The sequence below is a fragment of the Ditibartonella apihabitans genome (assembly GCF_002007485.1).
GTDB classification, from domain to species: domain Bacteria; phylum Pseudomonadota; class Alphaproteobacteria; order Rhizobiales; family Rhizobiaceae; genus Bartonella; species Bartonella apihabitans.
The window spans coordinates 230686-346028 of the sequence record NZ_CP015820.1 but is presented as its reverse complement, the minus strand read 5'-3'; the positions used below and the strand labels follow the sequence as shown (position 1 = coordinate 346028).

The window sequence follows — 115343 nt, the reverse complement described above, 5'->3', positions numbered from 1 at the left end:
AGTCAACCAGAAAACAATGCCATGCGCTTTTGAAAGCTTTTGTGTTACCGGAACAATGGCGTTAACCCATTTCATGAAGGATTGGGCGCCGGACAATTTATCGCCACTGACAATAATTGTGCCACCGGCTTTCACCACACGCAAAAGGGCGAGAAACCGGTTCTGGTTGAGTTTTTTATGCTTGTTAAGCTCCAGAAGACCACCGGAAAACTTCTTTGCTTTATCGAGCAATTCAGGCAAGCATTGAAAGCCCGCCTGTTGAAGCGTTAAAAAATCCGCCCGCCAAGGTTGAATGATTTCGAGTGATTTGACCCAATCTTTTTCCGGTTTTTCTGTCAAACCGAATGCGCACCACAAACTTTCCGGATGTGGATGGTCGAGAGCATTCTGGTAAAAGGGCAAAAAAACCGACATTTTGAACTCGCTTTTTTAAAGGAGGCTTTTTAACAAGCCCGCATTGTTGTTCCTTTATCGTTATGCTTAAGAAGGCGCAATTTTAAAATTGAAAACGAAACCGGAACAATATTCGGCCCCACGATTTGCGGCAATAGACATTTATTTTCTGCCACAAATTCTTTGAAGATGTTGGTTATCAAAAAACTTGTTTTAAGAAATGATCACTTTTGAATGAACCGTTTGGAAAAAAATAACCGAACTTTCAGGCCGATTGCTTTCATTTCAAACCGGTCATAAAAAGAAAAGAGGTCTCATTCTAATTCCCTTGATTTCCCCAGTTTTACCTTGATTTCATTCGTTTTCTATTGCCAAAAAAAAGCCGCTCGTCATGAGCGGCTTTTTCCATAAAACATTGTTTCAAAGACTATTCTTTGTCTTTATCAGCATTCTTCTTACGACGATGTTTCTTTTCCGGCTTATCGGATTTTTCATCCTTCTCGCCCTTTTCAGCATTGTCTTCGTGGTGCTTTTCGCCCTTTTCATGCTTTCCATGTTTTTCGGCATGGTCAGCATCTTCAGACTTTGGAGCTTCTTCGCGCGGAATTTCCTGCCCTGTTTCCTGATCGACAACTTTCATCGACAGGCGGACTTTTCCACGTTCATCAAATCCCATGAGCTTGACCCAAACTTTCTGGCCTTCCTTGACAACATCTGTCGTCTTGTTGACGCGTTCGGGAGCCAATTGGGAAATGTGAACCAGACCATCACGGGGACCAAAGAAATTGACGAAGGCGCCAAAATCGGCTGTTTTCACAACAGTACCCTGATAGATCTGTCCAACTTCCGGCTCGTCGACGATCGAATGGATCCAGCGTTTGGCAGCTTCAATTGTTTTGGCATCGGAAGATGCAATTTTGATTGTGCCGTCATCTTCGATATTGATCTTGGCACCGGTTTGCTCGGTAATCTCGCGAATAACCTTGCCGCCGGAACCGATAACATCGCGGATCTTGTCGACCGGAATATTCATCATCTCGATACGCGGAGCATATTCACCCAATTCGGCACGTGCTCCGGTCAAAGCTTTTGCCATTTCACCGAGAATATGGATACGGCCTTCTTTGGCCTGTCCGAGCGCCACCTTCATAATGTCTTCGGTAATGCCGTTGATCTTGATATCCATCTGCAAGGCAGTGACACCGTTTTCTGTACCGGCAACCTTGAAATCCATATCGCCAAGATGGTCTTCATCACCGAGAATATCGGAAAGGATCGCATAACGGTCACCTTCCTTGATGAGGCCCATAGCAATACCGGCAACAGGATGTTGCAGCGGAACACCGGCATCCATCAATGCCAGGGACGTACCGCAAACAGTTGCCATGGATGACGAACCGTTAGACTCGGTAATTTCCGAAACGGCACGGATTGTGTAAGGGAAACTTTCCTGAGAGGGAAGCATCGGGTGAATTGCGCGCCATGCGAGCTTTCCATGGCCGATTTCACGGCGTCCCGGAGAACCGATACGGCCGGTTTCACCAACCGAAAATGGCGGGAAGTTATAATGGAGAAGGAAGGTTTCCTTGTACATTCCGGTGAGCGAATCGATATATTGTTCGTCTTCACCGGTTCCCAACGTTGCAACAACGACGGCCTGTGTTTCGCCACGAGTAAACAATGCCGAACCGTGCGTGCGCGGCAAAATGCCGACTTCTGTATAAATCGGGCGGACTGTTTTCAAATCGCGGCCATCAATACGGCTGCCGTTATCAAGAATATTCCAGCGAACGATTTTTGCCTGCAAATGTTTGAAGACAGTTGCGATTTCTTCCGCATTATATTCCGGTTCTTCTTCGCCTTCCGGCATGAATTTTGCGTCAACCTTGGCTTTAACTGCATCAACAGCAGCATAACGCTCCTGTTTATCAGTAAGCTGATAGGCCTTGCGCAAATCCTTTTCGGCAAATTTGAGCATCTTCTTTTCCAAAGCACTCAAATCTTCCGGAGCAAATTCGCGCGGCTCCTTGGCGGCAACTTCAGCTAGTTTGATAATTGCATCAATAACCGGTTTGAAGCCGTTATGACCGAAAATGACAGCGCCGAGCATCACATCTTCGCTAAGTTCCTGTGCTTCCGATTCAACCATCAAAACCGCGTCGGATGTGCCAGCAACGACGAGATCAAGCTTTGATTCCGGCATTTCATCAATGTTCGGGTTCAACACATATTTGCCGTTAATATAGCCAACACGTGCGCCACCAATCGGCCCCATGAACGGAACACCTGAAAGGGTCAAAGCAGCAGAAGCTGCAACCATCGACAAAATATCGGGGTTGTTTTCAAGGTCATGTTGCAAAACGGTGATGATGACCTGTGTTTCGTTTTTGTAGCCTTCTGCAAAAAGCGGGCGGATCGGACGGTCGATCAAACGTGAAATCAATGTTTCACCTTCGCTCGGACGACCTTCGCGCTTGAAATAGCCTCCCGGTATTTTACCGGCTGCATAAGTCTTTTCCTGATAGTTGACAGTGAGCGGGAAAAAATCCTGCCCGGGCTTGGGTTCCTTTTCGGAAACCACAGTGGCGAGAACGATTGTTTCGCCATAGGTTGCCATAACTGCACCATCAGCCTGACGGGCAATTTTTCCTGTTTCAAGAGTTAGCGGGCGACCTGCCCAGTCAATCTCTACTTTGTGAGTGTTAAAAAACATTTCTTGTCCTTGATTAACCGTGAGAAGACAAATTCCTTTCAACGGCCTAGTTCTTTAGTCATGTCATGGGCAAGACAACGAGGCGCATCCGATGTTTTTTGATGCGGCTGGCAATCCTGCCCCATGACGGTTCCTCGATTTCTGCGACTTTTTTAAGTTGTAGAAATTGAAAAGCGGGAAGTCACATGACTTCCCGCCTTGATTGTTTAGCGACGCAAGCCGAGCTTGGAAATCAACGTCTGATAACGTTTTTCATCGACACCGTTCAGGTAATCGAGAAGACGACGACGTTGGGAAACAAGTTTCAAAAGACCACGGCGGGAATGGTTATCCTTTTTGTGGGTTTTGAAATGCTCGGTCAAATTGGCAATACGTTCTGACAAAATAGCAACCTGCACTTCCGGCGAACCTGTATCGCCTTCCTTGGTTGCATATTCTTTGATCAAAGCCTGTTTACGTTCAGCAGTAATCGACATCGGTTCATCCTTTCAAAAAAATGGGACATAAAAGACGCCCCGGCCGGGATGTCGTCCAGCTAGGGTCGATGAAACGGCAAATGCAAAAACACCTGCACGTCCGCTTCATATATAGGAATTATGCGTTAATTACCAGCCCTGCTATTCGCTTGATAAAGTTTTCGACTATTTTTCTTGAACTTTTCTTTATCAGCAGGTTTTTGTCAATAAACATTAAAAACACAAGAATAGGTAATGAAACTATTTATGAAACGATATTTCTTTCTAATTCTTTTAAAAATTGCTATCCGTAATGACGGATATACAAAATATAATTCAAATATGTTGATGAAAATCAAACATTTACGTTCTCGGGTTGCTACTTTTCTTTTTAACCGTGCCCATCAACGAATATTATCAAAAACAGATATATTATCTGAAATAGATGTGTGGATTTTCACAGTGCAGTCGCGCAACCCCCCATATCAGGCTTGCGGCTTTTACTGCCGTCGCCTAGATTGAAACGAACATTAGCTTTGTTCCGGAACCCGATGCAACAAAAAAGCTCGACACTTGCGCCATTCAAAAGCCATGCTTTTCGAAGCCTGTGGGCGGCGACACTTGTGTCCAATCTTGGCGGGCTTATCCAGACAGTCGGTGCAGGCTGGATTATGACATTAATCAGCACCTCCCATTCAATGGTGGGACTTGTTCAGGGTGCCAACACCTTACCAGTTGTGATATTTTCGCTTCTCGCCGGTGCCCTTGCCGATAATTTCAACCGTCGACAGATCATGATTACCGCGCAATTGTTGATGATGGCGGTTTCGGTTCTCCTTGCGGTTCTCACCTGTTTCGGTCTCTTGACGCCGTGGCTTTTGTTAGCCTTTACGTTTCTGATCGGCTGTGGCTCCGCGCTTTATAATCCCCCTTGGCAAGCGACCGTTGGTGACATCGTGCCACGCGAAGATATTTCCGCAGCAGTGACTTTAAATAGTGTGGGCTTCAATTTGATGCGCAGCGTCGGGCCTGCAACCGGCGGTGCAATTGTTGCCGCCTTTGGCGGAGCGGCCGCTTTTGTCGTCAATGCCTTCAGCTATATTCCGCTTCTTGGCGCCCTGTTTTTCTGGAAACCTGATTACGCAAATAACGGTTTGCCGCGCGAAAGACTCGTTGCAGCAATGTCTGACGGATTACGCTATGTTTTGATGTCGCCGCATCTTCTAAACATCATGACGCGGGCGTTCATGTTCGGCCTTGGTGCCATATCGGTTCTGGCTCTTCTTCCCATTATTGCCCACGAAAAACTTGATGGCGGAGCGCTCATTTACGGGACATTGCTCGGTTCTTTCGGAGTAGGAGCAATTGCTGCCGGCATTATCAATTCCTGGGTCAGACGGCGCTTTTCCTCGGAAGCTATCGTTGCCGGTTCATTTGTCGGTTATGCCTTGTCTTGCCTTCTACTCGCTTTGAGTGACTCGTCAATCATTGCTCATATAGTGCTTTTTCCGGCCGGTATGTGCTGGGTTCTGGCGCTTTCGCTCTTCAATGTTTCGGTGCAATTATCAACGCCACGCTGGGTTGTTTCACGCGCTTTGGCTCTCTATCAGACATCATCTTTTGGCGGTATGGCCGTCGGAAGCTGGTTATGGGGAAGTTTGGCTGACAGTTATTCACCTGTCATAGCGCTTTATATATGCGCTGCATTCCTTATTGTGGGTGCATTGATGGGACTGAAATTTACCATCTTTGAAATACCGAGCATCAATCTGGACCCACTTGACCAATTTCGCGAACCGGAATTGCATCTTGATCTTCAGGCAAGAAGCGGCCCGATTATGGTTCTGATCGACTACGAGATTAAAGACGAAGATCTAGCAGAATTTCTCAAAACAATGTCGTTGAGGAGGCGTATCCGGTTGCGTGACGGTGCCAGACAATGGACACTGTTGCGCGATCTCGAGCATCCTAATCGCTGGGTTGAAACCTATCATATGCCGACATGGGTGGATTATTTGCGGCACAATCGCCGCCGCACCAAAGCCGATGCCGACGTGACAGAAAAATTACGCCAGCTTAGCCAAATTCCCGAAGGCTTGCGAGTGCACAGGATGATTGAACGTCACACAGTGCCGGAAGCTGACCAGATACAAGTCAAGCATTCCGCCCACCATCTGCACTAGGCTGATATAGGGTGAGAGAATAGGCCACCGCGCTTTCCAATAAACGGTTCAAGCGACATATAACCTATTCTACCCTCCATATCCGGCTTCATAAAAAGCCGACGCCGGAATGTCGGACTGTGAAGACATATTTGCCAATCCCATCCGTCATTTAAAACAATACTCCGATAAAGACGGGGCAAACTGTCAACGGGCCGGATTTTTTTCAAAATAATGTTTTGACTATCGGTGCTAAATTTTTGACTCGCTTGATAATTCCGGTTCAGGTCGTTTGCTGCTCCACTTTCAGAGCAGCTTATTAATTCTTTCAAAATAGAAATTGTTTGAAGGTAAAATCGCGTTTGGCAAGCCGATATATGAGCACAATATCGATTGTGAAATAGAAAGCGGGTGCCGAACTAACTGAAGCTACAACAAACTTGAGTGTGCGACTTGCAACAAGCTGGATAATCGCTGTTCACCGCCTGCGACAAAATCGGTTCACTTCGCTTAAAAAATCCGGCTTATCGATAAAACCTCATTGAATGGGAGAAAGGCAAACAGCAATCTTCAGGCCTTTTAGTGCTCAAATCAGCCGGTTGTGAAAACGCGCTTGGGCTTGAACTGGCCTTTTTCGATCATGCCGATTGCCAATAATTTACCCTTATACGTCGCACAAACCTCATCTTCGTCAACGGGGGCACCTCGTCCACGCATTAAAACCGGGTTTCCCATTCGCACACGATAAGCCTGCTCGTCGCTTAACGGATATTGCGGCAGAAATTCGAGCGCCGCACCGGTTTCGATCAGAAGTTCGTCAAGTGCGGAAAAATCGCATGACGGATAAATGCCATTCTCGTCGGCCTCGCCTCTTTCCGGCGCGGCGTCTTCCAAATCTTCAAGGCTCACAAAATCATCTTCGACAAAAGGCGAAACTTCGATACGACGCAAATTGGCAATATAGCCATAGCATCCAAGTTCTCTTCCCATATCGCGGGCAAGAGCACGGACATAAGTCCCTTTACCACACTCCACCTCGAAAATCGCATGGCCTTCCGGTGTCATATCAATCAACTCGAGGCTATCGATTTCAACTTCACGTGGCGGAATTTCGATTTTTTCACCTTCCCGTGCCAGATCATAAGCACGATTGCCATCAATCTTGATTGCCGAAAATTGCGGCGGGGTTTGAAGAATTGTGCCAATATAATGAGGTAAAATCGATATTATTTCGTCTTTACCCGGGCGTTTGGTAGACGTTTTTGTCACGACGCCTTCCATATCATCGGTATTGTGTTCTTCCCCCCACGCAACGGTAAAGCGGTAAACTTTTGTACCATCGACAACATAGGGAACAGTTTTTGTGGCTTCTCCCAAGGCAATTGGCAACATGCCCGAAGCAAGCGGGTCAAGGGTTCCCGCGTGACCGGCTTTCTCCGCCTGAAACAGCCATTTGATTTTTGAAACAGCCTCGGTCGACCCCATACCCTCCGGCTTATCAAGAATAACCCAGCCCGAAACCGGACGGCCCTTTTTCTTTCGCTGACGCGCCATAAAATTCTATTCCTTTTCCTCGTCATCGTGATGAAGATCGCGGGCCACTTCCGGCGAGTGCAACAAGGCATCGATTTTTGCAAAATTGTCAAAACTCGTATCCACCTTGAAACGGAATTCCGGCATATATCTCAATTGCCGCAACTCGGGCCCCAACTCGCCACGAATAAATCTTGCATGATGATTGAGCGCTTTTACCACCTCTTCCGGATCTGCATCGGCAAGTGGCGCAACAAAACAGGTTGCAACGCGTAAATCCGGCGACATTCTCACCTCGGTTGCACTGAGCACCACACCATCAAGCACCGGATCCAGAATAACTCCCCGCTGGAATATGGAAGCAAGAGCATGGCGAACTTGTTCACCGACACGCAATTGCCTTTGGGATGGACCAGCATGTTTCATAACCATTACCTTTGATTTTTCAGGCACATATTTGTCGATCAATATCCCGAAATCTTTCAAAACGATCAATTCGCAACAGAATAAAGCGGTCAACCACCGCTTGAAAACCGGCGCGACTTTCGTTCATCAGACGGGATTTTTCGTTTGGCCATATCATTCAATAATATGGCCAAACATGTATTGAATTAGAGCGAGCGTTTAATGGTTTCAACGCGGAACGCTTCGATAATATCTCCAACGCGAATATCATCATAATTCTCGAAGGCCATACCGCATTCCTGACCGGCAGGAACTTCGGCAACCTCGTCTTTGAAGCGTTTCAAAGTCTTGAGCTTGCCTTCATGGACAACAACATGATCACGGATAAGGCGTACACCCTCGCCGCGCTCCATCTTGCCTTCTGTAACACGGCAACCTGCCACCTTTCCGACCTTGGAAATGTGGAAGACTTCGATAATCTCGGCATTGCCAAGGAAAGTTTCGCGGCGTTCCGGCGTCAACATGCCCGACATTGCTGCCTTCACATCGTCAACAAGATCATAAATGATATTGTAGTAACGAATTTCTATGCCTTGGGCTTCGGCTGCATCACGTGCCTGACTATTGGCACGAACATTGAAGCCGATAATGGCGGCATTGGATGCTGCAGCCAATGATACATCGCTTTCCGTAATACCACCGGGAGCGGCATGGACAATATGGGCGCGTACTTCGTCATTGCCGAGTTTTTCAAGCGCTGAGGTAATGGCTTCGACAGAGCCCTGAACATCCCCTTTGATGACCAGCGGAAATTCTTTCATGCCGCTTGTCTGCATCCGGTTCATCATCTGTTCAAGAGAACCACGCGAGCCTGCCTGCCGCGCAACCGCCTTCTCACGGGCAAGACGTTGACGATATTCGGCAATCTCGCGAGCCTGTGCTTCATTGGCCACGACTGCAAAACGGTCACCGGCCTGCGGAGTGCCTTGCATACCGAGAACTTCAACCGGCATTGACGGGGTTGCAGCTTTGATATGGGCGCCACGATCATTGATAAGGGCCCGAACTCGACCCCATTCGTTACCGGCAACGATAATATCGGAAGGATGCAATGTACCCTTCTGGATAAGTACCGTTGCAACAGCACCGCGACCGCGATCAAGCTGCGCTTCGATAACAACACCTTCGGCGGTACGATCAGGATCGGCTTTCAAGTCGAGAATTTCCGCCTGCAGCAGAATTGCTTCAAGAAGCTTGTCGATATTCTTGCCGGTTTTTGCCGAAACCTCGACTTCCAGCGTATCACCACCCATGCTTTCGACAAATACTTCATGTTGCAAGAGTTCGGTTCTAACCTTTTGCGGGTCGGCAGCCGGTTTATCAATCTTGTTGATGGCAACAATAATCGGCACACCGGCAGCTTTTGCATGGTGAATGGATTCAATCGTTTGCGGCATGACACTATCGTCGGCTGCAACCACCAGAACCGCAATATCGGTTACCTGCGCACCACGGGCACGCATGGCTGTAAAGGCCGCATGTCCCGGTGTATCGATAAAGGTTATCTTCTGTCCCTTTTGTTCCACCTGATAAGCACCGATATGCTGGGTGATACCACCCGCTTCACCGGCAACAACATTGGCATGGCGTATGGCATCAAGAAGCGATGTCTTGCCGTGGTCAACGTGGCCCATAATTGTGACGACCGGTGGACGCGGTTTCAGTTTTGCCGGATCATCCGGAACATTGAAGAGACCTTCTTCAACATCCGATTCTGCAACGCGTTTTACCGTATGGCCGAATTCTTCGGCAATCAATTGCGCCATATCGGCATCAATGACATCACCGGGCTTCAACATCTGACCCTGTTTCATCAGATATTTGATGACGTCGACAGACCGTTCGGTCATACGTTGGGCAAGTTCCTGAATAGTAATGGTTTCAGGAATTGTCACCTCGCGAGAAATCTTTTCACGCGGTTCCTGAATTTGCGAGCGTTTGAATTTTTCCTGACGCCGACGCATGGCAGCCATTGACCGGCCGCGCGAATTGCCTTCCTCGTCAAGTGCACTATTCAATGTCAGTTTGCTGCGGCGACGTTCATCACCGCCTTTTACTGCTTTGGGAGCACGTACTTCGGATTTATTACCACCGCCACGGCGCGAACGACGATCATCCTCGTCATCATCAACAATATTGCGTTTTGTGACAGGAGAGGCTGCGCGTTGTTTGGTAACGGGAGCAATATCAATTTCAATCGGGCGATTGGCTGCCTGTTTATCGGTCTTTGGACGGTAACCTTCTTTGACCTTATGAACTTCGTGCTTTTTAACTTCAGGCTTGTGTCCTCCAGACTTTTCAACCTCGTGGGCAGCACGGGCTTTGGCGTCTTCTTCAGCCTGTTTGCGTAAAAGCTCTTCGCGCTCTTTGGCGCGTTTGGCTTCTTCCACCTGACGACGCTTCGCTTCTTCTGCAGCGCGTTTATGTTCTTCTTCTTCGCGTTGATGTTCTTCTTCAGCGTGAAGCCGTGCTTCCTCAAGAGCCCGCATACGTGCTTCCATTTCAGCCGATGAAAGGTTGCTATGGGGGTGGTGAACAGAAACTTTCGGCGGTGTTTCAGTACGCGGTTTTGTTGTCTGGGCAACGCGTGGCTTGGTCACAACGTGCTTGACTTCCACCTTTTCGTCCGGACGGGTGATTTTTCGCCGTTTCGTTTCGACAACGACCGCCTTTGTGCGACCATGGCTGAAATTTTGCTTGACTGTGCTGGTTTCAACCCCGGGGCGTTTTAAGGTCAGCGTTTTCTTGGCTGTTTTCTTGTCGTTATTGTTTTCCGTCATTCCGTTTCCTTCACGGCTTCTACCGTCTTCTTTTCCGGCCTAGTGCTTACCATCGCGGTAGGCGACAAGTTTTTGCACCGTTTTCATGAATCCCTGTGCAAGCTTCGAATTCAATAATGCAGCATGTACCACAGGATTATCACCAAAAGCCACACCCATTTCATCACTGTTGAATAAAGTTACAACCGGAATGTCTGGCTTATCCGGTCGTCTGACCGAGTAGATTGCCTGTTCGATCTTGCGTTTACCATCAAAAGCCGCTTCTTTCGAGTGTAAAACAAGACATGCTTCACCCGAACGTATTGCCTGTTCGACCTTTGTCGCACCGGTTACAACTGCACCGGCCTTTCGAGCCAAAGCAAGACGACCGAGTGCCGCCTTGACCAGCAGTCTGTCTACAAGTTCGACAAGCCCCTGATCTACGATAATATCAGTCTTCAGGCTATGTGTAAAAGCCTTGCGCCTGATTGCGTCTTCAAGAACAGATCGGGAGGCGGAAATCCATGCTCCCCGCCCCGGCAAATTGGCTTTTATATCGGGCACAAGATGACCGTCCGGTCCGGCAACAAAGCGGATAAGCTCGTTGGCATCACCACTTTTTCTTGTCAGGATACATGTACGGTCATTCATCAATCAGCCCGTCTTTCCTATTCAGCCGGCGTTTCTGTTTCAGCAGTTTTATCAGCATCTGCCTGTTCTTCTGTCTGTTCCTGATCTTGGTTATGAAGATCTTCTTCAGTTATCCAGCCAGCTTTCAGGCGGGCAGCAACAACCATAGCCTCGGCATCGGCACGGCTTATGTCGAACGGCGTAAAAACGCCGGCAAAATTCTGTGTTTCGCCATCCTTGCGTTCGCGCCAACCGGCAAGATCATCAACCGCATAACCGGCGAAGTCTTCAATTGTCTTGACACCATCCTCACCGACGGCAACCATCATCGCGGTTGTCATTCCCGGCAATTCACGCAATTCATCGGAAACACCGAGTTTTTTACGTTTCTTGTCGAGTTCGGCTTCCTGCTTGTCGATATAATCCTTTGCACGCTGCTGGATTTCGGAAGCGGTTTCTTCATCAAAGCCTTCAATTGAGCTGATTTCGTCCGGATCGACATAGGCAATTTCTTCGATTGAAGCAAAACCTTCGGAAGCAAGAACTTGTGCAACCATCTCGTCAACATCCAGAGCTTCCATGAACAATTTGCTGCGTTTAGCAAACTCTTTCTGCCGATTTTCGGATTCTTCCTGTTCAGTGAGGATATCAATATCCCAGCCAGTGAGTTGCGAAGCAAGACGGACATTTTGACCACGCCGTCCGATTGCAAGGCTAAGCTGGTCATCAGGCACAACAACTTCGATACGCTCTGCATCTTCATCAAGAACCACTTTGGCGACTTCGGCCGGCTGCAATGCGTTGACGATAAATGTTGCCGCATCAGGAGACCAGGGAATAATATCGATCTTCTCACCCTGCAGCTCGTTGACAACAGCCTGAACGCGGCTACCACGCATACCAACGCAGGCGCCAACCGGATCAATCGAGCCATCGCGCGAGACGACAGCAATCTTAGCACGTGAACCGGGATCGCGGGCAACCGACTTGATTTCAATAATACCGTCATAAATTTCCGGAACTTCCATGGTGAAAAGTTTGGCCATAAATTGCGGATGGGTACGCGAAAGAAAAATTTGCGGCCCACGTTGTTCGCGCCGGACATCATAGACATAGGCGCGAATACGATCGCCATAGCGGAACGACTCGCGCGGAATGAGTTCGTCTCGACGGACAATTGCTTCGCCATGTCCAAGATCGACAATGACATTGCCATATTCTACACGTTTGACTGTGCCGGAAACAATTTCACCAACCTTGTCTTTATATTCTTCATATTGGTGATCGCGCTCGGCCTCGCGCACTTTCTGGACGATGACCTGCTTGGCCGACTGGGCAGCAATGCGCCCGAATTCCATTGGCGGTAGCGGATCCGACAAGAAATCGCCAATCTCTGCATCGGGTTTGCGTTTTTTTGCATCTTCCAGAGAAATCTGTGTTGCATAATCGTCAACCGTGTCGACAACTTCCAGCAAACGCTGCAACTTGATTTCGCCGGTTTTGGAATTGATATCTGCGCGGATATTGGTTTCCTGACCATAGCGTGACCGGGCAGCCTTCTGGATGGCGTCAGCCATGGCAGAAATAACGATTTCACGGTCAATCGACTTTTCGCGGGCTACGGCATCTGCAATTTGCAGAAGTTCAAGCCTATTAGCGCTTATAGCCATTGATTCTCTCCTTTTTAGTGCCGCTTCACGGCATCGATTAAATTATTTCTTTTCCGGCTTGGACTTTTTTCGACTGTCCCCGCCCTTCAAATTCTTTTGTGTCTTGCCCGAATTATCCGCTTTTTCAGAATCGTTATCGGACCCAAGGTCATCATCGGGAATGAGTTGCTGGCGCAATGCCTTGTCTTTTGCCAGCGCATCACGGATCAGATCGTCGGTCAAAACCAGATGCGCATCGGCAATATCGGTAAACGGAAGTTGCACAGCCAAAGCTTCGCCATAAGCTGCCTTGTCGGTATTGAGAACAAATCCATCGTCATTAACATCGCTAATTGTCCCGCGAAATTTCTTTCGCCCATCAATCATTATCGACGTTTCGATTTTTGCGATATGGCCTTGCCAACGTGAAAAATCGGATTTTCTGACCAAGGGACGGTCAATTCCGGGCGAAGAAATTTCAAGATGATATTTCCGTTCGATGATGTCTTCCACATCCAGAATAGGTGAGACAATGCTGCTCACCTCCTCACAATCCTTGATGGTCATTGTACCATCACCCCGCTCGGCCATGATTTGCAAAGTAAGGCCGTTGAGACCTGACAACCGCACTCTGACAATCCGGTAGCCAAGAGGTTTTAGCACTGGTGCAACAATTGCAACCACTCGTGCCTCAACGCCTTTTTCTTCAAAAAGGCGCGGTTCATCCAAATCAACTGCCTGTCCGCTCTCGCTCATGCCTATCTATTCCAAATATCAAACAGATCATTTTGGTAACAAAAAAGAGCGGGCTCGGAAAACCCACTCTTCATCAAATGATCAAGAATTTTCTATACTATACACTCGATAATTGTTTTTTTCAAGTACAACATTACGGCATGTCAAAACAATTCCGGAAAAACTTGTCCGATAACAATCCGCTACAGTGACTGCTATTTTCTGACAAATGTGAGATAAGCGGGCGTGCGCCCCTCCCGCAATGCTTTTTCTTCATAGCGCGTTCCAGACCAAGCTTCAAAAGGCGTTTTCCAGTCCTTCGAACCATTGGCTGTCCAATAAAAATCCGCATGGCGCATGCAATAAAACAATGTCCAATTCACATAAGTATCAATATCCGAAGCAAACCGGAATTTCGCCCCCGGTTTTAAAACCCGTGCAAAGCGGTTCAAATTTTTCATATTCACAAAGCGGCGCTTCCAATGTTTTTTCTTGGGCCACGGATCAGGATAAAAAAGATCTATTCCGGCAATTGATGATTCCGGTAGCCAGTCGAGCAATCTGGTCGCATCATCATCATAAAGCCGGATGTGTTGCAGCCTCTGCTCATGCCCTTCCAAGGCTGCAAGCATTTTGGCCATTCCATTGATGAATGGTTCGATGCCGATAAAGCCTGTTTGTGGAAATCTGTCCATTTCATGAACAAGATGTTCTCCACCCCCAAAACCGATTTCAATGCGTATATTTTCGCAACTGTTTTTTGTGGCACCGGAACTAGCAAATAAGTCGGCAAGTCTTTCAGGTGCAGGCTTGTTCAAATCCACTTTAAGAAGGGGAAGTAAAGTTTCTTCGCGTCTGGTCTGGCCCGCACGCAATGTCTTGCCACGACGACGCCCGAAAAAAGCTTCACTTGCCCTTTCTTTATGTTCACTCATTACGCCTTGATTGCGTCTTTCAGCGCTTTGACGAGATTTGTCCGTTCCCACGAGAAAGAACCATCGCGTCCGGGTTTGCGACCAAAATGCCCATAAGCCGATGTTTTTGCGTAAATTGCCTTGTTAAGTTCGAGATGCTTGCGAATTCCCGAAGGCGACAAATCCATAAGTTGTCGAATAGCTGCCTCGACAGCACTTTCATCAACTTTACCTGTGCCATGCAAATTGACATAGATCGAAAGAGGTTGGGCCACACCGATTGCATATGAAAGCTGGATTGTGCAGCGATCGGCAAGTCCTGCGGCAACAACATTTTTGGCAAGATAGCGGGCTGCATAAGCAGCCGAACGATCTACTTTTGTGGTATCCTTACCGGAGAATGCACCACCACCATGAGGAGCAGCGCCGCCATAAGTATCGACAATAATTTTACGGCCTGTAAGGCCGGCATCTCCGTCAGGCCCGCCAATAACGAATTTTCCTGTCGGATTGATATACCAGTTACAATTATCGGCAATTTTTATATCGCTCAATGCTTGGCGGATGTAAGGCTCGACAACCGAGCGAACCTTCTTTGAATCCCATGTCGGATCAGTGTGCTGGGTTGAAAGAACAATGGAGACCACTTCCACAGGTTTATCGTTTTCATAACGAACTGTAACCTGACTTTTAGCATCCGGTCCAAGCTTGCTTGCTTCGCCTTCATCAAGATGGCGTGCAATCGAAAGAGTCTCGAGAATTTTATGGGCATAATAGATTGGTGCCGGCATCAAATCCGGTGTTTCGCGGCAGGCATAACCGAACATGATACCCTGATCTCCCGCACCTTCCTCACCTTGGCGATCGGAAGCATTATCCACGCCTTGAGCAATATCGGCAGATTGGGAATGCAACAAAACATCGATCTTCACTGTCTTCCAGTGAAAACCTTCCTGTTCATAACCGATAGCACGGATGGCGCGACGGGCAGCCGAACGGAAACGTGACGGATTGATAACCGGATTTCCTTTTTTGTCATGAACAAGTTTGCCATTTTTATCTTTTTTCAAAAGTGTATCGGGCACACGAACCTCACCGGCGATAACAACGCGGTTGGTCGTAGCCAAAGTTTCACAAGCAACGCGGACAGACCAGGGGTCCACACCCGTTTTGGCTGCTTCTTTGTAGATCATATCAACAATTTCATCTGAAATGCGGTCACAAACTTTGTCGGGATGACCTTCCGATACCGATTCGCTGGTAAAAAGATAATTCTGATGAGACACGGGAAACCCCTCTAGAAAGACGACGTTTACTTTCTCGCCGGACTCTCCGGAAAGAAAAACGACAGTTGCTTTATTTGCCAAGCTTGTTGAATTGCGTCAATGCTGTTTTGGTCAAGAGAACGAAATAAATGTGATAAACGCATTCAACACACAATATCCCGACATCATTCAGTGTCTGATCAAGCTTTGATCCATCGCTAAAGGACAACAAAGCAGCAAACAAATCAATAATAAAAATTAAAAAACAAAAACGATTCTGCGTGTCCTAAATCAATTTTCAAAAACATTTAAAGCTGATTAAGAGTTTCGTCTTCGGATAATGCCTTTGCCAAATCGATAATCTTACGACGAACTTTCGGATCTTTTATATTGGTAAACGCACGAAGAAGTTGAATGCCTTCGTTACTTGAACAAAAGTCCATAAAATTATTGTCGTCTTCGCGAAACCCTTCTGCCGAACGGGTACCGGGAGCTTCTTCAAAAAATAGGATACCGGCACGTCCAGAATTTCGGAAATAGCCTGAAGACGGCTCGCACCAACGCGGTTGGTGCCTTTTTCATATTTCTGTATTTGCTGGAAGGTGATACCCAATTGCTCGCCCAACTTTTCCTGACTGAGCCCAAGCATGTTGCGCCGTAATCTTATACGGCTACCCACATATACGTCTGTCGGGGCGGGTGTTTTTTTGAGTGAGGCCATAATTCAACTTTCTCGCGTCAATATTGATCCATCTTCATAAATTCAAACCGATTTATATGATTATTTGTTGTTCATGGGTTTTAATATCGGTCCCCCGCTGGACCACATTTCTTCCTCATATCATCTCATTGGTTCTAACTTGTCAATCGAACGACCGTTTTTTACATAACCGAACATTATACTAAATGTCAGTATAACAAGAAAGGCTACAAAAGCGTGCAAAAAATTTGGACCTTTGTTCCATATCGGAACAATCGCCGCAGGAATTGGCGCATCAATCACACCGACTGCATTCTGGTCCAATGATCTGACGATTCGCCCATAAGGATCAACGACTGCCGATAAGCCGTTATTAGCTGCACGAATAAGAGGAATTCCCAATTCAACAGCGCGTAAACGTGCCTGATCGAAATGTTGATAAGGACCGGGAGTAACGCCAAACCATGCATCATTGGTAACATTCAAAATTGCTTGCGGTTTATCGCCTTCATATCCCATACCGTTCGGAAATATGACCTCGTAACAAATCATCGGCAGATAAACAAATCCATCAGGCAGTGTCACAGTTTTTCGTATCGTGCTATTACTATAGCCGCCTGCCATTACCGCCAAAGCGTGGAGACCTATCCGGTCGAATATTTGTTGGAAAGGCAAATATTCACCAAATGGGACGAGATGCACCTTGTCCGAGGACGCAAGAACATCACCATTACTATCAATGACAGATATGGTATTAAAATATTTATTATTTTCATCATTCGGCCGGCCAGTGCTGCGTACCGCCCCGACAATTGCCCATTGATCCGGCCGAAGCAATGATGCAATACGCATCTTTGCTTCAGGAACATAATCGAGAATATAGGGCACGGCAGTTTCCGGCCATACAATATAGGCGGGTTCATGGGCACCATCTGTCAACGGTTTTTTGCTCAGTTGCATATGGGCATCAAACATCGCATAGCGCACTTCGTTATCAAGTTTTTCGTCCTGTTTGATGGACGGTTGTACCAACCTTACCCATCGGTCGGCCCTGTCATAACTTTCTATAGGAGGCGCGTTATAGAGGCGGAAAATACCAAATCCTGTGTGAGTGCAAAAAAGAACAAGGCCTATGCCAAGTGCAAGCCATTGCCCGCTTTTATCAATCAGAGTGGCTGGCAGCGAATAAAGAAGCACAGCAAGAGTGTTCATTGCATATAAACCCACTACTGCATCGGACTGCATAAAAAGTGGTGTCGGCATTATTGTGTAACCGATTGCGTTCCATGGAAAACCGGTAAACATAATGGAACGCAAAAGCTCCGCTACCCCCAGAGCAAGTGCCAAAACAAATATACGTGACAGTCCTTCACGCCAAAAGACAATAGCAACGCCGCCAGCAAATCCCCAATAAAGTGCAAGATAAAATGGTAGCCCGAATATTGCTAACGGGATAGCCCAGCCGAAGCTTACGGGGTCAATGAGCATAGCGCTCGAAAGCCACCAAAGACCAAAAACAAAATAACCGAAGGCAAAGCTGAAGGAGGTAAAAAAGGCAAGCTTGAAACGTTGCTTCCGACAAGTCTTACAAGCGATATTATCAAGCAATAAGACAAGTACCGGAAAAGTAAAAAAAGCCAGAGGAAAGAGATAAAACGGCGCTAACGCAAAAGCGCTAACTCCTCCACACACAAAGCTCAGGAGCTGACGTTTCAGTCCTCGTAATGTCTTCATATAAGAGGTGGCTGTTGCCAAAATACGCATTCCTGCTCCCCCTCTTATCTTTCAATCCCTAAATTTCGACACAAACTAAAAAAATATTTTGAAGCGTTTATCCGTAAACGTCTATTGAATCTTAGCCACTTCCAGAAAAGAAGACTGTAAACAATCGTTTCTCAATCAGATGGAACAGCCGCTCCCTCCAGTTTCGGGTGGTTTTGTAACGGTTGAATCCTGATCCGTTTAATGCGTCGTTTATCGGCCTCCAGAATACGGAACTGGTAACCGGGTACGGCTTCTATAACTTCACCTTTCGCCGGTATCCGGTCTAGAGTCGAAACGATGAGCCCGCCAATTGTATCAACGTCATCTCCATGTTCACCAATTTTGAACCCTGGTCCCAAAGCTTTTCCGACCTCGTCGAGATCGGCGCTTGCATCCACAAGCCATCTATTTTCTGCTTCTTTGATAATGGACATGTCGACATCGTCGTGTTCATCTTCGATATCGCCCACAACCAGCTCGACAATATCTTCCATAGAAGCGAGCCCGTCCGTTCCTCCATATTCATCAATAATCAACGCCATTTGTGTTCGCGTTGCCTGCATACGCGTCAACAATTGTCCGGCCAACATTGATCCCGGAACAAAAAGAACACTGCGTATTAGTTCAAGATTACCGACAGCCTGTGAAAGATCAATTTTGGAAAAATCGAGAACGCCTTCTTTTTCCCCGCTTTGCGCTTTCCTTGTGATGTAATTCAAGACATCACGGATATGCAACATCCCGCGCGGATCATCGAGGCTTTCCGAATAGACCGGCATACGCGAATGGCCCGATTTTTCAAATTCTATCAATGCTTCAGCCAAAGTTGTCGAAATATCAAGTGCTTCGATTTCGGAACGGGGAATCATAACATCTTCGACGCGCGTTTCGCGAAGACGCAAAATATTATTGAGCATAAGGCGCTCTTCAGGCGAAAAAAGAGCGTTTGTTTCGCCTTCTCCCTCGGAAAGGGCATCTGTCAGATCTTCACGCAAAGTCGAATTGTTACGCGAGCGCAAAAAAGAAAAGAGATTGGCAAATAAAGACTTCTTTTCACCTGATTGCGACCGTGAAGAGTTTTGCCCTGTTGATGACCTACCGGACTCTTCGTCAATTGAACTATCTGTTTTTTCCGTCATGGCTTCTTAAAATTACAATATGCGAAGTAAATTGTGTCAGTTTTCTTGTTATTAAACTAGGACATATATTTCTCTAATATATGTATAGACGCATAATAGCAACACTTGGCTTTATTTAATCATAGATAAGGATCCGAAATACCAAGAGAGGCTAAAATTTTTCTCTCCAGCGTTTCCATCTGCTCTGCTTCTTCATCATTCTGGTGATCATACCCCATCAAATGAAGGAGACCGTGAACAACAAGATGGCTCAGATGATCGTCAAAGCTCTTGTGTTCTTCCGCCGCCTCACGTGCAACCGTTTCACGCGCAATGACAATATCACCCAAAATCTCTCCGGGCTCTTGTCCGGGTTGAAGAGCAAAAGCCGGAAATGACAAAACATTGGTGGGCTTGTCAATGTGGCGCCATTTCCCGTTTATTTCGCGGATATCGGCATCATTGGTAAAAACAAGGCTCAGTTCGCTATCAATCTTGTCAAAGCCGAGCTCCTGCAATGTCGCTTGCAATACACTGTCAACGAGCCGTCTTAAAGTCTCCTCGTTTTGCCAGCCTTCAGCATTGATTGCCATGTCATAATGCACTGTCATTTTTCCAGGTTCTTTGCTATATTATTATCTTGAGCACGATTTTTCGAGTGCAGACGGGCATCCTGATCATAGGCAGTAACAATAGCTGTTACCAATGGATGTCGCACAACATCTGCCTCGGTAAAATGCACCGTCACAATATCGTCAATACTGCCAAGAATGCGCATCGCTTCGGTAAGCCCCGATTTTTGTCCGAAAGGCAAATCGATCTGGCTAGGGTCGCCTGTCACGATCATACGTGACCCTTCCCCAAGACGGGTCAAAAACATTTTCATCTGCATTGAGGTTGTATTTTGTGCCTCGTCGAGAATAACGGCAGAGTGGGCAAGTGTCCGACCACGCATAAAAGCAAGCGGAGCGATTTCGATAATATCTGCCGCCATGGCACGTTCGATTTTTTCGGCCGGCATCATGTCATAAAGTGCATCATAAAGAGGACGCAGGTAAGGATCGACTTTTTCCTTCATATCACCGGGCAAAAAGCCCAATCTTTCACCGGCTTCAACGGCAGGACGTGACAAGATGATACGCTCTACAAGTCCACGCTCGAGCAACATTGCCGCGTGTGCCACTGCAAGATAGGTTTTTCCGGTACCCGCCGGACCAACGCCGAAAACAAGCTCGGCACGTTGTAACGCCCGCATATAGGCATCCTGCATTGGTGTGCGTGCATAAATTGTTTTTTTACGCGTTGATATATGGGCTGGCGTCACTTTCCGCGAACTATTTTCAGACTTTTCCCGATCGGCTTTCTCGTTCACAGAAGAGGCGATTGCTATTGCACCATCCACATCCGACAAACCCGGTTGCAAACCGGTTTTTGCAAGTTCATAAAGCTGGTCGAGAGACCGGCGGGCAATTTCGATATCCTGCCTGTCCCCCCGGATTGATACTTCATTTCCCTGTGCACGGATATCCAGACCCAGTTTTTGTTCGATGCGGGCAAGGTTTTCGTCAAATTGGCCAAAAACAATATTTGCCTGCTGGTTATCCTCGAAAACCAGGACAATATGATCTGTATCGGATGCGCCTTTTTTAACAGAAGCATCGTCGACACTACTTTTATCGGGCTCTTTCGCTCGCCCGTTTTTACCTGTCTTGACCGTCTTTTTTGTTTCGGTTGAATTCTTCAACCTTGTCTCCTGAAAAAATATATTTGGGTAAGAATATATAAAATTATAGTGAAAAGGAAACCTGCTTTATTCACGTTACCTCATCCGCCACCGAACCCGCCATGAAATCCCGCCGAACTTGAAAAAAATATTCAATTGACTGCACGGCCGAGGAAACTGTTGGATGATGCGTCTGTTACATCAACCGCGATAATTTCGCCAATTTTTGCATTTGTTGAAACAGCAACAGGCAGCAACCAGGGCGAGCGACCGACCATCTGCCCTTCATGGCGACCAACTTTCTCAACGAGGACTTCAATCCGCTGACCGATTTTCGATTGCAAGAATTGATGTTGTTGATCGAGAATAAGGGCTTGTAAGCGCTGAAGGCGCTCGTCTTTTACTTTCTCCTCTATATGGTCTTTCATTGTTGCTCCGGGTGTTCCCGGACGTGGCGAATATTTGAATGAATAGGCAGAGCTATATCCTACTTCTTGAACGAGCTTCATGGTCGCTTCAAAATCTTCGTCGGTTTCTCCCGGAAAGCCGACAATGAAATCGCCTGAAAATGCAATATCGGGACGCGCTTTACGGATGCGATCAATAAGACGCAGATAATCATCCGCTTTATGTTGACGATTCATTGCTTTGAGGATCCGGTCGGAGCCTGATTGAACCGGAAGGTGAAGATAAGGCATCAGCATTCCGAGATTTTTGTGAGCAGCTATAAGACTGTCGTCCATATCCCGCGGGTGGCTTGTTGTATAGCGGAGACGTTTAAGCCCATCAATTTTGGCAAGCTGATAAAGAAGGTCTCCGAGATGCAAAACATCTCCGTCTGCCGAAACGCCGTGCCAGGCGTTGACATTTTGTCCAAGCAAGGTGATTTCTTTTACCCCGGCGTCGACAAGTTCACGTGCCTCGCTCATGATCTGGTCTAGCGGACGAGAAACTTCCGACCCGCGCGTGTAGGGAACCACGCAGAATGTACAAAATTTGTCACAGCCTTCCTGAACCGTCAAAAATGCAGTAACCCCTCGCTTCTGGACAGCCCGCCGATTATGGTGTGGAAGATGGGCAAATTTATCTTCCACTGCATATTCGGTTTCAACAACCTTTTGTCCTTCATGGACCTTGCGCAACAATTCAGGCAACCGGTGGTAAGTTTGCGGCCCTACAACCAGATCGACTGTTGGTGCACGGCGCAAAATTTCGGCCCCTTCGGCTTGAGCAACACAACCTGTTACACCTATTGTTAATGGCCGCGAAGGATCCCTTTCTTCGCGCATAACTCTTAAACGACCGAGATCGGAATAAAGTTTTTCAGCCGCTTTTTCACGGATATGACATGTATTGAGCAATATAAGATCAGCATCGTCGGGAGTTTCTGTTGCCACATACCCCTCGCTGTCAAGACTGTCGCCCATGCGCTCACTATCATAGACATTCATCTGACAGCCATAAGTCTTGATAAAGACCTTGCGACTATTGCCGATTTTTTTGTTTGCTTCGCTCATAGGATATTTTTATCCGGTTTTCTGGTAAATCTCAATCTTTTTGCTGAATGGTTCTACGCATGATCAAGGCATCACTATGACCTTTGTCTGTTTTGTAATAACCGGGTCTACGACCGACTTCATGGAAACCTAACCCCTTATAGAGTGCAAGTGCCGCGCTATTGTTTTCATCAACCTCCAGAAAAAGCACTTTCGCCCGCTGCTGATAGAGATAGCGGAAAACTGCATCCAAAAGCTTTTTTCCCAAGCCTTTTTGGCGAAATCGGGGATGAACGGCAATAGTAATAATTTCTGCCTCGTCGATAACCAACCGACAGAGGACAAACCCCAAAACCTTTCCGGGCTTGCCCTTGGGGCTCACGATAAAACCTGAAATTTGCGGATCAGCCAAAAATGACGCAAAAACTGTTTCATCCCACGCATGATAAAATGACTGTTTGTGTATATCATGCAAATATCACTATCATCTGATGTAATCGAAGTGACAATATATTCCGGTTTTGAAAAAAGTCCTGACCTCATTCCTTTTTCCTTGGCACGGAAAAACTTGTTTGCGGCTTTGCATCTGCCTCGCGCAAATAAAGCGGTTTCGGTGAACCATCGGACGATTTGTTTTGCGACAATTTTGCAAAGCTTGCCACATCCGGAGCATCAAGAAAATAGATAGAACTTTCTTTGACTCCAGCCAAATGCGCTATAGTTTTGGAAAAGGGGCCTGCAAGAATTGCCTTATTATCAAGCCCAGCGACAACCTCTTCGCAATTTTGCACTATAGCAGGGGAAAGAGGTTGCAAATTTTCATCAAAATCTTGCCGATACACCATGTCGCGGCCGGCATCTATCAAAGCAATAATATGACTTTTTGGAAAATGTCCATGTGCTTCAAAACCGATTGCTTCAAGCGAACTTACACCAATTGCCGGCTTTTCAAGTGCAAGAGCCAAGCCTCTGGCCGTAGCCACACCAATGCGCACGCCTGTAAAAGATCCCGGACCGACATTGACGGCAATACGGTCGATAGATGACAGCTCAATTTTTGCTAGACTGCATGCCTCAATGATTTGCCCGATCAACTTTTCGGCGTGTCCTTTACCAATTTTTTCGCTTATACGCGCGACAATGCTGCCGTCTTTCATCAATGCAACGGCGCAATTTAAAGAAGCTGTATCTATGGCAAGCGTAATCATTTTCTGTCTATTAGACCATTGTTCACCGAAACAAAAGAACCGATAACCTTAAATCAATACGTTTTGAACTTTTCTTGGCTGATAGATCAAAATGATCAAAAATTCTTTTTTCAAAACGGGAACGAAATATGGCAAAAATCAACAAAAATTGCCGGGCGATATTTCACAAATTTTATTTTCGAAGAGCTTGTATTTTTGTTTAAAACAAAAGCATCGGACTTGGAACAAAAATGTCAGCCAAAAATATATATGCAATGAACAATTCGAGGTGTGACTTTAGAAAGGTTATCGTTTTTAGAATGTTATGCATTTTATATAAAATTTCGTATTGATTTTTAATTATTTATAAAAATAACTTTCAAGTGATTTTAATAATTATAATTTTCAGAATTATATGAATATTATTTATTTATATAAATTGTTTTGTGTTTAAAATTTATCAAAAATTACGTCCTATTTGGATATTTTAAATGATAAAATTCCAAATTTTTTTACGGATCATCAATGAAACCTTGTTTTTCGGTCAATCAATAATTACATATCATTCATAATAATTTTCTATATTAGATATAATATATCTTATATATAATAGCTATTTCCCATTTTATCAATCGGCAAAATTTTTTAGAATTAAAATAATTAAAAATATAAGTTCATTATAATTTTTTATGAAACATCCATAAGTTTAGGTTATACAATTTATAATGGTAAAATATTTCCAAAATTAACTTATTTATTGTATATATTTTCTGTTGGATTATTTTTTATAAGGTGTATTCTATAAGGGCATCACCGCACTACCACTGGAACAGCTTGACACTGGTAGAAATTCCAAGCGGAACTTTCAGGCGTTTGGTGCGTTATATAGATACGCGAATTAATTCAAGCGGAGATTATTATGGTTAAAACACACAAAACTCGTAACGATATGCCTTCAAATACAAAAACAACAGCCATTGCGTTGTTGAACAAGAACCTCGCAACGCTTATCGATTTGGCACTCGTTACAAACAGGCCCACTGGAATTTGAAGGGGTCCAACTTTATTGGTGTCCACGAAATGTTGGATGGCTTTAGAGATGCAATTGACGAACACGTCGATATTATTGCCGAACGCGTTGCCCAATTGGGTGGAACTGCTTTGGGTACCGTTCAAGCAGTTGCCGGTACGTCCAAGCTGAAAGCTTACCCGACAGATATTTATAAAGTGCATGATCATCTCTTGGCCTTGATCGAGCGTTATGGCGATGCTGCCAACGATATGCGTAAAGCAATTGACGAAGCAGATGACGCAGGGGATGCAGACACTGCCGATATCTTTACCGCGGCGTCACGTGAACTTGATAAGAGCTTGTGGTTCCTTGAATCACATGTTCAGGAAGCTTAATTCAATCCTTCTGCCAAAAGAACGGAAGTTCAGGATTTAAAGGAAGCAACTGCTGTTGCTTCCTTTTTGATTTGGGGGCTTGATTGATGGCCTTTTATTCAAAGCCTCGACTTATAACCTCCCTTTTCCTACAATTTGGATCAGAACCGCATATTAAAATTGTTGTGTTTTTGCTAAACCAATAGTCATTCATTGCGTGGAAAACTGTGGTCCTTGTCGGGCATGATACCATCTCATTCTTGCAAATGCTCATGAACCTTAATTGATAACGCGTCCGTTTATTGTGAGGTATTTTCGGAAGACCGAAAATTGTTTATCTCAATTCAATATTAAAAATTAGCAGGTTAAGTGGGTTGAGAAATCGACGCGCGACCGATATTTTTAATTATCCCGCGCGGCTGCACAAAAAATCCTTTAGCAAAAAGTTCAAAAATCCATATTGCTTTAAAGTGATATTTTTCAGCATTGGTAGCATAATAGAGGAAACCGGTGGGAAGTGGCAAAGGTGCTGCTCTTGCCCGTTCGTGAATAATATTGCTCTCTTATCGGCCGCTTGAAACAGCTTGTAAAAATATAGTCAGTTTTGCGGTTGTAAATTCTGTCTCCCCAAAAACCGATGTCTGTTATCTTAGAAGACGATAGTTTTTGCTGTTGTTTTTCATAAGAATGAACAGGTCCTAGCCATGCCAAACCTGTTTGCCACTGTTTATCTTACGTTTACATTCATATTCGCCCTCGAAAGAAATACCTTTTTCATCAATAGCGGTGCTACCTGCCGGTCAAGTCAGGCTCGTGGTGGGCTGAAGATTGTCCGGTCTTATTTTATTAACAGCCATTTCTTAAACATTTGGGTAGGGGTGGCCGGTGAGCACATTTTTGATAAGCACTAATATTCAGGCCGATTATTTTTCCGTCTCTGAAGTGGTAGGAAGTGCATTGGCACAAAGCCCCCCACATTTCCGGATAGTCGATGCATGGCGGACTTTTCCGGACACTCTGTGCTTGGTGGTCTTTTCCGGACAGTCTGTGCAATAGGCACCCTTTTCAAACATCGTTGTGCATTACGTTCCGACATCTCATTAAACGTCAATTGGTCTATTTGCAGTGGATTTTCGCATTGGTGTTAGGTGCGCGGGCGGACAGCTACACGGTCTTATGGCGACTCTTTATCCGGAATTATAATAGCGTGCGAAAATCGGGTTTATGGCGATGTGTAAAATAGGCTTTAGCTAAACGTCCGGACATTGAGCGCAGTTTACTAAAAACACGAAAAAAGCCCCGCTTGGTAGCGGGGCTTTCAACTGCTTTATATTACAAAATCGTATTATTGTGCAGGTGCTGCCGGTGTAGCAGGAGCAGCTTCTTCTGTCGCAGGTGCAGCTTCTGTTGAAGGTGCAACCGGACTACCACCCGGAACCTGATCAATAATATCAGGCTGAACAATACGGCCCGAACCGCCCATCATATTGTAGTTCAGGTGAGAAATCGCCCACCATGTACCACCGAGAACGATGAATACGCAGAGCGCACCAAACCACATTGAGCCGACCATCCACTTCGCATCCGGACCTTCGTTGAGGTGGAGGAAGAAAACGATCTGGACGAATATCTGAATGAGAGCCATGCCAATGAGGTAGATAACCTTGGTGCTGACTGCCCAGTTATCAAGCATTCCCTGCATAACAGGAATGAATGATGCGAGGGTCAATATAACAGCCAGAATGAATCCGACCATGTATTTGCCGGTTGTTACACCGTGTGCTTCTTCATGTTCGCTCATTATAGTGCTCCCAAAAGATAGACGGCTGTGAAGACACCAACCCAGATAATGTCAAGGAAGTGCCAGAAGATAGAAAGACACGACAAACGAGTCTTGTTATCTTTATCCAAACCGTGACGGCCAAGATGCAAGAACATCAATACCATCCAGATCAAGCCGGTCGTAACGTGAATACCGTGTGTGCCAACCAGCATGAAGAATGACGACCAATAAGCCGACAGAACTTCTTTACCGAATGTGCGAACACCGGTTTCAGGATCCACACCCGCATAAGCATTCGGATCAAAGAAGAAAACATTTTCCTTCCCGAAGAGAAGCTCATGGAATTCATTCAATTCCATTCCAATGAATGCGAGGCCAAGAATAAAAGTAATAGCAAGCCAGGTTTTTACCCCGCCGATATTACCATTACGAACCTGCACCATTGCCATGCCATAAGTGATTGACGAGAACAACAGCAAAGCTGTTTCGCAAAGCACGTAATTGAGGCTGATGAAATCCTTACCGGCAGGTCCGCCGCCGTAAGCGGAGGCGAACACTGCAAATGTAGCGAACAGAGTTGCGAAGATGATCAGGTCGGAAAGGATATAAACCCAGAACCCGAAGACCATTGTCGAACTACCGTCGTGGTGGTTTTCCGCGTGAGCGGTTGTTACTGCTGTAGCGCTCATGCTTTTACTCCTTGTGCTTTAAGAACAGCGCTGAATTCGTCTTCAGTCTTCTGTACTTCTTCAGCCGAGATGTAATAGCCTGCATGGTTTCCATTAAGCGAATGAAGCAGAATGGTCAAAATGAAGCCAACGAACGTAATTACAGCCAGCCACCAGATGTGCCATACGAGAGAGAAGCCAAGTACCAACATCAACATGCCGGAAATAAAGCCTGCAATCGTGTTGGAAGGCATATGGATCTTCTCGAAGCCCGAAGTTTTACGATGCTCACCGCGTTGTTTCATATCCCAATAGGCATCGTCCGCTTGAACGACAGGGACTGTAGCAAAGTTGTAAGCAGGAGGCGGGCAAGAGATTGACCATTCCAGAGTACGGGCATCGCCCCACGGATCGTTCTGTGTGATCGGCAATTTGCCTCTATGCTTGATGCCATACCAGATGGCGATCAATACCTGCAGAACAAAGCACAGGATACCAAGAAGGATGATGAATGCACCAATAGCTGCTGTGATGAACAAAGGCTGCCAGCTTGGTTCGACATAGTGCTGCAAACGACGTGTAGCACCCATCAAGCCAACTGCATAGATCGGGAAGAATGCTACGTAGAAGCCGATGAACCAGCACCAGAACGAAGCAATACCCAATGCGCGGTTCGGCTTGACACCGAAAGCTTTCGGGAACCAGAACGCCAATGCACCGAGGTAAGCAAACACAACACCACCAAGAATTGTGTGGTGGAAGTGGGCAACCAGGAACAAAGAGTTGTGGAACTGCCAGTCCGAAGGAACGATCGAAAGCAGAACACCGGTAAGACCACCACCAACAAAGGTGAACATCATACCCATGCACCACAACATCGGAGGTTCGAAACGGATGCGTCCTTTATACATTGTGAAGAGCCAGTTGAAGACCTTAACACCGGTCGGAATAGCAATAATCATGGTTGCAGTACCGAAGAAGGTATTAACGGCTTCGCCGCCACCCATTGTGAAGAAGTGGTGTCCCCAAACGATGATCGACAGGATCAAGATAACAAGGACGGCCCAAACCATCGAGGTGTAACCGAAAAGGCGTTTTGACGAGAATGTCGGAACGATTTCGGAAATGATACCGAATGCAGGAACAACCAGAACGTAAACTTCCGGGTGACCGAAAATCCAAACGTAGTTGATCCAGACCATCGGGTTACCACCGGCTGTATTGGTGAAGAAGTTCATATCAAGGTAACGATCACCGGCGAGCAGTGCATAAGCAACTGTCAGCGGCGGATAGATGATAAGGATAAGAACGTTCGAAACCAATGCGCACCAGCAGAATACCGGCATCTTCCACATTGTCATTCCGGGAGCACGACATTTGACGATAGTGGCAACAAAGTTGACAGCACCCATCGTCGTCGCAATACCTGATAGCTGCAGTGACCACAGATAATAGTCAACACCCGTGTCAGGGCTATTCAGCAATTCCGAGAAAGGTGGATACATCAACCAACCACCACGGCCAAAGTTACCGATACCGAGTGAAATGTTGATCAGAATCGCACCGGCGCATGTAATCCAGAAGCCAAGGTTGTTGGCAAATGGAAAGGCCACATCGCGAGCACCAAGTTGCAGCGGCAGAACATAGTTCAAAATACCGAACAATAGCGGCGTTGCCATGAAGAAAATCATGATTGTGCCGTGTGCCGAGAAAATCTGGTCAAAGTGATCAGGCGGTAAATAACCCGCAGTCTCTGATCCAAGCGCGAACGCTTGGTGTGTACGCATCATGATAGCATCTGCAAAGCCACGGACAAGCATGACAATTGCGAGGACAATATACATAATGCCGACGCGCTTGTGATCAACAGATGTGATCCAATTGCGCCACAATATTCCCCACCAGCCGAGCAGCGTAATAGCGGCAAGAATAACGACGGCCAATGCAACTACAACAAGGCAGGTGTAAAGGACGATCGGCTCATTCGTTAGCGCGTGAAACGCTCCGGCTACAGGGTCTGTAAGTCTTCCAAACATTTTTCAACCCATATTAAATGAATTTCGGTTTGGAGGGGACGTTACCTTTCGAGAAGGTAGATGCCCCTTCCTCGATAATTTTATTTCTTCTGAACCACACCGGGATCAAATACGGAGCAGAGTTCACCCCACAGAGATTTCGCTGCAGCAAGTTTCATCTGATCTTCGTTACAAGTCGTGTCTTTATCTACGCAGCGGTTCACGATGCGATAGTATAGACCTTTTTCGACTTGCGAGAAATAGCGAACCTCAGCGTCTTTTTGCTTACCGGCAGTATCGCCCATTTTCGGCGAATAGGAAAGCTGACGATATCCAGCACGATCAAGCGTTTCTTTGCTTTCACGAGCTTTGGCAATCCAGTTATCAAAATCTGCCTGAGCAACAGAATTCCATTTGAAGTGCATCTCCGAGAAACCGTCGCCACTGTAATTGGCGGAAGAACCTTTGAATACACCTTGACGGTCAGCAATAAGATGCAACTTCGCATTCATTTGCGGCATTGCATACAACACTGTACCAAGACGCGGGACCCAGAAAGCGTTAACCGAATTTTCCGAAGTCAACTGCACGAGAACCTGACGGTTCTCGGGAGCATAGATCTCGTTGATCGAAGCTACGCCATATTGCGGATAGATAAACAACCATTTCCAATCAAGTGCGACTGCATCGATCTGGAGTGGTTCTTGTGCTCCGGCAACAGCTTTATCAATTGGCTTTGAGGGTTCCAGCTTATAAGTGAAATAAGCTGTCAAGCTACCCAAAATAATAATAACAAGAATCGGAATCCCCCACATGAAGGTTTCCACTTTGTTGGAGTGCCCCCAATCCGGCAGATATTCTGCTTGGGTGTTGGTAGCACGATATTTAATTGCGAAAGCGACAACGGCGATCATCACGGGAATGACAATACAAGCCATTACGATAACGCATGTAGTAATCAATATTAGCTCGTGGCGCGCCACATAGCCCGCCGGGTCAAGAACATCAAATTCACAACCCGACAAGAGCAAAGCGGATGTTAAGACGCCCAGCAGCCCTGTTAGTTTACCAAAGTTCTTCATTCCTACCTGCCTCTTTATATGCATTGCATATTATTGCACGAGGGTATTTCTATTCATTCGTCACGGAAAAGCGGACTTTTCCACCTCTCCAACTTTCCCCGTCAGGCAGATTATTTGTCCCAAAAAGACATAGAAGCCCGACTTGGACTGACGTTGCCACAAAGACAATTGTGGCATCATCTAGGCAACGTCTTACTCTTTGGGTAAAAATTCGCAAGTATTTTGTCCCCCCCTGCGTCAATATTGCGCGGTTTTTCCGACGATTTTTGATTCACAAATCGTGCTGAACGATATATTCAACAGCAAACCGGTAACCATCACTTCCGCAGCCTGCAATAACAGCATCGGCTCTTTCCGATACAAAAGAATGGTGACGATAGGTTTCTCTTTTGTGGATGTTCGACAAATGAACTTCTACAACCACCCCTTCAAACATTTTCAATGCGTCGAGTATGGCAATTGAAGTATGGCTATAGGCCGCCGGATTAATGATTATTGCGACGCTTTCGCCGATTGCTGCCTGAATAAAGCCAACCAATTCGCCTTCGCAATTGCTCTGTAAGAAATCGACATCAAACCCGTGGGAACGAGCGCATTCCCGAGTCATATTTTCAATGTCTTTCAATGTTTCACGACCGTAGATTGCCGGTTCACGTCGTCCTAAAAAGTTCAGATTTGGTCCATTGAGTACTGTAATCTTTTTTGCCATGGTCAGTATCCCCTCTATGTTCGAACGAGTTTACTTAACGTCGGTGATATTTTCTTAAATTTTGGTAAACTGTCCACCGGATATCTCGAAAAATTCCGCACGCCCCTTCAATGCTGAAAAAAGCTCGCTATCGGTGCCAGTCATAAAAGTTTGGCCACCGAGCTTATCAAGGCTATCGAATAATATTGCCCGCCTTTTCTGGTCAAGATGGGCGGCCATCTCGTCAAGCAGAAGAATCGGTGTCATACCCGAAATTTCTGCTGTCAATCGGGCGTGTGAAAGAACGAGTCCGGTTAATAAGGCTTTTTGTTCTCCTGTGGAGCACAGCGCCGCCGGCATATTCTTTTTGGCGTAAAAGACCAGGAGATCGCTTCTATGCGGCCCTTCAAGCGTTCGTCCGGCCGTGCGATCAAGCTCCCGCTTATCGCGGAGGCGTTGTTTATAGTCTTCTTCGACATCTACAGCCGATTGCCTCATCAATGAATGTTCAATAGTTCCCTCAAGATCAAGCAGTGGTACCGGAAATGTGTTTTCTGCATCGAAATTATCAATATTTGTAATGAGTCTCACGACATCCATACGCGCTGCCGCAATGGCAACAGCAAGTTCTGCCATTTGCGTTTCCAATGCATTGAACCAGTATTCGTCGCGATTTCCATCCACTAAAAGCCGGTTTCTGGCTCTCATTGCCTTTTCAAAATCCGACACGCGGCGAGCATGCGCAGGATCAATGGCCAGAACCATGCGATCGAGAAAACGCCTTCGGTCACTTGCAGGACCGGTAAACAAACCGTCCATGGATGGAACAAGCCAGCTCACTCTGCAATATTCCGTCAGTCTGTCGGAAGCAACACTTTCCCCATTAATTCGCACTTTGCGACCATTCGAGGCAGTGTCACTTGCCGTACCGATATTGACATTTCCATAAAGAGCCGAATGCAATTGGGCAAAAATGACAAATCCATCCGCCCCTTTTTGGACAGGAGCCGCATCATGACCGGTTGGTGCATTTTCCAATCCGACAGCATCGTTTTGAAGCCTCTGTTCAGCCTGCAATGAGCCGGTCGAATCCCGATCTTCCGACGCTATTTGTTCGCCTGCACCGGATGGCTGACCGGCACGAATGACACTATCGTAAGGTGCCCGACGCAAACCTCGCCCTGGCGAAAGAAAAGACAAGGCTTCAAGAAGATTGGTTTTACCGGCACCGTTATGTCCGGTGAAGATCACAATCCGGTCGGAAAAATCGGCAGAAAAATTTCGATAATTACGGTAATTGGTCAGCTTAAGCTGCCGGATAAAAACCTTTGCAGCGCTTCTGCCAGAGTCATCTACCATTCGTTCTCTAAACACGCATTGGCATTAAAACGTAAAGGGCGTCAGCATCGTCACTATCGCGAATAAGCGTTGGTGCACCTGCGTCGGCGAGCATGAATACCGCGTTTTCACCGTTGAGTTGTGCCATAATATCAAGGAGATATTTGGAATTGAAACCGATTTCCAGCGGTTCACCTTCATAATCGGCAACAATCTGGTCTTCCGCACTTCCCGAATCAGGATTATTAACCGTGAGTGTTAATTGACCATTTTCGATTGTCAATTTAACGGCACGTCCGCGATCACTGGAAATGGTCGACACACGGTCAACTGCCGCAGCAAAACTTTGACGGTTGATCGTCAGCTTTTTGTCATTGCCCAAGGGGATGACACGCTGATAATCGGGAAATGTCCCGTCTATCAATTTCGACGTCAGCACAACAGAAGCAATCGTGAAACGTATTTTTGTTTCGGAAACTTCTATCTTTATTTCGCTTTCGGCTTCCTCTCCCAACAGTTTCTGCAATTCGCCTACCGCTTTACGAGGAATAATAACGCCGGGCATTCCTTCAGAGCCTGACGGTGCGTCTGTTTCCGCTTCGGCCAGACGGTGACCATCGGTCGCAACTGTACGTATTTTCAGGCCTTTATCGTCAATGACGTGAAAATAGATACCATTGAGATAATAACGCGTTTCCTCTGTGGAAATAGCAAACTGCGTGCAGTCGATTAATCGTTTTAAAGCCGCAGCCGATAAAGTAAAACTATGGCTGAAATCACCGGCATTAAGTTCCGGAAAGTCCTCTTTGGGCAAGCATTGCAAACGGAAGTTCGAGCGTCCGGAAACGACCTGCATAGCGTTGCCGTCATCGGAAACCGAAAGCATAATCTCGCCACCTTCGGGAAGCTTGCGCACGATCTCGTAAAGAAGGTGGGCAGGAACAGTTGTCGAACCTGCTTGTTCGATATTTGCAGATGTTGTTTCAGTGACCTCAAGATCAAGGTCGGTTGCCTGCAATTCGACACCGGAATTAACTGTATTGATAAGCACATTGGACAGAATAGGAATCGTATTGCGCCGTTCGACAACACGATGAACACGGCCGAGAGATTTTAACAGATGGCTACGATCGACTGTAATGCGCATATTGGACACTCTCTAAATTATTCTGCCAATTAAAAAGGGTTCTAACTGAATAAAACAAGATGTAGTGATTCCTTTTAAGCCAAGGAATCACCCGACAAGAAAAACAGATAAAAACCGGATTGGCAATATTCTTGCATAAAATACAAGATACTACTCTCTGACAGAGTCTAACGAGACTTGTTCTCTCAAAGGCCTGTTCAAGCCGATTGCTCGTCAATCAGGCGCTTCAAGAGCTCCAATTCTTTGGCCAATTGCTGATCGGCACCGACCATATCTTCAATCTTGCGCACTGCATGAAGGACAGTTGTGTGATCCCGTCCGCCAAAGCGACGGCCAATTTCCGGAAGCGAGCGTGGTGTCATCATTTTTGCAAGATACATCGCAACCTGACGCGGTTTAACAATTGTCCGCGTACGGCGATTCGACAACAAATCCTGCTTGGAAACATTATAATGACGAGCCACAACACGCTGGATTTCTTCGATACGAATCCGCTTGGGTTCGCCCGAGCGCGTCAAATGGTCCAACAATTCGTCAATACGATTGAGCGATAGATCCGGCTCAAAAGATTGACGGAACAGAAGCTGGTTAAATGCCCCTTCAAGATCGCGCCCCGAACCGGAAACAGTTCTTGCAATATGGGATAGAACCTCGTCGGGGATCGAAATAGACGGATCATCATGTTGGGCTGCTTTCAAGCGCTTGCGCAACATTTCGAGCCGCATGTCATAATCAGGCGACTCAATTTCGAGCGAAACACCACCCTGCAAACGTGAGCGCACCCTGACATCCAATGATTCAAGCTCGGCTGGCGCCCTATCAGCTGCCACGACAACCTGTTTTGCACTATCAAGCAACATATTGAGCAAATGACAGAATTCATGCTGAATCGATTTGCCCTGTAAAAATTGCATATCGTCAATAATAAGCAGGTCGATATCTCGCAATTGTTCTTTAAATGACAAAGCGTTGTTATCGCGGATCGCCGTTGCAAAACGCCACATAAAATATTCGGCGGTCAAATAGATGACGCGAACAGGCGTTGGACGCTGCAAAGCGGCAGCAGCAATTGCTTGCAAAAGATGGGTTTTTCCCAAGCCTACGGCTGCATGAATAAAAAGTGGATTGAAGCGCAAAGCACTTTTGTGGCTTTCGGCAATCGAACGGGCTGCAGCAAGAGCCACGCGATTGGACGGACCTTCAACAAAGGTATCAAAGGTATAGCGCGAATCAAGTGGAGAGCCAAAAACACTCTGCTGGGCTTCTCCGGAAAAACGCTCTGTGCGGCCATGAGAAGACGACACAACCATGTTTTCCTGATGGTTTTGAACATGCGTCTCTTCTTCTTTTCGCGGAGCATGATGTTTAACCACACGATTCATTCCGCGCACAACAACGTCAACCCGCAACAGTGTCGGACATTCCTGACGCCATAGCTCGGTCAGAATCGTCGCATAATGGTTGGTAATCCATGAACGTAAAAAAGCTGTCGGAACAGAAAGTCGTACTTGGCTACGGCTGAATTCATCGAGTTGCAGACGACCGAACCAGCTCGTATAAGCCTCATTACCGACATGAACTTTCAACTGTGCCATAACACGTGCAAAAAGTTCGTCCCCTTCATCTTGTGCAACCAAATGATGAACATCATCATTTACTTTGGTTTCACCAGAAACAATCCCATTCAAATTTGACATCTTACGCAACATTCTCTCTGACAAAGACAAATGAAAACCGAACGGTTACAACACCTTCGCGGTCAAAACATCCTTGCCTTGAATAACCAAAATAAAACTACTCCGCGAAAAACAGACCGACACGTTTGTTAACCCTCTTAACAAACCAAAAACACATCCATTCAACACGAAAAACTCAACTCACCCAAGAACTTCCCCTTAACAACAAGCGCCACCTCGATGCCAAACCACATAAGGCAGCCAAGATCGCTCTGTTTCGTAATTCCCTTTCCATCTACTTGTACCAAACCTGGTGGTGACAAAAACATGTTCTGTTCCATCAAGTTTCACGGCTTCAACCCCTTAGAAAAAACAAAGAGCATTTTCATTTGATAGCGTTACTACCTTTGTTATCCGCTTATCGTCAACCGATCAGAGAAGACTCAAAGGCAGCAGGCTGGAAAGTTATTAATTGCAGTTAGACCATACAAAAACGCCGTCCATAAATGCAAGGGGTAAAACTCAACCGGAAATTGCGTTCCTATTCTATTTTTCCGATATTCGTTAACAGGAACAGCGCGTAATTACTTTGAATCAATAAGCTTTTTCGAAACGGCTATGGCGCTTGCCGGTCGACAAAATTCCTTAAAAAAAATTAAAAAAAAAGCTTGACAAAATATGAGCGTTCCAAGGCTTTTTTGTCATTGTGGATAAGGCTGTTAGGTAATTGTTTTTAAAGGTTTTTTACAAAAAATAAAATGATATTTCTTTCTAAAATTAATCATTTTTACGGTTAATTATTCTACCGCCCAAACAAAAATAAAAACGAAAAAAACCGGCACCCGAAAGGCACCGGTTTTTGAAAATCTACAAACCCGCTCAACCGAGAAAAAACTCCTCGGAAGCGTTCTTTCAAACAATCAGGCAGAAAGTGATTTCAACTTTTTGGCTAAACGTGAAACTTTGCGCGAAGCCGTATTCTTATGCAGAACACCTTTTGTGACAGCACGCATCAATTCCGGTTCAACCGTCTTGAAAGCAACTTCGGCAGCCGCCTTATTGCCGGCAGCAACTGCATCATCAAATTTGCGTACAAATGAACGAACACGTGTACGACGGGATTTACTAACCTCTGTGCGTGCTGCAATCTTACGCACTGCTTTTCTGGACGAAGGTGTATTCGCCATAAGTCTATCTCTCTCTTCTTATTGACCGGCTTTTAAGCCTAGAAACACAAACTGCGGCCGAGAGCCGCTTAATCTTGGCGGGTTTATAGCGTAATTTCGCTGGGTACGTCAATGAGATTCTCTGAAATTGTCGGTTAAAAATAAACGGGCCGTAATTTTACGACCCGTTTATGTGTTTTATAACCCATTTATCGTTTTATGAGTTGCCAATCAGCCTTCTTTGGCAAGGTTGCGCAAAACATATTGCAAAATGCCGCCATTATGGAGGTAATCAAGTTCATCAACAGTATCGACCCGGCAAAGAAGCGGAACTTCCTTGACACTGCCGTCACCGAATTTGACCTTGGCAACAGTTTTTTGCCGTGGCTTCAGATCGTTGATGCCATCGATCGTGATGACTTCATCGCCTTTCAGCCCCAATGAACGCCAGCTCTGTCCATCCTCGAAGACAAACGGTACAATTCCCATACCAACAAGATTGGACCGGTGAATACGCTCGAAAGATTGAGCAATCACCGCACGCACGCCCAAAAGATTGGTTCCTTTGGCCGCCCAGTCACGTGATGACCCGTTACCATATTCGATGCCGGCAAAAACAACGAGTGGCACGTGCTCGCTCTTATACTGCATAGCAGCATCATAGATCGATTCTTCTTCCTTGGATGGATAGTGAATGGTGTAGCCACCTTCGCGTCCATTCTCGCCAAGCATAAAGTTACGGATACGAATATTGGCAAATGTGCCACGCATCATCACTTCATGGTTACCACGACGGGTACCATACTGGTTGAAATCGGCAGGTTTTACACCATGTTCGATCAGATATTTACCGGCCGGAGAATCAACCTTGATAGAACCGGCAGGCGAAATATGGTCTGTCGTGATCTTGTCCCCGAAAAGTCCGAGGATACGAGCTCCGTCAATATTCTTGAGCGGTGCAGGTACTTTCGGCATGTTTTCAAAATAGGGAGGATTGCGGACATAGGTCGAGTCTTTGTCCCAAGCATAGGTTTCACCTGCAGGAACCTTGACTTTCTGCCAGTTTTCATCGCCCTTGAAGACATCCGCATATTTTGATTCAAAAATCTTGCGGGTAACATTCTTTTCGATGAATTCCTGAACTTCCTGCGAAGTTGGCCAGATATCCTTCAGATAAACCGGTTTGCCATCCTTGCCGGTTCCAAGAGGTTCTTTTGTGAGATCCTTGGTGATGGTTCCAGCCAAAGCATGGGCAACAACAAGTGGCGGTGAAGCAAGGTAGTTTGCCTGAACATCAGGAGAAACACGTCCCTCGAAGTTACGGTTTCCTGAAAGAACCGCTGCAACAATCAATCCCTTGTCATTGATGGTTTTCGAAATTGCCGGCGGCAGAGGACCCGAGTTACCGATACAGGTTGTGCAACCGAAACCGACGAGATTGAAGCCCAAAGCATCAAGATCTTTTTGCAGTCCGGAATTGACCAGATAGGCTTCAACAACCTGCGAGCCCGGAGCCAGTGAAGTTTTAACCCACGGCTTGGATTTCAAGCCTTTGGCAACCGCGTTTCGGGCAAGTAGACCTGCCGCAATCAGAACACTCGGATTGGATGTGTTGGTGCAAGAGGTGATCGCTGCAATAGCAACATCTCCGTGACCAATGTCGAAATCCTCGCCTTCAACCGGATAACGAGTTTTTTCACCGGTTGTTTTCTTATATTCGTTGTGAAGCGCTGTCGCAAAACTTTTGCCGACTTCTTCAAGCGGCAAGCGCCCTTCCGGACGTTTCGGCCCTGCCATAGACGGCACAACCGTTCCCATATCAAGTTCGATTGTATCGGTAAATACCGGATCGGCTGTATGGGAATCATGCCACATGCCTTGAGCTTTTGTATAAGCTTCGACAAGTGCAATCCGTTCTTCTTTACGACCTGTCATATTGAGGTAACGGATGGTTTCCTGATCAATCGGGAAAAAGCCGCATGTCGCGCCATATTCAGGGCTCATATTGCCAATTGTCGCACGATCGGCCAAAGTCATATGTTCAAGACCCGGACCAAAGAATTCGACAAATTTGCCGACCACGCCTTTTTTACGCAACATCTGTGTTACGGTCAAAACAAGATCGGTGGCTGTAATGCCTTCCTTGAGCTTACCTGTGAGGCGGAAGCCGATAACCTCCGGCAACAACATCGAAACCGGTTGGCCAAGCATGGCAGCTTCAGCTTCAATACCACCAACGCCCCAGCCGAGAACACCAAGACCGTTGACCATTGTGGTGTGGGAATCGGTACCAACGCAGGTATCGGGATAAGCTATTGTGTGGCCATTTTCTTCTCTCGTCCAAACACATTGGGCAAGATATTCAAGATTGACCTGATGGCAAATACCTGTCCCCGGAGGAACAACCCGGAAATTCCGGAAGGCTTGTTGCCCCCATTTCAGGAAACGATAACGTTCGCCATTACGTTTATATTCGAGTTCCTTATTGTGCTGGAAAGCAAGCGGATTGCCAAAATCATCAACAATGACCGAGTGGTCAATGACGAGGTCAACCGGAACCAACGGGTTGATTTTTTCCGGATTTTCACCAAGTTTCACCATTGCATCCCGCATCGCTGCAAGATCGACAACCGCTGGAACACCGGTAAAATCCTGCATCAAAACGCGTGAAGGGCGATAGGCGATTTCAGCACCTGCTTTTCCCTTGTCGTCTAGCCATTTGGCGATATTTAAAATGTCGTCTTTCTTGACCGTGCGACCGTCTTCAAACCGCAACAGGTTCTCGAGCAGAACCTTCATTGAAAATGGCAAGCGAGAAATGTCGGGAAGACCGTTCTTTTCGGCTTCCGTCAGACTGTAATAAATATAGTCTTTGCCATTTACATGGAGTGTTTTGCGGCACTTAAAACTATCTATTTGAGACACGACTGTTCGTCCTTATATTTGTGCGAGCCTTAGCTCCTGGAACGAACGCCACAAACTGCGGGTCAAGATCGCAGCTACGGTGCGGGTGCAGTCATTTCCGCTGTCCGTTCCTCAACCGCCAGAACAAGCAGATTTGGAGACCGGCCCAAAAATTGTCCCACACCGACCGCTGGTATGGTAAATCTGATATAAGTCCTTTTCTGGAACTGTTCCAGACGTAATCCATTAAAAAAAATGTGTTTACTTGTTTAAAGGCTCCGGCCATCTTAAGAAAGGTTAAGCAAAATCCGGTGGTTACATGGAAATAACAGCAATTGATCTGAGTGCAAAACGTGGTGAAGAGGTGTTGTTTCAACACTTGCACTTTACAATCCACGATAGAGAATTGCTCACAATCACCGGTCCAAATGGTATCGGCAAGTCGACTTTGCTGCGAATCATTGCAGGCTTCTTGCCCGCCAATGAAGGAGAAGTCGCAGCACAAGAAGGTGATCAACGCTTTCCCGTTGCTCTTGTCAGCCATTATCTTGGCAGTCAAAACGCCATGAAAACGCATTTGACCGTTTTGCAAAATCTCGAATTCTGGTCGAATTTCGATTCAGCGCAATTGTTGTCGCCGATGGAAGCACTCGATCAAGTCGAACTTTCAGGAATCGAGCATCTTCCATTCGGTGTGCTTTCAACTGGACAGAAAAGGCGCGTTGCCATTGCGCGATTGTTATTATCCCATCAGCCTTTATGGCTCCTGGACGAGCCGACATCAGGGCTCGACAAACATGCAAGTGCGATTTTTGCAAAGATTATGGAAGAGCATAGAAACCGCTCGGGCATGATTATTGCCGCAACCCATTTACCGCTTGGCATAGAAGAAAATCGTCATATTCTCCTTGACGAATACCTTCCCGATTTCGAGGACAGTTGATGAAAGCTCTTTTCTTGCGCGATTTGCGAATTGCTTTTGGTCCGGGAAGTTCTTTATTGACGGGACTTCTGTTTTTTGCAGCAATTATTATCATAACTCCGTTTGCTGTCGGACCTGATCAGGAAATTTTGTCCCGCATCGGTCCGGGAATGCTGTGGATTGGAGCACTTCTTTCAATCCTTCTTGGAATGGACCGCATGTTCCAGACCGACCGTGATGATGGCAGCCTTGATCAACTGATATTGTCCCGACACAGAAAAAGCTTGAGTCTGATCGTATTTACAAAATGCCTGGCGCATTGGTGTGGAACCATTCTGCCGCTTATTCTTTTTACTCCTGTGCTGGGATTGATGCTCGGTCTTGGTGGAACAGCAATAGGCGGTCTTATGCTCACACTTTTATGTGGTACACCTGCAATTACCCTGATTGGTGCAGTCGGTGCGGCGCTAGCAACCTCGCTACCGCGTGGCGGCGTATTAATATCGGTTATTGTTTTGCCGCTTGCGGTGCCGGTTATGATTTTCGGGGTATCCGCAGCCTATGCAACCACCGCTCCGGGGATTTCGTTTATAAACCCGTTACTGTTTTTGATCGCTCTGTCACTGTTCTTTTCGATTCTCGGTCCATTGGCAGCAGCTTTGACACTTGCTTCATTATCGGACTAGACATCACATCTTTGTCAGATTGGTGTCATATGTTGGTCTGAATAAAGAAAGATAATTGCGACAAAAACAAAACCCGATAATAAGGGATATCATGGAATTGATACAAAAGAAGACAAACTGGTTGCAATCATTGGCCAACCCGACCCGTTTCATGGGGCTGAGCGGTAAAATTCTGCCGTGGCTTAGCCTTGTTGCTGTTATTGTTCTCGCCTGTGGCCTTTTCATGGTCATGCGTTCGCCCGACGATTATCAGCAAGGCATGACAGTACGCATCATGTATCTTCATGTGCCTTTTGCCTGGCTTTCCATGTTCTGTTACACGTTGATGAGCGTTTCGGCGCTTGGAACTTTGGTCTGGCGCCATCCGCTTGCCGACGTATCGCTTAAAAGTGCTGCTCCGATTGGTGCCACTTTTACTGCTCTTGCCCTCATAACCGGCTCTCTCTGGGGACGGCCAACATGGGGCACATGGTGGGAATGGGATGCGCGGCTTACTTCCGTGCTCGTATTGTTTTTGATTTATCTTGCGATCATCGCGCTTTCACGGGCCTTTGACGACGCAACAAAAGGCGCAAAAGCTGCGGCTATCCTGACACTTGTCGGCTTCATTAACATACCGATTATCAAATTCTCCGTTGAATGGTGGAACACACTTCATCAACCCGCCTCTATTCTCCGTAAAGGCGGCTCGGCTATTGATAGCGCCATGTTATGGCCGCTCTTTACTATGGCTATCGGTTTCACATTGGCCTTTTTTGCCCTTTATCTTGCGAGCATGCGTACCGAAATTACCCGTCGGCGTGTGGAAACAATGCAAAGAATGGCTGCGCGGCGCCTGCGTCAGAAGGAAAACGTAAAATGACCACTGAAAATGCAATTGGCATTTCCGATCGTATTGACATATTTCTGGGCCATTTCGACCATAGCCAGATTGTCACCTTGAGCTATGTTGTCTCGGCCGTTGTCCTGTTATTGCTGGTTTTATACATTGTCCTTAATGGTCGTCATCAAAAAGCCCGGCTTCAAAAACTTGAACAGTCAAATGCTATCCGTGCCAACAAAGTGAAATCGTGAAGATCATGGACACGCCCAAGAAAAAAATGAGTGTTCCGGTGATGATCGCCCTTTTTGGGCCATTCATCCTGTTTGTTGTTCTGGTTGTTATCATGTTTAGCCATATGGAAACAACCAATCCCGACACGGCCAATCTTGTTCCCAATGCACTTGCCGGCAAGCCTGCACCTGCAACAGTTTTGCCCCTACTTGGTCAAACCGGCTCCTTCAACCCTGACGATTTCAAGGGGCGCGTTACGCTTGTCAATTTCTGGGGGTCTTGGTGTCCACCATGCCGTGACGAACATCCCACCCTTATCGAAATCTCAAAAGACAATCGCTTTGACCTTGTCGGCATCAATTACAAAGATAAAGAAGAAAACGCGATACGCTTCCTTGATAATTTCAGAAGTCCGTTCAAGCTTGTCGGCTTTGATCCGAGCGGCCGCGCAGCCATTGATTGGGGCGTATACGGACCACCGGAAACTTTTCTTTTAAACCGTGAAGGCATTATTGTTTATAAACATATCGGGCCATTAACACCGCAAATCTATAAAGATGAAACATTGCCACAAATTGAAAAGGCACTGAATAGCAAGCCTTCTTCGTCCGATAATTCTGCACCCTGATGACGGGCCTGAAAATGGACAGAGTGTCATTTGCGCCAAAACAGCGATGTCATCATATCGGCCTTTGTGATTTTCAATTTTTGTTTTTGTGATCGGAGGAGAACGGGAATTCACTCATAGTTCCACTCAAAAACGATGTTTTAAGGAAACGGAAGAAGCCCCCGTTTTTGCTTGGCAATGAGATAAACAGAATTCTGACGAGATATAAAAAACCGGCAACACATTGCCGGTTTTTCTCTTCAGGTCTTTAAATCAAAATCAGGCCTTTTAAATCAAGCTTTAGTTTTTTAATCAACGTTCAAGGCGCTCGATAAACCAGCGCGTAAGATTGATCCAGACATCGTCTTTTTCAGCCAGATCTTCGACCCCGTGTTCGATATTCGGGTTGTCATTGACTTCAATGACCACAATACCTTCATCGGTTTCTTTAATATCAACACCATAAAGGCCATCACCGATACAACGGGCCGCCTTCAAACCGATTTCGACAACTGCCGGCGGTGCATCGGGAATAGCATAGGTTTTGAAACCACCTTCCAGCGGTTCACCACCATTCGGATCATGTTTGATAATTTGCCAATGGTGGGGCGCCATTTCATACTGGCAAACAAAAAGCGGCTTGCCACCTAATACACCGACACGCCAATCGAATTTGGTCGGTAAATATTTTTGTGCCAGCAAAAGATCACTATCTTTGAGCCACTCATGGGCAAGGCGGCGTAATTCTTCCATCGAGCCTACGCGTTTCACCCCGCGTGAAAACGACGAATCCGGAATTTTCAACACCATCGGAAAGCCGAGCGTATCTGCCGCTCTTACCAGATCATCATTGCCACCGATCATCACTGTAGGGGGAACCGGAACCCCATTCGCGCGCATCAACTCGTCAAGATAGACTTTGTTTGTACAACGGATCATCGACATCGGGTCGTCAATGACCGGCATATTTTCCTGTTCCGCGCGACGGGCAAAACGATAGGTATGATTGGATATATTGGTTGTTTCACGAATAAACAGCGCATCGAAATTGGCAAGACGGGCGAGATCTCTTGCCCCGATCGGTTCGACTTCCACACCAAGGCGGGCGGCAATTTTTGCCCAATGCTTCAAATCGGCAACGTTTGTTGGTGGCAATTCTTCTTCCGGATTGCATAAAACCGCGAAAGTCCAGCGTGGCGGCACTTTGTGGCGGGCTTCTTTCCAGGCCCGTGTCGTATAAGTTTCCATCGCCTGATAGAAAGCATCGCGACTTTCACCTTCAAGTTTTTGCCAATTGGCAAAACCTATTTTGTGAATGCGTGCCCATTCACCCGGTATAACGTGAACTTCCAATGCCGGAGCCCGATACCAGTCAAACAAAAGGTGGCCGAATTTCTCAAATCGGTCACCTTTAATATCATTTGAACTATCGGTAATGCCAAAAAATACCCTGATAATTTCCGGTGCGCGTGTACCGTCTCCTTTCAGGGCTTTGTTGAGACAATCTTCAAGCTCGGGAATAGATTTTTTATATAACCGTCGTTCCGACAGGTCGATCATGGTTTCCACAGACGGTAACACACGATGGCCGCGAGCTTCGGCAAGCAGCGAACAATAATAAGCGCGGCTTTGATAACGGTAGGAACGTGACAGGTTGATAATACGGGGACGCTGACCGGCAAATAATGCCGGATTGGCCAAATAATCACGATGGGTCATGACTTTGTGCGTCGTCGCACCATTATCTACGTCAGACACTCGTCCAGCAAGAATTACACAAATAGTCATAGAAAACTAGCTTTTCTCCAATATGACGGCTGCGCGCAAACCGTCTTTTCCAAAGCGCGCAATATGATCAAACACTTTATAGTTCAAAGGCAAATTTGCAGAATCAGCAATTGTCTCGCCTGCATCTTCCTCCACCCATGGATCATGGATGTGGATATGGCTTCCATCATCTCCATGGACCAGTACCCAATGAGGAATTTTTTCACCAAACATATGATAGAAACTGATGAGCACAAGAACCAGAGCGCCTCGTGCCAAAGCAGCACGAATATCATCCAGCGTAAAAGCAGCAATCCGCACCGGAATGTGTGCTGCATCAGCCTGCTCGCGAAAATCGGTCTGGGCAATTTCCATAATTTCGCGTTTTTTGGGATCACGCACCGAATTGATAAATAGAAATTCGTAACTTGTGACGATGATTTCAGCTTTCAAACCATAATTATGGGCAAGAACAGCAAGCCCGAAAGGCTCGCACCCCCCCAGCCCCGAAAGCATGAAAACCGTTGTTGCACCCCGCCACAGTCTAAGCTCGAACACAGGATCAAGGCGCGATTGCGGATTGAAATATTTGAGCGCCATCATCAGACAGGCAGCGCCACAGGTAAATTCCGAAGTCTGTTGATAATAGGGAACTGATGTTTCAACCGGCGTATCACCACGCAAGGTTTTTTCATAACGCAAAGCCGGCGCATGATCGGCATAATAATCAAGATAACGGCCGATCGGCCGGTAATGAAAACGTTCATAAAGCTTGATTGCGCGTTCATTGTCTTCGCGAACTTCGAGGCGCATATAAACGCGCCCTTCATCAAAAGCCGCCTGCTCTGCCGACTCTAATAACTCGGAGCCGACACCTTTTATTTTGCCACCGGGTTTGACAGCAAGTGAATAAAGGCGCGCGAGTGCTGTGCCTTTACGAAACAAAATCATTGCATAGCCGATAATTGTTCCATCAAGTTCGGCAACAATCGTTCTTGCTGTCGGACGATCAATTAATGTACGAAAAGAACGACGCGATATTCTGTCGCTGTCAAAGCAGGCTTCTTCGATAGCTACAAGTGCATCTATATCGTCTATAGTTGCTTTTCGTTTAATCAAATTGCCCATTCACACACTCTCAGTTCCCGAATGCCTTTGCCATCAAGGCTTAACACCATCCATATAAGTGATTTTTTACGCATGAATAGGCTATATTTCAGCTTTTTCAAGAAAACACTAAAAACTATCACACGCTTTTTATGAACCATCCTGTAATAACGTTTTTTCGACATAAAAAACTATATTAACCATATCAATAGGCTAACTCATTGAAAATAAACAATTCACAAATTTAACCATAATTTAAATCTTAATAAAGTGTTGCATTCCGGTCATTGACTAGCAAGCAAGTTTGGACTTTAACCTTTTGTTAACGATCTTTATCGTGCAAAGTTAAATTGAGTACAAAAATGGTGTTTGCGTTCAGATTATTCGGAGTGGCGTTTTTAACGTTTGTCGGACTGACATCCGCGGCAAAAGCGGCTGGTGAATTTATGACCGTAAGTGGCCAAACATCGCAGCCCATAGGGCACTACGAATTTTGTGAGCGCTTGCCGCAAGAATGCAAAATACGCAACACCATTCTCCAACCGGTAAAGTTAACTCAAAATGTCTGGGATATGATGCTGGATGTCAATCATAGTGTTAATGCCCGTATTACTCCCGCAACAGACATGGAACTTTACGGCAAGGAAGAATATTGGACCTATCCGGTAAACGCCGGCGATTGCGAAGACTATGTTCTTGAAAAGCAGAAAGAATTACATGACAAAGGTATGCCGCTTGCCAGTCTGCTTATTACCGTTGTGCGTAAACCTGACGGCGAAGGCCATGCTGTTTTAACTGTACGGACAGATCGCGGTGATTTTGTACTCGACAATTTGCGTGATGAAGTCTTCAACTGGAAAGACACCGAATATACATATCTCAAACGTCAATCGACACAATCTCCCGGAAAGTGGGTCAGCATCGAACAGCGCGACGATATTGTTGTGAGCTCGGTCAACAATACCGGAAATTGAAAAAACAACTTACTGCCATTTTTAATTTCGGCAGTTGAACTTGCACCTCTTCGGCTATTTGTTTTTAAAACTTGTTTGTGCTGAAAAGGTGCCGGAACAGGCTTCCAATCATGCACTATATGTGTTCGTGCTCATCGGCATTGTCAAACTTGTCCGGTTCCTTGCAACACGTTCACCGGATAAAACAGATAGGCTGAAAAGTTAAAAACTTGTCGCCCATCCAAGAAATTGTCATTTTTCAAGCGGAATAAAATTTCATTGTGATCAATCACCATCATTGATCGGGTGGTGGTAAAGTACTGAACACCATTATTTTTTCGCTCAAGATTTTGTCCGGCAAATTTTTTCAAACTGATGAGGTGCATGTCTCTTCGAGCCCCGCTCGGACGCTCCGAAGTACACTCAAATGGCTTTAGCCTGAAAAATGATTTCCGGCAAACCGGCTTCCTGCAAAATGGGTTCAAGCGGCTTGCGCCATCAAAACCGGCTAAAGGCAAAAGCAACAATCAGAAGGGTTTCCCTTCTACAAAGAGTTGTTCCAGACGTTTCATATCACCGGAAATATCAAAACCTTTTTTAGCAAGCCACTGATCGTCAAGATAGGTTGAGCGATAACGTTCCCCACTGTCACAAATCAATGTTACGAGCGAGCCCTGTTGATGATTTTTAATCATATCGGAAATGAGTTCTGCGGCTGCATAGACATTGGTTCCGGTTGACCCGCCGCAACTGCGGCCGATAAGGCGGCTTATCACACGCATCGCTGCAAGGCTTGCCTGATCGGGAACCGAAATCATCCGGTCTATCACGTCCGGCATGAATGACGGCTCGACACGTGCACGCCCGATACCTTCAATCACCGAACGACATGACTCTATTTCCTTTATCGACCGGTCGGCATAATGGAGGTGAAAAACCGAAGCTTCCGGATCGGCTACACAAAGTCTCGTTGAAAATTTGCGATACCTTATATATCGTCCCAATGTTGCCGATGTTCCACCAGTGCCTGCACTTGCAACAATCCATTGCGGAACGGGATGCGGTTCTTTGGACATCTGGCAGAAAATTGAATCGGCAATATTGTTGTTGCCACGCCAATCTGTTGCCCGTTCGGCAAAGGTAAACTGGTCTATATAATAGCCCCCCAATTCATCAGCGAGGTTTTGAGCTGTTACATAAACCGATTTCGGATCATCTATAAAATGAACATTGCCGCCATATGCTTCTATGGCTGCGACTTTTTGCGGTGACGTTGTCCTCGGAATAACCGTCACAAAAGGAACGCCGATCAATTTTGCAAAATAGGCTTCCGACACGGCTGTCGAACCGCTCGAAGCTTCGACAATAGTCGTCTGGGGCCCAATTTTTCCATTACAAAGAGAATAGAGAAAAAGCGAACGCGCCAAACGATGTTTCAAACTTCCTGTCGGATGGCAGGATTCATCTTTTAAATAGAGCGTTATCCCGCATGAAGCCGGTAAATCATAACGGATGAGATGGGTATCGGCCGAACGGTTTATTTCCGCTTCGATAATTTCAATTGCTTTTTTAAGCCATTCCTGACTGCAAGAATGCGGCGCGTCATAGCTTACGATTGAATCAACTTTATTCACTTTAAATCTTCCTTTTGGAGAGATTTAAATTATAGAATTGAATATTAAATTTGAAGAAAATACAGTTCGTTTTTTCTAATAAATAAAAAACCTTGGAATAAACATTCCAAGGTTTTGCTTATTATTAGTATTTTATGCTCTTCTAGTTCGGCATTCAAGCTCTTACGCGACGGCGTTCCGAAACCGGCTGGAAAGCAAGTTTTGCATGGAAAGCGCAATAGGGACCTGACTCTCCCGCATCGGCACCGCAGAAATAGAAGTCATCCGACAGCGGGTCGCCAACAGGCCATTTGCATGTATTTTCACTCAATTGCAAAAGGCTCAAATGTCGTGACATCGGCACAACAACATCCGTTGAAGGCTGTTCTTCCACTTCGGAAACCGCATCGGCAACAAAATCCAGTTTCAAAGCTGTGGCGCCGATCGTTGAAGGCTGTGGTTTTTTGGCTGAAGCCGCAACAGCAGCGGCAACCGGTGCGACCGGCGTATTGCGGGGAGCACGTGGTGCCTGTGTTCCATTATTGACAACTGTTTCGACCGGCTTCTTTGTGCGTGGCGTTGCTTTTGTTGTTTTGCCACGTCCTGACAATTTCAATCGATGAACCTTACCGATAACGGCATTACGGCTAACTCCGCCAAGCTGGGCAGCAATCTGGCTGGCACTCAACCCGTCACTCCAAAGCTTTTTCAAAAGTTCAACACGTTCATCTGTCCAGTTCATACCGGCACTCCGTTTCTTAATTTCTATCAACGCCCCTTCACTTTCAGGTGGCATGACCATTCACTTTGTCATCTCGATTTTTGCCGGAATCCATCAACGCGCTAAAAAGCGCAAAAACAGTCATACTTGTTATGATATTTGCCCGACAGAACCGAAATGTTCCAGTTTTACCCAAAGTACTACTATACGCGATGACTCCCTGACAAGAGTCTACTTATGCTTATATAGGTGTTTTGCGATGTTTTCCCCAACTTGCGAATCACTTTTTTCAAAAAAGGAAAATTTGCAGGCGCAAAAATCAATTTTTGCAAGATAAATTTTGATTATGGTGTTTCAAAGGCATCAATTGACTTTTTTTCAGACAGGCAGGATAGTAAAAATGAATAATTTCGACAGCGTCGTGATGAAACACGGCGCTGTTGATGTTTTATCTTGCATAAAAGCGCTGTTTTTCAAAAACCTAACGTTTCGTTCAGAAAAACAGCGATATGATCGTTTATGCTATCGCCAAAATCGGTTTATCCGGTTTTTGGTATCCGGCATAAATTATATAATGGATAGGAGACCAGGCAATGACCCAAAACAATGCGCAACCACTTTATGATACTTTTGCACGTATCGGTTTGCGCTTCACACGAGGAAACGGTGCCTGGCTTATCTCGGATAACGGCGAGCGCTATCTCGATTTTACGTCCGGTATTGCGGTCAATGCTCTTGGTCATAACCACCCCAAGCTTGTCAAAGCCATTGAAGAACAGGCCAACAAGCTCTGGCATGTATCAAATCTGTTCCAGTCGCCTGAACAGGAAAAAGTTGCTGAAAGACTTTGTGCAAACAGCTTTGCCGATAAAGTTTTTTTCTGTAATTCGGGGGCGGAAGCGATAGAATGCGCCATCAAAACCGCAAGACGCTATCAATATGTAAGTGGACATCCCGAACGCTATGAAATCATCACTTTCGAGGGTGCTTTTCATGGCCGCACACTGGCGACACTTGCCGCCGGAGGGCAGGAAAAATATCTTGAAGGTTTTGGCCCGAAAGCTCAAGGTTTTATTCAAGTTCCGTTCGACGATGAAAAAGCATTGCGGGCTGCAATCGGTGAAAAGACTGCTGCACTGCTCATCGAGCCTATTCAGGGCGAAAGCGGGTTGCGTCCGGTGCCAAAGGAATTCATGCAATTATTGCGCCGCATCTGCGATGAAAACGGATTGTTGTTCATTGTAGACGAAGTCCAAACCGGCATGGGGCGGACAGGCAAACTTTTTGCCTATCAGTGGTCGGGCATAGAACCCGATATCATGGCGCTTGCCAAGGGTCTTGGCGGCGGTTTTCCAATCGGTGCTTGTCTCGCAACAAAAGAGGCAGCCAAAGGCATGACACCGGGGACCCATGGTTCAACATTTGGTGGAAATCTTCTTGCAATGGCAGCGGCCAATGCGGTACTTGATGTTATGTTGGCCGACGGTTTTCTCGACCATGTCAATGCCATGGCCAACCTGTTCAAACAGGGATTGGCTTCCATTATTGACCGTTTTCCCGATGTCGTAGAGTCAATTCGTGGAGTAGGGCTTTTAACCGGGCTTAAATGTGTTGTTAAAAACACTGAAGTTATTGCTGCTATGCGTGATGAAAAACTTTTAGGCGTTGGTGCAGGAAACAATGTTATTCGTCTTTTACCGCCATTGACTGTCACCGAAGATGAAATTCGCGATGGCCTTCACCGGATTGAAAAAGCAATCCAACTCGTTTCTAATGCTCACAAACAAAAATAGGCTTGATATTATGACGAAGAATATTCGCCACTTTACTGATTTGTCCATTCTCTCGCCGGAAACTGCCCGCAACATCATCGAGCACGCCAAAAAGGTCAAGGCACTTCTTAAAAAAGGCCAATCGGAAAAACCTTTTACTGGCAAAACACTCGCCATGATTTTCGAGAAACCGTCAACACGTACACGCGTATCATTCGATGTCGGGATGCATCAATTGGGCGGCGAGACGATCATGCTCACCGGCTCGGAAATGCAACTCGGACATAGTGAAACGATTGCCGATACAGCTCGCGTACTTTCCCGCTTCGTTGACATTATCATGATACGGACAACGGCTCACACCAGAATGCTGGAACTTGCAGAATATGCCGGTGTTCCTGTCATTAATGGCCTGACAGATGATACCCATCCTTGTCAGATTTTGGCTGACATTATGACCTATGAAGAACATCGCGGACCAATCACCGGCAAAACTTTTGCGTGGATGGGTGACGGGAACAATGTTTTACATTCATTCATTGAAGCATCCGCACTTTTCAAATTCAATTTGAGAATTGCAACCCCCAAAGGCAGCGAACCGCAGCAAAAATATATTGATTGGGCACGTCAAAATGGTGCGAACATTGTTCTCACCAATAATGCCGAAGAGGCCGCCAGAAATGCCGATTGCATTGTTACCGATACATGGGTTTCAATGGGGCAAGAATTCCGGGCCCGCGGACACAGTGTATTCCAGCCTTATCAGGTTAACGAAGCGTTGATGGATTTGGCCAAACCGGATGCCTTGTTTATGCATTGTCTTCCGGCCCACCGTGGCGAAGAAGTTGTCGACGCGGTCATTGACGGACCACATTCTGTTGTCTTTGACGAAGCTGAAAACCGCTTGCACGCCCAAAAGGCTGTTCTGGAGTGGTGCTTGCAGGCGTTAAAATAATACCTATCTATAAGGCTACTTGCAAAAGGTTCTACTGTTTTATCAGCTTCAGGCATTATGAAGTATTCATCTGAACAATGTTCAGAGACTTCATTGTGCCGGAGCATCTTTGCTTTTTAAAGTAAAATCAACCAGAACCATTTTGGCAAGAACGCTCTGGCAGTCTTTAAGGAAACGCGGTTTTGACAAAAGAAATGAATGCAAACGACCAACCGGCTCAAGGTAAAAAGAGCCCTTCCCTTGGTGATTTCAATTTTGCTGGCGATGATGCAGTCGTGCCTTTCGAGGTGGAAGACCTTGATGCACGTGGGCGCGCGGTGCAGTTGGGAACTGCCGTCAACAGCATTTTGTCGCGCCACCATTATCCCGAGCCGGTAGCGCGGTTATTGGCTGAAGCAATGGTTTTAACCGTTTTACTCGGCACCTCATTGAAATTTGATGGAAAATTCATTTTGCAGACCAGCTCCGACGGGCCGGTCAATCTCTTGGTATGCGATTTTAAAACTCCATCCAGTTTGCGCGCTTATGCAAGATTTGATGACAAGAAACTCGAAGAGGCTGTTGCTTCCGGCCATGATGCTCCTGAAGAACTTCTTGGCAAAGGAACTTTGGCACTCACAATCGATCAGGGCGAACATATGCAACGCTATCAGGGTATTGTTGCACTTGACGGTTCGAGCCTTGAAGAAATAGCGCGTAACTATTTCAAACAATCCGAGCAGATTCCAACCGAAGTCAAGCTTGGCGTTGCGACACTTTTCGACCGTGATGAAAATGGCCATTCAAGAGAGAGCTGGCGCGCCGGCGGCGTGCTTGTCCAACATCTTCCGAAGTCTTCTATTGAAAGCCAAACGAACAAAAAAATAGATAAGAAGACCGATCTTGATCATTGGAGAGAAGTCAAGGCACTTGTTGACACGATTGAAAGTTCCGAGATGACGGATCCGCAGGTGGGTGCGGAAAGACTTTTGTTCCGATTGTTCCATGAACACGGCGTCAGGGTTTTCAATGCAAGAGCTATTCTTGATCAATGTTCATGCTCGCGTGAAAAAATAGAAAATGTCTTGAATACCTTCACGGCGGAGGAGATCAACTCCAGCGTTGAAAACGGCAGAATTACTGTAAAATGTGAATTCTGTTCGACAGTTTATAATTTCAATCCGGAAGAATTTCGCAAAACCGGACAAGATAATGTTGCCGATCTGAAGGCAAAACAAAATTGAAAATTCAATGCAGCCGATTGGCTAAAACGCCATTCGGCTCCATTGCCATTTTAAACTTCATTGACCGTAAGCAACCGGACAATCCCTTGAAGCTGATTTATCGTATTTTAACGGAAATCAGGAACTGATCTATTGTCGGCTTTTTCGATAAAATCACTTCTAGAGAAAAATGATCCCCTCCAAAAGACATCAAACCACTCCCATACGGAAACCGGTTTGTTAAATTGCGGAAATGTCTGGTAGCGCGATATTTCGCTTCTCTTGAGAGAAAAATATAACAGATCATAAATAATAGTGAGGAAGTGCTTGAAGCTTTTGAAATGATTGGATAGTGCAATCGATCTTACTTAAAATTGCCGGAATCATTCTTCTATGCTAGCAAAACAGCGAAATGTTCAATCCGGTTTCCGGTTTAACGCTCAGGTTCTTGAAATTTTTTAAAAGTCTTTCCATGTCGGCAATATTCAATAAAAATGCTAGTCTTGAAAAAATCGGAGCGTTTCTGATATGCGCTTGACTGATGAAGACCGTGCATTGCCGCCGCAAGGCGGTTCCGGCGCAAAAAGGGGCAAGTCGCGGGAAAAACGAAAAAAGCATGGGCTCATGTTCCGTCTGATCAAATGGTGTTTCATTCTTGCTATCTGGGGCGCGATAGCTGTCGCTGCTTATGTCGGCTATGTCGCACTTAAAATGCCGCAAGCTTCAACATGGAATATCCCCCAACGGCCGCCAAATGTGCGCATTATTGATCGCAACGGATTTCTGATTGCCAACCGCGGAACAACAGGTGGTGAAGCACTTTCATTGAAAGAAATGAGCCCGTGGATATCGAAGGCCGTGGTAGCAATTGAAGACCGCCGTTTTTACGACCACTATGGCGTTGACCCTATTGGAATTGCGCGCGCAATGGTAACCAACATTATCCATAGCCGCAGCAAACAGGGAGGCTCGACACTTACCCAACAATTGGCCAAGAATCTGTTTCTTTCTCCCGATAGAACATTGGAAAGAAAGGTGCAGGAAGCGCTGCTGGCGCTCTGGCTCGAGCATAAATATACCAAAGATCAAATTCTGGAAATCTATTTGAACCGTGTTTATCTTGGGTCAGGTGCTTATGGTGTCGAAGCAGCCTCAAGGCGATATTTCGGAAAATCGGCTAAAGATATTGATTTGATGGAAGCAGCAACTCTGGCAGGATTATTAAAAGCACCCTCACGCCTTTCGCCTGCACGTGATCCGAAAGCTGCCAATGACCGTGCCAAACTTGTTCTTGCTGCCATGAAAGAAGAAGGCATGGTGAATGATGCCGAGGTAGCGATGGCAGAAGCCGAACCGATGGCAAGGGCTCAATCCTATTGGACCGGCTCGGAAAACTATGTTGCCGATCAGGTTGTTCAACAATTACCGTTTCTCATTGGCGAGACAGATAAGGATATTGTGGTCGAAACCACGCTTGATATGACACTTGAAAGGGCTGCCGAAGAAGCAATCCGCACACAAATTTCCGAAAATGGAGAAAAACGCGACGTGAGCCAGGGCGCACTTGTATCGATTGATAAAAGCGGGGCAATCCGTGCCATGGTTGGCGGTGTCGACTATGCGCAAAGCCAGTTCAACCGCGCGACCGATGCAAAAAGACAACCCGGTTCCACCTTCAAACCCTTTGTCTATCTAGCTGCACTTGAAGCCGGTCGTACCCCCAATACAATCCGCAACGACGCACCGGTCAGAATTGGCAACTGGACGCCAAAAAATTACGGCGGCAAATATATGGGTGAAGTCACATTGACCACCGCTTTATCCCATTCGCTAAACTCTGTTGCCGCCCAATTGATTATGGAGGTCGGTACCGACAAGGTTATCGAAGTGGCTCACCGTCTCGGTATCCATTCGGCACTTTCGGACAATGCCTCTATCGCACTTGGCACGTCGGAAGTGAGCTTGCTTGAATTGACCGGCGCATTTGTGCCTTTTGCCAATGGTGGTTATAAGCCGCAATTAAGACTTATCTCGAAAGTAGAAGATACAAACGGTAAAACCATATATGATTTTGGTGAAATTACGGCCAATCGCGTCGTTCAATCAGATATTGTCGGCATGATGAATGCGATGCTTGAACAGACTGTCGAGAACGGTACTGCACGAAAAGCCGCGATCGACCGTCCGTCTGCCGGAAAAACCGGCACAAGTCAGGATTTTCGCGACGCATGGTTTATCGGCTATACAACAGATTATGTGACAGGCATATGGTTCGGAAATGACGATGGTCATCCGATGAAAACAATTTCCGGCGGTTCGCTTCCCGTGCGCGCTTGGAAATCCTATATGACGGTTGCCGAAAAATCCTTGCCGGTTTTGCCGCTTCCGGGCAATTATAACCTGCAAAATGCGGTTCCCGGAGGCAATGATATTTTGCCTGAAAGCGAACAACCGTCGACAACACCTTATCCGGCTCCGCCGCCTGAACCGGGAAGTAGTGACGATTATTGGGCCCCCCGCCCGCCTGCCGATGTGAGTGAGGCACAACCTGTTCCACAAAAAAAACGTTCATTTTTTGACTTTTTACGTGGGCGGTAGTGCGTAACGCGCTAAAAATATCCGATATATCTAGCAATTTACTATCGACTCGATAAAAATGCTCTTGTAACGACTAGACCTTTAACGAACAAACCTTTGCAATCTTAGATAGGGTAAGCACATGCCAATATTCATGAAGAAGCTGTGTTTGATTATCCCGTTGATTTTATCATTGCTCACCGAAGCCGAGGCCGTCACACTCGTTCCTCCCGGTAATCGTAATACGGTACAACCGCCCGTTCCCGGTGCTTCGGCAAAACGCACGCGCGAACTTTCAACAAGCTATGCTGCAAAATATACGAAAATCTATAATCTTCTGAAGAATGACTCAAAACTAAGGGCACGCATTGTCGCAACCGCAAAAGATTATGGCATTGCCCCTATTCATATCGCAGGCGCAATCATCGGCGAACACACTTATAATGTTGATGTCTATGACCGCTTGCAGACCTATTATGTGAAAGGCATGTCCTATCTTAATCAGGGAGTTCAATTTGCCTATAACGGGGAAGACGTAACGGATTTTGTTAAACGCCCACAATTTTCTTCATGCAATGGTCTCTCGGATAGCTATAGATTATGGACATGTCGTGAAAATATCTGGAATAAGGATTTTCGTGGCAAAACAGTTGACGGGAAGAAATATCCCAATAACCGTTTCAGTGCGGTATTTTTCCAACCGTTTTTTGCCGGCCAGACCTTTGGACTGGGACAGGTTAATCCGCTCACTGCTTTAATGATGTCCGACCGCGTTAACCGGATTTCCGGTTTGCCCAAGCTTTCTGCGGAAAATGGCGGGCAAGTCTATAAAACTATTATGGACCCCGACCAGACCATTCCCTATATTGCTGCAACAATCCGCCAGTCCATCGACGCTTACCGCCAGATTGCCGGTTTTGATATTTCGGATAATCCGGGTTTGACTGCAACACTTTATAATACCGGAGGTGCGGAAGCGCGGGCACGCGCATTGGCTGAAGACAACAAGCAAGCCATTGCACATGGGGAACAACCCAAATTGCCGCAAGAAAATTATTACGGCTGGTTTGTAAACAGCAAAATCGGCGATCTTGAAAAGCTGTTTTAAAAACCTCGTCATTATTGCTCTCTCTGCTATTTTCTCTATATCTTCACTGTTACATAATCCGGCGATTTGATAATTCTTTTCATGATCCAATTTCGGCAGATCTTATTTCATATTGCCTGTTTCAAAAGCTTTCCGGTTATTTTCTCGTTCCTGCCAGAAATTGAAAACGATAATTTTTTCAACGCTCGGATAGGTTCATCAGCCAATCAAAACTATCTGTTTTGAAACCACAGCATCTGCTTGAACGTCAATTATATCCGCTACCAATTAAATTATAGAGTACAGAAAATAAGTCCTGACAATCAGAAAAACAGGCAGAACAGTTTTATCAAATCAGTTTTTTGATTGCCGCCGCAAGCGCACATAAAGCGCACCTTTACCACCGTGATTTCGCGGAGCATCTTCAAAGGAAGATATAATCTGGCGGAAAGGTGCAGTTTCCAGCCAATGGGGAACGGCTTGCCGCAAAACACCTTCGCTGCCCTGTGACAACCCTTTACCGGTTATTACAAGGACATGTCGTAAACCTCGATGGCGCGCTGATTGTAGAAAATTAAGGAGCAACGAATAGGCTTCATCGCGATAGAGGCCGTGGAGGTCGACACGTCCTTCAATATCAACACGCCCGCGCGATATTTTACGATAGGTCGGTTTATCAAAAGGAAAAAGCTTCGGCAGAGCTTCTTTCCGATCACTCTTATCATCGGTTATAATGTTCAGTCTGGTTTGCCGTAAAAGCTCCATTGAGAAAAGTGCTGGCATATCCTTGATCTCGACAGTGAAACGCTCCGATTTTGCCAAGGGAATTGCAGTACTTCTCACTTTATCCCATAAAATACGGTCTTCAAGTTTCAGCCGATCAAACTCATCCCGATTATTGTCACGAGCCATGGTCATGCAACCTTCAAATTATACGCCCGATGTGATCGGCTGAACCTAGCGTTTCTAGAGAAAATTACTCACCATCTTCTGTGCCGATAATTTTCCAGTTCGGATCGCGCGATTTGACATTGCGTGCAAACGTCCAGATATCCTTGATTTCAGCTATTGTTTGCGGGTCACCATCGACAAGTTTCTGGCTATCATCGTAAGTTGCCGAGATAATCTCGCTCTCGACCCTGATTGTCAGTTGCGCAATATCTGCCTCACACGACGCATCGATAATTTCAATTTTATCAATGCCGACAAATGTAAATTTGACAGTTTCACCTTTTTTATCACGCTCATCAATGGCGGAAGAAAATCCGGCAAAGACATCATCGGATAAAAGCGATTTCAAGGTATTTTTATCCGCTTTTGCAAAGGCTGTTACAACCATTTCATATGCGACCCTTGCCCCATCCAGAAATGAATTGGGTGAAAATGTTGCGTCTTCTTTGCGGATAGCGCGCAAGCCTTTATTAAGGTCGCTGTCTTCAGGTGCGATTTTATCAATATCGGAAAAATCATCGGCTGCTTTTGCTTCCGGTTTCGGCAATGCAACAACCGTATCGTTTTCCTTTTCTTCCGCATTTTCCGGCTGGCGTGAATAAGGGTCGAAAGGCGGTCTTTCAAAACCCGTACGTTTTCCCAACACACTGCGTAGCTGCAAAAACACCACTACGGCAATAACCAGGGCAATAACCAGTACAATGTCGAAATCCATCTTTGCGGCCAATCTCCAAAATTAAAGGGGCACCACTACGAAGAGTGTGGCAATAATCGTTGACATAAACATATAGAACAGCAAAAGCCATCATTCAAATATGGCTTTTTAATCCCTATTTAAAGAAGGAATTGTACTATAGAACGCATTAAACTCATAAAAAACCGTCGAAAGGATAGCGTTGGTGGGAAATATCTACCGTAACACACCCAATATTGCCGGTGTGATTTTGCTCATCGCAATTTTTATCGAGATTGCCGGTTTCATCATTGTCGGAAAACAGATCGGCGTTCTCGCAACTTTAGGTCTTATCATTTTATCAATGGTTGCGGGATTTGTTCTTTTGCGCGTTCAGGGAATTACGCTTCTTACCAAAATGCAAAGCGAGCTTGCCGCCGGTCATATGCCTGATCGTGAACTTGCCCACGGAGCGTTGGTTATTATAGCCGCTATCCTGTTGATCATTCCGGGTTTTGTAACCGATATTATCGGCCTTTTGCTTTTTATCCCGCAAATACGCGATCTCTTATGGAAATGGGTGTCGAAAAAGATGATAGTCCGCACCTCTTTTTCATCCGGTTTTACAAAAAACAATTACGATAACAGCCATTCGCAAACAATCGACCTTGATGCCGAGGATTATCATTCATCCGACCCGGAACATTCGCCATGGCGAAAAGATGACGATAACAAGCGTTTAAATTGATCATTGAGTGAAAAATGGTGAAAGGCCGGGCCCCATTTATTGCAACAATGCGCGTGACATGCTAGCCCATATTATCTCTAACCACACAAGGCGCGTTTTGGCGCTAATCATAGAAGGTTTTCATTATGGCCGAAGGCGATGCAAATAAAAATGGTGAAGCTCCCGTATTTACGGTCCTCACCCAATATCTGAAAGACTTTTCATTTGAAAGCCCGAATGCCCCGCAGGCATTACGACCAAGAGACAAAGCTCCCGAAATCAATATCGGAATCAACGTCAACGCCAATCCTATGGAAGATGGTAACTATGATGTTGTCCTTTCGCTTACCGCCAAAGCCGGTGAAGGCAAGGATATGCTCTTCAACGTCGAACTCGTTTATGGTGGTGTCTTCCGCGTAAAGAACATCCCGCAAGAACACATCATGCCGTTGGTTTTCATTGAATGTCCGCGTTTGCTCTTTCCTTTCGCACGCCAGATCGTTGCCGATGCAACACGTAATGGCGGCTTCCCGCCTTTGATGATCGACCCGATCGACTTTGCAGGACTATTCCAGAAGCGCATTGCCGAAGAACAGGCAAAAGCACAAAAGTCCAATCCTTCGTAAGAATTTAAAGATTCTTCGATTATTCCATTATTCCCGCGAAATTCGCGGGAATTTTTTTGGTCACTCCCTATCCCCTCGCCTAACATTTACAAAAGAATGACGTGGCTCGCCAAAGATAAACAAATCAACGAACGCCTCTATCTTTTGTCATTTAATTTTTGAAACAAAATATTTTAAAAAACAGACCAAAGCGCATTCCGCTCAATCAATTGCAAAACGGAACTTTATTGATTTTTCAAAGCATAAAAAATCCGTTTCCCTTTGCTTTGATAAAATAGGGAGAGACAATCGCCACCGCACTTATCAAACGGGATTATATATGGCTCCGCCTTCAATGATATGAAGTGATTATTGGCCAGAAGTACCTGCCAGGCTTTGTTCAAAAACGGAAGAAGCCTCCTTATTCTCGTCGCTGAAAAATAAGCTGATAGCCGCTTTTTTAATTACTAATTTTCGCAAATTATTTATTTTTGCAAATCCTTAATTCAACGTGCTTCACCGGTTGTGTTGATCAGGCAGGAATAATGCAGTTTTTCAGGCTTTATAAAGGAGAAACGGCAATTCAATTAAAAACCGCAAAAAAGCTATCATCTATAAAAAAACCCGCCTCAAAAGGCGGGTTTTTCTGATTTGTCTAAAAGCCATCGCAGTCAACTGCGATAACAGGACTGAAAGGATTATTCCTGTTCCTGCTTCTTCAATGCGGCACCCAGAATGTCACCGAGTGAAGCACCGGCATCTGATGAACCATATTGTGCAACAGCTTCTTTTTCTTCGGCAATTTCCAAAGCTTTGATTGAAACTGTGATTTTGCGGGTCTTTTTGTCGAATGCGGTAACGCGTGCATCAACCTTCTGGCCGACTGTAAAGCGTTCCGGACGTTGTTCATCACGATCAAGCGACAGATCCGAACGACGGATCGTTGTTTCGAGATCATGGTCGACCAGTTTTACATCAATGCCATTGTCGTGGATTGCAGTCACTTCGCAAGTCACAACAGCACCTTTGCGCAATTCACCGGAAGCAACGGCTTCACCGACCTTGTCGCCGGAAAGCTGCTTGATACCGAGTGAAATACGTTCTTTGTCGACATCAACATCAAGAACAACAGCCTTGACGACATCACCCTTGTTGTATTCCTCGATAACCTGCTCGCCAGGACGGTTCCAGTCGAGATCGGAAAGGTGAACCATACCGTCAACATCGCCTTCAAGACCAATGAACAGGCCGAATTCGGTCTTGTTCTTGACTTCACCTTCAACAACAGAACCAACAGGGAATTTGTTGGCAAAAGCTGTCCACGGGTTTTCGAATGTCTGCTTGAGGCCCAAAGAAATACGGCGTTTTGCCGGATCCACTTCCAGAACGACAACTTCGACTTCCTGAGATGTCGAAAGAATCTTTCCGGGGTGAACATTCTTCTTGGTCCAGCTCATTTCTGAAACGTGGATAAGGCCTTCAATGCCCGGCTCGATTTCGACAAAAGCACCATAATCGGTAATGTTGGTAACAGTACCTTTGATCTTCTTGCCAACCGGATATTTATCGCTGATGCCTTCCCACGGGTCACTTTCAAGCTGTTTCATGCCCAAGGAAATACGATGTGTTTCCTGATTGATACGGATGATCTGTACTTTTACAGTCTGACCGATCGACAGGATTTCAGACGGATGGTTGACACGGCGCCATGCCATATCGGTAACGTGCAAGAGGCCGTCAATACCGCCAAGGTCAACGAATGCACCGTAATCGGTGATGTTCTTGACGACACCTTCAACAACCTGACCTTCTTCAAGGTTCTGTACGATTTCAGAACGCTGTTCGGCGCGGCTTTCTTCAAGAACTGTACGGCGTGAAACAACAATATTGCCACGACGACGGTCCATTTTCAAAATTTCAAAAGGCTGCGGATTGTGCATCAACGGCGTTACATCGCGAATCGGACGAATATCGACCTGACTGCGCGGCAAGAAAGCAACTGCTCCGTCAAGATCAACCGTGAAACCACCTTTGACCTGACTGAAGATAACACCTTCAACGCGTTCACCGGCGTTGAATTTTTCTTCCAGACGAACCCAGCTCTCTTCACGGCGGGCTTTTTCACGTGAAAGAACAGCTTCACCCATAGCGTTTTCGATACGCTCAACATAAACCTCGACTTCATCGCCGGGCTTGAGCGAACCGTCTTTACCCTTGGCACCGAATTCCTTTAACGGAACGCGGCCTTCTACTTTAAGACCGGCATCAATGATTGCCATATCTTTTTCAATTGCAATGATGCGGCCTTTGACAACCGAACCCTCGACGAGATCATGGGTCTGGAGGGATTCAGCCAAAAGGGCTTCGAAATCCGCTTTTGTGGGATTGTATTGTGACATAGAAACTCCTGAAGAAGTGCCTTTTGATAGAATTATGAAATAAGGCACGAGCGCGCCGGGTTAGTGTTAAAACGATGTTATTTTCCTGCCGCCCGCTCTTTGGCGGGGTAGTTTGGCGCATGGCCGGAAATAACATTTCTCTTAAAGTCTTTTACCGTTTTGCCAAAATTGCATCAATTATAGCACAAGCGGCAGTAAACGCGCCTTCTATACTCAATTTTGTTGTATCAAGCAAGTGCGCATCTTTTGCAGGTTTCAACGGGCTTTCGGTGCGCTTCATATCGCGTTCGTCGCGCCGTTTGAGATCGGCAAGAATAGCATTATAATCGGCTTTCTCGCCTTTCTCCAGCATTTCATTATAACGCCGCTCGGCGCGAACTTCGGGTGTCGCAATAATATAGAGCTTAACATTTGCATCGGGACAGACGACTGTTCCAATATCGCGCCCGTCAAGAACCGCCCCTTTACTTTGTTTTGCAAAAGCTTTTTGCATGTCGACCAATGTCTTGCGCAAACGCCCCATCACCGCCACTTTCGAAGCCACTTCACCGATTTCATGTTCGGATAAATGCGCCCGATCAAGTGAACCAAAATCGATTAGCGAAGCGGTTTTTACAGCAATATCCTCGTCATCAAGTGGCAAATGACGTTTTATGAGTTCATCGGCAACTGCACGATAAGTCAAACCGGTATCAAGATAGGAAAATTTATAATGGGAGGCAAGTTTGCGCGCCAATGTTCCCTTTCCTGAAGCGGCCGGCCCGTCAATTGCAATAATAAACGCCTTTTTCAGGTTCATTCGATATGCGCTCCCAATTTGGCCATCAGCCCCATAAATTCCGGAAAACTTGTCGCAATCATGCGTTTGTCATCAATTGTTACAGGCTTTTCAGCTCCAAGACCAAGGACCAGAAAGCTCATGGCAATGCGGTGGTCAAGATGTGTTGTGACTGTTCCGCCGCCAATATTTTTTGCCGAAGGTTCGCCAGTCACGATCAGGAAATCTTTTCCCTCTTCACAATCAACACCATTTTTTTTCAAACCGTTGGCGACGGCTGAAAGCCGGTCCGATTCCTTGACTCTCAGTTCTGCAAGCCCTTCCATAATTGTTTTTCCCTCGGCAAAAGCAGCAGCAACTGCAAGAACAGGATATTCATCAATCATGGAAGGTGCGCGCTCTTTTGGCACCTTTACCCCTTTTAATCGGGAGGAACGCACGCGAATATCGGCCACCTCTTCCCCGCCGGTCTGGCGTTGGTTTTCAAAGCTTATATCGGCTCCCATTTCCAAAAGTGTGGTGATTAATCCGGTACGGGTGGGATTTAACAATACATTTTCTATTGTTATATCCGAACCTTCGGTAATCAAGGCCGCCACAATCGGAAATGCTGCCGATGACGGATCGCCAGGAACGATAATATCCTGCCCGTGCAATTCGCCCTGCCCCTCTAAATGAATATAACGAACACCGTCATTATCAGTCTCGACCTCAAGGTCGGCACCAAAGCCCACAAGCATCTTTTCGGTGTGGTCACGTGTCATGACCGGCTCGATGACAGTGGTTATACCCGGGGTATTGAGACCGGCAAGCAAAACGGCAGATTTCACCTGTGCCGATGCCATAGGAACGCGATAGGTAATCGGGTTGGGTGTCACAGCACCCCACAATGTCAACGGTAATCTGTCACCTTCCGAGGCTTCTACCTGCACGCCCATCAGCCGTAACGGATCAAGGATGCGCCCCATCGGCCGTTTTGACAGGGACACGTCACCGATAAAACGTGTCTTCATTGCGTAGGTACCGACAAGCCCCATCGTCAATCTCGCACCGGTTCCGGCATTACCGAAATCAAGCGGTTGTTCGGGTTCCAAAAGGCAACCGTTTCCTGTTCCATGGATAACATAAACATCGTTATCCTTAGTTATTTTTGCTCCCATTGCCCGCATAGCATTGGCGGTGTGAATAACATCATCCCCTTCCAAAAGGCCGGAAATGCGGGTTTGACCACTTGCCAGAGCACCGAACATCAGGGAACGGTGGGAAATGGATTTATCGCCCGGTATCCGGATATGTCCGGAAAGGTCAGCAGATTTTTTCGAGGTAGCGGGAAGCGGTTCAGACATGGCAAACGTATTTCTTCTTTATATATAGGAAAAGCATGCTTCTAACATAACGAGTTTCATACGTCATGAAAAAATACATCGCTTCAAGGAAATTGAACATGGTTCTTATTGTTTATCTTTGACAAAAGCATATTTTTGCGCTTAAGCACCGTGAACGGATTTTTTGATTAATCTCAACGGCATTTTTATGGACGCGTAAATGCTCGTGTCCGGTTAAAGTGCTTTCAAACAAAGGCGCGTGTCTATTTCTGTAAGCATATAGCAAATAGAAATATCACGACCAACCAAAAGAGGCTCGGTCCATGGCAAAACCTGAACTTGGAACCAAACGAATAGACCCGGAAACGGGCAAGAAATTCTATGATCTCAATCGTGACCCGATTATTTCGCCTTATACTGGGATCTCCTACCCCAGATCCTATTTCGACGCCACAGCCGATGCTAAGGGCGAAGATGAGGAAGAGGAGACAGAGACGGAGGACCTTGAGACGGCATTAGAAAAGCCTGAATTCATCTCGCTTGAAGATGCCGACGATGAAACCAAAGGTGGCGAAGATATACCCGATATCGGCGACGACGAGGATGTCGATCTTGGTGACGATGATGACGACGCATTCTTGCCGGATGATGAAGACGACGAGGATGATGACGTTAGCGGCATTATCACCGGTGGCAATAAAGTTCATAAAGACGACGACATTTAATGAAATACAAAGAGGGAAGTCGCTTTCTTTATAAAGATTGCAATTTCCCTCTTGATCTTTGGCGCCACTCAATTTAAGAAGCCGCCAGACAGTTTGTCTTTATCCCTGAGGGTCACAACGTGACCTTCTCATCCTGAATGGGGCTATAGCTCAGCTGGGAGAGCGCTTGCATGGCATGCAAGAGGTCAGCGGTTCGATCCCGCTTAGCTCCACCAATCTTCAAAATTTACCCGCTTCAAAAAATAGGGACTCATCCCGCTACATTCCCGAAATTTTGCTGTTTAAATTTTTTGCCCGCTAACTTTTTGCCGTTTAAATTTTTTGCCGGTTAACTTATCTGCCGGTTAACTCATTTGCCATTTCCTTCTTTGAATGAAGACCCGATTCTTCAAAGCGGCTTTATCTTTCCATTCCCAACCGGTCTTGTTCATTGCTTTTTCTATCCCGCTAATTCCCGTTTAAAAAAATCACCGTTTTTTTCCTTGAGAGATAGTTTGACACTATTGGCAAACGATTGTTGATTTTTTAAAATCTTGCCTGCGCCAATCATGACCGAAAACATGTTCGACTATTTTTGTGCTTTCAAATTGGCTCACGAGAGCGGCGATAAACTTGATTGGTTCACATTATTAATTATAAGGCATTTGTTAGACGGCTAATAAATTTCGGAAAGCGTTCTTACGCCGCCAAGAGAACGATTTTCATTCAACCATCGGCAGAATTATTAAGGAGTTCGGCACAGAATTTATGTTGGAAGATATCTATAAAGTTATTCATGAACGGCGCGATGTGCGCGACGAATTTTTACCTCAACCACTCGAAGAGGCTGTTATTAAAAGGCTTCTTGAAGCGGCTCATTCAGCGCCTTCGGTAGGCTTCCAGCAACCATGGAATTTCCTTCTCATTCGCGACAAAAAACGAATAACGCTAGTCAAAGAAATTTTTGACCGGGCGGCAGCCGAAGAAGCAAAAATTTTTAACGATGAAAGGCGAAAACTTTATAACCGCCTGAAATTACAGGGTATCGTCAAAGCACCTCTTAATCTGGTTGTCACATGTGACCGCTCGCGCGATGGCCGCACCGGTCTTGGCCGTTTTCATAATCCGCAAATGTCGGCTTATAGTTGCGTATGTGCGGTCGAAAATTTGTGGCTTGCGGCACGCGCTGAAAACATCGGCGTCGGCTGGGTTTCGATCTATCATGATGACGAGCTGAAGGAATTGTTAAAGATTCCCGCCGAAATAGACATTATCGCCTATCTGTGTATCGGCTATGTCAGCCACTTTTACGACAGCCCCGAACTCGAACAAAAAGGCTGGCGCAAACGCGTACCGCTCGAAAGCCTTGTTTACCAAGAAGAGTGGCCAAAGAATGCGCAATAATATTGCGTAAATTTTTCCAATTGTTTTTGATTCTAATCTAAATGTGATTGAGCATTGAACGAAAAAGCGTTTAAAATCCTTGCGTTTATATGATCTGTGCGGCAAAACCGTTGCTACATTGGAATTATTCAAGGAAATTCAAAATGCCTCCCTATCGCTCAAGAACTTCTACTCATGGCCGGAATATGGCCGGTGCCCGTGGCCTTTGGCGTGCCACAGGAATGAAAGACGGAGATTTTGGTAAGCCGATTATTGCGATTGCCAATTCCTTTACGCAATTTGTTCCGGGCCATGTCCATCTTAAAGATTTAGGCCAACTTGTCGCGCGTGAAGTGGAAAAAGCTGGCGGCGTTGCCAAAGAGTTCAATACAATTGCTGTCGATGACGGCATCGCAATGGGGCATGACGGTATGCTCTATTCTCTTCCCTCCCGCGAGATCATTGCCGATTCGGTCGAATATATGGTCAATGCCCATTGTGCAGATGCTCTGGTCTGTATTTCCAATTGCGATAAAATTACGCCAGGAATGCTGATGGCGGCTTTGCGGCTCAATATTCCAACGATTTTTGTGTCCGGCGGCCCTATGGAAGCAGGAAAGATCAAATGGAAAGGCAAAGACCTTGCGGTTGATCTTATTGATGCCATGGTTGCGGCAGCCGATGACCATAACAGCGACTCGGAAGTTGCCAATATGGAACGGGCAGCTTGCCCGACATGCGGTTCATGTTCGGGAATGTTTACAGCAAACTCGATGAATTGCCTGACCGAAGCTCTGGGGCTTTCGCTTCCCGGCAATGGTTCAATGCTCGCAACCCATGCCGACCGCAAACATCTTTTTGAAAAAGCCGGCCACCGGATTGTTGAATTGGCCAAGCGTTATTATGAACAGAATGATGACAGTGTTCTTCCCCGCTCGATTGCAACATTCAAATCTTTTGAAAATGCAATGACGCTTGATATTTCAATGGGCGGTTCAACCAATACGGTTCTTCACTTACTAGCCGCTGCGCAAGAAGGCGAAGTTGATTTTACCATGTCCGACATCGACCGGCTTTCACGCCATGTTCCGGTTATTTGTAAAGTCGCTCCGGCCGTTGCCAATGTGCATATGGAAGATGTCCACCGTGCCGGCGGCGTGATGGCAATTCTGGGCGAGCTTGACCGTGCAGGTCTTATTCACAGCGAAGTTGCAACTGTTCATGAAGCAACCTTGAAGGATGCTTTGCGTAAATGGGATGTCAAACAGACAAATAATCCCGAAGTCCATGAATTTTATCGTGCAGCTCCGGGTGGTATTCCCACACAAATACCATTCAGCCAGTCACGGCGTTATGAAACAGTCGACCTTGACCGCGAAAAAGGCGTTATCCGCGATGTCGACCACGCCTATTCGAAGGATGGCGGCCTGGCCGTTCTTTACGGCAATCTTGCCAAGGATGGGTGCATCGTCAAAACTGCCGGTGTTGACGACTCGATTTTGAAATTCAAAGGTCCTGCACGGATTTTTGAAAGTCAGGACTCGGCAGTGGTGGCTATTTTGAACGGCAAAATCAAACCGGGGGACATTGTGCTTATCCGTTACGAAGGTCCACGCGGTGGCCCCGGAATGCAGGAAATGCTTTATCCGACAAGCTACCTGAAATCGAAAGGTTTGGGAAAAGCCTGTGCCCTCATTACCGATGGTCGTTTTTCCGGTGGTTCGTCAGGGCTTTCCATCGGCCATGTTTCACCGGAAGCTGCTGAAGGCGGCACAATTGGCCTTGTCGAAGAAGGCGATATAATCGAAATCGACATACCAAATCGCAAAATCCATCTTAATGTCGATGACGCTACACTTGCCAAACGTCGCAAGGAAATGGAACAGAAAGGCGACAAAGCCTGGAAGCCGGAAGAGGTTCGCAAACGCAAAGTCTCCAAGGCATTACGCGCTTATGCAGCCATGACAACATCGGCAGCCAAAGGTGCTGTTCGCCAAATCTGATTTTAAAATTTTCTCTCCCGTTATAATCGTTGAATTGTAACGGGAGAGTTTTATGATCATTTTAAAAATACGTCGGCGCTTAAAAAAGCAGTCGCTCCATAATTATTTCCGAACCGTTAGGGGAACGAATGTCGGTTATTGATGTATTGGCAAAACATGCCGGTTTAACACCTGACAGAATTGCGATTTCGATCGCCGGAAATGAAATCACCTATAAAACACTCTGCCAACGCGCCGAAACTTTCAGGCGCAAGCTTTTCAATCTGGAAAAACGCCACCCTGACCGTTTCGGTTTACCGGATGATGGTCGGCTGGTGTTGCTCGCACTGCCAAACCATTTCCGCTTTGGTGAAATTTTTGTCGGCGGTTCGGCAAGCCCGCATTGCGTTGCTGTTCTTTCTGTTGCGACTCCACTAAAACAGATTGAAGAAATCATGCGTCGGCTTAGTCCCGACATTGTCATTTGCGAGAATAAAGACTGTGTTATCGCTGAAATTGCCCGCAACCTTGATCTGCCAGCGCTTTATGTTGAAAAAGGTGCTGACACCCAATCAACTTATGACCGTTTTCTGGCAACTTATGACCGTTTTCTGGCAACTTATGACCGTTTTCTGGAAGGAATCGTTCCTGATCGGGCAATAGCCGATTTACCGCTCGGGCCTTTTTTCATCGGTTTTACATCCGGCACAACAGGGCTTCCCAAAGCTTTTATCAGAAACCGTCAAAGTTGGCGAAACTCGCTCGTCACCGGACGAAAGCTCTTCGGTCTCGACACGTTACATAAATCAGTTGCTCCGGGGCCCATGGCCCACGGCGTGAGCCTTTATGCGCTTATTGAAACATTGGATAGCGGCCAGACATTTGAAAGTGTCAGGAAATTCAATGTCGATGAAGTATTGGAGCTTCTTAAAACTGCCAACCGTTTTGTCGGCGTTCCAACCATGCTCAACGAATTGAAACAACGGGCAGATGAGCGTAAGTTGGTTTTTAAAGAAGTGAAGCAACTTGTGACCGGAGCTTCAAAATTCGATCGTCAGCATTATGACGATGCCCGTGCGCTTTTCCCGAATGCGGAGATTTTACAATATTATGGCGCCTCCGAATTAAGTTTTGTTGCAGTCAACAAAATGACGCCTAGAACGCTTTCGCATGAAACTTCCATGTCGCCGGTAGGAAAACCGTTTCCCGGTGTCAAAGTCACAATACGCGATGAAAATTTGTCACCGCTCGCGCCTAATAAAATCGGCACGATTTTTGTCGAAAGCAATTTGATCTCGGACGGATATTTATGGGGTGACAATGGCAAGTCATTTGTCCGTAACCAATATGGTGCAACGGTTGGCGACCTCGGCATGACGGATAAAAATGGCGAGCTTTATGTAATGGGGCGTGCCGGTGGCATGATTATTTCGGGCGGCAACAATATTTATCTTGCCGAAATAGAAACCGCATTGAAAACTATTCCTCAAATCAGTGAAGCGATTGCGTTCGGCATTGCCGATGACATTTATGGAGAACGTCTTGTCAGCGTTGTTTCATTCAAAGATGCCCCGTTAACGGCAGATGAATTGCGCGAGTTTTGCCACCCGTTAATGGAAAAATTCAAAATTCCGAAAAATTTCTATATGATCAACCATTGGCCAATGACATGGAGCGGAAAAATTGCGCGTGTCATCGTTAAAAAAATGGTTGAAGAGGGCAACCCCGAAATCACAAGGCTTTAAAAATGGATGAAAGCAGAACACCAGTTATTATTGCGGTCGCGAGAACAGCTATAGCGCGCGCATATGGTGCGCTTTCATCTGTTGACGTGGAATATCTTCTAAGCCCGCTCATTCAGGCACTCGTCGAAAGCACAAACATCAAAAAAACCGATATTGACGATGTTATGATCGGTAATGCGGCGGGCGGTGGCGGTAATCTCGCACGCCTTGCCGCTTTAACCGCCGGACTGCCTGTCGAAATTTCGGGGTTAACGCTCGACCGACAATGCGGCTCAGGTCTTGAAGCCGTCGTTATGGCGTGCAGACTTGTTGAAGCGGGAGCGGGTGACATTTATCTTGCCGGTGGTGCAGAAAGTGTATCAACTGCGCCTTGGCGCATAAAACGCCCGAAAACGCCGCGCGAATTGCCGCAATTTTTCTCCCGTGCACGGTTTTCACCGGATACAATCGGTGACCCCGATATGGGAAACATGGCTGAAAATATTGCCCGACATTTTGGTGTATCGAGACAAAGACAGGATCGTTTTGCGCTTCAAAGCCATCGACGAGCTTTGAAAGCTCAGGCGGACCATCGTTTTGATGATGAAATCATAGCACTTCAAACAGCAAAAGGCTTATTTTCCGCTGACGATTGCCCGAGAGCAGGTTTGAAACTTGAAACTTTGGAGCATTTGCGACCGGTATTTGAAACAGATGGAACAGTCACGGCCGGAAATTCCTGCCCTTTGAATGACGGAGCGGCACTTGTTCTGGTGACATCTCTCGAAAAAGCCAAACAATTGGGTATTCAATACGGGATTGTGTTCGTTGACAGTGCTGTAAGCGGTGTTGATCCCAATCTTGCCGGTATGGGAGCGGTTCCTTCGACAAAAAAGTTGTTACAAAGAATGAAGCTCGACAATTGTTCGGATTTTAAAGTCATTGAATTCAATGAAGCTTTTGCAGCACAAGTGCTTGCCGCCATTGACGAATTGGATATATCGGAAGAACAAATCAACCGTGATGGTGGCGCAATCGCCCTTGGGCATCCCTTCGGCGCGTCGGGCACTTTTTTGACGATACGGCTTTTTTCCCAGATGAAAAATCAGGCTGACGATGCCCTTGGCCTTGCAACAATGGGAATCGGTGGAGGAATGGGAATAAGTGCAGCATTCAGGCCATATCACAACGCTTAAAAATCACTTTGCTTGAGCGGAAGCACTATCTTGATATTTTAAGCCGAAACCGGATTTTTTAAATACCGGCTTTTTTCGGCGGTCAGGCAAACAATTCAAGACCAATGCGATCAATAACCATTGGTTCATGTGAATTGAGAGCCTCCGGATGATTGTTTGATATATCCCCGTTTAACATCACCCCGTTCTTGTTGAACCATCCGATCTTATTAAAAATGTGAAAAGCGGGCTTTGCCCGCGCTTCAAGCGCTTTAAAAAACACACATGGTTTTGACGATTCAGAAGGTTAATTTCTGGCCCTTCCCGTTAATTTTCAGCCAATGAAAGTTGTTTCAGGCGATAGAGTTCTTCCAAGGCTTCCCTTGGCGAAAGCTCATCCGGATTGATTGCCTTCAAGGCTTCTTCAATTTTTGAAGTTTGACGGCTGTTTTCTGCTTCGCGTGCCAAAGCAACGGAAAAAAGTGGAAGATCATCTATCAATTTTGTGGCTTTACCGGCGACTTCGCCTTTTTCCAATTGGTGGAGAACATCTTTTGCCCGCGACAAAACAGCGGCCGGAAGGCCTGCAAGTTTTGCCACCTGCACACCGTAAGAACGATCTGCCGCGCCGTTTCCCACCTCGTGAAGAAAAACAACATCGCCATTCCATTCTTTGACTTTCATCGTCACATTATGAAGACGATCAAGTTTTTCGGTGAGCGCTGTCATTTCATGGAAATGGGTCGCAAAAATTGCACGGCAATGATTGACTTCATGAAGATATTCAATGGCTGCCCAGGCAATTGAAAGCCCGTCAAATGTCGACGTCCCACGGCCGATTTCGTCGAGAATGACCAATGAACGCTCGCCTGCCTGATTGAGAATTGTTGCTGTTTCCACCATTTCAACCATAAAAGTTGACCGCCCATGGGCAAGATCATCGGCTGCACCAACGCGGCTAAAAAGCCTGTCGACAACACCGATATGGGCAGAACCGGCAGGAACGAACGACCCCATTTGCGCCATTATCGCAATCAAGGCATTTTGACGCAAAAACGTTGATTTACCACCCATATTGGGGCCGGTGAGAAGCCAAATGGCGCCGTATTTCGCACCATTTTTGGGAGAAAGATCACAATTATTGGCTACAAACGGTTCCTTGGCCTGCTTTCTCAATGCCTGTTCGACCACCGGATGGCGTCCGGCGACAATCTCGAAATCGAGCGACTGGTCGACAATCGGGCGGCAATAGCCCTGTTCTTCGGCAAGAGAAGCATTGGAGGCGGAAACATCAAAAACAGCAAGTGCCATAGCGGCTTGCCGGATAAAATCGGCTTGATCTGCAATTTCTGCGACAAGCTTCTCGAACAATTCAAGTTCGATTGTCAAAGCACGATCGGCTGCATTGGCAATGCGGCTTTCAAGATCGGCAAGTTCGGTTGTGGTAAAACGCATGGCATTCGCCATTGTCTGGCGATGGATAAAACGGCTTTTTGCTTCAGCCGTTTCTGTCAGTGCGGGTGCCTGAAGCGCGGTGACTTCGATATAATAACCGAGAATATTGTTATGGCGGATTTTAAGCGCTTTAACGCCCGTCTCTTCCGCATAACGGCCTTGCAATTCGGCAATGAAGCGGCGGGATTGATCCCTCAAGGTTCTTAATTCATCAAGCTCTTTGTTATAATTCTCGCGAACAAATCCCCCGTCCCGTTTCAACAAGGGCAAATCATCGGCCAGTATGCGATCAAGGTGACTGTGTAAATCAACCGGCAATTTTTCAAGAGTTGCAAAAGCATCACTTAATTCTTGCGGTAGAAGTTTACCCGCAAACAGATGTCTCACATCGCAAATAACAGCAAAGCCGCGCTGGATTGCAGCCATATCGCGCGGGCCGCCGCGACCAAGAACAAGGCGTGAAAGTGCTCGCGGCATATCAGGAGCGCTCTTCAAAATAGCCTGCAAATTTTCGGCAAACCGCATATCATTGAGAAAATAGGCAACCGAATCGAGCCTCTCGTTGATTGTTACCGGTGAAATCAACGGCGCCATCAAGCGTTCGCTCAAAAGCCTTGCACCGCCGCCGGTGACGGTCCGGTCAATCGCTTTCATCAAGCTGCCATCGCGCTGGCCTGAAAGTGTTCGTGTCAATTCCAGATTGTTGCGGGTTGCCGGATCAATAAACAAAGAGGCATTTTCATCTTCCCTGAGAGGACGCATAAGGGGGGGACGTTCATTGATCTGTGTTTTTTCAACATAACCGATTGCCGCCGAAATGGCCGAAAGTTCGGCACGATCATAGTGTCCGAGCCCCTCCAGTGTTGCCAGTTTGAAATAGTCGCAAATATTGCGTTCGGCCATATTGCTATCAAAGAGGCTTGCTGCTTGCGGTGTGACGATACGGCCAAGAATGTTGAATAACGGTTTCAATGCCTCGTCATGGAAAACACTATCGGCAACAATCAGTTCTTGCGGGTCAATGCGCATAATATCGGCAAGCAACCGGTCGGCATGGGCACGGCTTACTTTGAAAATTCCGGTCGAAATATCAATCCATGCAAGCGCAAATTCCTGATCTTTTCCCGACTTTATGCGTGAAAGCGCCATAAGATAATTGGCGCGCGCCGGATCAAGCAGTTTGTCTTCTGTCAAAGTCCCCGGTGTGACAAGGCGGATAACATTGCGTCGCACAACCGATTTGGCACCCCGTTTTCTTGCTTCAGCGGGATCTTCCATCTGCTCGCAGACGGCCACGCGGTAACCGCAGGCAATAAGTTTTTGCAAATAATCATCAGCAGCATGAACAGGAACGCCACACATTGGCACATCTTCGCCAAGATGTTTGCCACGTTTGGTAAGAGCGATACCCAATGCTTTGGAAGCTTCAACGGCATCATCAAAAAATAACTCGTAAAAATCACCCATGCGATAAAACAGCAAATAATCGCTATTTGCCGCCTTTATCTCGATATATTGCTCCATCATCGGCGTGATACGATCATCAGAGCGATTATGTTTTCTTTCCGGCTTTTCTGCCGCCATTTCCCGGGTTACTTCTTCTGCCATGCCTTTTTTTTACCTTTGCTTTCGGCTTGTCACCAAAGAGCTTTTTTAAACCGCAATGCTTTGTCGGAATATTTCAAGCTATAGCATCCAAACTATGTGTCATGCCATTCAATATGTGTTTTAATACCCAACTCTTGTCGATTGAAATGTCATCAGAATTTGTTGTTCGAAACGTCCGGACAATATATGCAAAAGCAATAAAAAACTTGGACTATTTTTTAAATATAATCCATAATTTCCGTTTATTATCACATATATACCGGCTTAAATGGAGCGAACAAACTCGCTACCTCAGAAAATGATAGAAAAATGAGCAAAAAGAATCAAAAAAACAACGACAAATCAACAAGTTACAGTTCTCTCGATCAGGAAGCGCTGGATTTTCACAGTCGCGGGCGTCCGGGAAAGCTCGAAATTATTGCGACAAAGCCCATGGCAACCCAACATGATTTGGCTTTAGCTTATTCACCGGGTGTTGCAGTTCCGGTGAAAGCCATTGCGCAAAATCCGGCTCTTGCCTATGATTATACAGCCAAAGGCAACCTCGTTGCTGTTATTTCCAACGGCACAGCCATTTTGGGCCTTGGTCATCTTGGTGCTCTCGCCTCCAAGCCGGTGATGGAAGGCAAAGCCGTGTTGTTCAAACGTTTTGCCGATGTCGATTCAATTGACCTCGAAATTGATACGACCGATGTTGATGCTTTCATCAATTCGGTCCGTTATCTCGGCCCGTCTTTCGGCGGCATAAATCTGGAAGATATCAAGGCTCCGGACTGTTTCATCATTGAAAGCCGTTTAAGAGAGTTAATGAATATTCCGGTTTTCCATGACGACCAACATGGTACGGCTATTATTGCTACAGCCGGTCTCATCAATGCGCTTTACCTCACCGGTCGGGACATGAAACATACACGTCTCGTCTGTAATGGTGCCGGTTCTGCAGGAATTGCCTGCATTGAACTCATAAAGGCCATGGGGTTCAAGTCGGAAAATGTCATATTGTGCGACACCAAAGGCGTTGTTTATGAAGGTCGGCAAGAAAATATGAACCAATGGAAAGCGGCCCATGCCGTCAAGACCGACAAACGTACACTCGCCGAAGCACTTGATGGGGCAGATGTTTTCTTTGGCGTTTCGGCCAAGGGTGTTCTGACTCCCGAAATGGTCAAATCCATGGCTCCGAAACCGATCATTTTTGCTATGGCTAATCCTGATCCTGAAATTACGCCGGAAGAAGTTGCCAAGGTGCGTGATGATGCCATTATGGCAACAGGCCGCTCGGATTATCCGAACCAGATCAACAATGTCTTATGCTTTCCTTATATTTTCCGCGGAGCTTTGGATGTCCGCGCCAGCACGATCAATGAAACAATGAAAATTGCGGCGGCAAAAGCCATAGCCCAACTTGCCCGTGAAGAAGTGCCTGACGATGTCGCCGAAGCCTATCGGGGCACCCGACTGAAATTCGGTCCGAATTATATCATTCCGGTACCGTTTGATTCACGCCTGTTATCTGCCATTCCGACTGCAGTTGCCAAGGCGGCAATGGAAAGCGGCGTTGCCGGCAAGCCTATTGCTGATCTCGAAGCTTATGCACGGGATTTGGCTGCGCGGCGTGACCCGATAGCCGCAACAATGCGCGGTGTTTATAATCGCGTACGGCAAAATCCCAAACGGATTGTCTTTGCCGAAGGTGAAGAAGAACAGGTCATGCGGGCAGCCGTTTCTTACGTCAACCAGAACCTCGGTAGTGCCATTCTGGTTGGTCATGAAGATATTATTGAAAAAAGAGCACATATAGCCGGTATCGACCTTAACAGATCCGGAATAAAAATTGCCAATGCCCGCCTGTCCGATCGGAAAGATGCTTATGCCGATTATCTCTATAGCAAAATGCAACGAAGAGGTTGGCTATTGAGAGATTGCCACCGTTACATCAATAATGATCGCAACCATTTTGCCGCATGTATGTTGGCAATGGGCGATGCCGATGCGATGATTACCGGTGTTACCCGAAATTATGAAACCGGACTTGCCGATGTCCGCCGCGTTATCGACATGAAAGCCGGCGAACGGGTTGTCGGTATTTCTATGGCAATTTGCCGCGGGCGCACCGTTTTTATTGCCGACACGGCAATTTCGGAACACCCGAATCCGGAAGAATTAGCCGATATTGCCGAGCAAGCTGCAAATTTTGCCCGTGATATGAGCTATAAGCCACGCGTTGCACTTCTGGCATATTCTACTTTCGGTCACATGAAGGGTGAAGGCGCCCAACGTATTCAGGAAGCGGTCAAATTGCTTCGCGCACGCAATGTCAATTTCGAAGTTGATGGCGAAATGAGTGCCGACGTTGCGCTCAATCCGAAAATGATGGAGCAATATCCATTCATGGGATTGAGCGAACCGGCCAATGTTCTGGTTATGCCGGGCTACCATTCTGCTTCAATTGCCAGCAAAATGTTGCAGGAACTCGGCGGAGCAACCTTGATCGGACCTATTCTCGTCGGTCTCGAAAAATCGGCCCAGATTGTTCCCTTGGGCGCACGTGACTCCGACATAGTGACGATGGCAGCATTAGCTGCCTATAACACAACAAAATAGATCTATCCGGATTTTAAAGCCTCGTTTTCTCTAACGGGGCTTTTATTAATTGCTTTATAAATAAATTCTTGAACTTTATAGCTGGCTCACAGATATGGCGGGGAAGCGTTTTATTAAACAAATGCCTTGGCTTGCTGATTTTTCCCCCGTAGCAGCGCAATTTAATTCAATTTTTAACACTATGTCCTATTTTTATCGGCATGTAATATAAAGTGTTTGGCGTTTACCAAAAAAATTGAAAATTGGGCTTAATAAAAAAGATATAGTTTATCGGTAAAAAAACAGGCTAAATTCTGTCGCGTGAGCTTTTTAAAGCAAGGATCAAATAATATGGCGGAAACTGCATCATCAATCAAATGGCTTCTTTCTCAGCAAACGGAAGTACGCTACCTTCCTGATACAGCTTTTCCAATCCGTTCGACATTCAAGTCGGAAGACGAGCTACAGCAACTGGCCCATGAAATGGCCGAGGGCAAAAAAATTGTTTTGCCGGAATATACGCCATTCGATTTCAGAGAACGGCTCACCGAAAATTCCAAGCTCATTCTTCACACCTTCCGCTCGACCGATGCCGCAGCTCGCAATAACGAGGCCATCACACCGGCAGCACAATGGCTGCTCGACAACCATTATACGATTGATAAGACCATCCAGCAGGCGCGGCGTGATTTTCCGCGTGCATTCGTCAAACAGCTTCCCCCTTATAAAGGCGAAAATGAACTGCCAAGAATTTTCGCACTGGCTTGGCTTTATGTCGCCCATACCGACAGCAGTTTTTCGCTTAAAACTTTAACGGCCATGGTCAATGGTTACCAACAGGTTGCCGATTTCCAGATTGGCGAATTATGGGCTTTGCCGTCGGCTGTCCGTATGGTTCTCATTGAAAATGCGCGGCGACTTTCCATGCGCATTGAAAAAGCCCGACGGATGCGGCGATTTGCAAACCAGGCCGCTGACCAAATGGCTCTGGCTGAAAATGACAATGCACTTCAGAACATTTTTTCAACTTACCAAGCGCTTGTTGCCGACCCGACTTTTGCCGCCCATCTTCTTTATCGTTTGCGTGGCGCTTCTGTTGATTCAACGACTGCATTAAACTGGCTTGAAGAGCAGTTACATCGTCATGGCAGCGACCCTGAATCGGCAACTGCCGAAGAACATTCGCGCCAATCAACCGGCGGTGTAACCATGGGCAATATCATCCGTGCCCTGAAAGCGATTGATGACGTTGATTGGACATATTGGTTCGAAACGGTCAGCCATGTCGATTTCATGTTGCGTGAAAACAGCGATTTCGGAGAAATCGACTTTCCATCGCGCAATACCTATCGCGTCATCATCGAAAAAATTGCCCGTCGTTCGCCATTAAGCGAACTCGAGGTGACGAAAAAAGCACTCGACATGGTGGAGAATGCAAAGAAAGACGGTGTCGCGACTGGAGCATCGGTTGCATGGTATCTTGTGGGGCCGGGACGAGAAGCATTCGAACAGGCTTGCAATTATGATTGCCCGTTCTCGACCCGTTTCATGCGTGCCTTCCGCGCGATGAAAATTTTCAGCATTGCCATTCCGGTTTCGGTTCTCACCATTCTCATTCTCATTGCAGTTTATGCATTGCTGAGGGAAACCGGCTTGAGCCATGCATTGTCGCTCACTTTCACGGCACTTGCGCTTTTCCCGACAATGGATACCGCTTTTGCGCTCTTCAATACTCTTGTTGCCTGGACTGTCGAACCACGGCGATTGATCGGATATGAATATAAAGACGGCATTCCGGAAGAAGCCAAAACGCTCGTCGTTGTTCCGACAATGATAACCTCGCGCGATTCTATTGACGAGCAGATAAGAAATCTCGAAGTTCACTATCTTTCAAACCCGCAAGGGGCAATTTATTTCGCATTGGTGACAGACTGGGCCGACTCGAAAAAGGAAGAAACAGCCGACGATCGCGATCTCCTCGAATATGCACAAAATGGTATTGCCGATCTCAACCGTTATTATCGCGGTGACGGGCAGCCACTCTTTTTCATTTTACACCGCCACCGTTTGTACAATCCCGGCGAAGATTGCTATATGGGCTGGGAGCGTAAACGCGGCAAGCTGCACGAGTTGAATCTGCTTTTGCGCGGTGACCGCGACACCAGTTTCTTCCCGACAGACCCACGTCTGCCAATGGATTGCCGCTTTGTCATGACACTTGATTCCGACACCAAGCTCACCACCGAGGCAGTCACCCGCCTTGTCGGAAAGCTCAATCATCCATTGAACCGTCCGGTCATTGACCCGAAAACACATACTGTCAAAAGTGGTTATGGCATTCTTCAGCCGCGCGTGACACCCTCGCTTACCACCGGTGATGATGCTTCATTCCTGCAGCGTGTCTTTTCCGTCAATCGCGGCATAGACCCTTATGTTTTTGCCGTCTCCGATACCTATCAGGATCTTTTGGGCGAAGGCACCTATACCGGTAAAGGCCTTTATGACATTGATGCATTCGAAATAGCGCTTGCTGACAAAGTGCGCGAAAACAGCGTTTTGAGCCACGATCTTCTTGAAGGTGGTTATGCACGCGTCGGCTTTGTGAGCGATGTCGAGGTGGTTGAAGATTATCCTACGGCTTATAATGTTGATGTTGCCCGTCACCATCGCTGGATCCGCGGTGATTGGCAATTACTGCCCTATCTCTTCACCCGTCACAATATCAACCTCATTACCCGCTGGAAAATGCAGGATAATTTGCGGCGTTCTCTGACACCGCTCATGTGGATTATTGCCTCGCTTGTAGGTTGGTGTGTTTTGCCGCTTCATACGGCTGTTTTCTGGCAATTATTCCTGCTTTTGGGCATGTTTATTGCCCCCACACTTGGTGTTCTGCGCAACATTATGCCAACGAGTATGGACAATTCGTTACGTGGCCACTTCCAATCGGTGTTGACAAATATTGCAACCAGCACAGCAGATGTTGCACTGCGCACGACCTTCCTTGCCTATTCGGCATTTTATATGGTTGATGCGATTATCCGTACGCTCTATCGCATGTTTGTTTCACATAAACATTTGCTCGAATGGAAAACATCGGCAGCAACGCGTTCTTCGCCCAACACGCTCTCCTATTATGTCACCACCATGTGGCCGGCGACATTGATTGGCGTGATTTCCATTGCACTTCCGGCAGCACTTCATAATTCTGCTGTCTTTGTAGCCCTGCCCTTTGGTCTTGCGTGGTTCTTTTCACCGCTTATTGCATGGATCGTAAGCCGTTCGGCTGCCTTTCAGGATTCGCTTGAAATCCGGCCAGCCGATAAAAACGAACTTCGGCGTATTGCGCGCCGCACCTGGCATTATTACGAAACATTCGCCAATGCCGATAACAATTTTCTTCCCCCCGACAATTTTCAGGAAGATCCGGTACCGGTTCTGGCGCGCAGAACCTCGCCAACCAATATCGGCGTCTATTTGCTCTCGACAGTCGCTGCTCGTGATTTCGGCTGGGTCAGTTTCGATGATGCTATCCAGCGTATCGAACGCACACTCGATACAATGGATAAAATGGAAAGATTCCGCGGGCATTTCTTCAACTGGTATGAAACCGATACTTTGCGGCCCCTTGTACCAAGCTATGTCTCGACTGTCGACTCGGGCAATCTTGCCGGCCATCTTGTAACACTGGCTGCAGCCTTGAGAGAATGGTCTGAAGCACCATCCGTATTCCTACAAGGTGATCTTGCAGGCCTCCTTGATGTTAATGACATTTTGCAGGAAACATTAAACCTCATCCCCGATGACCGTCGCATCCTGCGCCCGCTTCGCAGACGAATTGATGAACGCATGGCCAATTTCCGCAGGGCTGTCCGCTCGATTATGGATGAACCGGAAACGGCAACATTCCGCACGGCAAATCTCACAATTGCGGCAAACGATATAGGCCGTCTCACGAGCGAGCTTGATGGTGAAATCGGAAGCGATGAATCCCGTCATGCTGTTTCATGGGCCGAATGTTTGATCGAGACATGCGAAGCTCACACTCATGACGCGACCGCCGATCATGATACGGAGGCTTTACGCAAGACTTTAAGTGATCTTTCTGCAAGAGCACGGCAGTTTGCCTTTGATATGAAATTCGATTTCCTTGAACGAAAGGAACGTCGTCTCATGTCCATCGGCTATCGTGTTCAGGAAAACGAGCTTGATGAAAGTTGCTACGATCTGCTTGCTTCGGAAGCCCGTCTTTCGAGCCTCTTTGCCATTGCCAAAGGCGATGTCAAGGTTGAACATTGGTTCCGCCTTGGTCGTATGCTGGTACCGGTCGGCTGGAAAGGTGCTCTGCTTTCCTGGTCGGGTTCTATGTTCGAATATTTAATGCCACCGCTTGTCATGCGCGAGCCTCTGGGATCGCTCCTTGACCAGACAAACCGGCTTGTTGTTCGTAGACAAATCCAATATGCCAATGAACGCGGGTTGCCATGGGGCATTTCGGAAGCAGCGTTTAATGCCCGTGATCAACAGATGAACTACCAATATTCCAACTTTGGTGTTCCCAGTCTCGGTCTTCAACGTGGCCTTTCGCGCAATGCTGTTATTGCGCCTTATGCAAGCATTCTCGCTTCCCAATATATGCCGACAGAAGCAGTCGCCAATCTTGCACGTTTGCGCAAGCTCGGTGCGCTCGGCGAATACGGTTTCCATGACTCGGTTGATTTCACACCGGCGCGTGTGCGTGAAGGCGAAAAATATGCCGTCGTCAAGAATTATTATGCGCACCACCACGGCATGTCTATTCTCGCAATTGACAATGTTATTTTCGATGGCCGCATGAGAAACCGTTTCCATAGCGATCCGGTGATCGAAGCGGCACAGCTTCTGTTACAGGAAAAAGCGCCGCGTGAAATTCCTATGGTTCATGCAAAAACGGCTAATCCGATGCGCAGTGATGCTGGCGGTTTTGAAGACGCACCGGTTCGCGTTATCAAAGCCCCGCTCACCAAACCACGTTCGACAGTGCTTTTGTCAAATGGCAATTATTCGGTCATGTTGACCGGCAAAGGTTCCGGCTATAGCCGCTGGAACAATATTGCTGTTACCCGTTTCATGCCCGATGCAGCCGAAGACCAGCAAGGCACTTTCATCTTTTTGCGTGACCCTGCTTCCGGCCGCTGGTGGTCGGCAACGGGTGAACCAACGCGCGTTGCCGATGAAGAAGCTTCAGCGGTTTTCACCGACGAAAAGGCCGAATATACAAAAACGGTCGATGGTATAAAATCGACTGTGGAATGTATTGTTGCATCCGAAGGTGATGGTGAAGGTCGACGTATCGAGCTTATCAACACTACTTCCAAAGATCGCATTCTTGAAATTACGTCCTATGCCGAACTGGTATTGACAACGCCCGAGACAGATGCGGCCCATACGGTCTTCGCACGCATGTTTGTGGAAACGGAAATTGCCGATCAAGGCGGAACAATTTATGCCAAAAGGCGTAAACGCGACCCGAAAGATCCGGAAATCCATGTTGCCCATTTTGTCACCGATACATCCGGTTCTGTTCGTGATGCGGAAGCCGAGACCGACAGGCGTGTTTTCATCGGCCGCGGGCGCTCTATCCGTCGTCCTGCCGCTTTCGACCGTGGTGCCACTCTCACCGGAACAGAGGGTTGTGTGCTTGATCCAATTGCAGCAATAAGATGTCGTGTTCGGGTTCCAGCACATAAAAAAGCCGCACTTATCTTCTGGACATTTGCAGCAAATTCGAAAGAAAAGCTTGCATCCCAAGTTGAATATTACCGTCAACCGAATGTATTCCAGCGCGAATTCTCGCTTGCCTGGACCCGTTCGCAAGTGTCGCTTTACCAGCTTGGTATCAAGCCAAAGGAATCCGTCGTTTACCAGAAATACGCGACTTCCCTTATTTATCCGGATCGCACGTGGCGTTTGCCTTCGGAGGCGCTCGCTGAAAACCTTGGCAAACAATCCGATTTGTGGCCGATGTCAATATCCGGCGATTTTCCGATCTTCCTGCTCAGGCTTGATAATGAAGCCGATCTCGAAGTCTTGCGCGGACTTTTGAAAGCGCATGAATATTGGCGGATGCGCGGATTGACTGTCGATATTGTCATTTTGAACGAACGGGCTTTTTCTTATGCGCAAGATACCCAGCGCGCCATTGAATGGATGTGCGAAGGTTATCGCAACCGCACCGCCGAAGCAGACGGACGCCAGCATATTTTCACTGTCCGCCGTGACCAGATGAACGAGCAGAGTTTCAAGACTTTGCTTGCCAGTGCCCGCATTGTTTTACAAGCCCAGAATGGCTCCTTGTCCGAACAGATGCAGCGCATGGAAAATATCGATTCCGACCTTTCCCATCGCAATAAAGATGAGGAAACTGCTCAATCTGCCAAGACGCATAACAATGGCAAAGCTGCGCAACGAAAAAGCGGCAAACACGAAGAGATTGTTATGCCGCTTGAACAGGGCCAATTTACATCAATCGGTATCATCGGCGACCAGCATAAATCCTGCCCGCTTCCGGATGGCAAAGACCTTGCCTATTGGAACGGCTATGGCGGCTTCGACAAGGACAACAGCTATGTCATTCGTCTTTCAGGAAGAAATGCAACGCCAAATCCATGGATTAACGTTATTTCCAACGAGCATTTCGGTTTCCACGTTTCGGCAGAAGGGTCGAGTTTTACCTGGTCGGGCAATAGCCGCGATTATCAATTGACACCATGGGCGAACGATCCTGTTGTCAACCGTCCGGGCGAAGCTCTCTACATTGTCGACCGTCACTCGTTAAAACGTTTCTCGCCGGTTTCGGTTGTCGAATGTGATGATAGCGCACTCTATGAAGCGCGCCACGGCCTTGGCTATTCGACATTCACATCGAAACACGGAACGATAAGTCTGGAATTGACCCACACTGTCGATAATAAACGCCCGATAAGGCTATCGCGTCTTGTCATCAAAAACGAAGACAAGAGCCCGAGAAGCCTGAGACTTTACGATTATGTCGAATGGGTATTGGGCACAGTCAGGGCAAAAGCTGCTCCCTTCATCATTCCCGATTATGACGAAAAACGCGGTGCGCTTTTTGTTCGCAATCCTTATCATACGGAGAAGTCCGAAGAAGTAAGCTTCATTGCGGCAAGCAGCACGCCTTCAAGCTATACGGCCGACAGAACGGAGTTCATCGGCTCGATCGGAACTGTCAAACATCCGCAAGCGATCCGTCAAGGCGAGCCGCTGTCGAACACGGTTGAAGCCGGACGTGATCCGTGCTCCGCACTTGCTTTTGACATCGAATTGAAAGCCGGTGAAAAGAAAGAGATTATCTTCTATCTCGGTAATGCCAAAAATCGTCTGGAAGCAGAAAAGCTCCTTGATAGCGTCCGGAAAGAAACATTTACCTCTGTTCTTGAAAAAGAGAAAAAACAATGGACAGATTTTGTTTCCGGCCTACAGGTCAAAACAAACGACCGTTCATTCGATCTCATGGTCAATAACTGGCTTCCCTATCAAACCTATGCCTGCCGCATCATGGCAAGAGCCGCATTTTATCAGGCAAGCGGAGCATTCGGTTTCCGTGACCAGTTGCAGGACACATTGTCACTCTTGCTGCTCAAGCCGGAACTTGCCCGTGAACAGGTTATCAATGCCGCATCACGCCAGTTTCCTGAAGGTGATGTGCAACACTGGTGGCTGCCCGATAGCGGCGCCGGTGTCAGAACATTGATTTCCGATGATGTGGCCTGGCTCGGCTATGGTGCTGCGCTTTATGTCAATACCACGGGCGATCGTGAGTTTCTTGATACAGATATTGCCTTTATTGAAGGCGACAAACTCAAGGAAGGCCAACATGACAGCTATTTCCAGCCAGCCATTTCGCCAAAAACTGCCACACTCTACGAGCATTGCGCACTCGCCCTTGATCTTGCAATCAAACGCACCGGCAAACACGGCCTACCGTTAATGCTGGGCGGCGACTGGAATGACGGAATGAATCTTGTGGGCATTGAAGGGAAAGGCGAAAGCATCTGGCTCGGCTGGTTCCTTGGCACAGCTTTACAAGCTTTCATTCCGATTGCCGAAGAACGCAAGGATGAAAAACGCGTCAAAAAATGGACGCATCATCTGGAGAAGCTCACCAAAGCGCTTGAGGTGAGCGGATGGGACGGAGAATGGTACCGTCGTGGTTATTTCGATAATGGTGAACCTTTGGGTTCACACACCAACGACGAATGCCAGATTGATACGATCGCCCAATCGTGGAGTGTTATTTCCGGCATGGGAACGGAAGAACATCAAAAACAGGCCATGCAGTCCATGCTTGAGCACTTGCTTGACGAGAAAGGTGAGCTCATCCGTCTGTTCTGGCCTCCCTTTGACAAGACCGAACTTGAACCGGGGTATATCAAGGGTTATCCGGCTGGCATTCGCGAAAATGGTGGTCAATATACCCATGGTGCAATCTGGAGCATTCTGGCACTTGCCAAACTCGGAGACAAAGACAAGGCCTATCAGGTCTTTTCGATGATCAACCCGATTTCGCACGGGAAAAAACCTCACATCTATCGCGTCGAACCTTATGTGATTTCTGCCGATATATATTCGGTCGAACCACGGCGTGGCCAAGGCGGCTGGACATGGTATACAGGTTCTGCCGGTTGGTTCTATCGTGCTGCTACAGAATCTATTCTGGGCATCAACCGCAATGGTTCCAAACTTTATCTCAAACCATGTCTGCCAAAAGATTGGCCGGGTTACGAAGCAACCGTAAAATTTGACGGCGCAATCTATGTTATCAAAGTTAATCGCGGTAAAAATCTTGGCTTGACAGTTGATGACAAGAAGGTCGACAAACCTGAAAACGGCATCGGTCTGAAAAAGACAGGACATCATGAAATTAATCTGACGATCGATAAATAACTTCAAGGGGTTTAAAAACTCCTTGAAGTTCCTCGCGAAGGCTTTACTTCCTTTTGTTCTTTTATCAAGGTAACGTTCTTCCCATTGGGTAGAGGCAACAAACAGATTGAAAGTGCTATGGCGCAAACTGATATCGCAGAACGTGTATATAATCACACCTGGAAGCTTGATCCAATTATAAGATCACTGCTTGATACCGATTTCTATAAGTTCCTGATGTTGCAAATGATTTGGGGACTTTATTCGGATGTCGATGTTACTTTTTCACTGATCAACCGGACAAAAACGGTGCGGCTTGCCGATGAAATTGATGAGGGAGAATTGCGGGCGCAGCTTGACCATGCCCGCACTTTGAAATTTACCAAAAAGGAAATGATCTGGCTTGCCGGTAATACATTTTATGGTCGCAAACAGATTTTCACACCCGATTTTCTCCATTGGCTTCAAGGTTTCCAATTGCCTGAATACGAGCTGACACGTAAAGACGGGCAATATATTTTGAATTTCGAGGGGCCGTGGACCCACACCACAATGTGGGAAATACCTGCGCTTTCGATCATCAATGAATTGCGTTCGCGTGCAGCCATGCGCAATCTCGGACGATTTGAACTCGACATTCTCTATGCGCGGGCAAAAGCCAAAATGTGGAGCAAGGTCGAGCGGTTAAAAAAATATCCTGATATTCGTATATCCGATTTTGGTACGCGCCGCCGCCATTCGTTTTTATGGCAACGCTGGTGTGTCGAAGCTTTGAAAGAAGGAATCGGACGTTCATTTACCGGTACTTCCAATGTGCTTCTGGCCATGAACAATGATTTGGAAGCAATCGGCACCAATGCCCATGAATTGCCGATGGTTGTTGCAGCCCTTGCCAATAATGATGAGGAATTGCGCACAGCTCCTTATCGGGTTATGCAGGATTGGAACCGTTATTATGGCGGCAATCTTCTGGTTGCACTGCCTGACGCTTTCGGCACAGCGGCGTTCTTACGCAATGCGCCTCAATGGGTGGCAGACTGGACCGGCTTCCGTCCGGATAGTGCACCGCCAATCGAGGGGGGTGAGCGCATTATCAAGTGGTGGAAAGACCACGGCAAAGACCCGCGTGAAAAACTTATTGTTTTTTCCGATGCATTGGATGTCGATACAATCGAAGAAACCTACAAACATTTTCAAGGGCGCGTTCGCATGAGCTTCGGCTGGGGAACCAATCTGACCAATGATTTTGCCGGTTGTGCTCCCGATGACATCAAGGAACTTGATGCAATTTCGCTTGTTTGCAAGGTTACCCATGCGAATGGTCGACCGGCTGTCAAACTTTCGGATAATCCTGAAAAAGCCATTGGTGAGCCGAGTGAAATTCGCCGTTATTTGCAGTTCTTTGGCAATGAAGAACGTGTGTCGAAACCGGTAAGGGTTTAAAAAGCTCTTTTCCGTTCATTTTTCATTGCTGCTGATTTTATCCCTCCCGTCACTTTCATATGGCGGGAGGTTTTTTATGCACATTTGGAAACGACAATAGCGGGGGGCAATGTCGTTCCCGTTTTTTGCTTCACAAAATGGAATGTCTATTTTCTATCCTGAATTGTGCTTTCAAGACACGCGCGAGCTAACAGCTTGTAGAGAGCTTTGACGAAAAACTGTTTTTCCGTGGCTATTCTATTTCGCCAATAGTTAATTGCTTTTATGTGCCTTTTTGTATCAGCATTCAGGCTTTTACAATTTTCAAACACCACTCGCCTATTTTCCATAGAAGTTTGGGGGCTGGCTATTCCCTTGAAGACAATAAAAAACCGGCCCTGAAAAGGCCGGCTTTTGAAAAAAGTTTTATACGAGAAATGCGATTTAATCCGAATTTGAAAAGTGCCGTTTATGTGCCGGAAACTTTCATCAACTGTTGTTCATTCCCGGCGGTCCAAGCTTTTCGGGCCTGTTTCACACCGATCAAACATCAAGATTCGAGACGTTCAGAGCGTTGTCCTGAATGAATTCACGGCGTGGTTCCACTTCATCGCCCATCAATTTTGCAAAAACTGCATCGGCGTCCTGTGCATCGCCAATTTTGACCTGCAAAAGTGACCGTGCATTGGGATCAAGTGTGGTTTCCCAAAGCTGCTCGGCATTCATTTCACCCAAGCCTTTATAACGTTGCATTGTGAGCCCCTTCTTGCCATTGGCAAAAATGGTGTCGAGAAGAGCAATCGGACCCGAAATCGTTTCTGTCGTGTCTTTACGACGCAAAACCGGAAGTTTCCCGTAAATTTCATCAAGATGATGAGACATATTATCAATCCGTTTGGCATCGGTCGAAGCAATCAACCCCATATCGAGAACGACAACATCTTTTACGCCGCGCAGAACCCGCTCGAAACGCAAGCCGCCATCGTCATTAACATGTCCCGTCCAGCCACGTTCCATATCTTCGGCAATCAAATCAAGGCGGGCGGCCACATGATCAGCCGTTGCTTGTGCTTTTTCCTTTGTCGACAAAGCTTCCGGATTAAGTGCACCGGCAATTGCCGCCTGTTCGACAACAGTACGGTTATATCTGGTATTTAAACCATGAAGCATATTTCTTATCACACGTGCATCTTCTACCAATTGGTGCAAATCGGCACCGGCGCGCATCTCGCCATTGGCAAGTTCCAACACACTGCCTTCAAGGCCCGCTTCAATCAACGATTCCTCAAAAGCGCTTTCATTCTTGATATATTGGGAAGATTTGCCACGCGTTACTTTGTAAAGCGGCGGCTGGGCGATATAGACATAGCCCCGTTCGATCAATTCCGGCATTTGACGGAAAAAGAACGTCAACAATAGCGTACGAATATGGGCGCCGTCGACATCGGCATCCGTCATGATAATGATTTTATGGTAACGCAATTTATCGGGATTGAATTCGTCCTTGCCAATTGACGTACCAAGTGCGGTAATCAAAGTACCAATCATATCCGACGATAACATACGGTCAAAACGGGCGCGTTCAACATTCAAAATTTTACCGCGCAAAGGCAAAATAGCCTGATTTTGGCGTGCTCTTCCGCTTTTTGCAGAGCCACCGGCTGAATCACCCTCGACGATAAAAATTTCCGATTTTTCCGGATCGCGTTCCTGACAATCGGCGAGTTTACCCGGAAGTGATGATATATCCAGAGCACCTTTACGGCGGGTCAATTCACGAGCTTTACGCGCGGCTTCACGGGCTGCGGCTGCTTCTACAACCTTGCCGATCAGAATTTTTGCCTCGGTGGGATGTTCTTCAAGCCAATTGGAAAGCCCTTCATTGACGAGGTTTTCAACCACCGGCCGCACTTCGGAAGAAACGAGCTTATCTTTAGTTTGCGAAGAAAATTTCGGATCCGGTACTTTTACCGACAAAATTGCCGTTAAACCTTCACGACAATCATCCCCTGTCAAAGCGACTTTTTCTTTTTTCGCAATACCCGATGTTTCTGCATAACCGTTAACCTGACGCGTCAATGCACCACGAAAACCGGCCAAATGTGTGCCGCCATCACGTTGGGGAATATTGTTGGTAAAGCACAAAACTTTTTCATGGTAGGAATCATTCCACCACATGGCCACTTCGACAGTCATGCCGTCTTTTTCGCCATTAATGTAAATAGGTTCGGGAATAAGCGGCTTTTTGGACTGATCGATATATTTCACAAATTCGACAAGTCCGCCTTCATAATGCAATGTTTCTTCACGCACATCGGCATGTCTGCGATCTGTTAAACGAATACGAACACCCGAATTCAGAAAAGCGAGCTCGCGAAGGCGCCGTTCCAACGTATCGAAATCGAATTCGACCATTGTAAATGTTTCGGTACTGGGAAGAAAAGTAACTTCCGTACCGGTTTCATCGCCACATTCGCCAACAACTTTCAACGGAGCATCCGGTTCGCCATGGGTGAAAGTCATTTCATGAATTTTACCCTTGCGTTTGATGCGCAATTTCAACCAGACCGACAATGCGTTGACGACCGAAACGCCAACCCCGTGAAGACCACCGGAAACTTTATATGAATTCTGGTCGAATTTACCGCCAGCGTGAAGCTGCGTCATAATGACTTCAGCAGCCGAAACACCCTCTGTCGGGTGAATTTCTGTCGGAATCCCGCGCCCGTTATCAGTCACTGTGCAAGAGCCATCGGCATTCAGTGTGACTGTGATAAGGGTTGCATAGCCGGCCAATGCCTCGTCAATCGCATTGTCAACAACTTCATAGACCATATGGTGCAAACCTGAACCGTCGTCAGTATCGCCAATATACATACCCGGACGTTTGCGCACGGCATCAAGGCCTTTAAGTACCTTAATGGATTCGGCATCATAATCGCCTTCGTGATGCTGCGTTGTTTGATCACTCATAAGTCAGTCCATTTCTGCTTTAAAAACAAGATGTTAAGCCGCCTTACGAATCAAGGCGGATAAGCTCCTTATTTATACGCCATGAGCCTTGATTTACCAAGTTTTTTCAGCATTTTTCCCGTGGATAGACGGTTCAACCGGTCTCTACAGGAAGAGCTTTATAGTCTATGTGGCTTAATTTTAGAAAAGCACCAAAACTTATCAAAATCGTCTCTACAAGAATGACTCGAATAAATATAATTTCTTTCATATCGCTTCGTGTCTTATTGCTTTTTATCGTGATGTAAAACGATCGTTTCACGCTTAAAAATTTTCGGCCATAATTATTTCATCTTAAAACATATAAAATCAACTTGCTGACGCATACTGTTAGATTTCTTTGTTTCGGAAACGTTTGAAAAAATTGTTTTCCTAGGGTGTTCTTTCAAGTTCGGCAAAAGCGCCCCTTTCCGGATTTTCCGGAAAGAAGCCTCTTATTGCCGACAAAAAACAAGATTGCGATTCCATCACTCTTTCCGCCAATATCGGAAAAAAGCGTTCGCGTTTTTCTGCCCTGAATATTTGTCTTCAAGGCTTTAAAACTCAATCATTCCATTAATTTTTTCCAATGCAGCCGTGACGATTATTTCCACCCGATAGAGAGGAGAAGCAAGTTGCGCTTCACAGGTTGCTCTTGTCGGAGCTGCACTTTTTTCCAACCATGCTTCCCAAACCTCGTTCATAATGTCGAAATCCACCATATCGGCAAGCCAGATTGTTGCAGATAATAAACGGGATTTATCGGTTCCTGCCTTTGCTAACAATTGATCGATTGACGCGAGCGCCTCAATTGTTTGTTCTCTGGTGGTTTTTCCGGGGCTGCCGACCTGTCCTGAAAGAAAAACCATACCGTTATAGATGACCGCCTCGCTCATCCTCTTATTCGCATCAATACGTTTTATCGTCATATTTTCTCCTCTCGAATATTTTTCTCACCCCGACGGCGTTCAGACAATGTTTCAAAAGCAAGTTTTGCCGCATAAAGATCTGTAAGAGCGGACCCCACGGCCTTGAACAGGGTGATATCGTCATCACCTCGTTCCGGCGGTTCTTTTGATAAAGCAAGGTCGCTTAGTGTCGCTAGAATATCGCCCTTTTTTATTGTGCCATTGCCGATCGGAATACATAAATCGCCTGCCTCTTCAAGGGCTTCGGCTGTATCAATATAAAGTTTGGCGTGGCGCACCAGATCATCATCCGCTTCTCGCATCTGCGGCGTAAAAGCACCGATAAGATCAACATGGGCGCCCTTCTTTACCCAATTTTTGTGAATAACCGGTTCATTTGAAAGTGTGGCTGCCGAGATAATATCCGCCCCGTTGACAGCCTCTTCGGCAGTACCCGCTATGGTTACATAAAAGCCTGCATCTTCAAGCTGTTTTCCCAATTTTTCAGCGGATTTTTTCGTCCGGTTCCAAATGCTTATTTTCTTGATAGGCCGGACAGCAGAAAATGCATCAGCCAATAATTGTGCAACTTCACCGGCACCGATAATAGCCAATTTTTCCGATCGTGGCGAGGATAGATAACGCGCGGCCAAAGCCGATGTTGCTGCCGTACGTCTGGCTGTCAATGTATTGCCGTCAAATATTGCCAGCTCTTCGCCTGTATCGCCATCATAAAGAATATAAGTCGACGTGAGACCGGGTAAATTTTTCAAACGGTTGTCAGGAAAAACATTGACAATTTTCACGCCCAGAAATTGTTGTCCAACTTCGGAGTTTGTCCAAGCTGGCATCAACAACATGATCGGCGGGTTGTTTTGTTGTTTTCCCAATTTCAGATGTTGGCGCTCGGGCTTGGCACACCCGATAGCAAAACCTTTGTCCAATGCATCAATCAGGTCTTTGAATGGCAAAGCGTCTGCTGTTTCGTTTCTGTTGGCGTTCACCCTATCCATAATATGTTTTAAAACTCCCCGACCGTTTTTTAAGCGCCTCCAACGTTTTAACTATCGGCACTGTTTTATTTATTGGCATTTCATATGCGAAAGTCTATTTCTTTTATTCACATTCAAGATCAGCCAGCAATTATCCACAAACACCTTATGACCGCAGACAACACAAGCCTTCCAGTTACCGAAGCACTTCCCGAGCTCGACAAAGCTCTCGGTTCGCATGGTAAAGCTGTTCTCGTTGCCCCGCCGGGTGCTGGAAAAACCACACTCGTGCCACTTCATCTGTTAAAACAGGACTGGTGCAAAAACAAAAAACTCATCCTGCTTGAGCCAAGGCGCTTGGCGGCGCGCGCTGCAGCACGACAAATGGCATCCCGCCTTGGTGAAAAAGTCGGTGAGACTGTCGGCTATCTCATGCGCTTTGATAAAAAAATCTCCAAAAGCACACGCATTGTTGTGGTGACCGAGGGCGTATATTCACGCATGGTTCTCGACGATCCCGAACTATCGTCAGTGGCAGCCGTTTTGTTTGACGAATTTCATGAACGTAGTCTTGATGCCGATTTCGGTTTGGCATTGACGCTTGATATCATGGAGGGGTTGCGCCCCGATTTAAAAATTCTTGTCATGTCGGCAACACTTGATGGAGCAAGAATTGCAAAAGTCCTTCAGGGAGCACCTCTCATTGAATCAAAAGGGCGAAGCTTTCCCGTCGATATTGTCTATCAACCTCGAAAGGCGACTGACACTATCGAAGAAGCTATGGCAAAAGCCATCCGTCACTGGTTGTCGTCACAGCCTGAAAGTATTCTCGCCTTTCTTCCCGGACAAAGAGAAATAAAAAAAACCGCACAATTGCTTGCCGACACGGTTGATAAAAATACGATCATTGCGCCTCTTTACGGAGCCATGGACATCAAAGAACAGGATATAGCAATCAAACCCGCTGATCAGGGGCACCGTAAAGTTGTTCTTGCAACCTCCATTGCCGAAACGTCGCTTACTATTGACGGTATCGGCGTTGTTATTGATAGCGGGCTTTCGCGTGTGCCGGTTTTTGAACCGTCAACAGGCGTTACAAGACTTGAAACAGTGAGAGCTTCACGCGCTTCGGTCGACCAGCGCGCCGGTCGTGCGGGGAGAACAGCGCGTGGCATTGCTGTGCGCCTTTGGCACGAAGGACAAACCTCATCGCTTCAGGATTTCCAGACCCCTGAAATATTTTCAGCCGATCTTTCCAACCTTGTGCTTGATAGTGCTGCCTTCGGAATTACCGATTTATCAAAGCTTGTCTTTCTTGACCCGCCGCCAAAACCTCAAATTGTTGAAGCGCGCGAACTTTTAAAAAAACTTGATGCAATTGATGAAACCGGCCGCATCACACCAATCGGCAAAAAGATGCGTGAAACGGCTTTGCCGGTGCGTCTGTCTGCCATGCTTATCAAAACAAAAACCATAGAAGAGACCCGTTTGGCAAGCGAGATTGCCGTTATATTGACCGAACGGGGACTTGGTGGAAACGACGACGATATCGGGCGCAGAATTGAAAAATTCCGCACTGACAAATCCGACAGGGCGAAAAAAGCGCGCTTGCTCGTTCAACGCCTTGTTAACAGACAATCACTCGATAGTCGGCCCGTAAGCAAAGTCGGGTTTGAAAATTCGGCCGCGCTTTCTGTCGATCATTTAGGGCGGCTCCTACTTTTGGCCTGGCCTGACCGCGTTGCAAAGGCAAGGGGCAACAAGGGACGTTTTTTGCTTGCCAATGGAAGAGGTGTTGCCGTTGATGAATTCTCAAGCTTTTTCAAAGCGGATTATCTGGTGGTTGCCGATATGATGGGAAAAGCCGAAGAGGCGCGTGTTCTTGCCGCTGCAAAAATCGACGAAGAAACAATCCGCAATGTTCTGGCTGATAAAATAGAACGCCACAGAGACCTTTCTTTCGATGTGCAATCGCGTTGTTTCCGAGCACGAGAAATTCAAAAACTTGGAGCAATCAATTTAAGCGAAAAACCGCTTCCCCTCCCCTCGGGTGAAGAAGCCGATCACGCTGTGATCAAGGCTATAAGGCATTACGGGCTTGATCTCCTCCCATGGACAAAAGAAACTATTGCATTAAGACATCGTCTTCAATGGTTACACCGTGGTTTGGGCGGACCATGGCCTGATATGTCGGATGAACAACTGTTAAAAAAGCTCGACGACTGGCTGTTGCCATTTCTTCACGGAGAAGCACGGATTGATACAATAAGCGGGAAAGTCATTTATAATGGGCTTATATCGCTTGTGCCTTATCAGCTTCAAAACGAAATAGACAAAAAAGCCCCGACCCATTTTACCGTACCGACAGGGTCTCACATTCCGATCAATTATGAAGGGGAAGCACCACTCATTTCTGTTCGCGTTCAGGAATTATTCGGGTTAAGTCAACATCCTTCCATTGCCGATGGGCATATACCGCTTGTTCTCGAACTTCTTTCCCCTTCCCACCGGCCAATACAAATCACGCGTGATCTTCCGGGCTTCTGGCGCGGTTCATGGGCGGATGTAAGAGCTGAAATGCGCGGGCGCTATCCGAAACACCCGTGGCCGGAAGATCCGCTTTCTGCACTCCCGACGCGGCGTGCAAAACCGCGCGGCAGTTGAAATGAAGCCGAATATCGGCTTTAAACATGATGAAAGAACATTGTTTCGTTTGACCGGTTTTCCGAATAAAGAGACAAGCTCACTTCGCAAAGGCAAAATTGGCAAGGGCAAAATTGATGGAAAAGGAATTTTTTCGACGCACATCCACCTATTCGCGCCGCTTGCGTTCGACAACGCTTATTCGCATCCGCTGGCTTGCAATTTTCAGCCAGACGATAACGATTGCTTTTGTTTCCGTCTATCTCGGATTCAAGTTCCCGATTGTCCCCTGCGCAATATTGATCGGTGCATCCATCTGGCTCAATATTTTTCTGACATTCTTTTATTCGATCAATGACCGGCTATCTTCCAATGTTGCTACGGCCATTCTGGGGGTCGATATTTTGCAATATGCCGCTTTGCTTTATCTGACTGGCGGCCTACAAAACCCCTTTTCGGTTTTATTGATTGCTCCGGCGGTCATATCTGCAACATCTCTACCCGGAAAACACATTATCTTTCTCAATCTGCTCGTTATCATTCTGGCAAGTTTTCTCTCGACTTATTCGGAACCTTTACCCTGGTATTCCGGACGAACAATTGAAACGCCAAGGCTTCTCGTTGACGGTATCTGGACGGCAATTGTTTCCTCTCTCATATTTACGACGACCTATGGCTATAGGGTTGCAGAAGAAACCCGAAGTCTCGCCGATGCATTGAGCGCGACCGAACTTATTATGCAGCACGAAAAACATCTATCCGAACTGGATGGCCTAGCTGCTGCGGCAGCCCACGAACTCGGCACCCCGCTTGCAACGATCCAGCTTGTCGTCAAGGAAATGTATAACGGTTTTAAGGATGATCCGGAAATCGGCGACGATTTGAGCCTTCTGTTAAGCCAGACCGAACGATGCCGGAATATATTGAAACGTTTGACAACACTTTCCAGTGAAGGTGAAGAGCATCTTTCACATCTCACTCTTCTCGAACTTCTAGAAGAAGTTTCAGAACCGCTTCGCGAATTCGGCATCGATATTGTTACCGAAAAGGGTGAAACAATTGGCGAAGAACCGGTTTTTCCAAGAAACCCCGGCATACTTTATGGCCTCGGCAATCTATTGGAAAATGCCGTCGATTTTGCACGCAGCAAAGTCATCATCCAATATAAATGGAATGAAAAATATGTAGCGCTTACCATTATTGACGATGGCCACGGTTATGACCCGTCTATTCTCGATCGTATCGGCGAACCCTATACCACAAGCCGTCACACAGACAGTCAAGGCGGAGGATTGGGGCTTGGATTATTTATTGCCAAAACACTTCTCGAAAGATCGGGAGCAGTCTTGCGTTTCAGAAATAGTCCGAAAAAACAGTTCGGTGCAGAGGTTTATCTGGCGTGGAGTCGAAAGGGCTTAACCAAGTCCTAGATGATTTGACATTTTGTCGCAGTCAAGGCTAATGTTGACAACCAGAAGGTACATTTTGAAAACGACCGAACAAAGGACACTGCATGACTGATACTGCACATGATCAGGACGCGATCGGAGCTGACGCTTCATTGCTTCTGGTTGACGACGACAAGCCGTTTCTTCATCGTTTGGCGCGCGCTATGGAAGCACGTGGCTTCACCGTGACGACGGCCGAATCAGTGCAGGACGGGATTGCCAATGTACGCCATAGTCCACCGGCTTATGCTGTGGTCGATCTGAAATTGGGCGATGGCAATGGTCTTGATGTCATTGAAGAAATTCGTAAAATCCGCCCCGACACCCATATGATTGTATTGACCGGCTATGGCAATATTGCCTCCGCTGTCAATGCTGTAAAACTCGGGGCAATCGATTATCTCTCGAAGCCTGCCGATGCCGATGACATATTCGGAGCCCTTACCCGTCATGCCGGTGAAAAAGCTCCTGTTCCCGAAAATCCTATGTCTGCGGATCGGGTACGCTGGGAACACATTCAACGCGTCTATGAAATGTGTGACCGCAATGTTTCTGAAACGGCACGCAGGCTCAACATGCATCGGCGCACCTTGCAACGCATTCTGGCAAAGCGTGCACCGCGCTGAAATTATAATCGACGAAAACCGGAATGCCGCTTGGCACTTCTGCGCCGGTGCTGCTCTGATGCCGGTTATTCCGGCGCGCAATCTCGTGTAATCTTTCGCCGAAACCTTGTCACCAAGAATGTCCGGAATTGTCCGAGAATCCTATAGAATTACTATGAGGTGTAAACGGCCGGATTTCAGATTTCCCGTGAATTCATCCGGCCTTTTCGTCATCATCGCCCGCAAGATCAAACCCTTCGAGTTCGGCCCGGGTAAGTCTCCGTGCTGCGACCCTTGAAAAGCGCAACATAACGGCTTTGCGTGTTGCTGCCGACATACGGTGTTCCGGCGCCTCCCGCATAATATAGCCGTCAAAGCCATCTGCCAGAATAAACCCGCAATCTTCAGGAAAAAATTCCATCGGGACTTCGTTGTGGCTGGCAAAATAGAGGCGGTCGCAATGGCTACGATAATCCGGCCATTTGTGATCGGCTTTCAAATCGCCTATCGAGGATTTGATCTCGACAATAATCACCTCGCCTTTACGTGTGATTCCGACAAGGTCGGCCCGCCTTCCGTCGGCAAGTGGCAACTCGCTTAAAACGGGAATACCCAGTCGCAAAAAAAGTCTTTGAACGCCGTGGCGAACCATCAGGGCTTTTTCTGATTGACGCCCGTCGTCCAATGGATGTTCCTTATGAAGATTGATAATCGGCATAACGAGAAAGTTTACTTGTTCCCTTTTGAATTCCTACCCGCAAGTTCCTGTTTTGCGCGTATCATCAGTTGATTAATACGAGCTTTGCGACAGCAATTTGTAAACATGTTTACCAGTAATTCTCTTGTTTGTCCTAATGCTAGAGACCAGATTTTATCGATGCCTGTTTACTCATGCCAAATTATTGGTGATGAACGCCCAATTCATTCAATGTCTTTTCAATCATCGGCAACATTTTTTCGACAATGATAGCAACGCCTTTTTCATTGGGATGTTTGCCATCATCCAATTGAAGATCCGGATGCCCTGCTACGCCATCCAGAAAGAAAGGATAGAACGCTACATGATATTTATCGGCAAGACGTTGATAGATCGACTCGAATTGCTGCGCTTTTTCCTTGCCATAGTTGGGAGCGCTTTTCATACCGACAAATATGACCGGAATTTTACGCTCTTTCAATCGTGACAACATGAAATCGAGATTATCTTCCGTAACTTTCGGGTCTATGCCGCGCAACATGTCATTGGCACCCAGCTCCAGAATGACAAGCCCCGTTTGTTCGGGTACCGACCAGTCAAGACGTTCACGCCCGCCTGTCGTTGTATCGCCGGAAACGCCAGCATTGATAATTGAAACATTATAATTTTTTGCCTGCAAGGTAGCTTCAAGGGCGGCGGTAAAAGATTTGTCGACGGCAAGTCTATAGCCGGCCATGAGACTATCGCCAAAGCCGACAATCTGGAACGGACGTGGCGGCGTCAAATCATCGTCAAGAACTGTTGTTTCAGTGTCTTCCCGTGCCGGTTCCTGTATTTGCCCGCTTTCTTCAGCAAATAGAGGTAAACCCGCAATGCAGCCAAAAGAAAGGCCGATAAATGCGCAAATGAATGATCGCAACATTATTTCTCAATTCCTTTACGAGAAGTATAGTTATATTTTGAATCAGCTTATGGCATAAGAACAGGAGTTATTTGTGGCAAGTTCGCTCGTTAAACTGAAAAATATCGATCTTACTCTGGGTGAGGGAAGCTCGCGCGTTCACGTTTTAAAGGAATTGTCACTTACGATAAATCAAGGTGAAACCGTGGGCATAGTCGGCCCCTCCGGCTCCGGCAAATCGACATTGCTTATGGTGCTTGCCGGGCTTGAAAAAATTGATAGCGGTGAAATAACTATTGCGGATACGCGCATCGACAAGATGAACGAGGATGAAGCAGCGATTTTTCGCGGGCAGAATATCGGCATTGTTTTCCAATCCTTCCAACTTATCCCCAACATGACGGCTTGGGAAAATGCAGCTGTTCCGCTCGAACTTGCGGGAAACAAGGAAGCTTTCGCTATTGCAAAAAAAGAACTTGAGAGCGTCGGGCTTGGCGGGCGGCTTCATCATTATCCGGCAACATTATCAGGTGGCGAACAACAGCGCGTTGCGATTGCCCGCGCACTCGCCCCCAATCCCCGTATCTTGGTTGCCGACGAACCGACCGGTAATCTTGATGCCGACACCGGTAAAACAATTGCAGACATCATATTCAAACGCGCAAAAGAACATGGATTGACGACTGTGCTTGTTACCCACGACCTTGGCCTTGCAGCACGTTGTCAACGTCAAATCCATGTAAAAAACGGTCGCCTCGAAAATGAAAGCGTGATGCCGGCATGAAAAGATTTCAGGAACTTTTTCTGGCATGGCGTTTCTGTTTGAGAGAAATGCGTAGCGGCCTTAAAGGATTTTATATTTTCCTTTGCCTGATTGCATTGGGCGTTGCAGCCATTGGCGGGGTGGATGGCGTTTCAAAAAATATCAGCAATGAAATTAAAAATCAGGGGCAGGTTATTCTAGCCGCAGACATACGTTTTAGCCATACACAGCGCGAAGCAAATGAAAAAGAATTGTCATTTTTCAAAGCCCAGGGAAAAGTTTCCGAAAATATTCTCATGCGCTCTATGGCACGACGTGTGGATACCAATGATGGCACATTGGTCGAAATTAAGGCTGTCGACAGCTTCTACCCGCTTTATGGAAAATTGAAAACCGCGCCTCAAGCCACAAACGACGAATTGTTCGGAAAAGATGAGAGACGTTCTGGTGGTTTTGGTGTTGCTATCCAGAAACTTTTGCTTGACCGGCTCCAGCTTCACATTGGTGAAAAAATTAGAATTGGCGATCAAGACTTCACAATTCGCGCAGTCGTCGAGGATGAACCCGACCTCTTGTCGGAAGGCTTTCAGCTTGGGCCGCGGGTTTTTATGTCGATTGATGCTTTACGCGAAACGGGTCTTATCGTTCCCGGAAGTTTGCACAATTTTGTCTATCGAATAAAACTCGATAATCCGTCTGACAGCAGCTTAGAAAACCTTCGGAATAACCAGGAAAAAGACTATTCGGAAAATGGTTGGGCAATCCGCAGCCGTGTTGATGCTGCTCCTGTTTTACAAAAAAATATCGAACGTTTTACCAGTTTTCTTACGCTTATCGGGCTTACAGCGCTTGTTGTCGGAGGGGTCGGCATTGCCAATTCTGTCAGTGCCTATATGGATAAAAAACGCAAGGTAATCGCCATATTCAAAGCACTTGGTGCGCGTTCGCGTTTCATTGAAGAAATTTATTTTTCACAAATCATGCTCATCGCACTCATTGGAATTGTGATAGGGCTTGTTTTCGCGGCAATCATTCCTTTTGTGGCAAGTTTTGTCATCAGTCACTATTTGCCATTTTTCGGGCATGCGCATTTTTCACCAACCAGTCTCATCCTTGCAGTCATTTTTGCATTATTGACAGTTTCTGCCTTTGCGATACTGCCTTTATCGCGGGCCCGCTTTATTTCGGTAACCACGCTTCTTCGCCCCTTCGACATTTCGACAGTCAAAAAGTCGGATAAATCTGCGCAGCTCATTTCAGCAATATTGCTTCTCGTAACCGCAATTCTTGCAATCGCTACAGCCTCCGACAAAAAACTTGCTTTCATATTTATCATCGCAGTCATTATTGTCTTTCTGGTTTTAAGAGCGATTTCCTCGTCCATTATTTTTGTCGCGCGCAAATGCGCCCATGTCCATTCAACCATTTTGCGCGTTGCTATAGCCAATATTTATCGGCCGCAATCCATTACCCCTTCGGTTGTTCTCGCACTCGGGCTCGGTTTGACACTGCTTGTCACGCTTTCCACAATCGACAGCAATTTGAGATCGGAATTATCCGGTTCTGTTCCCGAAAAGGCTCCCGATTTCTTCTTTATGGATATTCTGAAAAGTGATGCAGACGATTTTTCAAACTTTTTGCATCATCAGGATCCGTCGGGAAGTTTCAAGATCATGCCGACATTGCGCGCCCGTATCACAAAAATAAACGGTGAACCGGTGAAGAACAGGAAAATAAAAGAAGAAAGTGAATGGGTGTTGCGCGGTGACCGGAATATTACCTATTCGGCGGCTATGCCGGAAAACACCGTGCTTTCGGAAGGCCAATGGTGGAAAAATGACAGAAGTGATGCAATCGAGGTTTCTGTTTCCAAAAGGGAAGCAAACGGGCTGTTTTTGAAACTTGGTGATACCATCACTGTCAATGTGTCGGGGCGGGAAATAACAGCCCGCATTACCAGTTTCCGTGATGTCGATTGGGATTCATTCAATATGAATTTCGTGATGATTTTTTCGCCACAAGCTTTGCAAGCTGCACCACATGTTTACCTTGCAACTTTCAAAGAGGGGAAAAACCATACTATCAATGAAGCGGGATTGATGCGCGACATTGCAAATCGTTTCCCTTCAATTACGGTCGTACCGGTTCATCAGGTTCTTGATGACGCAAGAAAAATCGTTGATGAAATCGGTATTGCAATCCGTGCATCATCCGCAATCGCAATTCTTGCCGCAATTCTTGTCCTTGTCGGCACACTTTCGTCGACCAACAGGTCACGTATCCATGATGCAGTGGTCTTGAAAACCTTGGGCGCAACCCGCAAAATGCTCCTCAAGGCCTACCTTGCCGAATATACAATTCTCGGACTTGCAACGGCGGTTTTTGCATTTGTTGCCGGAACGATAGCCGGTTCAATGATCGGCCATTATAAGATGGAGATAACCAATACCCATTTTTTCTTCGGCTCGGGTGTCATGGTTGTCCTTGTCGCTCTTATCCTGACAATCGGTTTCGGTCTCATTGGAACCTGGCACATTTTGAGTGAAAAACCATCGCGTTTTCTTAAAGAATTGTAATGTATTGAAAACAATGAAAGACTTGTAATTTATCAAATTAATGCCCATAATATCGGTTAGGCATGCTGGGGTTCCGCCAGCGGCGCCCGGGATTGAAATGGGGGAAGACAGTTTTTCCAACCATTTACCGACACCGTCCGGAACACAAGCTAAAGGATTATTTATATGGCTGATTTCAGAAACTTTCGCCCGACGACAGTCACTCAGGCCGATGCTTCCATTGACCAGGGACTGCGCAGTTATATGCTAGGCGTTTACAACGCGATGGCAATCGGGCTTGTTATAACAGGTATTGCAGCGTTTGTTATTGCGTCACTTGCAACAACAAGCGATCCGACACCTGCTGTATTACCCAATGGTGTCCGTCTGTCATCATTCGGTGTTATGTTCTATAACTCACCGTTTGCATATGTTGTGATGTTTGCTCCGCTTATTGCAGTTTTCTTTCTAAGCTTCAAAATCGGGTCGTTGAGCACAAGTTCGGCACGCGCATTGTTTTTTGTCTATGCGGCACTCGTCGGTTTGTCGCTTTCGTCAATCATTTTGCGCTACACCCCTGCAAGCATTACGCAGACATTCTTTATCACCGCGGCTTCTTTCGGTGCCCTTTCACTCTATGGTTACACAACAAGACGCGATCTGACAGGCATGGGGTCTTTCCTGTTTATGGGGTTGATTGGCCTTCTACTTGCCATGGTTGTCAACTTGTTCCTTGGCTCGAATGCATTGCAATTTGCAATCTCGATTATCGGTGTTCTTATTTTTGCCGGTCTTACCGCTTATGACACACAGACAATCAAAGTTATGTATTATGAAGGCGATGCCGAAGAAACACGCGGCCGTAAGGTTGTGATGGGTGCTTTGACACTCTATCTCGACTTCATCAATATGTTCGTTTTCTTGTTGCAATTCCTCGGTCAGAATCGCAACTCCTAAGAATTCGAATATAAGACGATTTTTAAGCCCCGCCTTTCTTAAAGACGGGGTTTTCTTTTGGCAAAATTCAAAGTCATTGCTATTTGCTAATCCAACAAAAATTATGATTTTCCGATAGAATAGAAAACCGTAAGAGCACCAGTTTTCCGATGCTCTTCAAAAGAGATAAATCCAATAAAAAAGCTCAAACAATTTTGAAAAGTTTTTTGTCAAACACTTTCAGAACATTGCGAAGTTCTTTGCCACGTTTCAAAATCAAACCGCTTGCCGCAATGACGCTGTAAGCACCCTGTCGGTTCGCCAATTTCGGATTTTTCTCGACACGATAAAGCGGTACCTCGGCAGTACGGCGAAATATAGAAAAAACGGCTCTATCATCAAGATGGTCAATCGCATAATCGCGCCATTCACCGGCGGCAACCATCTGACCATAAACACGCAATATCGCATTCAGTTCAATTCGGTTGAAAGCAACAGGTCCTGAATGTTTTCTGTGAGTATTCTGTGAAAAAGCTTCGATTATTATTGCTTCATCGTCGCTCATATCAGCCATAGTTTTGTCTTTCACCGTTTACGGAAGATATTGTCCCATTTTAAATGGTTACGCAATTTTTCTCGCAACAATTAAATCTTTTATCATAGTTTAATGAAAAAATAGATGGTAATAGTCTTCAACTTCAAGCGACCTAACTTGTAGTTTCAAAGCTGTCACTTCATATTATGGTTAAAGCTTTCGAGCGGGGCAACTCTGCTTTCAGAAAAAAATGATGGATATCCTTAAAAATAAAAAATTCCATTGGCCAAGCCAATTAAATCAAAAAGCGCTCCAGACCAGATTGTTACAGGCTGTCCGCAACCGCCATGGACATCGTCCGAAAGATGCCGATCGCGACACTTATGATATGGTTGTCGGATCCTACAATATTCATAAATGTGTCGGCGTTGACAATGTGTTCGATCCCGCACGAATTGTCCATGTCGTTGCCGAACTTGATCCCGATATTATGGCATTTCAGGAAGCCGACAAGCGTTTTGGCGAAAGAATAGGCTTGCTTGATCCGGAACTTTTAAAGTCGGAAACCGGATTGGAACGTGTGCCGATCAATACCATGTCTCCACGAGGGCTTGGTTGGCATGGCAATGCGCTTTTCATGCGCAATGGTAAAGTCAAAGATATTGTCCAACTGAAACTGCCCGGCGTTGAACCGCGTGGTGCACTGATTGTCGAACTCGACATGCCTCTCGGGCTTATCCGTATTGTTGCAGCCCATTTCGGGCTATTACATCATTCTAGAATTCAACAGGCAAAACTCATTTTGTCCATTCTGGAAAAACGCGAAATCATGCCGACGATTATGATTGGCGACCTCAATGAATGGCGACTTGGCAGGACATCCTCTCTTAAAAGCCTTGCTCCGTTCTTTGATTTACGGCTCGGCACATTGCCAAGCTTTCCCTCCCGTTTTCCGGTTCTGGCGCTAGACCGTGTTTTTGCTTATCCACACGAGCTTGTTTCCAACATAGAAATCCATAATTCGCCATTGGCAAGGCTCGCTTCCGACCATTTGCCTATCAAGGCGGAAATCGACCTTGAAGGGGCAACAAAACTGCTTAAAGAGCGGGTAAAACAGACCACAAGATAGATTTTGCCAAGAAACCGACGGCTGGTTTTAAAGACAATCGAATTTTTCCGCTGTTTTTACCGCGCTCCGGTTTTTGTCCTTTGGCCGAAAGTTTTCGCCTGATGCAAGGTGTGGGGGCAGACCCGCAAATTGATCGCCTCGGGCTCTTTGTTTTATATATTTTAAAAATATGACGGCGCTCTCGTGCTAAAGATAGGGTGAGCCCAACCAGATAATTTTGTCAATCAGACGCAACAAAAAGGGACGATTGACGAGATTTTCCAATTTTACCTCGCGGGCGTCTTCTCTTTCGCGAATGATTTTTTCTGACAAATAATGTGCAAGCGACTCATCGAATATTTCCATATCGATTTCGAAATTGAGTCTTAAAGAGCGAGAATCCAGATTTGACGAGCCGACATAACTCCACTGATTGTCGATAGCCATGAGTTTGGAATGATTAAAAGGGCCGTTCGCACGCCAAATACGACACCCGTCACGCAAAAGCTGGTCGAACTGCGCACGCATCGCCCGATCAACGAGTTTCAAATTATTATTTCCGGGAACAACAATATCCACTTCCACGCCACGACGGGCGGCCGTAACCAATGCGCTGATCAATTCGCGATCCGGCAAAAGATAGGGTGTCATGATATGGATATGCTTTTCAGCGAGTGAAAATGCCCCGATCAACATATGCTGGTTGGTTTCGATCAAGCGATCAGGACCTGTCGGGACCACGCGAATACAGACATCTTCATCGGAAACCTTTTGAACTGGCTGGATAGCCCAGATTTTTGTATCCAGATTTTCTTTTGTTGCAAAAGCCCAGTCATTGGCTGCAACTGAAAAAATATCGGCAACAGCAGGACCTTCTACACGAAAATGGGTATCATCTGCTGTCTTTTCGCCGCTGAATGTCTGGGAAAAACCGGCGCGTATATTCATTCCTCCGGTAAAAGCAACGCTCCCGTCAACAACAAGAATTTTTCGGTGCGTGCGCAAATTGGCATAAGGCAGTCTTAAACCGATAATGATATTTCCGTTGAAGACTGCAACCGGAACTTTTTCGCGCCGCAAATCGCGCACGATAGACGGTATTGAATAACGGGCGCCAACAGCATCAATAAGAACGCGCACTTCGACGCCACGACGCACCGCAGCCGACAAGGCTTTAACGAAAAGCTCTCCCATACTATCGCGATCAAAAATATAACATTCAAGGATTAGGGAATGTTTTGCTGCACCGATTGCGTCGAGCATTGCACTATAAGCTTCATCGCCATTATCAAGAACTGTCAGGTGATTTCCATAAGTCATTCGCCCGGGAGTTACATGATCGCCCAGTCTTTTCATCGGCATGGCAAGGCGTCCGAACCGGTTCAGGATATAACTATCGGAACAATCGAAATTACCGGAACGCAGGCGGCCTTTTCCCCAAGCGTGACGATGCCGTTTATAAACGACGTTATTATGCATCCGGTTGATACCGAAAATACCGTAAATGACAGCACCTAAAATGGGAGAGAGCATGATAACACCGACCCATCCGATCGCGGTGCGAACTTCCTGTTTAGTCATAGTTGCATGAATTGCGGCACCAAGCCCCAGAAAAAAAGATAATATGGCGAGGATATGCGGCCAATAATTTTCAATAAACACATGCATATGTCACGTTACTTTCATCGGTCTTTATACAGGTTGATAACCGCAAAGATGATTAACCGTCTTTATTTCTATGTTATTTCTTTTTATATTCTATGCTAAAGGTGACGCGAAAATGGTATTGCCGGAATTAATGAGCAATGCCATAAAAAGCATTCTTCTGAAACAGTCATTTTTGAAAAGGAAATACCGTCGTGAGTTCAAATAATTGGAATCCGCTGGAAGGCGCGCGAGAGCTATCGGCGAAATGGGGCTGGTTTTTGGTTCTTGGAATCATTCTTCTACTGGTAGGTATTGTCGCAGCATTTACATTGCCCTTTGCCACAGAAGCTGTTGCAATTTATATCGGCATTATGATGCTTGTGGGCGGGATTGTGCAAGTCATTCACGCATTCAGTGTTAAAAGTTGGGGGCGTTTTTTCTACTGGTTACTGGCTGGACTACTTTATACCTTCGGCGGCATTGTCTGCCTCGTGCAACCGATTTTGGCTGCTGCTGTGTTTACTTTTCTACTTGGCTTTTTGCTTGTTGTTGCCGGTGTCATCCGTGTGATTATCGGCTTTCAGAGCCGGGAATTGAAGGGGCACGGATGGATTATTGCTGCCGGTATTATTACGGCTGTTGCCGGTCTTATCATCACAACCGGCTGGCCGGCTAATACGCTATGGGTTTTGGGATTGTTCCTGTCAATCGATCTGATCTTTCAGGGATGGGGCTGGATCGGTTTTGCGATCGGTTTACATTCGCTCAAAAATTCGGGTCTATAAAGATCGAATAAAAAAGGGGAAGATTGCTCTTCCCCTTTTTTTACGTTTATCTCAGCTTAACCGTTCATAACAGACATTTGCTAGTCCATGTTGTACAAAACCAAGTTCGGCGGCTGCACCTTTGGACAAATCCAGAATACGTCCGGCAATGAACGGGCCGCGGTCATTAATACGCACGATAATGGATTTTCCATTGAACTTATTCGTGACACGAATTTTGCTTCCGAGCGGTAATGTTTTATGCGCTGCTGTCATTCCGAACGGATTCATCTTTTCACCTGAAGCCGTTTTCGAGTGCAATGCATACCACGATGCGCCACCACATTGACTACCATGGCTGATATGGCCATGATTCAAGCTCGCATGTCCTTGATTGAAAAAACAGACAACAAAAATTGCTGTCAGGAACGGAAGAAGTCTTTTTTTATCGGTTAAAAAACACATATCCTGCTAACTGGTTAGAGTTTCGGGTCATTAAACGAAAAACTGATATAACCTGAGGTTGTGTTGTTCACATGGCCGTCAAAAGGCATTTTTGCCATTATTATCAATTAGTTGACCTAATTTGGGGCAATTTGTTATACAACTATGAGTTTTTAGCAAGCGTAGATAAGAGATGAAAGAATTCAACACACCGGCTCCGCTACGGATTTTCTATCTGGTGATCGGCTGCCTGATGATTGTTCTGGGGCTTATCGGAGCTGTTCTTCCGATCATGCCGACAGTGCCATTTTTACTCGTCGCGTCCTGGTGTTTTGCGCGCTCATCCCCGCGTTTTCATAATTGGCTTCATAGCCATAAGGTTTTTGGCCCCCCGATCAAACAGTGGGAGGAACAAGGCGTCATATCACCTTTTATCAAATTCCTCGCGGTTGGCGGAATGGCTGTCGGCTTTTGTTCTTTTATGATCATTGCCCAACCGGTTCTTTGGTTGGCTGTGGCGACTATTGTCGTATTGGTGTTGATTTCAATTTATATTTTAACTCGTCCATCGAGATAAATCGTTCATTGCTACGAATGACTTACCCCTTCTCACTCGCGATAAAACTGTTATACCAACTATGGGTTTCGGCTTCTGCGAATTTTGTCCGCCTGATTTCTATTGCCACATCCTCCGAATGATCCAGAAACTTTTCCATTACGGAAATTTTCACAAATCCGGTTTTTCAACGCCCCTTTACCAAAGTCACCATAAAAATAAAAAGGCGCGGAAAAACCCGCGCTTTTATAGAAGGAAAAAATTGGTCAAACCTTATTTAACAATAACCTTGGCACCTATTTCGGCCCGATTATAGAGATCGATAATATCCTGATTGATGAGCCGAATGCATCCCGACGAAACATTTGTGCCTATAGTCCACCATTCAGGCGTACCATGTAGTCTGAACATGCTGTCTTTACCATCCTTATAGAGATAAAGTGCGCGTGCACCGAGCGGATTTTTCACTCCCGGCCCCATACCGCCAGCAAATTCCTTCAGTTCGGGTTGACGCACCAGCATACGCTGTGGCGGTACCCAGTAAGGCCATTTGGCTTTGCGACCGATTGTTGCATTTCCCGACCAGCGGAATCCGTCACGCCCGACCCCGATGCCATAACGCATGGCTTTCCCATCCGGCATTATGTAATAAAGAAACTTGGCTTCCGTATCGATGATAATCGTACCGGGTTTCTCATCCGTCGGATAAGCAACGATCTGGCGACGAAATTCCGGCTTGATCTCGTTTGCCTTGAGCGCGGGTATAATAAACCCGCCATCATTTACTTGTGAATAGGCCGAAAGGGGCGATGTCGATCCCCCTGTAGTCGTACAACCGGCTAGTGTTGCACTTGCCAGCAGGCTTGCGGCAAGCAAAATAGATTTCACGCGCATATTCCCTCTCAACTCAACAGGTTCAAGCAGCAAGCACGAATCACATTCGTGTCACTCAATTAAATCTCCGATTATTAACAGGATGTTAACCATATACAGTTTGCGCTATTTTGATAGACAAAATTTTTTGACATTAAATTTTGTGCCCACTTTTTTATTTTCACTTACATTAACAAAAAATTCTCGGCTTATAGCTCTACCAAACAAATATTGTTATTTTAAAAATATATTCTTAAAATTCATTCAAATAAAATATATCAAAAACAATTCGTTATTATGTTAAATAAATAATTATAATTCCGTTTTTATATTGATCATGATGATTATTTTATATTCAATATCCAAAAAGAAATATTTTTAGTTGTAAAAATAAAAGATAATTCGATATCGGTCGCTTAATTGTGAATTGGAAATAACAATTTTACTGGATCAGAATACTCTTTCTTCGTAGCATTTATTGGAGATTGCGTATTAACCCTATCGATTGTGAGAGTAAGAGCCTTATGGATTGACGGAACTCCCAATTGGAAAACAGCAATTGCGCGAAATCTTTTTGAACGTGAAGTGATAAAGGAAAGATCTGATCAATGCCCCAAAAGCGGGGGACCGAACAGAATTATATCGGAAAAGAAAAAGGCCGCGCGGGAGGAGATGCGCAGCCTTTGATTCCGAATGCAGCTATGGGAGGAGGAGGTGCTGCATTCAACTTGCTGGATTTGGGAGGAGGAGTAATCCAGCGAGAGGTAAAATATTTCAACGCTCCCCGAACAACAATAGACAATATTGCATAGCTGTTATGCATATAGAAAAGTCTGTGTTTTCAAATGGTTATCTTTAACGAAAGGGAACGATGCCCCAGAAACAACCGCGAAACGTCTTCAAAGCCCAAGGAACGAGATAGCGTTTTTTAAACCGTTTTAATTCGCGCCTTATTTTTTCCGGTATTGTTCTTCGCGAATGTTTGGGACCTTTTATTGTCTTTCTTTCAGACAAAATCGTACTGGAAAGGCCGATTTGAATAACAACAGCCGGAAACATTTGTTCAATGTTAAGGGTACTGAATATACCGCATTCCGGATTATACATGATTTCATCGACGGGTGCTTTGATCTGTTTATTCACGTCATAAAGTCGTTTGGCGCAACTTTTGGAAATGATATACCCGCCAGAACAATAATGTTTGGTGAGTAACGGCGCCAACTTATATCCATCAAGCAATTCTTTATTGAATTTTCCCAATACGCATGTGATTTCAGCTGTATCGAGTTTAACGATATCGCACCCTTCCGGTATCCAATCGAATTTTGTCAAAAACAGATATGCATGAGGAGACAGTTTCACATCATCCTCGAACACTGCTCCATAAGGGTCATCACCTTCGGCAATTAAACGCCAGCATTCACGATGACTGAGAAAGCAGGCCACCTCTGCTTTGGTCAATGGTTTGGGCCAGATAGACGTTTGTGTTAACCGTTCATAGTCTTCTTGCGACAAATTGCGCCCATCAACAGCCTTAACGCGTGTAAAATCAAGACCTTCTTTGGTAAAGACGCTTTTTATATGTGTTAAGCGCTCCTCTGAACGGTCAAGATTAATCACATATCGTTTCATAGAGTTTAGAGCTCCGGTGACAAGATTCACCTTTGCTTCTATCATCAAATGTCGGCGATACTCAAGCAGTAGGTGCCTTTTTACGTATGGTAAATGATATTACAGAGAATACAACCATGAATAGTATTGTCATGATCAATACAATCGTTGATGCTGCATCCGAACCAATAAAAGCACTTGAATAAACGCCCAGAAAACTGCTTGTCACGGCAATCAGTATCGCAATCAACAACATATATGAAAACCGTTTGGTTAAAAGATAGGCAATTGCACCCGGAGCAATCAACAGCGAGATTGCCAGAATAATTCCGACAGCTTTGAGCGCGGCAACGATCGTAAGGGAAATCATCGTGAGTAAAGCATAATGAAGAAAGCCGACATTAAGGCCAACCGCTTTTGACTGAACCGGATCGAAGCAAAATAGCAAAAAATCGCGCCATTTGGCTCCAAGCACTGCTGTGACCAAAAAGGAGATTATCAATGTTTGCAAAATGTCCAGCCAATTGACACCCAACAAATGGCCGAACAGGATATGATTCAAATGAAGTTCGCTTTCTATACTGGTTGCCAAGACGAGCCCCAAACCGAACATTGAGGAAAACACCACCCCCATCACTGTGTCTTGCTTGATACGGCTGTTTGCTCCCAAAAAACCGGTGAGAACAGCACAAACCATGCCTGCAAGAAAGGCACCGAAGGCCATCATTGCCATAGTAACATCGGACCGGTCGACAGCCTCGATTGCGACAAAGGGCAAAAGTCCCAGAACAAACATTGCGGCAGGTGTCATCATGTAACCGACAACAACGCCGGGGAAAACGGCATGTGAAATGGCGTCGCCCAATAGCGACCAGCCTTTCAGAATCAAAAAACTTGAGAGCATCGCCATGGGGATGGCAACAATCATCGTGATCAGCATTCCCCTGATCATAAAAGGAAATTGGAAGGGAAATAAAAGTGCGTCAATCATTGTTGAACTTTCCTTGCGCGCAAGCGTGCAGCGATAAAACCGTGTTTGGGTGCGAAAATGAAAGCGAGCGCGAAGAGCGTCGCCTGCAACAATACAATGACGCCACCGGTCTGCGCATGGATAAGATAACTTGCATATACGCCGATGATACTTGTGAGAATTCCGATGATAACCGAAAGAACAATCAAGCGCTCGAAACGGTCGGTTATCAGATAAGCAGTTGCCCCGGGGGTGACCACAAGACTAATGACCAGAAAAGCTCCAACCGTTTGCATGGCGGCAACTGTTGAAGCTGCAAGCAATGCAAAAAACAAAATTTTCAACCCCTTGGTATTTATACCGATTGAACGGGCATGATTTTCGTCAAAGAAAGTCACCATCATATCTTTCCATTTGATGGAGAGAATAATGAGTGAAATTACGCCGATCATTGCAAGCTGAAAAATATCTGTCGGGCTCACTGCCAAAATATTTCCGAGTACGATTGTATCAATGCTCACCGCCATCGGCTTTAACGATTTCATAAACAGCCCGAGCGCGAAAAAGGATGAAAAAATAAGACCTATAATCGTGTCTTCTTTCAATTTCGTTCGCTCGTTGAAGAACAGCATGGCAGCGGCAGCAAGCCCGCCTGAAAAAAAAGCACCAAGAGAAAATGGCAAGCCCAACATATAGGCTCCGGCAACACCGGGAACGATCGAATGGGAAAGTGCATCACCGATCAGCGACCAGCCTTTGAGCATCAAAAAAGCGGAAAGAAAAGCACAAACGCAGCCCACCAATGCGGAAACCCACATGGCGTTTATCATAAAATCATATGAAAAAGGTTCCAAAAACTGGTCTATCATTGTGGTTACATTTTTTGCTGGTAGGGAGAAAGCACAAGCGGATCTTCGTCATCGCTGACAATATCCACTCCGGCGGATGTTTGCTGAGGGGTAACCACCTGATGTCGTAATGCGCCACCAAAGGTTTTTGTGAGATTTTCTTCAGTAAAAATTTCCGAAGTCGGGCCATACCCCAAAACCGTGCCCTTTATCAAAACCGTGCGGTCACAAAATTCGGGCACCGAACCAAGATTATGCGTGGAAACCAGCATAACAGCACCGCTTTTGCGCATTTCTTTCAGCAATGTGATGATTTGATCTTCGGTTTTGACATCAACGCCGGTAAAAGGTTCGTCAAGTAAAATGACCTTTGCTTCCTGCGCTATAGCGCGGGCAAGAAAAACGCGTTTCTTTTGCCCGCCGGACAATTCCCCGATCTGGCGTTTGCGGAAGGCCAGCATATTTACCCGCTGCAAAGCGTCTGTCACAGCGGCATAATCGACATCTTTGGGCTGGCGCAAAAAATTCATGTGACCGTAACGGCCCATCATAACGACATCTTCAACCAGCACCGGAAAATTCCAATCGACATCTTCCGCTTGAGGGACATAAGCAACAAGATTTTTCTTCAGTGCATTACGCACCGGCATATCGAAAATAGTGATGTTGCCGCGCGATAAACGGACAAACCCCATGATGGCTTTGAAAAGCGTCGACTTGCCGGAACCGTTGATACCAACCAATGCCGTAATAGAACCGGTCGGCGTTTCAAAACTTGAATCGCGAAGCGCCGTATGACCATTACGGTAGGTTACCGTAATATGTGATGCCGAAATTCCCACTATGTTCATTTGGCTAGTCCTTTGGAAATGGTGGAACTCGTGACTTTCAGAAGATCAATGTAAGTGGGGACAATGCCGTCAGCTTCGGACAGCGAGTCGACATAGAGCACACCACCATATTTGGCACCGGTTTCACGGGCTACCTGTTTTGCCGGTGCATCCGAAATTGTGCTTTCCGAGAAAACGACCGGAATATTGTGTTTCTTCACAGCGTCAATGACATGTTTGACTTGCTGAGGTGTGCCCTGCTGATCGGCATTGATCGGCCATAGATAAAGTTCTTTCAAATTGAAATCGCGGGCGAGATAGCTGAAAGCACCTTCACTTGTAACCAACCAGCGCCGCTCTTCCGGCAAACTTGACAGTTCTTGCTTGATCGGATCAATCGTTGCCCTGATCTTGGCTTTGTAAATTTCTGCATTTTGCTTGTAGGTTTCGGCATTTTCCGGATCATATTTGACAAATGCATCACGGATATTATCAACATAGATCAAAGCGGACGTAGGCGACATCCATGCATGAGGATTGGGTTTGCCATTATATGGCCCCTCATTGATGCTCATAGGTTCAACACCGGTTGAAACGACAACACCCGGCACATCGTGAATATTGTCAAAAAATTTCTCGAACCATAATTCCAGATTCAATCCGTTCCACAAAATAAGATTGGCACCTTGTGCCCGCATCAAGTCTTGCGGTGTCGGCTGATATTCGTGAATTTCCGCACCGGGTTTGGTTATGGATTGAACCTCGGCTGCATCTCCTGCAACATTTTTTGCCATATCGGCGATAACGGTAAATGTTGTCACAGCTTTGAATTTCTGGGCTGCATAACTACTCGCTGTCGAAAAAGCGCTGATAGATATCGCTATGAGCGCAAATATGATTGTTTTGAGACCAACCTGTTGCAAAAAAGCAGGTTTCATTTTCAAAATTCCTCTCGCTGATTTTTCTTATTGCAAATCATTTGCAATTACTTTACTGCGTATCAGACCATTGTTATAATTGCAACTGCAAATCATTAGCAGTTAAACAAAATGATTTGGCGGGCATTTTGGCCAATCATTGCACTTTCAGGGGAGAATTTATGACGGGTGAGGTACAGCACATTCAATCCGACGCCGGACAAATGAAAAATGAAAAACAATTGTCGGCTTTACTGGGAAAATATGGGCTTCGTGTAACGCATCAAAGATTAATTGTGGCAACACATATCTTCGGGAGAAATAACCGGTTGATTGATGCAAGCAAACTTTATGAAGACATTGCTTTCTCGGGTGAAGATATTTCTCTTGCAACAATATATAATACCCTGCACCACTTCACAAAAGCAGGGCTGGTTCGACCCGTTGCATCTTCGGGACAAAAATCGTTCTTTATCGTCAATTGTCGTAACAGCAGTTTTTTCTACTATCAGAACGGAGAGGTGATTGCGCTTTACGGACATGAGCCGGTCGTCCAGAAACTTCCGCTTCCACCTGAAGGCTTTGAAATAAGCCATATTGACGTTGCTATTCATCTTGTCAAAAAAACCGGCTTCCCGAATGTTTCAGGAAAACCGGTTACTAACTTAGACGCCGTTTACGCCCGATAATCAATCATCGACTTTTTGGCGGGTTATATTCCCCTGACGATCAATATAAAGCTTGAGACGTTGGTTGTTTTTGTCGGTAACTTCGGCTTTCCAGCCTTCGTGCTTTTCATCTAGCTCGTGAATTTTAAAACCGCTTTGCTCCAGTTTTGTGGTTAAAGCCGACCAGCTGATACGCCCGTTTTCTGCTGCAAAAGACGAGCTTGAAAAACCGGCAAGACCAATAGTCGCAGTGGCAGCAGCAAGTGCAATCATGCGAATTTTGTTCATTGTCATATTTTAATCCTCCATTCGTATTGTTCACCCGTTGTACCACCAGAAATTGCATAAAACTTTTGGTACCCGCTTATTGCATATGGTTTTTATTCCACGCGATGCAAGGGTAGTGCCTCACCACAACCCCACTACCAATAGTCCCGCTCACTGATTAAAAATCGCAAAAAGAATTGTTAACCGATCAAAACTTTTGCATCCGAGCCATGTTGCCTGGAACAATTTTCGCGTGGCTATAAAAAACCTTGAATAATCTTATCCGCGTTTTAAAAAAGAAAACTCTTGGTCCCGTCTGGCATATCACCGCCCGAATTCTGACAGCCGGACCGAACAATCAAGGCTTTTATTAATGATATGTATGAAAAAGCATTTTCATAGATGCAACAGCTTTTTACCTGATAATGCTTGGCGGGAATGCAAACAAAATTTGTGTTTCAATTCGGGCTATTACTTTAAAAAGCGGGTTTCATTGTTTTTGCAAAAGATTGAAGCCTTGTCTCAGAGATTATAAGACAAAACCCGAAAGAACCGAAATTAGCATATTAAAAGACGCGATGGCAGAACATGAAACAAGCATTTGTTGTGCTTTTTTATATTCTGCAGACAAAGTTTGTTACACTCTCTATTGCCTTAAATAGTGCTATTTTGTCCCGAACATACGGTCACCCGCATCGCCCAAACCGGGAAGAATATAAGAAGCGGGATTAAGTGCCCGATCAACCGATGCGGTAAAAATATCGACATCGGGATGAGCCTTTTGCAACTGTTTGATTCCCTGTTCAACACTTAATATGCACACAAACCTTATTTCTTTAGCACCATGTTTTTTCAGTTGTTCAATGGCTTTTACAGCAGAATTTCCCGTTGCAAGCATAGGGTCGACCAC

At 46.3% G+C, this 115343-nt stretch carries 85 protein-coding genes, 1 tRNA gene and 5 pseudogenes (2 of these 91 only partly in view); 35 read left to right on the top strand and 56 right to left on the bottom strand.

The genetic code is table 11. The annotated features are described in order from the left end of the window. From BBC0178_RS01505 to rpsO, 3 genes and pseudogenes are all read right to left on the bottom strand, one after another. Positions 1-414, bottom strand: the 5' end (the start) of a protein-coding gene (locus BBC0178_RS01505; protein WP_078038955.1) for a class I SAM-dependent methyltransferase. 588 nt of this gene lie to the left of the window's left edge; the window shows 414 of its 1002 coding nt (coding positions 1-414); its start codon is at positions 412-414; its stop codon lies off the left edge, out of view. Positions 415-970: 556 nt separating this feature from the next. Beyond that, positions 971-3106 (bottom strand): annotated as a pseudogene (gene pnp / locus BBC0178_RS01500) (polyribonucleotide nucleotidyltransferase); the annotation flags it as partial. Between the two features lie 206 nt (positions 3107-3312). Next, complete coding sequence (gene rpsO / locus BBC0178_RS01495; RefSeq protein ID WP_077970147.1) at positions 3313-3582, bottom strand: 30S ribosomal protein S15; 270 nt, start codon at positions 3580-3582, stop codon at positions 3313-3315. 530 nt (positions 3583-4112) lie between these two features. Between rpsO and BBC0178_RS01490 the strand changes: the two genes are divergently transcribed. After that, a complete protein-coding gene (locus BBC0178_RS01490; RefSeq protein WP_078038953.1) occupies positions 4113-5744 on the top strand; it encodes an MFS transporter in 1632 nt (543 codons plus the stop codon). Positions 5745-6314: 570 nt separating this feature from the next. Here the strand turns inward: BBC0178_RS01490 and truB are convergent. From truB to tsaB, 16 genes and pseudogenes are all read right to left on the bottom strand, one after another. Further along, positions 6315-7277: a tRNA pseudouridine(55) synthase TruB gene (truB, locus tag BBC0178_RS01480; protein WP_078038951.1), complete on the bottom strand. Its 963-nt coding sequence runs from the start codon at positions 7275-7277 to the stop codon at positions 6315-6317. A gap of 6 nt (positions 7278-7283) precedes the next feature. Then, the gene (rbfA, locus tag BBC0178_RS01475; RefSeq protein ID WP_077973407.1) at positions 7284-7682 is read right to left on the bottom strand and encodes a 30S ribosome-binding factor RbfA; all 399 of its coding nucleotides are present in this window, start codon (positions 7680-7682) and stop codon (positions 7284-7286) included. Positions 7683-7867: 185 nt separating this feature from the next. After that, positions 7868-10501 (bottom strand): translation initiation factor IF-2, encoded by a 2634-nt coding sequence (gene infB, locus BBC0178_RS01470; RefSeq protein WP_078038950.1) that lies wholly within the window; start codon positions 10499-10501, stop codon positions 7868-7870. After that, positions 10498-11131 (bottom strand): annotated as a pseudogene (locus BBC0178_RS01465) (RNA-binding protein). The gene infB and the pseudogene BBC0178_RS01465 overlap by 4 nt, the downstream one beginning before the upstream one ends. Before the next feature lie 17 nt (positions 11132-11148). Continuing rightward, positions 11149-12780, bottom strand: a complete 1632-nt coding sequence (nusA, locus tag BBC0178_RS01460; protein ID WP_078038949.1) for a transcription termination factor NusA — start codon at positions 12778-12780, stop codon at positions 11149-11151. 42 nt (positions 12781-12822) lie between these two features. Continuing rightward, positions 12823-13515 carry a ribosome maturation factor RimP gene (rimP, locus tag BBC0178_RS01455; protein WP_078038948.1) on the bottom strand — a complete coding sequence of 231 codons (693 nt, stop codon included), beginning with the start codon at positions 13513-13515 and terminating at the stop codon, positions 12823-12825. 194 nt (positions 13516-13709) lie between these two features. Next, positions 13710-14429, bottom strand: a complete 720-nt coding sequence (gene trmB / locus BBC0178_RS01450; protein WP_078038947.1) for a tRNA (guanine(46)-N(7))-methyltransferase TrmB — start codon at positions 14427-14429, stop codon at positions 13710-13712. Then, positions 14429-15694 (bottom strand): methionine adenosyltransferase, encoded by a 1266-nt coding sequence (gene metK, locus BBC0178_RS01445; RefSeq protein WP_078040296.1) that lies wholly within the window; start codon positions 15692-15694, stop codon positions 14429-14431. The genes trmB and metK overlap by 1 nt, the downstream gene beginning before the upstream one ends. A gap of 287 nt (positions 15695-15981) precedes the next feature. Next, a pseudogene (locus tag BBC0178_RS01440) lies at positions 15982-16394 on the bottom strand (helix-turn-helix domain-containing protein). Positions 16395-16514: 120 nt separating this feature from the next. Next, the gene (gene lnt / locus BBC0178_RS01435; protein WP_078038946.1) at positions 16515-18137 is read right to left on the bottom strand and encodes an apolipoprotein N-acyltransferase; all 1623 of its coding nucleotides are present in this window, start codon (positions 18135-18137) and stop codon (positions 16515-16517) included. A 131-nt stretch (positions 18138-18268) separates the two neighbouring features. Further along, positions 18269-19276: a hemolysin family protein gene (locus BBC0178_RS01430; RefSeq protein ID WP_078038945.1), complete on the bottom strand. Its 1008-nt coding sequence runs from the start codon at positions 19274-19276 to the stop codon at positions 18269-18271. A 119-nt stretch (positions 19277-19395) separates the two neighbouring features. Next, positions 19396-19866 (bottom strand): rRNA maturation RNase YbeY, encoded by a 471-nt coding sequence (ybeY, locus tag BBC0178_RS01425; RefSeq protein WP_077970121.1) that lies wholly within the window; start codon positions 19864-19866, stop codon positions 19396-19398. Then, positions 19863-20999, bottom strand: coding sequence for a PhoH family protein (locus tag BBC0178_RS01420; RefSeq protein ID WP_078038944.1), 1137 nt, complete (start codon positions 20997-20999; stop codon positions 19863-19865). Before BBC0178_RS01420 ends, ybeY begins: the two co-directional genes overlap by 4 nt. Positions 21000-21130: 131 nt before the next feature. Further along, positions 21131-22495 carry a tRNA (N6-isopentenyl adenosine(37)-C2)-methylthiotransferase MiaB gene (miaB, locus tag BBC0178_RS01415; protein ID WP_078038943.1) on the bottom strand — a complete coding sequence of 455 codons (1365 nt, stop codon included), beginning with the start codon at positions 22493-22495 and terminating at the stop codon, positions 21131-21133. 31 nt (positions 22496-22526) lie between these two features. Further along, positions 22527-22949 carry a ribosomal protein S18-alanine N-acetyltransferase gene (gene rimI / locus BBC0178_RS01410; protein WP_149867394.1) on the bottom strand — a complete coding sequence of 141 codons (423 nt, stop codon included), beginning with the start codon at positions 22947-22949 and terminating at the stop codon, positions 22527-22529. A 64-nt stretch (positions 22950-23013) separates the two neighbouring features. Then, positions 23014-23682: a tRNA (adenosine(37)-N6)-threonylcarbamoyltransferase complex dimerization subunit type 1 TsaB gene (tsaB, locus tag BBC0178_RS01405; RefSeq protein WP_078038942.1), complete on the bottom strand. Its 669-nt coding sequence runs from the start codon at positions 23680-23682 to the stop codon at positions 23014-23016. A gap of 898 nt (positions 23683-24580) precedes the next feature. Here tsaB and dps point away from each other — a divergent pair. Next, positions 24581-25068 (top strand): annotated as a pseudogene (dps, locus tag BBC0178_RS01395) (DNA starvation/stationary phase protection protein Dps). Between the two features lie 1324 nt (positions 25069-26392). Here the strand turns inward: dps and cyoD are convergent. The 10 genes from cyoD to acnA form a co-directional block, all read right to left on the bottom strand. After that, complete coding sequence (cyoD, locus tag BBC0178_RS01385; protein WP_077970107.1) at positions 26393-26848, bottom strand: cytochrome o ubiquinol oxidase subunit IV; 456 nt, start codon at positions 26846-26848, stop codon at positions 26393-26395. Further along, on the bottom strand, positions 26848-27519 hold the full coding sequence (locus BBC0178_RS01380; protein ID WP_077970105.1) for a cytochrome (ubi)quinol oxidase subunit III: 672 nt from the start codon (positions 27517-27519) through the stop codon (positions 26848-26850). Before BBC0178_RS01380 ends, cyoD begins: the two co-directional genes overlap by 1 nt. Then, complete coding sequence (gene cyoB / locus BBC0178_RS01375) at positions 27516-29534, bottom strand: cytochrome o ubiquinol oxidase subunit I (RefSeq protein WP_078038939.1); 2019 nt, start codon at positions 29532-29534, stop codon at positions 27516-27518. The genes BBC0178_RS01380 and cyoB overlap by 4 nt, the downstream gene beginning before the upstream one ends. A gap of 80 nt (positions 29535-29614) precedes the next feature. Beyond that, positions 29615-30595: a ubiquinol oxidase subunit II gene (cyoA, locus tag BBC0178_RS01370; RefSeq protein WP_078038938.1), complete on the bottom strand. Its 981-nt coding sequence runs from the start codon at positions 30593-30595 to the stop codon at positions 29615-29617. A gap of 271 nt (positions 30596-30866) precedes the next feature. Continuing rightward, positions 30867-31304, bottom strand: coding sequence for a type II 3-dehydroquinate dehydratase (gene aroQ / locus BBC0178_RS01365; protein WP_077970099.1), 438 nt, complete (start codon positions 31302-31304; stop codon positions 30867-30869). A gap of 54 nt (positions 31305-31358) precedes the next feature. Continuing rightward, the gene (locus BBC0178_RS01360; protein WP_078038937.1) at positions 31359-32642 is read right to left on the bottom strand and encodes a DNA replication/repair protein RecF; all 1284 of its coding nucleotides are present in this window, start codon (positions 32640-32642) and stop codon (positions 31359-31361) included. A gap of 7 nt (positions 32643-32649) precedes the next feature. Further along, positions 32650-33768 (bottom strand): DNA polymerase III subunit beta, encoded by a 1119-nt coding sequence (dnaN, locus tag BBC0178_RS01355; protein ID WP_078038936.1) that lies wholly within the window; start codon positions 33766-33768, stop codon positions 32650-32652. Between the two features lie 197 nt (positions 33769-33965). Next, on the bottom strand, positions 33966-35465 hold the full coding sequence (gene dnaA / locus BBC0178_RS01350; protein ID WP_078040295.1) for a chromosomal replication initiator protein DnaA: 1500 nt from the start codon (positions 35463-35465) through the stop codon (positions 33966-33968). Positions 35466-36364: 899 nt separating this feature from the next. Further along, entirely contained in the window at positions 36365-36631 is a 267-nt protein-coding gene (gene rpsT / locus BBC0178_RS01345; protein ID WP_077970082.1) for a 30S ribosomal protein S20, read from the bottom strand. 210 nt (positions 36632-36841) lie between these two features. Next, entirely contained in the window at positions 36842-39535 is a 2694-nt protein-coding gene (gene acnA, locus BBC0178_RS01340; RefSeq protein ID WP_077970081.1) for an aconitate hydratase AcnA, read from the bottom strand. 298 nt (positions 39536-39833) lie between these two features. On the opposite strand from acnA, the gene ccmA reads away from it, so the two are divergent. The 5 genes from ccmA (at position 39834) to BBC0178_RS01315 (ending at position 42804) form a co-directional block, all read left to right on the top strand. Beyond that, positions 39834-40457 (top strand): heme ABC exporter ATP-binding protein CcmA, encoded by a 624-nt coding sequence (ccmA, locus tag BBC0178_RS01335; protein WP_077970079.1) that lies wholly within the window; start codon positions 39834-39836, stop codon positions 40455-40457. Next, complete coding sequence (gene ccmB, locus BBC0178_RS01330) at positions 40457-41122, top strand: heme exporter protein CcmB (protein WP_078038935.1); 666 nt, start codon at positions 40457-40459, stop codon at positions 41120-41122. Before ccmA ends, ccmB begins: the two co-directional genes overlap by 1 nt. Before the next feature lie 91 nt (positions 41123-41213). Continuing rightward, complete coding sequence (locus BBC0178_RS01325; protein WP_078038934.1) at positions 41214-41984, top strand: heme ABC transporter permease; 771 nt, start codon at positions 41214-41216, stop codon at positions 41982-41984. Continuing rightward, positions 41981-42196, top strand: a complete 216-nt coding sequence (gene ccmD, locus BBC0178_RS01320) for a heme exporter protein CcmD (RefSeq protein ID WP_077970070.1) — start codon at positions 41981-41983, stop codon at positions 42194-42196. The genes BBC0178_RS01325 and ccmD overlap by 4 nt, the downstream gene beginning before the upstream one ends. Before the next feature lie 5 nt (positions 42197-42201). After that, positions 42202-42804 (top strand): DsbE family thiol:disulfide interchange protein, encoded by a 603-nt coding sequence (locus BBC0178_RS01315; RefSeq protein ID WP_078038933.1) that lies wholly within the window; start codon positions 42202-42204, stop codon positions 42802-42804. A 291-nt stretch (positions 42805-43095) separates the two neighbouring features. Here BBC0178_RS01315 and BBC0178_RS01310 read toward each other — a convergent pair whose 3' ends face one another. Together BBC0178_RS01310 and BBC0178_RS01305 are read right to left on the bottom strand one after the other, a co-directional pair. Then, positions 43096-44571, bottom strand: coding sequence for a RimK family protein (locus BBC0178_RS01310; RefSeq protein ID WP_078038932.1), 1476 nt, complete (start codon positions 44569-44571; stop codon positions 43096-43098). Between the two features lie 6 nt (positions 44572-44577). Then, positions 44578-45678: a GNAT family N-acetyltransferase/peptidase C39 family protein gene (locus tag BBC0178_RS01305; protein WP_078038931.1), complete on the bottom strand. Its 1101-nt coding sequence runs from the start codon at positions 45676-45678 to the stop codon at positions 44578-44580. A gap of 341 nt (positions 45679-46019) precedes the next feature. On the opposite strand from BBC0178_RS01305, the gene BBC0178_RS01300 reads away from it, so the two are divergent. Next, positions 46020-46631 carry a transglutaminase-like cysteine peptidase gene (locus BBC0178_RS01300; RefSeq protein ID WP_078038930.1) on the top strand — a complete coding sequence of 204 codons (612 nt, stop codon included), beginning with the start codon at positions 46020-46022 and terminating at the stop codon, positions 46629-46631. A 143-nt stretch (positions 46632-46774) separates the two neighbouring features. Here the strand turns inward: BBC0178_RS01300 and BBC0178_RS11670 are convergent, their stop codons facing one another. From BBC0178_RS11670 to BBC0178_RS01290, 3 genes are all read right to left on the bottom strand, one after another. Next, positions 46775-47137, bottom strand: coding sequence for a hypothetical protein (locus BBC0178_RS11670; RefSeq protein ID WP_149867393.1), 363 nt, complete (start codon positions 47135-47137; stop codon positions 46775-46777). Further along, the gene (locus tag BBC0178_RS01295) at positions 47138-48244 is read right to left on the bottom strand and encodes a PLP-dependent cysteine synthase family protein (protein WP_225868329.1); all 1107 of its coding nucleotides are present in this window, start codon (positions 48242-48244) and stop codon (positions 47138-47140) included. 154 nt (positions 48245-48398) lie between these two features. Beyond that, on the bottom strand, positions 48399-48965 hold the full coding sequence (locus BBC0178_RS01290; RefSeq protein ID WP_077973402.1) for a GcrA family cell cycle regulator: 567 nt from the start codon (positions 48963-48965) through the stop codon (positions 48399-48401). Positions 48966-49537: 572 nt separating this feature from the next. Here BBC0178_RS01290 and BBC0178_RS01285 point away from each other — a divergent pair. From BBC0178_RS01285 to BBC0178_RS01265, 5 genes are all read left to right on the top strand, one after another. Further along, a complete protein-coding gene (locus tag BBC0178_RS01285) occupies positions 49538-50737 on the top strand; it encodes an aspartate aminotransferase family protein (protein WP_078038929.1) in 1200 nt (399 codons plus the stop codon). Between the two features lie 10 nt (positions 50738-50747). Continuing rightward, complete coding sequence (argF, locus tag BBC0178_RS01280; protein ID WP_077973400.1) at positions 50748-51671, top strand: ornithine carbamoyltransferase; 924 nt, start codon at positions 50748-50750, stop codon at positions 51669-51671. 194 nt (positions 51672-51865) lie between these two features. Continuing rightward, the gene (locus tag BBC0178_RS01275) at positions 51866-52894 is read left to right on the top strand and encodes an Hsp33 family molecular chaperone (RefSeq protein ID WP_078038928.1); all 1029 of its coding nucleotides are present in this window, start codon (positions 51866-51868) and stop codon (positions 52892-52894) included. A 507-nt stretch (positions 52895-53401) separates the two neighbouring features. Beyond that, positions 53402-55471 (top strand): transglycosylase domain-containing protein, encoded by a 2070-nt coding sequence (locus BBC0178_RS01270; protein WP_078038927.1) that lies wholly within the window; start codon positions 53402-53404, stop codon positions 55469-55471. Between the two features lie 133 nt (positions 55472-55604). Further along, positions 55605-56558, top strand: a complete 954-nt coding sequence (locus tag BBC0178_RS01265; RefSeq protein ID WP_078038926.1) for a DUF1402 family protein — start codon at positions 55605-55607, stop codon at positions 56556-56558. A 333-nt stretch (positions 56559-56891) separates the two neighbouring features. Here BBC0178_RS01265 and BBC0178_RS01260 read toward each other — a convergent pair whose 3' ends face one another. Together BBC0178_RS01260 and BBC0178_RS01255 are read right to left on the bottom strand one after the other, a co-directional pair. Then, positions 56892-57449 carry a Smr/MutS family protein gene (locus tag BBC0178_RS01260; RefSeq protein ID WP_078038925.1) on the bottom strand — a complete coding sequence of 186 codons (558 nt, stop codon included), beginning with the start codon at positions 57447-57449 and terminating at the stop codon, positions 56892-56894. A gap of 64 nt (positions 57450-57513) precedes the next feature. Next, on the bottom strand, positions 57514-58203 hold the full coding sequence (locus BBC0178_RS01255; RefSeq protein WP_078038924.1) for a Tim44/TimA family putative adaptor protein: 690 nt from the start codon (positions 58201-58203) through the stop codon (positions 57514-57516). A gap of 184 nt (positions 58204-58387) precedes the next feature. Between BBC0178_RS01255 and BBC0178_RS01250 the strand changes: the two genes are divergently transcribed. Together BBC0178_RS01250 and secB are read left to right on the top strand one after the other, a co-directional pair. Then, entirely contained in the window at positions 58388-58909 is a 522-nt protein-coding gene (locus BBC0178_RS01250; protein WP_077970050.1) for an FxsA family protein, read from the top strand. Positions 58910-59034: 125 nt separating this feature from the next. After that, a complete protein-coding gene (gene secB, locus BBC0178_RS01245) occupies positions 59035-59514 on the top strand; it encodes a protein-export chaperone SecB (protein WP_077970048.1) in 480 nt (159 codons plus the stop codon). A 677-nt stretch (positions 59515-60191) separates the two neighbouring features. Here secB and rpsA read toward each other — a convergent pair. The 3 genes from rpsA to aroA form a co-directional block, all read right to left on the bottom strand. Continuing rightward, complete coding sequence (rpsA, locus tag BBC0178_RS01240; RefSeq protein WP_077970046.1) at positions 60192-61892, bottom strand: 30S ribosomal protein S1; 1701 nt, start codon at positions 61890-61892, stop codon at positions 60192-60194. A 151-nt stretch (positions 61893-62043) separates the two neighbouring features. Then, a complete protein-coding gene (gene cmk, locus BBC0178_RS01235; protein WP_078038923.1) occupies positions 62044-62691 on the bottom strand; it encodes a (d)CMP kinase in 648 nt (215 codons plus the stop codon). Then, complete coding sequence (gene aroA, locus BBC0178_RS01230) at positions 62688-64016, bottom strand: 3-phosphoshikimate 1-carboxyvinyltransferase (protein WP_078038922.1); 1329 nt, start codon at positions 64014-64016, stop codon at positions 62688-62690. Before aroA ends, cmk begins: the two co-directional genes overlap by 4 nt. 302 nt (positions 64017-64318) lie before the next feature. Here aroA and BBC0178_RS01225 point away from each other — a divergent pair, with 302 nt between their 5' ends. The 6 genes from BBC0178_RS01225 (at position 64319) to BBC0178_RS01200 (ending at position 70984) form a co-directional block, all read left to right on the top strand. Beyond that, positions 64319-64720, top strand: a complete 402-nt coding sequence (locus tag BBC0178_RS01225; protein ID WP_077970038.1) for a TIGR02300 family protein — start codon at positions 64319-64321, stop codon at positions 64718-64720. A 139-nt stretch (positions 64721-64859) separates the two neighbouring features. After that, a tRNA-Ala gene (locus BBC0178_RS01220) sits at positions 64860-64935 on the top strand. A 532-nt stretch (positions 64936-65467) separates the two neighbouring features. Beyond that, positions 65468-66103 carry a 5,6-dimethylbenzimidazole synthase gene (gene bluB, locus BBC0178_RS01215; RefSeq protein ID WP_078038921.1) on the top strand — a complete coding sequence of 212 codons (636 nt, stop codon included), beginning with the start codon at positions 65468-65470 and terminating at the stop codon, positions 66101-66103. Positions 66104-66246: 143 nt separating this feature from the next. Further along, positions 66247-68085, top strand: a complete 1839-nt coding sequence (gene ilvD, locus BBC0178_RS01210; protein WP_078040293.1) for a dihydroxy-acid dehydratase — start codon at positions 66247-66249, stop codon at positions 68083-68085. A 128-nt stretch (positions 68086-68213) separates the two neighbouring features. Next, positions 68214-69809: an AMP-binding protein gene (locus BBC0178_RS01205; protein ID WP_078038920.1), complete on the top strand. Its 1596-nt coding sequence runs from the start codon at positions 68214-68216 to the stop codon at positions 69807-69809. A 2-nt stretch (positions 69810-69811) separates the two neighbouring features. Then, complete coding sequence (locus BBC0178_RS01200) at positions 69812-70984, top strand: thiolase family protein (RefSeq protein ID WP_078038919.1); 1173 nt, start codon at positions 69812-69814, stop codon at positions 70982-70984. A gap of 306 nt (positions 70985-71290) precedes the next feature. Here the strand turns inward: BBC0178_RS01200 and mutS are convergent. Beyond that, positions 71291-73960 (bottom strand): annotated as a pseudogene (gene mutS, locus BBC0178_RS01190) (DNA mismatch repair protein MutS); the annotation flags it as partial. A 375-nt stretch (positions 73961-74335) separates the two neighbouring features. Between mutS and BBC0178_RS01185 the strand changes: the two are divergent. From BBC0178_RS01185 to pncB, 3 genes are all read left to right on the top strand, one after another. Continuing rightward, the gene (locus BBC0178_RS01185) at positions 74336-76630 is read left to right on the top strand and encodes an NADP-dependent malic enzyme (RefSeq protein WP_077970029.1); all 2295 of its coding nucleotides are present in this window, start codon (positions 74336-74338) and stop codon (positions 76628-76630) included. 330 nt (positions 76631-76960) lie between these two features. Further along, positions 76961-85555 carry a glycoside hydrolase family 94 protein gene (locus tag BBC0178_RS01180; protein WP_078038916.1) on the top strand — a complete coding sequence of 2865 codons (8595 nt, stop codon included), beginning with the start codon at positions 76961-76963 and terminating at the stop codon, positions 85553-85555. A gap of 117 nt (positions 85556-85672) precedes the next feature. Next, the gene (gene pncB, locus BBC0178_RS01175; protein WP_078040292.1) at positions 85673-86977 is read left to right on the top strand and encodes a nicotinate phosphoribosyltransferase; all 1305 of its coding nucleotides are present in this window, start codon (positions 85673-85675) and stop codon (positions 86975-86977) included. Positions 86978-87499: 522 nt separating this feature from the next. Here pncB and gyrB read toward each other — a convergent pair. From gyrB to lhpI, 3 genes are all read right to left on the bottom strand, one after another. Continuing rightward, complete coding sequence (gene gyrB, locus BBC0178_RS01165) at positions 87500-89929, bottom strand: DNA topoisomerase (ATP-hydrolyzing) subunit B (RefSeq protein WP_078038914.1); 2430 nt, start codon at positions 89927-89929, stop codon at positions 87500-87502. Between the two features lie 575 nt (positions 89930-90504). After that, the gene (locus BBC0178_RS01160; protein ID WP_078038913.1) at positions 90505-90876 is read right to left on the bottom strand and encodes a RidA family protein; all 372 of its coding nucleotides are present in this window, start codon (positions 90874-90876) and stop codon (positions 90505-90507) included. After that, positions 90873-91868: a bifunctional Delta(1)-pyrroline-2-carboxylate/Delta(1)-piperideine-2-carboxylate reductase gene (lhpI, locus tag BBC0178_RS01155; protein WP_078038912.1), complete on the bottom strand. Its 996-nt coding sequence runs from the start codon at positions 91866-91868 to the stop codon at positions 90873-90875. The genes BBC0178_RS01160 and lhpI overlap by 4 nt, the downstream gene beginning before the upstream one ends. Before the next feature lie 147 nt (positions 91869-92015). Here lhpI and hrpB point away from each other — a divergent pair, with 147 nt between their 5' ends. From hrpB to BBC0178_RS01140, 3 genes are all read left to right on the top strand, one after another. Continuing rightward, the gene (hrpB, locus tag BBC0178_RS01150) at positions 92016-94511 is read left to right on the top strand and encodes an ATP-dependent helicase HrpB (protein WP_078040291.1); all 2496 of its coding nucleotides are present in this window, start codon (positions 92016-92018) and stop codon (positions 94509-94511) included. 116 nt (positions 94512-94627) lie between these two features. Further along, a complete protein-coding gene (locus BBC0178_RS01145; RefSeq protein ID WP_078038911.1) occupies positions 94628-95920 on the top strand; it encodes an ActS/PrrB/RegB family redox-sensitive histidine kinase in 1293 nt (430 codons plus the stop codon). An 83-nt stretch (positions 95921-96003) separates the two neighbouring features. Continuing rightward, on the top strand, positions 96004-96564 hold the full coding sequence (locus tag BBC0178_RS01140; protein WP_077970019.1) for an ActR/PrrA/RegA family redox response regulator transcription factor: 561 nt from the start codon (positions 96004-96006) through the stop codon (positions 96562-96564). 193 nt (positions 96565-96757) lie between these two features. Here BBC0178_RS01140 and BBC0178_RS01135 read toward each other — a convergent pair whose 3' ends face one another. Then, positions 96758-97261 carry an MmcB family DNA repair protein gene (locus BBC0178_RS01135; RefSeq protein ID WP_078038910.1) on the bottom strand — a complete coding sequence of 168 codons (504 nt, stop codon included), beginning with the start codon at positions 97259-97261 and terminating at the stop codon, positions 96758-96760. A gap of 181 nt (positions 97262-97442) precedes the next feature. Beyond that, the gene (locus tag BBC0178_RS01130) at positions 97443-98162 is read right to left on the bottom strand and encodes an arylesterase (protein ID WP_078038909.1); all 720 of its coding nucleotides are present in this window, start codon (positions 98160-98162) and stop codon (positions 97443-97445) included. Positions 98163-98235: 73 nt separating this feature from the next. Here BBC0178_RS01130 and BBC0178_RS01125 point away from each other — a divergent pair, with 73 nt between their 5' ends. The 3 genes from BBC0178_RS01125 (at position 98236) to BBC0178_RS01115 (ending at position 102416) form a co-directional block, all read left to right on the top strand. After that, complete coding sequence (locus BBC0178_RS01125; RefSeq protein ID WP_078038908.1) at positions 98236-98925, top strand: ABC transporter ATP-binding protein; 690 nt, start codon at positions 98236-98238, stop codon at positions 98923-98925. Next, a complete protein-coding gene (locus BBC0178_RS01120) occupies positions 98922-101480 on the top strand; it encodes an ABC transporter permease (protein WP_078038907.1) in 2559 nt (852 codons plus the stop codon). Before BBC0178_RS01125 ends, BBC0178_RS01120 begins: the two co-directional genes overlap by 4 nt. Positions 101481-101645: 165 nt before the next feature. Beyond that, positions 101646-102416 carry a Bax inhibitor-1/YccA family protein gene (locus BBC0178_RS01115; RefSeq protein WP_078038906.1) on the top strand — a complete coding sequence of 257 codons (771 nt, stop codon included), beginning with the start codon at positions 101646-101648 and terminating at the stop codon, positions 102414-102416. A gap of 184 nt (positions 102417-102600) precedes the next feature. Here BBC0178_RS01115 and BBC0178_RS01110 read toward each other — a convergent pair whose 3' ends face one another. Beyond that, complete coding sequence (locus tag BBC0178_RS01110; RefSeq protein WP_077973394.1) at positions 102601-102960, bottom strand: DUF2794 domain-containing protein; 360 nt, start codon at positions 102958-102960, stop codon at positions 102601-102603. 220 nt (positions 102961-103180) lie between these two features. Between BBC0178_RS01110 and BBC0178_RS01105 the strand changes: the two genes are divergently transcribed. Then, positions 103181-104059 (top strand): endonuclease/exonuclease/phosphatase family protein, encoded by an 879-nt coding sequence (locus tag BBC0178_RS01105; RefSeq protein WP_078038905.1) that lies wholly within the window; start codon positions 103181-103183, stop codon positions 104057-104059. A 186-nt stretch (positions 104060-104245) separates the two neighbouring features. Here BBC0178_RS01105 and BBC0178_RS01100 read toward each other — a convergent pair whose 3' ends face one another. Then, positions 104246-105706, bottom strand: coding sequence for a phospholipase D-like domain-containing protein (locus BBC0178_RS01100; RefSeq protein ID WP_078038904.1), 1461 nt, complete (start codon positions 105704-105706; stop codon positions 104246-104248). 191 nt (positions 105707-105897) lie between these two features. Here BBC0178_RS01100 and BBC0178_RS01095 point away from each other — a divergent pair, with 191 nt between their 5' ends. After that, entirely contained in the window at positions 105898-106470 is a 573-nt protein-coding gene (locus tag BBC0178_RS01095; protein ID WP_078038903.1) for an HdeD family acid-resistance protein, read from the top strand. A gap of 51 nt (positions 106471-106521) precedes the next feature. Here BBC0178_RS01095 and BBC0178_RS01090 read toward each other — a convergent pair whose 3' ends face one another. After that, on the bottom strand, positions 106522-106914 hold the full coding sequence (locus tag BBC0178_RS01090) for a septal ring lytic transglycosylase RlpA family protein (RefSeq protein WP_078038902.1): 393 nt from the start codon (positions 106912-106914) through the stop codon (positions 106522-106524). A 172-nt stretch (positions 106915-107086) separates the two neighbouring features. Here BBC0178_RS01090 and BBC0178_RS01085 point away from each other — a divergent pair, with 172 nt between their 5' ends. Next, positions 107087-107470: a YbaN family protein gene (locus BBC0178_RS01085; RefSeq protein ID WP_078038901.1), complete on the top strand. Its 384-nt coding sequence runs from the start codon at positions 107087-107089 to the stop codon at positions 107468-107470. A gap of 252 nt (positions 107471-107722) precedes the next feature. Here BBC0178_RS01085 and BBC0178_RS01080 read toward each other — a convergent pair whose 3' ends face one another. After that, the gene (locus BBC0178_RS01080) at positions 107723-108343 is read right to left on the bottom strand and encodes a L,D-transpeptidase (protein ID WP_078038900.1); all 621 of its coding nucleotides are present in this window, start codon (positions 108341-108343) and stop codon (positions 107723-107725) included. A gap of 587 nt (positions 108344-108930) precedes the next feature. Between BBC0178_RS01080 and BBC0178_RS01075 the strand changes: the two genes are divergently transcribed. Continuing rightward, on the top strand, positions 108931-109134 hold the full coding sequence (locus BBC0178_RS01075; RefSeq protein ID WP_078038899.1) for a hypothetical protein: 204 nt from the start codon (positions 108931-108933) through the stop codon (positions 109132-109134). Positions 109135-109177: 43 nt separating this feature from the next. Here the strand turns inward: BBC0178_RS01075 and BBC0178_RS01070 are convergent, their stop codons facing one another. The 5 genes from BBC0178_RS01070 to BBC0178_RS01050 all read right to left on the bottom strand — a co-directional run bounded on the left by BBC0178_RS01070 (position 109178) and on the right by BBC0178_RS01050 (position 113519). Beyond that, entirely contained in the window at positions 109178-109954 is a 777-nt protein-coding gene (locus BBC0178_RS01070) for a glycosyltransferase family 25 protein (protein WP_078040290.1), read from the bottom strand. Between the two features lie 61 nt (positions 109955-110015). After that, complete coding sequence (locus BBC0178_RS01065; protein ID WP_078038898.1) at positions 110016-110924, bottom strand: metal ABC transporter permease; 909 nt, start codon at positions 110922-110924, stop codon at positions 110016-110018. Next, positions 110921-111772 carry a metal ABC transporter permease gene (locus tag BBC0178_RS01060; RefSeq protein WP_077969995.1) on the bottom strand — a complete coding sequence of 284 codons (852 nt, stop codon included), beginning with the start codon at positions 111770-111772 and terminating at the stop codon, positions 110921-110923. Before BBC0178_RS01060 ends, BBC0178_RS01065 begins: the two co-directional genes overlap by 4 nt. Before the next feature lie 5 nt (positions 111773-111777). Further along, positions 111778-112602 (bottom strand): manganese/iron ABC transporter ATP-binding protein, encoded by an 825-nt coding sequence (locus tag BBC0178_RS01055; protein ID WP_078038897.1) that lies wholly within the window; start codon positions 112600-112602, stop codon positions 111778-111780. Then, on the bottom strand, positions 112599-113519 hold the full coding sequence (locus BBC0178_RS01050; protein WP_078038896.1) for a metal ABC transporter substrate-binding protein: 921 nt from the start codon (positions 113517-113519) through the stop codon (positions 112599-112601). The genes BBC0178_RS01055 and BBC0178_RS01050 overlap by 4 nt, the downstream gene beginning before the upstream one ends. A gap of 161 nt (positions 113520-113680) precedes the next feature. Here BBC0178_RS01050 and BBC0178_RS01045 point away from each other — a divergent pair, with 161 nt between their 5' ends. Beyond that, complete coding sequence (locus BBC0178_RS01045; RefSeq protein ID WP_078038895.1) at positions 113681-114187, top strand: Fur family transcriptional regulator; 507 nt, start codon at positions 113681-113683, stop codon at positions 114185-114187. On the opposite strand, the gene BBC0178_RS01040 is transcribed toward BBC0178_RS01045, so the two are convergent. Both BBC0178_RS01040 and upp read right to left on the bottom strand, forming a co-directional pair. Next, positions 114188-114460, bottom strand: a complete 273-nt coding sequence (locus tag BBC0178_RS01040) for a PepSY domain-containing protein (protein ID WP_078038894.1) — start codon at positions 114458-114460, stop codon at positions 114188-114190. It lies immediately after the preceding gene. 637 nt (positions 114461-115097) lie between these two features. Then, positions 115098-115343, bottom strand: partial view of a uracil phosphoribosyltransferase gene (gene upp, locus BBC0178_RS01030; protein ID WP_075869670.1) — the final stretch only. It continues 381 nt past the right edge of the window; only the last 246 of its 627 coding nucleotides appear in the window; the start codon falls outside the window, past its right edge; it ends in the stop codon at positions 115098-115100.

Excerpts from the sequence above, each read along its gene's own strand:
- BBC0178_RS01360 (WP_078038937.1), bottom strand. The coding sequence starts at position 32,642 with ATGGTAGATGACTCTGGCAGAAGCGCTGCAAAGGTTTTTATCCGGCAG.
- BBC0178_RS01200 (WP_078038919.1), top strand. The coding sequence starts at position 69,812 with ATGGATGAAAGCAGAACACCAGTTATTATTGCGGTCGCGAGAACAGCT.
- ccmA (WP_077970079.1), top strand. The coding sequence starts at position 39,834 with ATGGAAATAACAGCAATTGATCTGAGTGCAAAACGTGGTGAAGAGGTG.
- BBC0178_RS01065 (WP_078038898.1), bottom strand. The coding sequence starts at position 110,924 with ATGATTGACGCACTTTTATTTCCCTTCCAATTTCCTTTTATGATCAGG.
- BBC0178_RS01225 (WP_077970038.1), top strand. The coding sequence starts at position 64,319 with ATGGCAAAACCTGAACTTGGAACCAAACGAATAGACCCGGAAACGGGC.
- gyrB (WP_078038914.1), bottom strand. The coding sequence starts at position 89,929 with ATGAGTGATCAAACAACGCAGCATCACGAAGGCGATTATGATGCCGAA.
- BBC0178_RS01180 (WP_078038916.1), top strand. The coding sequence starts at position 76,961 with ATGGCGGAAACTGCATCATCAATCAAATGGCTTCTTTCTCAGCAAACG.
- BBC0178_RS01140 (WP_077970019.1), top strand. The coding sequence starts at position 96,004 with ATGACTGATACTGCACATGATCAGGACGCGATCGGAGCTGACGCTTCA.
- BBC0178_RS01430 (WP_078038945.1), bottom strand. The coding sequence starts at position 19,276 with ATGACGGAAAAAACAGATAGTTCAATTGACGAAGAGTCCGGTAGGTCA.
- cyoA (WP_078038938.1), bottom strand. The coding sequence starts at position 30,595 with ATGAAGAACTTTGGTAAACTAACAGGGCTGCTGGGCGTCTTAACATCC.
- BBC0178_RS01145 (WP_078038911.1), top strand. The coding sequence starts at position 94,628 with ATGGAAAAGGAATTTTTTCGACGCACATCCACCTATTCGCGCCGCTTG.
- BBC0178_RS01310 (WP_078038932.1), bottom strand. The coding sequence starts at position 44,571 with ATGACTATTTGTGTAATTCTTGCTGGACGAGTGTCTGACGTAGATAAT.
- rpsA (WP_077970046.1), bottom strand. The coding sequence starts at position 61,892 with ATGTCACAATACAATCCCACAAAAGCGGATTTCGAAGCCCTTTTGGCT.
- BBC0178_RS01380 (WP_077970105.1), bottom strand. The coding sequence starts at position 27,519 with ATGAGCGCTACAGCAGTAACAACCGCTCACGCGGAAAACCACCACGAC.
- cyoD (WP_077970107.1), bottom strand. The coding sequence starts at position 26,848 with ATGAGCGAACATGAAGAAGCACACGGTGTAACAACCGGCAAATACATG.
- BBC0178_RS01305 (WP_078038931.1), bottom strand. The coding sequence starts at position 45,678 with ATGGGCAATTTGATTAAACGAAAAGCAACTATAGACGATATAGATGCA.
- BBC0178_RS01185 (WP_077970029.1), top strand. The coding sequence starts at position 74,336 with ATGAGCAAAAAGAATCAAAAAAACAACGACAAATCAACAAGTTACAGT.
- BBC0178_RS01260 (WP_078038925.1), bottom strand. The coding sequence starts at position 57,449 with ATGGCTCGTGACAATAATCGGGATGAGTTTGATCGGCTGAAACTTGAA.
- hrpB (WP_078040291.1), top strand. The coding sequence starts at position 92,016 with ATGACCGCAGACAACACAAGCCTTCCAGTTACCGAAGCACTTCCCGAG.
- ybeY (WP_077970121.1), bottom strand. The coding sequence starts at position 19,866 with ATGACAGTGCATTATGACATGGCAATCAATGCTGAAGGCTGGCAAAAC.
- secB (WP_077970048.1), top strand. The coding sequence starts at position 59,035 with ATGGCCGAAGGCGATGCAAATAAAAATGGTGAAGCTCCCGTATTTACG.
- BBC0178_RS01110 (WP_077973394.1), bottom strand. The coding sequence starts at position 102,960 with ATGAGCGACGATGAAGCAATAATAATCGAAGCTTTTTCACAGAATACT.
- BBC0178_RS01285 (WP_078038929.1), top strand. The coding sequence starts at position 49,538 with ATGACCCAAAACAATGCGCAACCACTTTATGATACTTTTGCACGTATC.
- BBC0178_RS01075 (WP_078038899.1), top strand. The coding sequence starts at position 108,931 with ATGCCCCAAAAGCGGGGGACCGAACAGAATTATATCGGAAAAGAAAAA.
- rbfA (WP_077973407.1), bottom strand. The coding sequence starts at position 7,682 with ATGAAACATGCTGGTCCATCCCAAAGGCAATTGCGTGTCGGTGAACAA.
- aroA (WP_078038922.1), bottom strand. The coding sequence starts at position 64,016 with ATGTCTGAACCGCTTCCCGCTACCTCGAAAAAATCTGCTGACCTTTCC.
- trmB (WP_078038947.1), bottom strand. The coding sequence starts at position 14,429 with ATGAGTGAACATAAAGAAAGGGCAAGTGAAGCTTTTTTCGGGCGTCGT.
- BBC0178_RS01045 (WP_078038895.1), top strand. The coding sequence starts at position 113,681 with ATGACGGGTGAGGTACAGCACATTCAATCCGACGCCGGACAAATGAAA.
- BBC0178_RS01100 (WP_078038904.1), bottom strand. The coding sequence starts at position 105,706 with ATGCATGTGTTTATTGAAAATTATTGGCCGCATATCCTCGCCATATTA.
- BBC0178_RS01060 (WP_077969995.1), bottom strand. The coding sequence starts at position 111,772 with ATGATAGACCAGTTTTTGGAACCTTTTTCATATGATTTTATGATAAAC.
- rimP (WP_078038948.1), bottom strand. The coding sequence starts at position 13,515 with ATGAGCGAGAGCGGACAGGCAGTTGATTTGGATGAACCGCGCCTTTTT.
- BBC0178_RS01265 (WP_078038926.1), top strand. The coding sequence starts at position 55,605 with ATGAAGAAGCTGTGTTTGATTATCCCGTTGATTTTATCATTGCTCACC.
- BBC0178_RS01085 (WP_078038901.1), top strand. The coding sequence starts at position 107,087 with ATGAAAGAATTCAACACACCGGCTCCGCTACGGATTTTCTATCTGGTG.
- BBC0178_RS01070 (WP_078040290.1), bottom strand. The coding sequence starts at position 109,954 with ATGAAACGATATGTGATTAATCTTGACCGTTCAGAGGAGCGCTTAACA.
- lhpI (WP_078038912.1), bottom strand. The coding sequence starts at position 91,868 with ATGGATAGGGTGAACGCCAACAGAAACGAAACAGCAGACGCTTTGCCA.
- BBC0178_RS01090 (WP_078038902.1), bottom strand. The coding sequence starts at position 106,914 with ATGTGTTTTTTAACCGATAAAAAAAGACTTCTTCCGTTCCTGACAGCA.
- miaB (WP_078038943.1), bottom strand. The coding sequence starts at position 22,495 with ATGAGCGAAGCAAACAAAAAAATCGGCAATAGTCGCAAGGTCTTTATC.
- cmk (WP_078038923.1), bottom strand. The coding sequence starts at position 62,691 with ATGAACCTGAAAAAGGCGTTTATTATTGCAATTGACGGGCCGGCCGCT.
- BBC0178_RS01205 (WP_078038920.1), top strand. The coding sequence starts at position 68,214 with ATGTCGGTTATTGATGTATTGGCAAAACATGCCGGTTTAACACCTGAC.
- truB (WP_078038951.1), bottom strand. The coding sequence starts at position 7,277 with ATGGCGCGTCAGCGAAAGAAAAAGGGCCGTCCGGTTTCGGGCTGGGTT.
- BBC0178_RS01050 (WP_078038896.1), bottom strand. The coding sequence starts at position 113,519 with ATGAAACCTGCTTTTTTGCAACAGGTTGGTCTCAAAACAATCATATTT.
- nusA (WP_078038949.1), bottom strand. The coding sequence starts at position 12,780 with ATGGCTATAAGCGCTAATAGGCTTGAACTTCTGCAAATTGCAGATGCC.
- bluB (WP_078038921.1), top strand. The coding sequence starts at position 65,468 with ATGTTGGAAGATATCTATAAAGTTATTCATGAACGGCGCGATGTGCGC.
- aroQ (WP_077970099.1), bottom strand. The coding sequence starts at position 31,304 with ATGGCAAAAAAGATTACAGTACTCAATGGACCAAATCTGAACTTTTTA.
- rpsT (WP_077970082.1), bottom strand. The coding sequence starts at position 36,631 with ATGGCGAATACACCTTCGTCCAGAAAAGCAGTGCGTAAGATTGCAGCA.
- infB (WP_078038950.1), bottom strand. The coding sequence starts at position 10,501 with ATGACGGAAAACAATAACGACAAGAAAACAGCCAAGAAAACGCTGACC.
- dnaA (WP_078040295.1), bottom strand. The coding sequence starts at position 35,465 with ATGTCAAATTTGAATGGGATTGTTTCTGGTGAAACCAAAGTAAATGAT.
- BBC0178_RS01080 (WP_078038900.1), bottom strand. The coding sequence starts at position 108,343 with ATGCGCGTGAAATCTATTTTGCTTGCCGCAAGCCTGCTGGCAAGTGCA.
- ilvD (WP_078040293.1), top strand. The coding sequence starts at position 66,247 with ATGCCTCCCTATCGCTCAAGAACTTCTACTCATGGCCGGAATATGGCC.
- dnaN (WP_078038936.1), bottom strand. The coding sequence starts at position 33,768 with ATGCGCATTACAGTCGATCGTAGCCATCTGTTAAAATCTCTCGGCCGT.
- BBC0178_RS01160 (WP_078038913.1), bottom strand. The coding sequence starts at position 90,876 with ATGACGATAAAACGTATTGATGCGAATAAGAGGATGAGCGAGGCGGTC.
- tsaB (WP_078038942.1), bottom strand. The coding sequence starts at position 23,682 with ATGATTACGCTTGCCATAGATACAGCTTCTTTAAATTGCGCCGTTGCA.
- BBC0178_RS01130 (WP_078038909.1), bottom strand. The coding sequence starts at position 98,162 with ATGTTGCGATCATTCATTTGCGCATTTATCGGCCTTTCTTTTGGCTGC.
- cyoB (WP_078038939.1), bottom strand. The coding sequence starts at position 29,534 with ATGTTTGGAAGACTTACAGACCCTGTAGCCGGAGCGTTTCACGCGCTA.
- pncB (WP_078040292.1), top strand. The coding sequence starts at position 85,673 with ATGGCGCAAACTGATATCGCAGAACGTGTATATAATCACACCTGGAAG.
- BBC0178_RS01255 (WP_078038924.1), bottom strand. The coding sequence starts at position 58,203 with ATGGATTTCGACATTGTACTGGTTATTGCCCTGGTTATTGCCGTAGTG.
- BBC0178_RS01490 (WP_078038953.1), top strand. The coding sequence starts at position 4,113 with ATGCAACAAAAAAGCTCGACACTTGCGCCATTCAAAAGCCATGCTTTT.
- BBC0178_RS01275 (WP_078038928.1), top strand. The coding sequence starts at position 51,866 with ATGAATGCAAACGACCAACCGGCTCAAGGTAAAAAGAGCCCTTCCCTT.
- BBC0178_RS01300 (WP_078038930.1), top strand. The coding sequence starts at position 46,020 with ATGGTGTTTGCGTTCAGATTATTCGGAGTGGCGTTTTTAACGTTTGTC.
- rpsO (WP_077970147.1), bottom strand. The coding sequence starts at position 3,582 with ATGTCGATTACTGCTGAACGTAAACAGGCTTTGATCAAAGAATATGCA.
- BBC0178_RS01290 (WP_077973402.1), bottom strand. The coding sequence starts at position 48,965 with ATGAACTGGACAGATGAACGTGTTGAACTTTTGAAAAAGCTTTGGAGT.
- BBC0178_RS01120 (WP_078038907.1), top strand. The coding sequence starts at position 98,922 with ATGAAAAGATTTCAGGAACTTTTTCTGGCATGGCGTTTCTGTTTGAGA.
- BBC0178_RS01055 (WP_078038897.1), bottom strand. The coding sequence starts at position 112,602 with ATGAACATAGTGGGAATTTCGGCATCACATATTACGGTAACCTACCGT.
- BBC0178_RS01315 (WP_078038933.1), top strand. The coding sequence starts at position 42,202 with ATGGACACGCCCAAGAAAAAAATGAGTGTTCCGGTGATGATCGCCCTT.
- BBC0178_RS01040 (WP_078038894.1), bottom strand. The coding sequence starts at position 114,460 with ATGACAATGAACAAAATTCGCATGATTGCACTTGCTGCTGCCACTGCG.
- BBC0178_RS01115 (WP_078038906.1), top strand. The coding sequence starts at position 101,646 with ATGGCTGATTTCAGAAACTTTCGCCCGACGACAGTCACTCAGGCCGAT.
- BBC0178_RS01325 (WP_078038934.1), top strand. The coding sequence starts at position 41,214 with ATGGAATTGATACAAAAGAAGACAAACTGGTTGCAATCATTGGCCAAC.
- ccmD (WP_077970070.1), top strand. The coding sequence starts at position 41,981 with ATGACCACTGAAAATGCAATTGGCATTTCCGATCGTATTGACATATTT.
- lnt (WP_078038946.1), bottom strand. The coding sequence starts at position 18,137 with ATGCGTATTTTGGCAACAGCCACCTCTTATATGAAGACATTACGAGGA.
- BBC0178_RS01135 (WP_078038910.1), bottom strand. The coding sequence starts at position 97,261 with ATGCCGATTATCAATCTTCATAAGGAACATCCATTGGACGACGGGCGT.
- argF (WP_077973400.1), top strand. The coding sequence starts at position 50,748 with ATGACGAAGAATATTCGCCACTTTACTGATTTGTCCATTCTCTCGCCG.
- ccmB (WP_078038935.1), top strand. The coding sequence starts at position 40,457 with ATGAAAGCTCTTTTCTTGCGCGATTTGCGAATTGCTTTTGGTCCGGGA.
- BBC0178_RS01270 (WP_078038927.1), top strand. The coding sequence starts at position 53,402 with ATGCGCTTGACTGATGAAGACCGTGCATTGCCGCCGCAAGGCGGTTCC.
- BBC0178_RS01105 (WP_078038905.1), top strand. The coding sequence starts at position 103,181 with ATGATGGATATCCTTAAAAATAAAAAATTCCATTGGCCAAGCCAATTA.